This window comes from Myxococcus sp. CA033 (assembly GCF_013336625.1).
In the GTDB taxonomy this organism is placed as follows: domain Bacteria; phylum Myxococcota; class Myxococcia; order Myxococcales; family Myxococcaceae; genus Myxococcus; species Myxococcus llanfairpwllgwyngyllgogerychwyrndrobwllllantysiliogogogochensis.
On the sequence record NZ_JABUMU010000002.1, the window covers coordinates 976,892 to 1,092,234 of the forward strand.

A 115,343-nucleotide genomic window follows, 5' to 3' on the forward strand; every position below is an offset into this window, starting at 1 on the left:
GACTTCCGGATGATGCGCCCCGTGATGCGACCTGGGCGCGCGCGGAGGCAGCGACGCAGTCGCTCGGCCGCTGGTTCGATGAGCGCGTCGCACGGGACGCGAGCGCGCTGGGTGTGCAGCTCCGCGGGGGAGGGCTGCTCTCCGCGCCCATCTCCGACGACCTCAATCTTCTGATGACGATTCCCGAGCTGGAGCCGGGCCTGAAGCTCCTCCCGGGCCCCGTGGAGATGGTGGGGCCCTGCCTCCCGCGCGCCCGCGACGCGGACCAGGACGACCCCGCGCTGCGCGCCCTTCAGCCGGGGCGCCGCCATGTGTACGTGTCGCTGGGGACCGTGTTCAACGGACAGCCTCGCGTGTTCAACGCCATCCTCGACGGACTGGCGCGACATGACATCCACACCGTCGTCAGCGCGGGCGCCAGCTTCGGCCGACTGGAGCCTCGCGCCGGCCCTCGCACGCTCGTGTTCCGTCAGGTGCCCCAGGTGCCCTTGCTCCGGCGCGTGGACTTCGTCGTGACGCATGGCGGGAACAACACCGTGCAGGAAGCGCTCGCCGCGGGCCGACCCATGGTGGTGATTCCCTTCGGCGGGGACCAGCTCGCGAACGCGCGTCGCGTGGAGCGGCTCGGCGTGGGCGTCGCGGTGCTTCCCTCGGCACTCGACGCGACCTCCGTCGCCAGTGCCCTCTCCCGACTCCTGGAGCCCGCCGTCACGGCCCGGGCCCGCGCGCTCGCCGCCGCGCTGGAAGGCGTGGACGGAACGGAGCGCGCGGTGCGAGCGGTGCTGCGATTGGTGAAGTGAGCGCTCACCCAGGGCGCTGAAGAGCTTCGCGGGGCTCGGAGAGAGCTTGCGCGATTGCAGTCTCCAGCCAGCAATCCCGCGGCGACTTGTAGTCCGCGGCCTACAACCGGCTCCGCGCCGGCTCGTCCTTTCGCGCCCTTAGGTCGTGGCCCCGGCCTTGCTTTGCTGTCGTCCAGAGCCCCTCGGACAGGAGCAGGACCATGAGCATCGGAAGCGCGACCTCCATCAAGCAGTTCATCAACCAGCCCAAAGTCGACAACGCGCTGCCCAAGTCCATCTGCGACACTCCGGGCACCCAGCCATCCGCGGCCATGCCGTCTCCGACGGGCGCGACGAGCTGCTTCGAGCCCCAGAAGCCGAAGAGCCCCGTGAACCTCATGCCCGACTTCCCGGGCGCCATCTGCACGCCGACGGGCGCTCCGACGCCGGAGGCGCGGACGGAGGACCCCTTCAAGGCGCTCCTCGCGCTCACCCACGGTGAGCAGGAGCCGCGGTAGGCCCTCATCACTCACGGCCACCTGCTTCCCCCTCGAAATCCATCCAAGACTTTCAACCTGACGTCAAACACACGGGAGCGCTCGCTCCCGACGACATGGAGTCACGAACATGAAGAATCCCCTGGCGTGGTTGGTAGGCATGGCGGCCCTCGTGTTGACCGTGGGCTGTGGTCCCATGGAGCCCGACGAGACGCTGGACACCCCCTCCGAGGACAGCGCCCAGACCGGGGAGGTCTCCGCGGCCGCGACGAAGACCTGCAGGGAGAAGTGTTCCGACAATCTGTCGAGTTGCAACGGCAGATGTGGCGGCAACCTGGGATGCCTGGCGGGCTGCTCCGCCGTCTATTCCATCTGCATCTCTGGCTGTTGAAGCCCCCCTCGAAGTCCCCACACCCCTCCTGGGGCGAGACTCCTCTTCTTCCCGGAGTCTCGCCCCGGGCATCTTCCGCGCCCTGACTCAGTCGACGTGCACGAACACGTCGCTGAAGCTCTGGCTGGAGGATGCGACGTCCTTGCACTCCGTCCCTCCCATCAAGCGCGAGCCCATGTCGAAGAGCACCTGCACATCCAGCGAGCCGGGATAGGGGATGACGGCCTCCGGCGCGGAGTTCTCCGGCGCGGTCAGGTCCACCACCTTCACTGGCGCGCTGCTCGCGTCGCCCGGCCACTTCCAGAGGGCGAAGGGGCCACTGCTCTCGTCATGTGGACCGCTGAGGAGCAACATCGCCTGGTGGGCCTCCGACCACGCCATGCCTCGCAGTCCCTGGCCTCCCAGATTCAGGGGGATGGCTCGACCAAACCGCGCAGTGGCTCCCGTGAGGACGGCGTCCGGATTGGTCAGCGTCACCACCAGGGCACTGGAGCCCACGCGTGGGTTGCGGAAGCCGATGGCCAGTTCGCCCGAGGGCAACGCCGCGAGCCCCTCCACGTTGGTGCCGTTCAGCTTTGGCGCGAGCGAGGCCACCGTGGGCTCCGACAACCGTGAGCGCGCATTCAGCAGCGTGATGACGGCCGAGTCCGGAGCATCCCAGTTGGCGGCGTCGAGCAAGTCACGCAGCAGCGTCGAGGACGTCCCCGCCACCTGCAGGGTGACCGAGGGCGCGGTGCCCGCGACATCCAGCGCGAAGAACTTGTAGCGCGACGACTCCAGCTCACCGTCCTTGTTGCGCGCGTGCGAGCCCGTCACGTAGAGGCGATTGCCCACGCGGGCCACGTCCTCCAGGTCCGCCTCGTCCGACGACGAGAGGCCGATGGCGGCGCTCACGTCCTGCGTCTTCACAGCGGTGGCGCTCTGGCTCCGGGTGTAGATGCGCACGGATTGGGACTCGTCATTCACGTTCAGGAAGTGCGTCCCATCCACCCAGGCGCCACCGGAGCCGTCACAAGTGCCCTTGAACGTCCCCGAGGCGGGCACCTCGCCACCGGGCGTTCCCGACGCCTCCCACGTCACGGTGAGCCTGGGACGCGACGCCTTCGTCGAGTACTCGCTCGAGCGCAGCTCCAGGCGGTTGTCATTGTCCTTGTTGGCGAGGATGAGGCCCTGATTGCTCGCGGGTGTGCTCACCCACCGCTGCACCGCCGCCACCCCCTGGGCATTCAGCATCACGGTGTACGTGCCGGTCGCGGGCGCTCGAAGCGTGCCCAGCACCGCGGGGTTCCGGTCTCCCGTCCCATCCGCGCCGTTCGAGGCCCAGTCCTGGCTGTTGTCCGCTTGCTCCCAGGTGACCTGGCTCTCCGTCCAGCCGCGCGTCAGCGCATACAGCTGGTAGTCCTGGTCGGCCTTGTCGGACACGGTGACGGTGAGCGAGGCCGAGCGGACGACGGCGTTGGCTGGAATGACGGACACGTCCCACGCCAGCAGGGCGAAGTTCTCGTTGCCACTGCCGGCGGGCGTGTCTCCGCTCGCGGAGAGCTTCGTGTCGCTCCCGTGGTTGGCGTCGGAGTCCTCTTCTTCAATCATCGCGTCCCGGGTGCCCGCGTAGTCCGTCGTCGGGGCCACGCCATCCTGGAATGACGTGCTCTGGGTGGCCGCCAGCGGCTGGGTGAAGGGGAGCGAAGCCTCCAGCTCCGTGTCACGCAGCGCGGGTTCCACTTCTCCGCATCCTCCCAGGAGCCAGGAGGACGCGACGAGCACAGCGATGAACGGACGCTTCAATCCACGCATGTCATTTCCCTCGCGCATCGTGCGAAGCCGCACCGTCTCCTGGCTCGCGAATGGATGCCGTGACGATTCTGTCGAAACCCCGCGACAACGAGGAGGGAGGGACGGGAATCCCGCAGGTCCGTTTCGCCCCTCCGTGTCCTCGCGGCTCGCGGGCGCGTCGACAGCTATCCGGCCGCCCTGCGCAGGGCGTCGAGGTCGAGCTTCTTCATCTTCAACATCGCCTCCGTCACGCGGCGGGACTTCTCCGAGTCCGGGCCCGCGAGCAGTCGAACGAGCTCGGTGGGCACCACCTGCCACGACACGCCGAAGCGGTCCTTGAGCCAGCCACATTGCTGGGCGCGCTCGTCACCGCCTTCGGACAGGCGTGACCAGTAGTGGTCCACCTCCGCCTGCGACTCGCAGTTCACTACCAACGACAGGGCCTCCGTGAACTTGAAGTGGGGACCTCCGTTGATGGCCACGAAGTCCTGGCCGTCGAGCTGGAACTCGAGGGTCATCACCGCACCAAGGGGCTGACCGCTCACCTTCGCGCTCGGCTCGTTGTAGCGCGTCGTCGTGACGACTCGCGAGTTCGGGAAGACCGACGTGTAGAGCGCGACGGCGGCCTCCGTCTGCTTCTGGTCGGGGAACCACAGGAACGGGGTGATGCGCTGGAACTTGGACATGAGCGGCTCCTTCGGGCTGTGCCTCAGGAGCAAACTGAACAGCGTCCGTGTACCCGGCTCGCCGCCGTGGCTTGAGAGCCCTTGAGCAGCCAATGGGTCGCCTGGCCGAGAGGAGCCGGGGGCTCGACGCGAGCGCGGGCCGGCTCCCCTCCCCTTCAGCTACTCAGCCACATGCACGGTGGCGGTGGTGCTCGCCACGATGCCGACTTCGTCCTGGAAGAGTTCCAGGCCCACCGTGTGGGTGCCCTGGGCATTCGCGGGAATGGTCTTCGTCATCGTGAAGGTGAAGTCGCCACCCGGCGGCAGGTTCACGCCCCAGTCAGACCAGGTCGTGTCCCAGCCCGTCGTGTCGTTGTTCCAGAAGTCGTACCAGACCCAATTGCATGAAGCGGAGTCGTGGTTCTGGACGTACACCGTCCAGGTGACGTCCGTGCCCGGCGTCACCGTCACCGTCGTGGGCGAGAGCGTGAGCGTGGGAGTCGCGGAGACACAGCGCTCGACGACCTCCTGCGCGGCCGTGCCCCTCACGGTGTGGCCATTGCGCGTGACGTCCACGCCCGTGGTGTACGTCCCCGGCGTCGCGGCGTACGGCGTGTAGAGCTGGAGCGTCAGCGACGTCGAACCCGACGCGGCGATGGTGCGCTGCGCGGGCAGCGGGTCGGAGCTCCAGCCCGGCGGGACGATGGCCGCGAGCTGGAAGACGCTCGGGGTACAGCCCACCGAGTCACGATTGATGATGAGCAGCTCCACCTCGGGGCGGCTTCCAGGCCAGACGGTGGGCTCGAAGGGCGTCACCTCGACCTCGGGCGCGGCTCGGATGCAGGCGGCCTGACGGTACTGGAGGGTCACCGTGAGCGCGGTGCTGGTGGCGGAGACGACCGTCACGGAGAGGTTGCTGTACGGGTCTTCCCACGTCGTGCCCGGAAGCAGGGCCGGGTCGCTCCAGGACGCGGTCCCCGGCGTGAAGTCGAGCAGGTGCGTGCCATCCCGCGTGTCCGCGTCCTCGTAGTGGATGAGCGCGCCACCGAACACCTGGGACGGCAGCGTCGACTCGTAGCTGCCCACCTGCTGGCGGTACTCCAGCCACAGCCACGCGTCATTGCCCTGCCCCCTTCGCACCTTGAGGGCCTTCACGCCGCCTGACGCCACCACCGGCGCGAGCGTGAAGGTGCCTCCCACGCCATCCACCTGGACCACCGAGGACGGAGCCAGCCAGCCGATGCGCGCCTTGTGCGGCACCGCGTAGTGGCCCAGGTTCCAACGGCCCATGGTGGAGAAGACGTCGCCGTACTCGTCCAGCGTGCCCGCCAGGTTCAACAGCGACAGCGGCTCCGCGCCGAAGTCGCGCGTCTGCGAGTGGTTCAGCGACAGGTTGTGCCCCGCCTCGTGCGTGATGAGCTGCACGGCGCTGTCGTGGGTGTTCATCGACTGCGCGACGAGCCACGCGGTGGACGCCGTCACGGTGCCGTCCGGCGTCGCGACCTGACCGCAGGACAACGTGGCCAGCCCCCCGTAGTAGCAACCCGCCTGCGGACGCGGGTGGACGATGAAGATGCGGTCATATTGCGTGAAGTCGACGTCCGCGTCGGCCGCCTGGAGCGCGGCCGTGCGCATCGCGTCCGACTCCTCGCAGGCATAGGCGCGGTCCAGCGTGTACCAGCCCACCACGTCACCTGTCGTCGTGGTGCGCCCCTCGGAGACCTCGCTCCAGTACCCCGCCAGCGAGCGGCGCGTGGTGGAGAAGAAGGCCTCCTCCATCCCTTGCGGCGTGTTCGAGGGAGTGGCCATGCCAGGGAACGCCGCCATGATGACCAGGCTGCGCTGCACACCGGTGACACCACACGTCCCCAGCGTGGAGCTGGCGGACCGGGTCCGCGTGTCCACCTCCACCGATTGAGCGACGAGCTGGCGCGCCGTCCTCTGTCCGCGCAGCTTCACGTGCAGGCCACTGCGCAGGCCCTTCGGCGCGTCGCCCTTGAACACCACCGGGTGACGCTCGCGCCCGGTGACGAGGACGTACTCCTCATGAGAGGCGTCGAGCGAGGGCGCATCCACCACCCGGACCTCCAGCTCGCCCTCCCACGCCTCCTCGCGCGACACCTGCTCCGGTGTTTGAGCCTCTTCGGATGAAACACAACCCTGAATGCCACAGGCCGCGAACCACACGGCCGCCACCATGTTCCACGTGCGGGACATCTCGCCTCCGGCGAACGGCGTCCCCGAGCGGATGTCGCCCGAGGAGCGCCGCGCGCCTTGTGCCCCCGCCCGCACGCGGTGGCAACAGCGCAGGTGGAAGGCACGAGGAATTCACCCGGGGCACGTGACGAGCCGTCACACGTGCCTCCGAGGAGGAAGAGGTCCCTGCTCGCCGGACTCAGGCGGACTTCTTCTTCACCATCCCATGTGGGTCGATGACGAACTTGCGAGCCACGCCCGTGTCGAACTCGTGGTAGCCGCGCGGCGCGTCGTCGAGCGAGATGACGGTGGCGTTGACGGCCTTCGCGATGGGCAGCCGGCCGTGGAGGATGGCCTGCATGAGCTGGCGGTTGTAGCGCAGCACGGGCGTCTGCCCCGTGAAGAACCGATGGGACTTGGCCCAGCCCAACCCGAAGCGCATGCGCAGGTTGCCCTGCTTCGCGGCCTCGTCCTTGGAGCCCGGATCCTCGGTGACGTAGAGCCCGGGGATGCCGATACCACCCGCGGCGCGGGTAATCGCCATCAGGGAGTTGAGCACCGTGGCGGGAGCTTCCGTGGTGGCCTGGGCGCCATGGCCGCGCGCCTCGAAGCCCACGGCGTCCACGGAGGCATCCACCTCCGGCACACCGACGACCGCTTCAATCAGCTCCTCGAGCTTGTCGCTCTTGGTCAGGTCGATGGGCTCGAAGCCGGAGGCCTTCGCGTGCTTCAGCCGCTCCGGGTTCATGTCACCCACCATCACCACCGCCGCGCCCAGCACATGCGCGGAGGCCGCCGCCGCGAGCCCCACCGGACCTGCACCCGCGACGTACACCGTGGAGCCGACACCGACGCCCGCCATGACGGCACCATGGAAGCCCGTGGGGAGGATGTCCGACAGCATGGTCAGGTCGAGAATCTTCTCCAGCGCCTGCGCCTTGTCCGGGAAGCGGATGAGGTTGAAGTCCGCGTAGGGGACCATGACGTACTCGGCCTGTCCGCCCACCCAGCCGCCCATGTCCACGTAGCCGTAGGCACCGCCCGCGCGGCCCTTGTTGACGTTGAGGCACACGCCCGTCTGCTGCTCACGACACGTGCGACAGCGACCACAGGCGACGTTGAAGGGCACGGTGACGAGGTCGCCGATGGCGAGGTACTCGACGTCCTTGCCCTTCTCGATGATTTCTCCGGTGATTTCGTGGCCGAGGACCAGGCCCTTCGGCGCCGTGGTGCGTCCGCGCACCATGTGCTGGTCCGAGCCACAGATGTTGGTGGAGACCACCTTGAGGATGACCCCGTGCTCGATGGACTTCCCTTCCGGGTTCACCATCTTCGGGTAGTCGATGGAGCGCACCTCCACCTTGCCGGGACCCAGATAGACGACGCCGCGATTGCTGGCCATGAGCGGACTCCTCCGATGCGGCCCGGCCGTGCCGCGCCGCGTGCAAAGTCCGGTTAAGGCTGGGGACCCTCCGACTCACTGGCACGCAGGGGCGTGGGGGCCATGAAGGGTGTGCCCTCTCGCCTGCCCTCCTGCAACTCATACTTCCGCCCCAGGGCGCGCTGAGCCGGTGTCCGCGCTACCGCGTACCGGAAGCAGCATCGCGCTGCTTCGTGGCTGGCTCCGTCACCGGGCCCCACCCCTGGTGCTTCGGGCGGGAGCCCATCTTCTTGAGCAAGGCCCGGGTTGTCTTCTCGGCCGCGAAGCTCGCCTCATCGCTCGTCAGCGGCAGCAGCTTCACGAATGTGACCCGTGCATCAGCGTCCTTCTTCGCACCCACCGCCTGGGTGAAGAGGAGCTGCTGGGGCTCTCTTTTCCGATTCGGAAAGCTGGAGAAGGCCGGAACCTCCTCCGGGGGCACCAGTGCGAACCGGCTGTTGGGCTCGGTGGTATCGCCGAGGTCCACGGTGTCGTAGGTCTTGAAGGGCGTGTCCTCACTTGAGGCCGACTTGATCATCAGCGCCACGGCGACGAGACGTTCAACCACGCGGTCGTTCTCGTCCGGCGAGTACGCAAGCAGCTCGATTCGAGGCTCAGGTCCTCCAGCCGCCTGCGGGCTCGTGCTGACGCCAAAGGTCGCGTAGGTGTAGTAGGGGCGGTCCTTCGTTGGAGGGTGACGCATCACGTAGAACGGCGGGGCGTTGGCGGACGGCTCCCAGGGACCGTATTCGTGAACGCCCTCTCCGAAGAACTCTCCGTAGTGGGACACGAGCTGCACACGGGAGGTCATGCGGTCGCCAGAGGCCTTCTCCTCCTGGGAGGGCACCCATTCCTTCACGCGGTTCTCTTTCAGGCCCGACAGCAGTTCCTTGACGCCCGCTGTGAGCGTATCCAACACGCCGCTACCATCCCGTGTGTCCGCGAGGAGGGTCGGTTCACTCGTGAGCCCGAGCGCCTTCTTGAGTTCGGCCGCAGGGAGCGCATTCGGGAGTCGATGCTTGTTGAGCTGAAACACTTTCGGGAACCGCGACCAATCCATTCCCTGGTCATGCAGAGCGGACTTCACTCTCGCCAAAGCTTCAAGGTTCGCATCGAGCCGTTCCTTCTGGCAGTCGGCGACGAAGACGATTCCGTCGGCGTGCTTGAGCAGCAATCGGGTCGAAGCGGCGTACTCCTCCTGGCCCGCGAGGCTGTAGAGGTGGATGCGCACTCGGTAGCCACGGATTTCGCCCACGCCTTTTGGCAAGAGGTCGAAGAACATCGTGGTCTCGGTCTTCGTGTCGAGCGAGAGCATCTTGCCCTTCGAGTCCGGCTCGGTCCTGTCGTACACGTACTGGAGGTTCTCAGCCTTGCCCGAGAGCTGTGGCCCCACGTAGATGAGCTTGAGATTGATCTCCTTGGATGCGTGATTGGTGAACATCGCGGAAGCCTCCAGTGACACGACCCCAGGCACGATGGCGAGCAAGGCGACGTAGAAACGCATCGATTTCACGGCGGCTCCAATCCCCACTTGTTGGGTTCGGCACCTTGCCATTTCCTCCTCGGACCGAGAAGACCTCTGGCGCTGTCTGCCCTCACCGTGGCGGTGTATGCGAGTGTCCTCAGAATGAGGCGCGAGCCTGGAAACACAACCGCTTCCCGGTCCCCGGGTGGGTGAAGTCGAGCCCCTCTGCGTGAAGCATCAGCCGCGAGTCTTCGACGCCAAAGCGCGCGTCTCCGACGAGGGGCAGGCCCAGCCCCAACGGATGCGCGGCATGGATGCGCAATTGCATCGCATGACGCGTCCGGGGCCAGAGCAGCACGCGTGTGCGCGACTCGCTTCGCTCCGTGACACGCCACTCCGTCACGGCCTGCTTGCCGTGATTCGGGTTCGCGAGCGTTTCAAGGGCACCTGACGTCGTGCCTCGCAAGGGCACGTCGATACGACCCTGCTCGACGGCGACGAGTCCTTCGACCCAGGCGACGTGCCGGTGCTCGGCTTCGCCACGTGCGAGCTGGCGCTGGAGCGCGGACTGGGTCGCGGTGTCCCGGGCAATCACCTGGAGGCCCGACACCTCTGACTCCAGCTCGTGGACGAAGCGCGCGGCGCTCAGGTCCGGGAAACGTGGCAGGAGTCTGACGAGCACCGAGTCGCGCGTGGGTGAATGCCGGCCCGGCACCGATGGCAAGCCGTGGGGCTTGTCGACCACGAGCAACGCCGCGTCCTCGTGCAGCACGCGGAGCACGTCCTCGTCGCGGGAGGTGACGGGCGAAGCTGGCGCGGGGTCCACGGCCAGGCCCTCCAGCATGAACGGCAGCACCGTTCCGCACTTGTTGTCACAGGCCGGGTAATACGCACCCGACCGCCGACCTCCTCCGAGCGGCTCCGCGCCCCACCAGAACTCCGCGAGCGCCAGGGGCTTGAATCCGTGACGGTACGCGCAGGACAACAGCTTGGGCGCGGCGCAATCTCCCGCGCCTCCCGGCGGTGGACGCGGCGCGAACAGCGCGGCCATGGACCGCTGCCCGCCTCTCGCATTGGGAACCGCGAAGCCCTGCGACAGTTGACTCCAGAGGGCTCGGGAACGCTCCGCCCGCTCGTGCGCGACCTCGCTCCGGCGCGCTTCGAGTTCTCGCAGCTCGGCCTTTCGTCCTCGAGGCTCCTGGGCGAGGCGTGCGCACTGCTCCGTCAGCTCCGCGTGCCTCCGTCCCAGTTCGGCCAGCTCCGCCTCACCCTCGGGCCAGAACGCGGCGCGCGCCATGGGGTCGAACACGGGCGGGACGAAGCCCTCCACGTCCCAGGAGCCGCCCAGCATCCCGGAGAACGCGCACAGGTACCCCAGCCGTCCTTCCGGCCCCGCGACGACCAGCACTCCGAACATCTTGCCGCCACCGGGCCGCCACAGCTCTTCCCACCGCGCATGCTCGCGCCGCAGTCGCTGTTGCAACGCCTCCGCGGCAAGACAGGCCAGTCGCACCGGAGGGCCTGACTCGAACGGACTGGGGAGGCGCGCCGGCACGTCGCCAGGCAGCGGCGGTGCGTCGAAGGACAGCAGGGTCTGGGAGAAACGCGCCTCGCTCACGGTGATACCCGCGTCGGCATCTATCAGGTCCAGGCACCCGCGTGCGGAAAGCGGGAAAACGTGTGGCGCGGCAGGAGGCCACGGACGCCAGTGGGAACTGGTGGACACACGACGTGCGGGGCGCACGCCGTGTTCGACAGCCCGCAGGACTGCGTCTATGTCCCTCCCACATGGTGCCCGCTCCGCGAGAGGTGCTGCTGTTCACCCTGGAAGGTCAGCGCTACGGCCTCCCCATGGAGGACGTGCGAGAGCTGATTCGCGCCGTGCGCCTGACGCCGCTGCCCCGCGCACCCGATGTCGTCGAAGGCCTGCTCAACCTGCATGGCCAGTTGCTCCCCGTGCTGGACCTGCGCCGGCGCTTCCGTCACCCGGCACGTCCCCTCTCGGCGCTCGACCACCTCATCATCGCCCAGGCGGGCCCGCGTCAGGTCGCGCTGCGCGTGGACCGCGCCGAGGGCCTGCGCGTGCTCGCTCCAGGCGAATGGGATGAGACGCCCCGCGAGCTGCCCGGCGTGGGCTACGTGGCCGGCGCCGCCAAGCTGGAAGACGGACTGGTCCTGGTCCATGACCTGCGCGGCTTTCTCTCCGAGGCCGAGGCGCTGGAGCTGGACACGGCGCTCGCCACCTCGACGGAGCGTCCGTGAGGCAAGGGCCGTGGAGCCACGAGGGCTACCCCGCCGTGCTCGCGCTCGTCGAGGAGCGCGCCGGCCTGGCCCCGCCGAGCTGCCCCGCCTCCGCCGAGGAAGGCATCTCTCGCGCCATGGCTCGCGCCGGCCTGAGTGACTTCGACGAGTATCGCGCGCGCATCACCTCCGACTCCGCCGCGATGGATGACCTCCTCACCGAGCTCACCATCGGCGAGACGTACTTCTTCCGCACCCCCGAGCACTTCGAGTTCCTGCGCCGCATGGTCCTGCCCGCGCTCCGGGAACGCCATGGCCCGGACTACACCGTGAAGATGTGGAGCGCGGCCTGCTCGTCCGGCGAGGAGCCCTATTCGATGGCGGCCCTGCTGATGAGCGAAGGCTGGGGCGAACACATGGCGGTGTATGCCACCGATGTGTCTCGCGCCTCGCTCGCGCGGGCTCGACGCGGGCACTATGGCGCGTGGTCCATGCGGGGCCCGTGGGCCGAACGGATGCGGGTCCACCTTCGCCCCGAGGGCCGGCAGTACGTCCTGTCGCCCGAGGTGAAGCAACGCGTGCGGTTCAGCTACCTGAACCTCGCGCTCGATACGTGGCCGTCGCCGGATTCGGGCATCTGGAAGCTGGACGTCGTCTTCTGTCGCAACGTCCTCATCTACTTCAACGGCTCCACCATCGAGGCCGTGGCCCGCCGACTCCACGCTTCACTGGGTGAAGGCGGTGTCCTCTTCACCGGACCTTCGGACCCGCCGCTCGGGGGGCTCGCTCCGCTGGAGCCCGTCCTCACCGAGTGGGGCGTGTTCTACCGACGGCTCCCACCTGGCACCACCGTGGCCGTCCCCGATGCGTCGCCGTTCGGGGACCGAGGGCGGATGACGGTGCCGCCTTCCGGCGGAGGGCACCCCGCGCATTCGGGTGAGGGCGGCGTGGGTACCGCACCCGGAGGAAGTGCGCGCACCGAGACAGGGGCTTCCGGCAGCACCACACGCTTCCCGGGCGGTGGAGCCGCGAGCCCCTCTGGAGGCCGCGCGGGCGCCTCTGGCTTCGCTCCCGGCTCGGGCCCTTCGGGTGCGACGACAGGCTTCGGCGGCCCTGGCTTCGCTCCCGGCTCGGGCGCGGCGACAGGCTTCGGCGGCCCGGGCTTCGCTCCCGGCTCGGGCGCGGCGACAGGCACCGGCGGCCCGGGCTTCGCTCCCGGCTCGGGCGCGACGACAGGCACCGGCGGCCCGGGCACGTCGGGCACGACTCCCGGACGAGGCACGGGCTCCACGAGCGCCGGCACGGCGGGCGCGGCTTACGGAAGCAACGTCGGTGTGTCTGGCTTTGCACCAGGCGCGAGCACACCGGGTGCGTCGCCTGGAAGCAGTGTCGGTACACCGGGCGCGGCAGCTCGCGGCACGGGCGCGCTTCAGGGAACTGGGAGTCCCTCGCCTCGCGCTCCGAGCCCCTCCGAACTCTCCGCTGCCCGCCGCGCGCTGGAGCGCGGGGACTGGCGCGAGGCCGCGCTTCGCATGGGCGCACTGGATTCAGACCCGGACACGGCCACCGCCGCCGTGCGCGCCATCGCCAACCTCGACGCCCAGGCCGCCGTCTACGCCAGCGCCGAGGCCGCCTCCCGTCATCCCCTCGTCCCCGACCTGCGCTACCTCGAAGCCCTGCTCCTCCTCGGCCAGGGACGTCTGCCCGACGCCGAGCGCTCCGTCCGTCAGGCCCTGTACCTGGAGCCCACCCTCGCCGTGGCGTGGCTCGTCCTCGGACGCGTGCTGCGCCGACTCGGTGACACCCCTGGCGCGCTCAAGGCCCTGCGCGAAGCAGAGGCCCTCTGTGAAGCCCTTCCTCCCGATGCCCCCCTGCCACTCGCGGAGGGAGAACACGCCCGGGACCTCGCACGCGCCGCGCGCGATGAACGCATCCGCTTGGAGAACCCCCTGACTGAAGGCAAGGCACCCTGATGGCTGGCCCTCACGGCATCGACTGGGATTCCGTCCGCGCCCGGCTCGCGAACCTCGTGGCCTCTCGCGAAGCGGAAGGCGCCCTCAGCCCCGAGGCGGAGGCCGCGCTCCTCGACGAGCGCGCTCGCGTCTTGAGCCGCCCTCCCACGCCCGAGGTCGCTCCCGGCACCCTGCGCGAGATGGTGCGCTTTCGCGCCGCCAGCCAGACCTACGCCCTGGAGTCACGCTTCGTGCTGGAGGTCGTCCGCGCCGCGGAGGTGGTGCCCCTGCCCGGCTCGCCTCCCACGCTGCGCGGGCTCACCCTGCTCCATGGCGAGGTCCTCCCCGTGGTGGAGCTCGCCCCTCTCTTCGGCCGCGCTCCGGCGGAGAGCTCGGGCCCCCTGCTGGTGTTGGGGACGAACCGGGCCGAGCTGGGCGTGCGCACCGAGGAAGTCCACGAAGTCACCCAGGTTTCGAGCCAGGACCTGTTGCCCGCCCCCGTCACCCTCGCGGATTCCGCCGGGGGACTGGTGTTCGCGGCCGACAGGGACGGAACACTCTTGCTGGAGGGCGAGGCACTGCTGGGTGACAGTCGCCTCGTGTTCGATTTGTCCGACGAAGGAGTCGTATGAACATCGGGAACCGCATCGCGCTCGGCTTCGGACTGTCCTTGATGGTGTTGCTCATCCTGGCGGTCGTCGCCTTCCAGGGCGCACGCCAGCTCACGGACACCACCGAGGGGCTGCTCAAGGCCCATGAAAACTTCCGTCTGGTCCGCGAGGTGCGCGCCCTGCTCATCGACGCGGAGACTGGCCAGCGCGGCTTCCTGCTCACGGGCGAGGACCCGTATCTGGAGCCCTATCAGACGGCCCTCTCCTCGCTCCAGCAGGACATGAACATGCTGCGCGACGCGATGGCCCCGTTCCCCGACCAGCGCAACCGCATGGTGCGCCTGGAGCCGCTCGTGACGGGCCGCCTGGCCCTGCTCGAGGAGGGCATCCGCCAGCGCCGTGAAAAGGGTCTGGAGGCCTCGCTTCCCATCATCCGGGGCAACCGGGGCAAGCAGCTCATGGACCAGATTCGCTCCGTCATCAACGAGATGCTCGCGGAGGAGCAGGAGCGCTGGACCGAGCACTCAGACGCCGCCCGGGACACCGCGCGGCAAATCATGTGGGTGCTCGCCATCTGCACCGTGCTGGGAATCATCCTCGTCTCCGCGGGCAGCTATCTCGTCACGCGCAGCATCACCGTCCCGCTGCGCAGGCTCATGATTGGCACGGAGCAGCTCGGCCGCGGCGAGCTCACCCACCGCATCGACCTGAAGGGCCGAGACGAGATGGCGGAGCTGGCGCGTGCCTTCAACGAGATGGCCGAGCGGCGCCAGCAGTCGGAGGCACAAATCGCCAAGCAGTCCGAGCAGCGCGAGCACACGCTGCGGACCGTGGCGGAGTTCGTCAACCAGCTCGCGGGCGCCAGCTCCGAAATCCTCGCCAGCACCACGGAGCAGGTGGCCAGCGCGCAGGAGCAGGGCAGCGCGGTGACGGAGACGGTGAGCACCATCGAGGAAATCACCAAGACGTCCGAGGAGGCCGCTGGCCGCGCTCGCAACGTCAGCGACTCCGCGCGCCACGCCGAGGAAGTGGGACGCAGCGGACGGCGCACCGTGGAAGAGGCCGTTGCCTCCATGGGCACCGTGCGCGAGCAGGTGGAGTCCATCGCCTCGCGCATCCTCGCCCTCGCCGAGCAGGCCCAGGCCATTGGCGACATCATCACCACCGTCAATGACATCTCAGAGCAGACGCACATGCTCGCGCTCAACGCCTCCATCGAGGCCAGCCGCGCCGGAGAGAATGGCCGGGGCTTCGCCGTGGTCGCCGCCGAGGTGAAGGCGCTGGCGGACCAGTCCAAGAAGGCCACCGGTCAGGTGCGCCAGATTCTGGGACAGATTCAGAAGGCCACCCACGGCGCGGTGATGACCACCGAGGAAGGCACCAAGAGCGTGGCGGCGACCACGCGCATCGTCGCCGAGGCGGGCTCCACCATCCAGTCGCTGTCGGACCTGCTGGCCCAGGCGTCGCTCACCGCCGCGCAAATCGCCGCGTCCGCCAACCAGCAGGCCACCGGAATCGCCCAGATTCGCCAGGCGATGCATGACGTCAACCAGGCCACGCAGCAGGGCCTGATGTCCTCCCGCCAGACGGAGCGGGCCATGCAGGACATCAACGGCATGGGTCAGAAGCTCAAGAACCTGCTCGAAGAGTACGGGCGCTGATGGACCGCGACAGGCTCGCCCAGGCACTGCTGGCCACGTTCCTCGAGGAGCTCGAGGGGCATGTGGCCTCGCTCAACCGGGACCTGCTCGCGCTGGAGCGGGAGCAGGGGACGCCGCGCGCGGCGGAGCGGGTGGCCGCGCTCCTGCGCACGCTGCACAGCGTGAAGGGCGCCGCGCGCGCGGCCAGTGCCCTGCTCGTGGAGACGGCGTGTCACCGGCTGGAGGAAGTGCTGGAGCCGCTGCGCGACGGGCGCACCGCGTCGCCAGAGCTGTATGAGCTGTGCTTCGCCGCCGTGGATGCGCTGGACGACGCGGGAAGGCGGCTCGCCTCGAAGCAGGAGCTGGCCGGCTCGCCGCTCGACACGTTGTTGCCGGACCTGGAGCGCGCGGCCAACGGCGACGTGTCGGCGCCCCACGCGACGGGCACGACGCCCCATGCACCGGGGGCGACACGACCTCCCGGCGCCACCGACGAGTCTTCCCGTGCACCGGGCGCATCCGCCGCGCGTTCCCGTGCGCCGGGCTCCGCCGCCGAGCCTTCGCGCGCGGCGGGCGCAGCCCCCGAGTCTTCCCGGATGCCCGGCGCCTCCGCCGAGTCTTCTCGGATGCCCGGCGCCTCCGCCGAGTCTTCTCGGATGCCCGGCTCCTCCGCCGAGTCTTCTCGGATGCCCGGCGCCTCCGCCGAGTCCTCCGCGCCCGAATCCCCGCCCTCAAGCCCCGTGCTCGAAGCGACGTTGCCGGTGCGCGTATCGGCGCAGAAGCTGGACGCGCTGCTCTCTCGCAGCGGCGAGCTGCGGGTGGCTTCGCTGCGGCTGGAAGGACGAACGGAGACGCTGGAGGGCGTGCGCGAGGAGCTGGCGCGCATGCGCGAGGCGGTGCAGGGCACGGAGGCCGAGTCCTCGCTGCGCCGGGCCGAGAAGGAGCTGGCGCGCGTGACTCGCGAACTGGCGGCGGACCAGCGGACCCTGAGCGGCGTGGCCACGGGCATGGACGACGAGGTCCGCCGCGCGCGCACCCTGCCCTTCCTGGAAGGCTGCGAGGGATTGGAGCGCGCCGCGCGCGACGTGGCCCGCTCCGAAGGCAAGAAGGCGCGACTGGAGGTCCACGGCGGCGCGCTCGAACTGGACCGCTCCCTCCTCCAATCCCTGCGCGAGCCCATGCTCCATCTGGTGCGCAACGCCGTGGCTCATGGCCTGGAGTCACCCGAGGAGCGCCGCCGCGCGCACAAGCCCGAGGAAGGCCGCGTCACCCTGTCCGCGCGCCTGCGCGGCAGCCGCGTGGAAGTGACGGTGGAGGACGACGGACGCGGACTGAATCTGGAAGCGCTGCGAGCACGCGCCGTGGCCCAGGGCATCGAGGCCCCCGAGGACGACGAGGACGCCGCGCGCCTCGCGTTCCACTCCGGACTGTCCACCTCCACGCGCGTGACGGAGGTCGCGGGCCGAGGCGTGGGACTGGACGTGGTGCGCACGCAGGTGGAGGCGATGCGCGGCACGGTGGAGGTGAGCACCCTGCCGGGCCAGGGCGCGCGCTTCGCGCTCGATGTGCCCCTCACGCTGAGCACCTTGCGCGTCCTGCTGGTGTCCGCGGGAGGACAGATTCTCGCGCTGGCCAGCGAGGGCGTCGCGCGGCTGGTGCGGCTGTCCCCCGACGAAGTGCGCGACGTGGAGGGCCGTCCGACGTGGGTGGCGGAAGACGCGCTGGTGCCCCTGGCCTCGCTGGCGGACGTGCTGGGACTGCCCCCGGGGCCGCCGCGTCAGCGCCGGGGAGCGGTGGTGCTGGCGGCCGGCACCGCGCGCGCCGCGCTGGTGGTGGATGAGGTCCTGGCCGAACAGGAGGCCCTCGTCCGGGCGCTCGGGCCGCGCGTGCGGCGCGCTCGCCACGTGTCCGCGGCGGCGGTGCTGCCAGACGGACGGCTGTCGCTCCTGCTCAACCCCGTGTCCCTCGTGCGGGCCGCGGGGGGCCGTCCTTCCACGGCGCTGTTCCCCGCCCCGGTGACCCAGCGGACGCGGCGGCGCATCGTCCTGGCGGACGACTCGCCCACCACCCGCGCGCTGGAGCAGAGCATCCTGGAGGGCGCTGGCTACGACGTGGTGCCCTGTGTCGACGGCGCCGAGGCCTGGGAGCGGCTCCAGGCGGGCGGCGCGGAGGCCCTGGTGCTGGACGTGGAGATGCCTCGGATGGACGGCATCGCCCTCACCGAGGCCGTGCGTGCCTCCCCGCGCTTCGCGAGGCTGCCGGTCATCCTCGTCACCGCCAGGGGACGGCCCGAGGACAAGGCCCGCGGGCTGCAAGCCGGGGCCAGTGCCTATCTTGTGAAAAGCGCCTTCGACCCGACGAGCCTGCTGGAGACCTTGAGACGACTTCTATGAGGACAGAACCGTTGCGCATCGTGGTGGCCGAGGACTCTCCCACCGCCCGTCGACTGCTCGTGGAAATCCTCCGCGCCGACCCGGGGCTGAGCGTGGTGGGTGAAGCCAAGGATGGCGTGGAGGCGATGGAACTCACCCAGCGTCTGCGGCCCAACCTGGTGACGATGGACATCCAGATGCCGCGCATGGATGGCCTGGAGGCCACCCGCCGAATCATGACGGAGGTGCCCACGCCCGTCGTCGTCGTCTCCACGCTGGTGGAGCGCGACATCCAGACATCCATGGCCGCGTTGCGGGCCGGAGCGCTCGCGGTGCTCCAGAAGCCCCTGGGCCCCGAGTCCCCCGACTTCGACGCGGACAGCCGCCGCCTGCGCGACACCCTCAAGGCCATGGCCGAGGTGAAGGTCGTCCGCCGCTGGCCGGACCGGGGCACCGCGCAGACCGCGCCCGCTCCCAGGCCCGTGCCTCGCGCGAAGTCGCTCCGGGCGTCGGTCGTCGCCCTGGCCGCGTCCACGGGTGGACCGGCCGCCTTGTTCCGGCTCCTGTCGGAATTGCCCGCGGACTTCCCCGCGCCCCTGCTGGTGGTGCAGCACATCGCCATCGGCTTCGGCCAGGGCCTGGCGTCCTGGCTGGCCACGGCGGGCCCGCTGCCGGTGCGGGTGGCGGAAGAAGGGGAGCTGCTCCTGCCCGGGCACGTCTACCTGGCGCCGGACGACCGGCACCTGGGCATCCAGGACGGCCGGGCCCAGGTGTCCAAGGCCGCTCCCGTCAACGGCTTCCGTCCCTCCGCGACGTGGCTGTTCCGCTCCGTCGCGCGCGCGCACGGCCCCGAGGCCCTGGCGGTCATCCTCACCGGCATGGGCCAGGATGGCCTGGAGGGGACCCGAGAGCTGCGCGAAGCCGGAGGCCGCGTGCTGGCCCAGGACGAGGAGTCCTCGGTCGTCTTCGGCATGCCCGGCGTCGTGGTGAGCGCGGGGCTGGCGGACGAGGTCGTCTCCCTGGCCGCCCTGCCTTCCCGCTTGTTGCTCGCTGTCCGGGCGGACACGCAGCCAGGGTGAGCCACAATATCCGCTACTGAATCCTTGCTGGGCGCCTGCCTGGCCCGGAATGGCCTCCGGGTCCTGGGGTGTCAATATCCCGTCAGCCCTTCCGCGTTCCGATGAGCCCTGCCCTGCCTTCCTTCGTCTCCGCCTTCACCGCGCTCCCCGACCCGGCCTACGTCCTCGATGCCACGGGTCGCATCCTGGCGTGCAGCGCCTCGGGAGCGCGGGCGTTCGGACGGGGGACCGATGGGCTGGAAGGCCGTCAGTGGACCGAGCTCGGCGTGCCCCTGGAGGACGCCGCGCGACTGGAGGTGGCGCGAGTCCAGGCGTCGACTCGCGGCGACGCCGTCACGGTGGAGCTGCCCTGGCCGGTGGACACGGGCCTGCGCCGCCACGCGCTGGTGCTCACGCCCCTTGCGTCCGAGGAGGGCGCAAGCACCGTGCTGGTGACGGCGAGGCCGCTCACGGAAGCCGAGGCCGTGTACTCACGCGCCCTGGAGCTGGAGCAGGCGGCGCGCGCGGAGGTCGAGCAGGCCGAGCGACGCCGCTCGTTCCTCTACCAGGCGATGACGACGCTGTTCACCCATCCGCCCGACCCCCACGGCATGTACACGCTGCTGGCGCACCTGGCGGTGCCGGACCTGGCGGACTGGTGTCTGGTGGATGCGCTGGAGCAGGGCCCGTGGGTGTCCCGCGTGGCGGCGGCCTGCCTGGACCCGACGCAGCAGGAGCGCGCGAGCACGCTGCCCCAGCGCATCGAGAAGCGCGACGACGCCCCGGTGGGTCTCTTGCGCGTGCTGTACACCGGGGAGCCGGAGCTGGTGCCCGCGGTGACGGATTCGCTCCTGCGCGCGGCGGCGGCGGAGCCGGCGCACCCGGCCCTGCTGCGCACGCTCCAGGCGCGCTCGTACATGATCATCCCGCTGCGCGCGCGCGGGAACACGCTGGGCGCGGTGACCTTCGTCTCCTCGGGTTCGGGGCGGCGGTATGGCCCGGATGACCTGGCGCTGGCGGAGGACCTGTGCCTGCGCGCCAGCCTCGCCATCGACAACGCGCGGCTGGTGGGTGAATCGCGCAGGGCCGCCCGGGCGCGCGAGGACCTGCTGGCCGTGGTGTCGCACGACTTGAAGAACCCGCTGGGCGTGGTGCAATTGGGCGCGGCGCTGCTCCTGCGTGGGCCGGGCGCGCGGCCGGGCGGAGAGAGCGTGACGAAGCAGGCCACGCGCATCCAGGACGCGACGGACCGGATGTCGCGCCTCATCTCCGACCTGCTGGACTGGGGCCGGCTGGAGGCGGGCGGGCTGCCGCTGGAGCTGGGAGAGCACTCGGTGGCGGGGCTCGTCGCGGAGGCGATGGAGTCCATCCGTCCCCTGGCGGAGGCCAAGGGACTGCACCTGCACCCCCGGCCTCCTCCCGAGGACGTGCGCACCCGGTGCGACAGGACGCGGGTGCTCCAGGTGATGGGCAACCTCCTGGGAAACGCGGTGAAGTTCACCCCGGCGGGCGGCGACCTGGAGGTGGGGGCGTCCGTGCGCAACGGCGAGGTGTGCTTCCACGTCCGGGACACGGGCGCGGGCATCGACGCGGAGGCGCTGCCCCACATCTTCGACCGGTACTGGCAGGCGCGCGACGCGGCCAGCCGGGGCACGGGGCTGGGGCTCGCCATCGCCAAGGGACTGGTCGAGGCCCACGGCGGGAGCATCCACGCGCGGAGCACTCCGGGCGAGGGCAGCACGTTCTCCTTCACGCTGCCATTGGCCCACGTGTCCACCGCGCCCCACTCCGTCCGCCCTCGCCCTCGCGCGGACGCCTGAGTTTCGCCGGGGACGGGTAGAGTCCTCCCCGGATGCTCACCACGGAGCCGCTTCCCACCGCCCTGCTGCTCGCCGTCTGCGGCGCCCTGCTCGCGCTCAGCGTGCTGTTCAGCCGCGCGTCCGGCCGCTTCGGCATCCCCGTGGCGCTGTTGTTCCTGGGCGTGGGCATGGCGGCCGGCTCCGACGGGCCCGGCGGCATCGACTTCGACAACTACGGCTTCGCCTTCCGCCTGGGGACGGTGGCGCTGGTCCTCATCCTCTTCGACGGTGGCCTCAACACTCCCTTGGCGGCCATCCACTCCGCGTTGCGCCCGGCGGCGGTGCTGGCGACGGTGGGCGTGGTGGCCACGGCCGCGTTGATGGGCGCGGCGGCGCACTTCCTCTTCGACTTCCCGTGGACGCAGGCGCTGCTGCTGGGCGCCATCGTCTCCTCCACGGACGCGGCGGCCGTCTTCTCCGTGCTGCGCGGCAGCGGGCTGCACCTGAAGCGGCGGGTGGGCACCACGCTGGAGCTGGAGTCGGGCCTCAACGACCCGATGGCCGTCATCCTCACCACCGGCCTGACGCACACCCTGGCGAGCGGGAAGCCTCCGGGGTGGGAGCTGGCGGTGGAGGCGGTGGTGCAGATGGTGGTGGGTGCCGGCCTGGGCCTGGCCATGGGCTGGGGCGCGCGGCTCCTGCTCAAGCGGCTGCGCCTGCGCGTGGCGGGGCTCTATCCGGTGATGACGCTGGCCCTGGCGCTGTTGTCCTTCGGCCTGCCCACGCTCCTGCACGGCAGCGGCTTCCTGGCCGTGTACATCGTGGGCATCGCGCTGGGCAACGAGACCATCCGCTACCGCACCGGCCTGTTGCGCGTGCATGACGCGCTGGCGTGGCTGTCCCAGGTGTTGATGTTCCTGGTGCTCGGGTTGCTGGTGTATCCGCGAAACCTCATCAGCGTGGCCGGGGTGGGCCTGGGCCTGGGCCTCATCCTCGCCTTCGTGGCGAGGCCGCTGGCGGCGCTGCTGTGCCTGTTGCCCTTCCGGTTTCCCCTGGGGGAAATCATCTACACGGGCTGGGTGGGACTGCGCGGCGCGGTGCCCATCATCCTGGCCACCTTCCCGGTGCTGTCCGGCACGGAGGGCTCGCGAGACATCTTCAACATCGTGTTCTTCATCGTGGTGGTGAACGGGCTGGTGCCCGGCGCCACGGTTCCGTGGGTGACACGCAAGCTGGGGCTCGCGGCCAACGTGCCCGAGCCGCCCCAGGCCGTGCTCGAAATCGCTTCCACGCAGTTGCTCAAGGGCGAGGTCAGCTCGTTCTACATCCACCAGGCCTCCGCCGTGGCCGGCGAGCGACTGGCGGACCTGCCCTTTCCTCCGGGCTCCTCCGCGATGCTGCTGGTGCGAGGCCAGGAGCTCGTCGCCCCCAAGGGCGACACCGTGTTCCAGCAAGGGGACCACGTGTATGTCATCAGCCACACCGAGGACCTGGCCCTGCTGCGGCTGCTCTTCGGCCAGCAGGAGGACGAGTAGCCACGGCCGTCGTTTCCATTGCCCGGGTCTGGACCGGCCGCTAGCTTGGGCGGGCGATGCGGGTCTCGACAGTCCTTGAGCGTGAGTCGATTCAAGTCATGGACTTCCGGTGCGACGCCGGCCCCGACGACGCGCCCTTCGCAGAGGTGCACCGCGCCTTCTCCGTGGCCTACGTGCGCAAGGGCACCTTCTGCTACCGCACGCGCGGTGAGTCCTTCGAGCTCGTCGCGGGCTCGCTGCTGATAGGTCACCCCGGGGATGAGTACATGTGCTCGCACGAGCACCTCCGCGGCGATGAGTGCCTGTCCTTCAAGCTGGCCCCGGCGCTGCTGGAGTCGATGGGGCTTTCGCCCGATGGCTGGCGCAGCGGCGGGGTTCCGCCCCTGCCGGAGCTGATGGTGCTGGGGGAGCTGGCCCAGGCCACCGCCGAAGGGACGAGCGACGTGGGGATGGACGAGGTGGGCCTGGTGTTCGCGGCCCGCTTCGCCGAGGTCGTCACGGGGCGGACCGACAAGGCGCCCTCGGCGCGACCCGTGGACCGGCGGCGCGTGGTGGAGTCGGCGCTGTGGCTGGATGCGCACTCGGGCGAGGACATCGACCTGGAGACCGCGGCGAAGGAGGCGGGGCTCAGCCCGTTCCACTTCCTGCGACTCTTCTCGAAAGTCGTCGGCGTGACGCCGCACCAGTACCTGCTGCGCTCCCGCCTGCGCCACGCGGCGCGGCTGCTCGCGGACGACTCGCGCTCCATCACCGACGTGGCCTTCGACGTCGGCTTCGGCGACCTCTCCAACTTCGTGCGCACCTTCCACCGCGCCGCCGGAGTGTCCCCCGGACGCTTCCGTCAGGCGGCCCGGGGCGAGCGCAATTTCCTCCAAGAGCGACTCGCCCCTCGCCCCGTACGGTGACGGCCTCTCTCACACAGAGGTCATCGTGTTCGACCACATCGGCTTGAAGGTGAAGGACCTGGACGCCAGCGTGCGCTTCTACACCGCCGCGCTCGCGCCCCTGGGATTTGGACTGTGCTCGCGAGACGACTCGGGCGCGGGCTTTGGCCCTCCGGGTGAGCCCGCGCTGTGGCTCTACCCCACCCAGGGCGCGACGGGGCCGGGCACCCACCTGGCGTTCCGCGCCTCGCAGCACGCCGCCGTGGACCGCTTCCACGCGAGCGGGCTGGAGGCCGGCGGTCAAGACCATGGGAAGCCCGGCGTGCGCGCCGACTACAGCCCCACGTACTACGCCGCGTTCCTGAAGGACCCCGACGGCAACAACGTCGAGGCCGTCTGTCTGAAGTGACTTCGGGCGAGGCGCTCCCGGCGTGTGGCCCACCGGGAGCGTTTCGGCGCGGTGCTACTGCCGCATCATCTCGTGCTGGAAGCGGGCCTCGGCCTTCTTCGTCGGGTCCGCGTGGTCCGGGTGGAAGTCCGGCTTCAGGTCGAAGTCCACGCGCAGGACGCGGCCGGTGAAGCGGGAATTGGACGGGTACTCGGGGCTTACCGCCGTGCCCTTGTCCCAGCCCACGTCGAACGTCTCATCCATCGAGTAACCCACCGGCACCGTCCTGGGAATCTGGGCTTCCGCCACCTTCTTCCCGTCGACGAAGAGCCGCCCCGTGCCACCCGCGCCGAAGGGCTCCGGTCCGGTCTTCTCGAACTCGTAGCGGAGCACGTGCTTGCCGGGCTTCAGCGCTTCCTTGCCACGCAGATACGTCAGCTCGGGCCCGGGGAAGTTGTAGCAGAACACCGGCACGCCCTCCTTGAGGTACAGCGAGAAGCCCGCGGAGCTTCCGCCGAGCGCGACGACGGGGCCTCGGGCGTCACCCGCGGGCACCTCCACCTGGGCCGTCATCTCCCAGGAGCGGTTCTTCGTGTCCGGCCCGGCGAACTCCTGGATGCGCACGGCGCCCTCGTAATACGTCAGGCGCTCGCGCTCCGCGTAGAGCCCCGCGCGGCCCAGCGCGCGCATCTGGAAGCGGTCATCCAGTGGCAACACCTGGTAGCGCCCCGCCTCCGCCCACCACAGGCCCACCAGCTCGATGAGCTTCTTCACCATCGGGTCGCTCAGGTTCGCGCGGTCCCTGCCCTTCATCAGGTCGTTCGACTCGGTGGGGTCCTCCACGACGTTGTAGAGCTCCCAATGGTCCTCGTCGAAGCTCCACCGCGCCTTGTTCTCCCACGGCTTGCGCCCGTGGTACGTCACGACCTTCCAGCCGTCGTGGTACAGGCCCCGGTTGCCGAGCATCTCGAAGTACTGGGTGACGTGGTTGGTTGGCGCCTTCGCGTCGCTGAACGAGTAGTTCATCGGGTAGCCCTCGACGGGCTCCTGCTGCACGGAGTTGATGAAGCGCGGGGCCTCCACGCCAATCGCTTCCAGAATCGTCGGGACGATATCGATGCAGTGGTGGTACTGCGTGCGCAGTTCGCCCCTGGCTTCGATTCCGCGCGGCCAGTGGACGATGAGCGGGTTTCGCACCCCGCCGAAGTGCGTGTACTGCTTGCAGAGCTGGAAGGGCGTGTTGCCCGCCATGGCCCAGCCCACCGGGTAGTGGTTGTACGAGCCGGGCTGGCCGAACTGGTCGATGCGCGCCAGGTTCTGCGCCACCGTCTCCTCGGCGTTGTTCGCCACGGACTGCTCGTTGAACAGGCCCGTCAGCGTGCCCTCACCCGAGGAGCCGTTGTCCCCGATGAAGACGAACACCAGCGTGTTGTCGAGCTGCCCCGTGCGCTCCAGGAACTCCATCAGCCGGCCGAGCTGCGCATCGGCGTGTTCGATGAAGCCCGCGTACAGCTCCGCCATGCGCGCGAAGAGGCGCTTCTCGTCGGCGGAGAGCGAGTCCCACTTCTGCACGCCCTCCAGCATGGGCGCGAGCTTCGCGTGCTCGGGGATGATGCCCAGCTTCTTCTGCTGGGCCAGCACCTTCTCGCGGTAGGCGTCCCAGCCCAGGTCGAACTGGCCCTTGTACTTGTCCGCCCACTCAGGCGCGACGTGGTGGGGCGCGTGCGCGCACCCCAGCGCGAGCCACGTCAGCCAGGGCTTCGCCGGGTCCGCCGAGTGGTGCTGCGAAATCCAGCTCATGGCCCGGTCCACCAGGTCCGCGGACAGGTGGTAGCCCTCTTCGGGCGTAGCCGGCGGGTCGACGGCCTCGCGGTCCAGGAAGAGCTTGGGCTCCCATTGGTCGCAGTCGCCTCCGAGGAAGCCATAGAAGCGGTCGAAGCCAAAGACGGAGCCCGTGGGCCAGCGGTCATAGGGCCCGGCGATGGTCGTCTCTTCGGAAGGCGTGTTGTGCCACTTGCCAATGCAGTAGCTGGTGTAGCCGTGTTGATGGAGCATGGCGGGTACTCCCGCCTTGTCCTGCGGCTGACGGCCGTTGTAGCCGGGGAACCCCGTGGCCAGTTCGGTGATGTTGGCCATGCCCACGGAGTGGTGGTTGCGGCCCGTCACGAGACAGGAGCGCGTGGGCGAGCACAGCGCGGTGGTGGTGAAGTACGTGTAGCGCAGGCCTTGCTGTGCCAGCTTCATCAGCGTGGGCGTGCGAATCATGCCGCCAAAGGGTTCACACCAGCCGAAGCCGACGTCGTCCAGGATGACGTAGAGGATGTTGGGCGCGTCCTTCGGCGCCTTGGGTGGCATCGGGAAGGCCGGCTCTGATTCCTCGTACGTGCGACCAATCCGGCCAGGGAAGCGCTCTCCCTCCCGGTAGGTCTTCATCGTGTCCGCTTTCACACCGCCGCCACCGTTGCCACCCTGATTCTTGCGCTTGTCCTTGCTCACACGGGCCTCCCGGGCACCGCCTGAAGGTGAAGGGCCGCGTGAACCACTGCATCGGCCTGGCGGCTCGGGCGGACGAGGGACCGGGCGGAGGGTGTGTCAGGTCCCCGAAGGGTGACGCGGTGCTCCTGGAGCTAGCGGCTTGGAGTCCTCTTCCTTCGCGCGCCCGTCGTCGGGGCGGACGCGGCGGCGCGCAGGATGCGGCGGAAGGTGGGGCATTCCAGGTGGCTCGGCGCGGGGCAGACAGCGGCGTGCCGAAGGCCGTCGCGCATGATGCCGAGTTCGCGAATCGTCCTGTCGAGTTCCTCCGCCTTGGCCACGAGCTGGGGTCGGTCGATGCGCAGCCGCCCGTCCGGCGCGAACATGCGCGCGATGTCATCGAGCGAGAAGCCGGCGGCGCGCCCCAGTGAAATCAGCGCCAGGCGCTCCAGGACATCGGGAGCGAACAACCGGCGCAGGCCCCGCCTGCCGGTGGAGGCAAGCAGCCCCTTCCCTTCATAGAACCGAAGCGTCGAGGCGGGAACGCCGGACCGCCGCGCCACCTCCGTGATGTCCAGGTCTCTCACCTGCTTGACCTCAAGTCGACTTGAAGTGGCACAGTCGAGCTTACGCTGCCTGAAGGCAAGTCGAAGGAGACATCCATGACCGCGACGAACCCCCTTGGAGACGAGCAGACGAAACTCTGGAACGGCACCGCCGGACACGCCTGGGTCGACATGCAGGAGCTGATCGACGCCATGTACAAGCCGCTCGAGGACATGCTCGTCGCGGCGGTGTCCCCGGACTCTGGAGGCCGGGTGCTCGACATCGGCTGTGGCACGGGCGGCACCACGCTCGCCGTCGCTCGACGGTTGGGGGCACAAGGTCGCTGTCTCGGCATCGACATCTCGGACCCGATGCTCGCCACCGCGAGGGCGCGGGCGGAGCGGGAAGGCACGCCTGCGCGGTTCGTCCACGCCAACGCGCAGAGCCATGTGTTCGAGCCCGCGAGCTTCGACCAGCTCATCTCACGCTTCGGCGTCATGTTCTTCGACGACCCGGTCCGGGCCTTCACGAACCTGAGAAGTGCCGCGAGGGACGGCGCGGAGCTCCGGTTCATCGCCTGGCGGAGTGCCGCGGAGAATCCGTTCATGACCACGTCCGAGCGCACGGCGGCACCGCTCCTGCCGAACCTCCCTGCTCGTCGGCCGGGTGGGCCGGGACAGTTCGCCTTCGCGGACCCGCACCGGGTCCAATCCATCCTGGAGGAGAGCGGCTGGGCCGAAGTCGAACTCCGGCCCATCGACGTCGAGTGCGCCTTTCCCGAGAAGGAGCTGGTCCGTTACCTGTCCCGGCTCGGGCCCGTCGGAATGTTCCTCCAGGAGACGGACGAGCGGACTCGCACCAAGGTTGTCGACGCGGTCCGCGTCGCCTTCGAGCCCTTCGTGCATGGCACGGAGGTCCGCTTCACCGCCGCCTGCTGGTGGATATGCGCACGGGCGCCTTCCGCGTCAGTCGGCTAGCAGCATCAACAATGCCGCCTGGGCTTTCGGTGGCAGGTCGACAGCGGCCCGCCCCTGGGAACACCTGGGCGAGCCGCTTCAATCAAACGCACATCATCATCCAGACACATCGAATCCCATTCCGGGCTGGAAGGACAGCCAGCATCACACGCATTCCCTGACAAACAAAAGGGCTCCCACCACATGTCATTCCTGACTCGACTATTCCCAGACACAGAGGTCAGGCAGAATCCCCTCCATCCCCTGGAGGCCCACAATGTCATACCCTGCAATGCCCCGCCGGAGCCTTGTCGCTGTCCTCGCAGCAAGCCTGTCGCTGACGGCCTGTGGCGGTATGCCCGAGGGCGAGCCGAGCGCGGGGGAGCCCATCCCCGAGGATGTGGGCACTGCAAGCAAGGCACTGGTCGTCCCTGTGGCGACATTGATCTGTACCCGTCCCGTGGGTGGGAGCCTGGGTTGTGTCGCTTCGGCATCGGGCGGCGTCGCGCCCTACACCTTCTACTGGGGGCAACAGACGTACCGCTACGACACCAACAAGGTCTACACCTCGCTCTTCAACCCCGGAACCACGCTGCGCGGCTATGGCTGCTACGCTCCCACCGAGACATTCCCCGGGGACACCTCCATCAAACCCAAGGTGTATGTGGTCGACTCCACGGGAGCCCAGTCGAGCACCGTCGTTCACCCAGACTGGGTCCCCTGCAGTTGAGCTGTTCGCTGACCGCACCCGGTAGCAGCTCATCCAGGGCCTGGATGAGCTGCGTGTATTTCGTGGATTCCTCGCATGGACTCCTCATACGCAACGAGCGACAAGCAGACCGTGAGCATCGGCGCAGGGGATTGTCCTAGAGTCATGTCGCCTTGAGCCCCGAAGTGTGCGGGGGCTCTTCCTTGGAGAGACATCGATGACTGGGATGAAGCAAGGTCTCCGCACCGCGGGACTGATGGGCCTCCTGGCCCTGGCCGGCTGTGACTCGGACCCGAAGGCGGAGCCGTGGGACGGTCTGTACACGCCGCTGGAGGAGCAGGGAGACATCATCGCGGACACCGGTCCGTTCGCGACCTGCACGGTGCGAAAGGACATCTCCGCCCCCTGCGGCTCACCCGAGGTCTTCGACCTCTCCTCGTGCAATCGAGCGTCCCTGGACACACTCGAGCGAGAGGGCGCCGTCTACCGTGGCGTGGTCCGCGTCGAATACATGCAGCCACAAAGGGAGATGGCCACCGCGGCCGTGGGCCTCCGACTGAGCCCCGATGGGCGACAGGTGGAGTTCCTCAACGGGATAGCCTCCAGTTCATCCCAGCTCGGCGACGGGCAGTTCTCCGCGTCGATGGGCTACACCAACACGGCCTCTGGTGTGTACTTCGAACAGTTCGCATTGGGCTGCGAGGCGGTGTCTCCCCGGGAGTTCGTGGGCTGCTACAGCTATTGCGCGGATGGCTCCACCTATGTGCATGGAACCTTCCGCGCCGAGCGGATGAGCTGGGCTCGCGGCGAGGCAGAGTCCTCGGGCGGATTGAAGCTGCGCTCCGAGTCCTACGTGGAGCTGGGACAGTCCGTGGACGTCTTTGTCGCGAAGGACCATGCCTACGTGGTGTCCATCCAGCGCCGGGGAGAGCCGGGCGGGCTGACGGTCTTCGACGTGAAGGACCGGCGACGGCCCGTCTTCAAGACGTCCATCAGCCTGCCGGGCGACAACTACTGGAACGGCGTGTGGTCGAAGGGCGACGCGCTCTATGTCGCCAGCGCCAGCTCCGGCCTCATCGTCTTCGACATCTCGAATCCAGCCAGTCCCGTCTTCCTCCAGAGCTACCCGGGCGGAGGGCCCCTCGACATCCACACGGTGCTGGTCGATGGAGACCGGCTCTATGCGATGTCCACCGGACGGAACGCCGAGGTGCTGCTCTTTGATGTGACCACCCCCACCGAGCCACGACTCCTGCACCGCGAGAGCCTGGGCGGCATCGGGACCGGCATCTATGGCGTGCCACACGACGCCTTCGCGTACGGAGACCGCCTCTATGTGAGTCACATGAGCGGCGGCTACCAGATTCTCGACGTGCGCAACCCGGAGAACTTCGAGCACCTGGGCGAGTACACCTACTACGGCGCGGTGAGCCATCACAGCGCGGTGGGCACCCTGGGCGGACACACGGTGGCGTTCGAGGGCGGCGAGCGACAGGGCGCCCACCTGCGTGTGCTGAAGGTGGATGACCCGACGAACATCGAGCTCATCGGAGAGTTCAAGCTGCGCGACGTCGCCTCCATCCACAACATGCTGCTGGTGGGCACGCGCCTGTACATCGCCTGGTACCATGAGGGCCTGCGCGTGCTGGATGTCTCCAATCCCACGAAGCCCCGGCAGGTGGCTCACTTCAACACCTACAGGGAATCAGACCCCAAGCGCGAGGACGGCCAGTACGAGGGCGCGCTCGGCATTCGCGTGCCAGGAGATGGGCACGTGTACGTGGTGGATGACGCACGAGGGTTGCTCATCTTCGACGAGCCCTGAGCGACGCACCCGCCCGGGGCCGCCGTTGAGGGCCCCGGTTCGAGGCGCGGAGGCCCGGTCGGTTCGACGGCGCGTTGGCGTACCAGCGCCAGGTGGATGGGGACACGACCTGAACAGGATTCGCCCGACACGGCTCACAGTGGCACGGTAGCGCCGAGCAGTTCGAGCACCGAGGCGCCTTCGGGCGTATCGGCGACGAGCGGCGCCGTCAACTGGCCAAGGTCGCGCGCCGCGCGAGCGAGTTCGACGACGTGCTCGTTCGTCTCGCCGGCGATCCACCATTCCGACGAATCCTCATCGGCGACAATCCAGAGCCAACCCCCTTCCGCCAGGCTGAAGTCGTGGAGCGTGGCTTTCGTCGCGTACGCGCGTGAATAGGAAGAGAAGCGCTCCTTGAGCGCCGCATGCGCTTCGGCGCTGAATGGCCCCTGCGACGCTCGCAACCAGCGACCATTCCTGAAGGGCTGCACCGGGCACGCCGCTTCGGAGCGCGCGAGGTCGGCGTTCTTTCCCCAGAACGAATACGGCACCATGTCCTGGTGGAGGTACCCGTCCAAGAACGCATCGAAGAGCCACGACGAGAAGGAACGCGGGGGTGACCAACCACGGTCGCGGTGGTGTTCATGGACAGGCGGGTCGCGCGAACCGTCCAGTTCGAAGAACACGCGCCACTGGCGCATGACATCGGTTTGGAAATAGACCAGCGGCCCGTGGAGAGCGCTCGGAGGCGTGATGCCATCGAGCTCGTCGCCTGTCGCGCGCTCGACGGCGGTCAGCACGGACGTCAGCGTCTCGAGCGTGCCATCGCGGTATTCGGCCCACAGGTCCGGAAGCGGCACCTCCCATTCATCGTCGGTCACGCGTCCGACGATGACGGCTCCTGGCTCGGGGGCATTCCACACCCTGCGTTGGTATTCATTGGGCGCCATCGGAATGGTCGCAAGGCGGGTGAAGAACTCGCGCACGACGGCGGGAAGCGAGCGGCCGGACCGCGCCTCCCAAGCCTCGACTTCACGGAGTCGCTCGGGACAGGTCGACGGCTCCACCACGAGAAGCAGATAGAGAGGCTGGAGCGGTGAAAGCATGAGCCCGGCACTCTAACGAGAGGGCGCCGGGTCAGCGAGGGAGCAGGCGATGCTAGCCTGGCCCGAAGAGGGTCGGTCGCCCGGGGCCGCCGTGGACGGCCCCGGTTCGAGGCATGGAGGCCCCGGTCAGTTCGACGGCGCGTTGGCGTACCAGCGCACGTAGTCCACCTCGAGCACCTGGGGGAACACGGTGTTCGTCGGGTCTCCGCCCAAATCCCCCAGCGCCAGGTTGAGCAGCAGGTGGTTGGGCTGGTCGAACACCCACGTCCCCGTGGTGCCACGCGGGAAGGTGAAGCGCTTGATTCGGTCCGCGTACCACTCCACGCGGTTGGCATTCCAGAAGATGCCGAAGGTGCGCCACGCGTCACCCACGCGCGCGGGCGCGTAGTCCACCTGACCCGGAGGGCCCCAGCCGTAGGCGATGCCGGGCGCGTGAATGGTGCCGTGAGCCAGCGTGGGCAGCGGCCCCTCGCCCTCGAAGATGTCGAACTCTCCGTTGGCGGGCCACTCCCCCGTGGAGCCCATCATCCACGCCGCGGGCCACGTGCCCAGCCCCGTGGGCGCCTTGAGCCGCACCTCGACGTAGCCATACTGGCGCTCCATGCGGCCCTTCGAGTGGATTCGCGCGGACGTGTAGTCGCGCGTCACGCCGTCCGCGCCGGTATACGTCTCTCGCCGCGCGATGATTTTCAGGTGGCCACTTCCGTCGTGCTGCACGTTCTGGGGACGCGCCGTGTACTGCTGAATCGTCCGACCGTTGTCCCACATGCCGCCCGTGACGGGCTCCCACACCTGCGGATTCGGCAGGGTGCCCGCGAGTCCGTCGAACTCGTCACTCCAGAGCAGTTGGCTCGGCTCGCCCGGCGTCGGCGGCGGGACGACCGCCAGCGTCAGCGCGTCCACCAGGAAGGCATTGCCCGCCGTGGCATTGGACTGAAGGACATACACGTCCAGCGTGTTGCCCGTCTGCTGCACCGTCGTCTCCACCGTCAGTTGCTGGAAGGCCGTCGTCAGGCCGACCTCCGGAGACTCCGCGTACCCCACCGAGGTCCCCGCGCCATTGCGCTCCCGGACGGCCAGCACCACGGGCTTGCCCACCGTCCCGGCGTTGCTCGCCGCGATGAAGACCTGTGCCCGGTAGACGGTGCCCACCGTCGTGGAGGCCACCGCGTCTGGAGCGTCATCCAGCGAATAGGCATCCCCCGCCGACCGCGTGACGCGCACCACGTACGCACCATCCGGTGCCGACGCGTGACTCACCCGGGCCAGCGTCCCCTGCCACGTCGACCAGCCGGTGAGGTTCGTTTCAAACGAGGGGTTGGACAGGATGTTGCCCGCGGGCAGGGCAAGGTCCTCCGCGTTGGCCGGGCCCGCCGCGGTGAAGAGGGCGGCGGTGCAGAACAAACTCATCCAGGTTCGACCCGTTGTCGTGACGCGCTGACGCATGAATACCTCGGGGTGGAGGGAAACAGGAGCCCCGTCGCATATCCCCGAAACACAAAACCTCGCTGATGTTTCTATGTCATTGCGGGTTTTCCACGCACGAGTCGAATCCCGCGCGCCACCGAGCCCCATCGCGTGTCTGGATTAAATGCGCGAGACACAGACTGTCCGTCAGTGAACTATTGCTCGTCCGGGGACGATGCCCTGTCGCGCAATGCCCTCCTGGCGACGGCAGACTGCCCCGGTACCCATTGGGGAAGGGATTCATGCAAATGAAGACGCTCGTCAGAGGTGCGATGTTGGCCGCGGCGCTGCTGTCCCTGAGCTGCGGTGGGGCGCTGGATGATGCCTCTCCCCTCGAATCACAGCAGCCCACGTCTGACGAACTGCGGTCCCAGGATCAACGCGTCTACGAGTGTTCGGATGGAGCTCACACCGTCCAATGTTACGACAATCAGAATTGCTGCACCCAAGCAGGGGGCTTACCTCCGTACTGCACAATCGCCCTGTGTCCGTAGCGAACTGAAAGGGGCACCTGCGACAGATTGTGCCCCTTTCAGGCACGGGAGAGCTGGAGCCGTTCCCTGACGAGCAGAAGGGCCTGGCGCCATGTCATTCCCGACTCGACTGTTCCCAGACACAGAGGTCAGGCATAATCCCTCCATCCCTGGAGGACCCACAATGCCATACTCCGAAATGCCTCGTCGGAGCCTCGTCGCTGTCCTTGCAGCAAGCCTGTCCCTGACGGCCTGTGACGGAGCGCCTGAGCTGGAGCCGAGCGCGGGCGAGCCCATTTCCGAGGAGGTGGGCACCACGACCGAGGCCCTCGGTGCCAACCTTACGGCCCCCGTGGCTTCCATGACTTGTACCCGTCCTCCGGGTGGAAACCTGGGCTGTGTCGGTTCGGCTTCGGGCGGCGTCGCGCCCTACACCTTCTACTGGGGGCAGTTGACGTACCTCTACGAGACCAACAAGACGTACAGCTCTCTCTTCTATACGCTGTTCGTCTTTGACTGCTTCGCTCCCAGCGAAACGTTCCCCGCGGTGTCCTCCATCCGACCCAAGATGTATGTGGTCGACGCCACGGGCGCCCAGTCGAGCGTCATCTATTACCCCGACTGGGTCGTCTGCTCCTGAGTTCGCTCGTATCCGGCACGGGGAGCAACACCCTCAGCGAACAGGGGCCTTGAGACTTCCCACTCGCGATTTGAATTCCATGCGCCACTGAGTTCCGGCGCGTGTCTGGATTCAAATGGGCGAGACACCCACTGGCCACGTCGGGCTCCGCCCGGCCCTTGTTCCGGCCGGGCGGAGGACTTCGGTCAGATTTTCTGGTCCGCGAGCGCGTGGGAGCGCTCGCGCTCAATCGCACTGCCAATGCCGATGGTGACGAGCCCCACCGACAAGGCGACCGCGACTCCCGCGGGCCCGCCGAAGGCGCCCACCGCCGCCGCCGTGCCGAAGTAGCCCGCCACGGCGCCACCGGCCTGCACCGCGCCGAGCGCCACCTGGTACTTGTCGTCGTTGGCGATTCCCTCGGCCACCTGGATTCCTCCGCTCACGACACCCACCGCCGCGCTGAGCCGGCCCGACCACTCCGCCAGCTTGATGGGATTGACGCGTCCGCCCAGCTCTCCCGAGGGGGAGATGGTGGTGCCCGTGCCCTTGGCCGCGAAGCGCAGCAGCTCCGCGCCCTCCACCACTCCGCTCGCCCCGTCGATGATGCCCAGGCCGCTCTTGACGAGGTCGAGCTTGTTCTGTTCGTCCAGGGCCTTCTTGAAGTCCCCCACCCCGGACACGACGTCCTTCGCGCCGGAAATCACCTGGAAGCCACCCACGGCACCCACCCCGAGGCGCTGGTCCTTGTCGAGGTCCAGGGTGAGCTCCTGGTTGAACTCCTCCACGGGATTCAAGCTGAAGAACTTCGGGTTGTTCGCCGGGTCGGGCTTGCCCTGCTTCGTCGCCGCGGTGGTGTTGGCCTCCTGCGCCAGCCGCGCCAGCCCGTAGTCCACCGTGTCTCCCGCGACATCCCAGCCCGCGCTCTCCGGGGCCTCCGGCGCGTCCTCCAGCGTCTGGGCATGGAGCGCCGAGAGCTTGGAGAAGTCATTGAGCTGCTGCTGCAACCCGTTCACCGCATAGGCGCCCAGCGCGGCCTGCGCGGGCGGCAGGCTGGCCTTGAGCTGCTGGGGGTCGGCGATGGGCTTGCCATTGACGGTCAGCTTCTCGGGCGGGATGGACGCCTCCGCGGAGCCCTCCGGGCCCGTCAGCTTCGACTCCGCTCGCACCACCTGCGGGCCCTTGGGCGTCTGCGCCGTCGTCAGCGCCTGCTCGTAGGTGCGCTTGGGCTTGTCGCCGCCCTCCTCCAGGCCGCTGGTGCGCTCGGTGACTTCCACCTCGCCCTTCGCGTTGCGCGACTCGGTGCGCTGGAAGTCCTTCACCCGGCGGACACCCGTGGGGTCCGTCTGGTCCGAGTGGCTGGCGGTGATGAGGCCCTTGTCGTTGTACGTCGTGGTGCTGGTGCCCTTGATGTCCACCAGCTCCTTTTCATCCTTGTCCGAGGGCTTGGGCACACGTCCCTCGGTCGTCTCGGTGACGGTGTTTCCCTCCAGCTTCTTGCGCGTGACGAGCGTGACGTTGGGCTGTCCCTCGAAGAAGGTCTGCGTGTTCAGCTCGCCGTCGCCGCTCTTCTCCAGCACGTAGCTGGTGGGCGCGGCGTCGTCGGCGCCTCGGGCATCCTTCTCCACCTTGGCCAATTCCTCCGCGCCGGCCGGGCGGTCGCCCTTCACCGGCGAGTCGACGGCCTTCGTCTCCGTCTTCGTCAGCCGCAGCTCGTTTCCCTGCGAGTACGACGTCCCCTCCACGACCATCGCCTTCACGGGCTTGCCCTTCTCGTCCTTGGCTCCCGGAGGAGGAATGACGGTGGTGGTGGTGTGGACCGTGTCGGTGGAGGAGTGGTTCTTGAACTCGTCGAACTTGCCGTTGACGTGGTCCGTCTTGTCCGAGCCCCCGTACTCCTTCTTCGTCTCCGTCAGCGTCCCGTCCGGGGTGCGCTGGGTGGTGGTCTGCTTCGCGTTGCTGCCGCCCTCGAACTTCGTGGCGGAGTAGGACGCGCCCTTCACCTTGCCCGCGGCCAGGTCCTCGAGCGACGGCGCGGGCGTGGAGGCGTCCTGCTTCCAGCGCGTATCGGTGGACGTGCTCGGCCCCTCCGGGCCACCGCTTTCGAAGACGGTGCGGCGCGCGTCGCCCTTCTTGTCCACCTGGGTCGAGTCCACCTTGACGTTGTCGCCCTGGAACGACACCTCCAGGCGCTCGGTCACCTTGCCCGCCTTGTCCTTGCGCACGAGGACGGCGTGGTCCTTCGTCGCGCCGGGCTCGACGGTGAAGGGCTCCTTGGACTTGGGGTTCTTCGCGACGTCGTTCAGCGTCTGCCGGGCGGTGGTCCGCGTCTCCTGGTCCAGCGTCTTCTGGCGCGCGTTGAGGCCGTCGCGCTCCTCGGAGACGGAGTTGAGGTCCACCTCCGCCTGGAGCTTCTGGTCCAGCTTGCTCGGCATGGACTGGGCCTTGATGGCGGGGTCGACGTTGGAGAGGGAGTCGGCGTCCTTGTAGCGCTTCGCAGCGCGCAGTTGGCTCACCATCTCTCCGCCCAGCTTCGCCACCGCCGGGTCCTTGGCGTTCTCCTTCAAGGAGCGGCCGGGCTCCCCCACGCCGTCCAGCGACGTGGACTTCGAGGCCGAGAGGAGCTGACCCGCCAGCTCCTTGCGCGCCTCCGGTCCCACCATGTCGGCGCCCTGGGCCAGCGACTTCATGAGCTCCGGCGTCTTCGAGTGGTGCACCGAGCGGTCATTCACCTGCGCGTCGACGAACGCGTCACGCTGCGGCTTGGACTCCTTCCAGAGCGCGGCGCGGTAGGCGGGGTCGGGGTTGAGCGCCAGTTGCTTGCGCAGCTCCTCCGCGCCCGCGACGGCCTCCTCGTTCTTGTGCGGGGAGTTCTTCACGACGTTGTCCACGTGCTTGACGTCGGCGCGCGCCGCCTCTTCCGGCGTCACCGGCGCGGAGGTGCCGAACAGCTTCGCCTGGTCCTTCTTGCTGAGACTTCCGGCGTCGAAGGTGTCGACGACTTCGTTCGCCTTGGGGAAGGGCTCGGGCTGGCCGGCCTGCTTCGCGCTGACGTTGGCGGTCTTCTGCGCCTGGAGGGCCGTGTCCGAGGCGGTGACGGCGTGCTGCTTGGAGTCGCGCGCGGTGGTGTCGGCCTGGGTCAGCTTCTCCTCCGTGCCCTTGAAGGTCTTTGCTGCCTTGTCCACGCGGCCCTTGTCGGCGTCGACCTGCTTCTTCGCCTTCTTCACGGACTCGGCGTGGGCGGGGGTGCGGCCGGCGGGTGAGTCTCCGTGGTCCAGGAGGCGCTGGTAGTTCGTATTAGAGGTGTCGAGCGCCTTCTGAGCGACTCCCTTCTCCTTGGTGGACTTGTCATGGGCCGTCTTCGCCTGCTTCGCCTTCGCGGCGTCGGCCTGGGCCTTGACGGACTTGTTCTTCGCGTCGGTGCGCAGCGTCGTCGCGGTCTTCTTGTCGTTGGTGGCCTTCTCGACCTTGGGGTCCGGAGGCGGCTTGGGCGGCGGCGGCGGCGGAAGAGGGGGTGCTTCTCTGCGAGATATGCGCGGCGGGGGCATCGGCGGCTCCGGGGGTGTGGGGGACTGCGTGGCTGCCTGCTGCCACTGGATTACGCATCCGGCACACAGTCGGTTACATACGACCCACCTGCCCGGTGTCGGGGGTCCCCGCTGACTGGCGAGCCCAGGGGCTGTGATTGCCCGGCATGGGCGTCCGTGCGAGGAAGCGGGGCATGTCCTTCCTGCATCAGGCGCTGGTGTTCCTCGGCGCCGCGGTGGTGTCCGTTCCGCTGTTCAAGCGGCTCGGTCTGGGCTCGGTGCTCGGCTACCTGGTGGCCGGCGCCGTCATCGGCCCCTCCGGCGCGCAGCTCATCGGCGACGTGAAGAACGTGCTCCACTTCTCCGAGCTGGGCGTCGTGCTCCTCCTGTTCGTCATCGGCCTGGAGCTGCAGCCCTCACGCCTGTGGAACCTGCGCCACTCCGTCTTCGGCATGGGCGGCGCCCAGGTGCTCATCACCGGCTCCCTGCTCGCCGCCGCGTGCTTCCTCTTCGGACTGCCCGCCGCCGCCGCCATCATCGCCGGCTTCGGCCTCTCCCTCTCCTCCACCGCCTTCGCGCTCCAGCTGCTCGCCGAACGCAACCAGCTCACCACCGGCTACGGGCGGCTCGCCTTCGGCATCCTCCTGTTCCAGGACCTGGCCGTCATTCCCCTCCTGGCCCTGCTGCCCCTGCTCGGCCACACCGACGCCACCTCCGTCGAGCCCGGCTGGCATACCGGCCTCAAGGTCGTCGCCGTCCTCGTCGGCGTCGTGCTCTCCGGCCGCTTCCTGCTGCGCCCCCTCTTCCGCGCCGTCGCGTCGTTCCACAGCCAGGAGCTCTTCACCGCCACCGCCCTGCTCGTCGTCGTCGGCACCGCCGCCCTCCTCAACGCCGTGGGCCTCTCCATGGCGCTGGGCGCCTTCCTCGCCGGCGTGCTCCTGTCCGAGTCCGAGTACCGCCACGAGCTCGAGGCCGACATCGAGCCCTTCAAGGGCCTGTTGCTCGGCCTGTTCTTCATCGCCGTGGGCATGAGCGTGAACCTGGGCCTCATCACCGAGCGCCCCGGCCTCATCGCTGGCCTCGTCGTAGGCCTCGTCGCCATCAAGGGCGCCGTGCTCTACGGACTGGGACGCTTCAACCTCAAGGAGAACGAGCCGGCGCTCAGCCTGGGCGTGGTCATCTCCCAGGGCGGTGAGTTCGCCTTCGTCCTCTTCGCCCTCGCCGTGTCCTTCCACGTCATGTCCACGGAGCTGGCGGACCTGCTCGTCGTCGTCGTGGGCCTGTCCATGGCCACCACGCCGCTGCTCTACGCCGCCTATGAGCGCTGGGGCCGTCCCCGCTTCCAGAAGAAGGCCCAGGCCCGCGAGTACGACGTGGCGCCCGAGGAGGACCACCCCGTCATCATCGCCGGCTTCGGCCGCGTGGGTCAGGTCGTCGGCCGCCTGCTGCGCGCCAAGCGCATCACCTTCACCGCCATTGACGCCAGCCCCGAGCACATCGACTTCATGAAGCGCTTCGGCAGCCAGGTCTTCTACGGCGATGCCTCCCGGCTGGACCTGCTGCGCGCCGCCCGCGCCGACAAGGCCCGCGTCTTCGTGCTCGCCATCGACGACGTCGAGGCCTCCATGCGCACCGCCAAGACAGTGAAGGAGCACTTCCCCCACCTCACCATCTTCGCCCGCGCACGCAACCGCGTGCATGCGTACCGGCTGCTCGATTTGGGCATCGAACACGTGATGCGCGAGACGTTCGCCGGCAGCGTGGAGATGGGCGGCGACATCCTCCAGACGATGGGCCTCACCTTCTCCGAGAGCCACCGCGTCATGGAGCGCCTGAGAGACCACGACGAGAAGCTCCTGCGCGAGACGGCCCTCTTCCACCGCGACGAGCAGAAGCTCGTGGAGGCCGCCGCGCGCGCTCGCAAGGAGCTGGAGAGCCTGTTCGAGCAGGACGACGCCGAGGCGAAGAAGTCCGCATGAGCGCCGAGCCCCGGGCAGGCCGACCTCCCGGGTCTTCAAGACTCAAGCTAAAAACAGCACATCCCAGGTCGGCTCGATTTTCCAGGCTATCTGAACCCGCATTCACCCGGGGCGCATTCATCCGTTCGAGTTGCAGCGAAGCCGCACGAGACGCCCGTTCCGAGCCCCCTCCATGCCCTGGAAGGCGCCGAGCGAGGGGGGGACCCCCACCGGCTGCTCGCGGGAGACGGCGAGCGGAGTATGGTTCTCCCCGGATGCGCCCCCGCCTCACCGCAACCCTCATCCTCGCCCCCTTCCGTGCATCGGCCCACGCGGAAGCTCGAGGCGCCTTCGCGCCAGTGGCGCCCTTCGTCCCCATCCGGGCGAGAGGCGACGCGCCGCGACGGCTTCGTGTACCGGGCGTTCCCCCCTGGGCACCGGAGAACGCGCCGGACAGGCCTCCCACCGGCTGACGGCCCACCCCGCTCCGCTCATCCCCTGGACCCTGGCCCCCCCGCGAAACCCGACGACGCATGCCCCCCACCCCCGCCAAGAAGCGCCAGCGTCCCCCGGCCCCGCCCGCGAAATCCGAGGCGTCCGGCGTACCGCTCCATGCGCTCCTGGAGGGCCTGCCGGACGCCTTCTTCACGCTCGACGCGGCCTGGCGCTTCACCTACGTCAGCCCGCGCATGGCGGAGCTGCTGGACGGCGTCGCCGGGCCCGGAGACGACGTGCGCCGCGCGTGCCCCGGCCTCTTGAAGCTGCGCGACCACCTGCGCTTCGAGCAGCCCGCCACCCAGCAGGCCGCCACGCGCTTCGAGCACGAGTGGCCGGACCGGGAGCTGTGCTTCGACGTGCGCGCGCGCGCGGTGCCCGGGGGCCTGCTGGTGCACTGCCGCGACATCACCGGAGAGCACCGGGTGCGCGAGGAGCTGCGGCGCGCCAGCGAGGTGTTCCGCGCCATCCACGAGGGCACGACGGACGCCGTCTACACGAAGGATTTGGAGGGCCGCTACCAGCTCATCAACAACGCGGGCGCGCGCGCGGTGGGCTACGAAATCTCGCAGATGGTGGGCCGCACGGACCACGAGCTGTTCGCGCCCGAAGTGGCGCGCGTCAACGCCGCCAACGACAGGGAGGTGCTCGCCTTCGGCCGCACCGTCACCTACGAGGACGGGCAGCCGGGCGTCGAGGGCCCTCGCGTGTGGCTGTCCACCAAGGGCGTGCTGCGCGACGCGGACGGCAAGGTGGTGGGGCTGTTCGGCATCAGCCGCGACATCACCCAGCGCAAGTGGGCGGAAGAGGAGGCGCGCCGGCACTCCGAGTTCCAGGAGCAGCTGATGGGCATCGTCAGCCACGACATCCGCAGCCCGCTGGGCGCCATCATGAACTGGTCGCGCGTCATGGCGGAGTCCGGCACGGCCGAGGACGCCCGGCGCACCAGCCAGCGCATCGCCACCGCGGCGGTGCGCATTGAACGGCTCACCCGCCTGCTCCTGGACTTCACGCGCACGCGGCTGATGGGTGGCGTGGCGATTGAGCCCCGGCCGGTGGACCTCAAGGACCTGGTGGAGCGCGTGGCCCACGAGTTCCGCGTGGCCTATCCCGAGCGCGTCATCGAGGTGGAGCACAAGGGCAACACGCAGGGCATGTGGGACCCGGACCGGCTGGGCCAGGTGGCCTCGAATCTCCTGGAGAACGCGCTCAAGTTCGGCCCCGCGGACACCCCCGTGAAGCTGGTGGCGCGCGTGGCGCGGGCCAACAAGCTGGTGCTGGAGGTCCACAACGGCGGGCGCCCCATCCCCGCGCACCTGTTGCCCCACCTCTTCGAGCCCTTCCGCAGCGGCCCGCAGACGACGCGCACGCTGAAGATGAGCTACGGCCTGGGCCTCTACATCGTCCGGGAAATCGTCCAGGCGCACGGCGGCGGCATCGAGGTCAGCTCCACCGAGGAAGAGGGCACGACGTTCATGGTGACGCTGCCCCGCCGCTCGCTGCCCGCGCGGCCTCCCGGTCAAATCCCCCCGCGCGTGCCCCGCTCCGAGCCCAAGTAGCGATTCAAGAGCGCCGCCAGCTCCGAGCCCGCGAAGGGCTTGGTGAGGTAGTCGGTGCAGCCGCTCTCGAAGCCCGCCTGCACGCAGTCCGGCTCCATGCGCGTGCTGCACAGGATGATGGGCGTGTGGCGGGTGGGCTCGCGCCCGCGCAGCGCCCGGCACGTCTCCAGGCCGTCCAGGTTCGGCATCAGGATGTCGAGCACGACGAGGTCCGGCGCCTCGTCCCGCACGCGCTCCAGCGCCTCCAGCCCGTCGCGGGCGATGAGCGTTTCGAAGCCACGCTCCACCATCATCATCTGGTGCAGCATCAGCACCGTGTGCGAGTCATCGACGAGGAGGACCTTCTTGCGTCGCATGGCGAAGCGCCTCCCGGGCCCGCGCCTTCAGGGCGAGGCCGTGGCCTGACAGAGCTGGCGCAGGTGCATCAAGCGCGGCGGGCCCATGCCCATGAACCGCACACCCATGCCATGGGGACAACACAGCCCGTCGCGCGGCGCGAAGGGGTTGGCCCACGCCACCACGCCGTGGGATTCCAGCCGCTCGCCCGTGGTGGGCAGGTGGATGCGCAACGTCACCGCCGCCCCAGGCCGCGCCGGCACCAGCGTGCGCACGAAGAGGCCACCCGGGCTCAGCGCGAAGGACACGCCCGACGTCCAGGCCAGCCCCTGGGGCCCTCCCTCGCCGAACTCCACCGGGCAGCAGAAGGGCACCCGCTCCTCCACCCGCAGCGACGCGCCCTCGCGCCCCAGCATCGCGTGGATGCGCGGCAGCAGCGTCGCCGCGCGCCCGCTCTCCGCGGGCGTCACCGTCAGCGAGGGCACGCCCTCCAGCAACGCGCGAGCGGCCGTGCCCGAGCGCGCCCACACCCCGCCCCGGGCCCCATCACCGACGGCGATGAGCAGGTGGGGGGCGGAGCCGTGCTCCTCCACCCGCGCTGCGGCGCCCTCCACCGTGGCGCTGTACAGCAGGTGGTGGCCACTGACTTCCAGGAGCGAGCCCAGCCCCGCCCACGTGCGCGCGCCTCCCGCGCCTCCGGCGAGCAGCACCACGCGCGGGCTGTAGCGTTCGCTCGTGACAGGCGGGGGACGGGCGCCCAGAAGCGTGGCCAGCCGCGCGCGCACCGCCGCCTCGCCCACCGGCGCCAGCAGGCAGTCCTCCACGCCCTCCGCGTCCGCGGCCTCCAGCACCTCGGCGGGCGTCTCCGGCTCCGCCACCAGCACCACCGGCGCACCGGACGCACCCACGCGGGACTTGAGGCCGCCCAGTCCTCCGGGGCCGCGCTCGCTCACCTGGCGCCAGTGCACCAGCACCAACCGGGGCCGCGCTCGCGACAGCTCCAGGCTCACCGCGCCAGGCGCCGAGGCCTGCACCGGCTCACAGCCCAGTGCCCGGGCCGCGCGCGACAGTGCCAGCCACGCCTCCCCGGCCACGCCGACCCACAGCACCCTGGGCGAGGGCGGCGCCTCGAGGGTCGTTGGACGGACTGGGCCTGGGGCCATCCTCATGTGGTGCCTCCATGTCCGCATCCCCCCCAGCCCGCCCGTACCTCTGACCGCGAGATACGAGAATCAGCCACATGGCGAATACTCCCCCTGGTCAGATTCCAGGGAGAGATGGGAAATACAGGACAGAGACACCCACACGAGGCCCGCGTGTGCGGGTGCGTCAGACGCGAGCGACGTTGACGCCCGAGTCGACGGCCTGCAGCTCGTCGCCGAAGGACACGTCGACGGTGCCGCCCGCGGGCGGGTCATACGGGGCGCGGCCCACCTGCTTGGTGCCAAAGCGGGGGAAGATGGGCGCCAGCACGTAGGAGCGGAAGCACCAGCCGAAGAAGCTGACGGGCTTGAGCTCCGGGTCGATGTCCGCCGCGATTTTGGCGTGCGCCTCCGGCAGGAGGCTCCAGTGCAGGCCCGGCGTCTCGTGGTGGACGGCGTGCAGGCCGTTGTTGAAGAGGAAGAAGTTGATGAGGCGGCCGGTGAAGCTGCGGCTGTGGTCGTGCTCGCTCCAGGGGTCCGAGTGGACGTGCTGGATGTAGTTGAAGAACATGATGGTCCACAGCGAGAAGAAGGCCGGAATCAGGAACGCGAAGGCCCAGATGCGCAGGCCGCCCGCCACGCCGTGCATATAAATGGCCAGCGCGACGAGCGCCGCGTGCGTGCCGCCCCAGACGATGTACTGGAGGACGATTTGCCGGAACAGGGCGCGGTTGCGCGTGCGCGCCTTCTCGATGAAGGCCTTCGTCGGCTCCTGCTGCCAGTACGTGGAGACGAAGGGGAACAGGAAGGCGACGAGGAAGTTGTGCTTCTTCGAGTAGCGCCAGGTGATGGTGGCGTCGCCCGCCTTGTTCACGAACTTGTGGTGGTTGAGGTTGTGCGTCGGAATCCACACGAAGGTGGGGTAGCCGTAGAACAACGACAGCCACATGCCCATCGCCTCGTTCATCTTCCGGTTGCGGAAGGTGGGGCTGTGGTTGTGGTTGTGGGCGATGACGCCCGCGGACAGCGCCAGGTAGCACGCGAGCGGGCACAGATAGGGGATGAGCGCGGGGGCCGCGTACATCGAGAGGGCCACCACGGGCATCGCCAGGCACCAGAGGAGGGTGCGGATGTCGGCGCTGTAACGGAGCATGGCCGGCAGTCTGCCTTACGCGTCCGTGCAGAACCAAAACTATCGCTCCCCTCCAGGGCAAGGCTGCCTGCTTCCTCACCATGTAGGGGTGCGGGCGACGGACACCCCACCCGTTTTTTCCCGAAGTCAGCGGAGCTGAGTGAGCAGCAACGCCACCATTCCCTCCAGGGGCGCACTGGCGGTGGCGAGGCCCGCTTCGTCCACGGCGCGAGGCATGCCGTAGACGACACAGGAGGACTCGGACTCGGTGAGGATGGAGCCGCCCGCCGCGCGGATGGCGCGCGCGCCCTCCCGTCCGTCGTCGCCCATGCCGGTGAGCACCAGCCCCACCGTGTCACGGCCCCACGTGCGGGCCGCGCTCTCGAAGAGGACGTCCACGGAGGGGTGATGCGGCATCTGCACCGGGTGCCGGTCCACGCGACCCACGGTGAGCGCGCCGTGCCGCTCGATTTTGAGGTGCTGGCCCGCACGCGCGAGCACGACGCGGCCGGGGCGCATCTCCATCCCGTCCTCCGCCTCGCGCACCTCCAGCGCGCACAGCGAGTCCAGCCGGCGGGCGACCGCCTCCGTGTACCCCGGGGGGATGTGCAGCGCGAGCGCCATGGGCGCGGGGAAGTCCGCCGGCAGCGCCGACAACAGCCGCGTGAGGGCCTGGGGACCGCCGGTGGACGTGCCCACCACCACCAGGTTGCGCGCCGGCCCGAACACCTCCGCCGGAGAAGTCGAAGCAGCCGTGGCCTGAGCCACCCCACGCGGCGGGTGCGGCACGGCGCGAGCGGCGATGCGCACCTTCTCCACCAGCTCCGCTCCCAGCTCGTAGAGCCGGTCCGTGGCGAGCGCGGAGGGCTTGTGCACCAGCTCCACCGCGCCGGCCTGGAGGGCGGACACCGCCAGCTCGCTCTCCTCGCCCGCGCTGCTGACCACGACGACGCGGGGAGCGGCCGGCATGGAGTCCAGGGCGCGCAGCACACCGAGCCCGTCCAGCCCTGGCATGACCAGGTCCAGCGTGAGGACGTCGGGCTTGAGCTCCGCCACCTTCTCCAGCGCGTCCAGACCGTCGCGCGCGGTGTCCACCACTTCGATGCCCTGCGCGTTGGAGAGCACCTGGCGCAGCACCTTGCGCGCGAAGGCCGAGTCGTCCACCACCAGGACGCGAACAGGAGTCACGGCCGTCATGCGCCCGCCTTGCCATAGAAGAATACGCCGCGCCGCTCCTCACAGGAGAGCGCGGTGCCGAAGCGCAGCAGCGACTCGGAGGTGCCCACCACCAACTGGCCTCCGGGCTTCAGCGCCTGGGTGAGCGACGCCACCACCCGGCGCGCCGTCTCATCCTGGAAGTAGATGAGGACATTGCGGCAGAGGATGGCGTCGAACTGGCCCAGCTTCGCCACCGCCCCCTCGTCCACCAGGTTGATGCGGCGCCACTCCACCGCGTCCACCAGCTCCTGCTTCGGCCGGGCCCGTCCGTCCACCTGCTCCAGCCAGCGCCCCTCCACTCCGGGCGGCAGCGCGCGCATGGAGCGCAGGTTGTGCTCGCCGGTGCGAGCGCGCTCCAGCGCCCGGGTGCTCAAGTCACTGGCCAGCAGCTCCACACCGGAGAGCACACCCCGGTCCGCCAGCATCATCGCCAGCGTCAAGGGCTCCTCGCCGGTGGAGCAGGCCGCGCACCACACGCGGGGCTTCTGGCCGGCGCGCACCCTGGGCAGGAGCACGTCCTCCACCAGCACCGACAACGGCTGCGCCTCCCGGAAGAAATACGTCTCGTGCACGAGCAGCGAGTCCACGAGGGAATCCAACGCGGCCGAGCCCGCCGGGTCGTACCGGAGGAAGTAGTAGTAGTCGAGCAGCGAGTCGAAGCCCGCTTCCTGCGCCCGGTCCGACACCTTGTCGGACAACAGCTCGCGGTCCTCCGCCGCATAGTGCAACCCCGCGCGCTGCTCGATGAGCGCGGTGAGGATGGCGAAGACCTGGGGGGACATCGGCAGGGAAGGCATGACGTCCTTGTCACTTCCCCAGGGCCACGAGGCAGGCCCGCCGGACTTCAGGGTCCTCGTCGCGCAGGGAGGCGCGCTCCAGCGCGTCGCGTGCCTCCAGGGTTCCCAGCGCGCCCACGGCGGGCACGACGGCGCGGCGGGCCGCGGCGCTGGAGGTCTCCAACGCCTGCACCAGCGCGGCGCGTGCGTCCGCCCGGCGCATGCGCGCCAGGGCCGCGACCAGCAGGGGCGCGGTCACCTCGTCCGCCACGTCCAGCGCCGCGAGCAGGCCGGGCAGCCGCCCCTCCATGGGCAGCGCCAGCGCGCTCACCACCCGCTCGCGCACCGTCAGGTCCCCCAGGAGCGACACCAGGGCCTGGGTGGCGGGAACACCTGGGCGCGTGGCGAGGAACCCCACCGCCGCGCTGCGCACGCTGTCATCCCTGTCACTGGCCGCATGCAACAGCGCGGGCAGCGTCTCCGGCGCCTCGTACTCGGCCACGGCGGACAGCGCGACCAGGCGCGTGGCGGCATCCTCCGACGAGGAGGCCTCCAGCAACACCGGCAGCGCGTCCTGGCGCCGGGCCACGCCCAGCCCCAGCAGCGCCGCGCGCCGCACGTCCGCGTCGGTGCTGGCCGCGGCGCGGCGCAGCGCCGTCATCGCGCTCTCCGTGTGCATGTGCGCCAGCGCGTCCACCACCGCCACACGCACCTGCCCCGCGTCGTCGTCCGCCAGCGCGACAATCGCATCCGCGGCGGCTTCCTCGTTCAGCTTCCCCAGGGACTGGCACGCGTAGTAGCGCACCCACGCGTCCCTGTCGTTGAGGCCGCCGAGCAGCGTGGAGGTGATGCGGGCCTCCTTCTCCGTCTGCCCCAGCGCGCGCATGGCCGCGGCGCGCGTGCGCTCCGATTCGTGGGTGGCCGCCGCCAGCAGCGCGTCCACCGCGCGCGGGTCCTCGATGAAGGGCAGGCCGAAGATGGCCGCGTCGCGCAGCCGCTCGTCCGAGTCGCGCATCGCGGACAGCAGCACCTCCAGCCCTCGGGGATAACCGAAGTAGGAGATGATTCGCAGCGCCGCGCGGCGCAGGCGGGGGTCCGCGGAGCGCGCCGCGTGGAGCGCCAGCGTCTCCGTCTGCTCGCTGCCCAGCGACTGGATGGCGCCCGTGGCGGCCTGCACCACGCGCGCGTCGTCATCCATCAGGCGCTGGAAGAGCACGGGCACCGCGGACGTGTCACCGATGCGCGACAGGGTGTCCGCCGCCAGCGCGCGCACGGACGCCTCCCGGTCCTCCAGACACGCCATCACCTCCGGCACCGCCGACGCGCGGCGCCCCACCAGGGGCAGCAGCACCCTGCGCCGGGCGCTGTCTCCGTCCTGGAGCGCCTGCAGAATCTGCTCGTCCGCGTCCGCCCCCAGCTCCGCCAGGGCGCTCGCCGCCGAGCGCGCCACCGACGGGTCCGGTCCGTCCAACAGCCGCAGCAGTCCCGCCGCGGCGTCCTGCCCTCCCACCCAACCCAGCAGTCGCGCCAGCGCGGCCCGCTCCGCGGAGTCCGCGCTGGTGATGGCCTGCGCCAGCCTGCGGCCCAGCATGGACAGGTCCGGACCGGGACCGGAGCGCAGCGCGGCCTGCACCGCGCGCGCGCCGCCAAAGCGCTGCACCTGCGCCTCGTGGATGTCCACCAGCGCCACCGCCGCCACGCGCACCAGCGCGTCGTTGCCCCGGCGCAGCAGGCTCACCAGCGCGGGCACCGCCGCGTCCTGGCCGGTGCGGCCCAGCGCGCGCGCCGACTCCAGCGCGTAGAAGGGGTCCGCCAGGAGCCCCAGGAGCGCGGGCACCACCGACGGGTCCCCACACCGGCCCAGCACGTCGATGGCGGGGAAGATGCGGAAGAAGTTGCCACTGCCCAGCGCCGCCAGCAGCGCGTCCACTGCCGCGCCGCCGCCAATGCGGCCCAGCGCCTCGATGGCCGCCACCGCGACGTTGTCGTCCGGATGCACGGTGAGCCGCGCCAGGAGCGGCACCGAACGCCGACTGCGCCGCCGCCCCAGCACCTGCGCGGCGTCACAGACGATGGGCGCGGACGGGCTGTCCGCCAGACCCTCCAGGGACTCCTCCACCGCGCCCGTGGACGCCACCAGCGCCTCCACCGCGGCCGCCAGGCGCGCCTCGTTGTCGCGGCGGTGGCGCAGCACGTCGCACAGCGGAGGCACCGCCGGGGTGCCCAGCCGCGCGAGCGCCGCCACGACGGCGCGGCGCACCGCCCAGCTCGACGTGTCCAGTCCGGCCACCAGCCTCTCCAGGCTGCCGGCGCCCCCTCGGGCCAGCTGCTCCACCTCCTCCACCCGCGCCCTGTCCTCCGCGGACAGGAAGAGGGGGGAGCCCGTCACGGAAGTCGATTCCGTCATGTCTGTCGCTCCCTGGAGCGCGAGCCCCCCGCCTCGGGAGCCTGCGGGGTGCTACCACTCCCCAGCACGCTGCCCAGGCGCTCCAGGCTCTCCACCTGCTCGGCTTGGAGTCGCGACAGGTGCGTCAGTCGTCCCGCCACCTCACGCACTTCTCCCGCGGTGGCCGACGACGCGCGGACCTGCTGCGCGGTGGTGGTGGTGATTTCCCGCGCCCTCACCCGCATCTCCTCCACGCCCTTCACCAGGCCCTCCATCACCTGCGTGGCATCGCCGCTGGCGCGCGCCACCGCGGCGGTGCCCGTGGCCTGCCGCTGCGCGGAAGCAGCGAGCCCCGTCAGCACCTCCGACTGCTCGTCCAGCGCGCGCGCCGTGCCCTTCGCCACCCGCCGCACCTCGTCCGCGCCCTTCACCAGCGCGACGAGCGCCTGGGCCTGCTCGTCGGTGGCGCGCGTCACGGACGACGCCAGCTTCGCCACCTGGCGGCTGGCCGTCTCGCCCTGCTTGAGCGCGCGCGCCTGCTCCGCCATGCCGCGCGCGGACTGGGCCACTTCCTTGCGCGTATCCTCCATGGCGCGCGTCACCTCCGCCGCCGCCTTGGCCTGCTCGGCCAGCCCCGCCAGGGTGCGCTGGGTGGTGCTCGCCAGGTCCTGGGCCACCTGCGCCATCCCCGTCACCTCCTTGCTCTGCGTGCCCACGACGGCGCTGACGCCCTGCACCAGCTGGCGCATCTGCGCGGCGCCCTTGGACAGGTCCGCCGCCGCGGCCGCCTGCTCCTGCACCGCGCGGGACACCTTCTGGGCGACCTCCGCCAGCTGCCCGTTGGAGCGCACCACGTCGCGCAGCGCGCGGGCCTGGTCCGCGGTGGCCTGCGTCGTCTGCCGGGCCATGCGCCGCATCTCCGTGCCGCCCTGCGCCAGCGCCTGGGCCGCCTGGGCCTGCTCCGACGCGGACGCGGCGATGACGCGGCCCTGCTCGCTCATCTTCGTGGTGCCCTGCGCCAGCGACTGCACCGCCTGCACCTGCTCGGTCGTGGCGCGGCTCACCTCGCGCACGTTCTGCCCCACGTCATCCACGCCCTTCAGGATGGTGGACAGGGCCCGCTCCGCGTCCGACGCCAGCGCCGCGCCCTCGTCCGCCGCGCGCATGCCCTCCGCGCTCGCGCTCGTCGCCTCGCGCGCCGTCGTCTGGAGGCCGCGGACAATCTTCGCCACGTCCGAGCTGGCCGCCGCCGCGCGGTCCGCCAGGGCGCGAATCTCCTCCGCCACCACCGCGAAACCACGCCCGTGCTCACCGGCGCGCGCCGCCTCGATGCTGGCGTTGAGGGACAGGAGATTCGTCCGGTCGGCGATGAGGTTGATGGTCTGGACGATGTCGCCAATCTCCTCGGCGCGCTTGCCCATCTCCTTCATGACGCCCGAGGACTCGACGATGGACTGACGGATGCGGCTGAAGCCGGCGATGGAGCGCACCACGGTGGCGCCGCCCTCGCGGGCGATGGTGCCCACCCGGTCCGAGGTGGCGCGCGCCTCCTCGCTCATCTGCGCCACCCGCCGCGTGGACACCTCCAGCTGCGCGGACGCGCTGGCGCTCGAGGACGCCAGGCCGTTGATGGACTCGGAGGCCTTGGCCACCGACTGGGCGGAGCGCGCCAGCTGTTCAATCGTCGCCGCGTTGGCATCCACCACGGCGGAGTTCTTCTCCGCGGTGGCGGCCACCTCCTCCACGCTGGCGGCCACCTCCTCCACGGTGGAGGCGGTGGAGGCCGCGTGCGTCTCCAGCACGCGCGCGCTCTCCGCCACGCCGCGCACGCTGCGCGCCAGCTCCTCCGCGGTGGACGCCGTCTCCTCCACGCCGGAGGACATGGTGGTGGCGTCCCGGGACAAGTCACTCAGGGACTTGCCCAGCCCCACCACCGCGCCCGTCACCAGCGTCACCCGCTCGCCCACGCCCTGGGCGTCGGTGGCCAGCCGGGCGATGCCCTTGGCCATCTCCTCAATCGTCGCGCCCACCTCCTCCGTGGAGGCCGCGCCCGACTGGTTGCGCGTCACCAGGTCCGCGACGGTGGAGTTCATCTCCGTCATGGACGCCAGCAACTCCTCGCTGGAGGCGGCCAGGTCCTCCGCGTTGGAGTTGACCGTCTTCACCGAGCGCGTCACCTGCTCCAGCGTGGCGGCGGTGGTGTCCGCCTCCGCGGCCAGGTGGGCTGCGTCCTTGCGCACCCCCGCCACCGACGCGCTGACCTCCTGCACGGAGCCGGCGGTGGCCTCCGCTTCCTGCTGCAGCGCGCGGGCGGAGTCGCTCACCGTGCGCTGGGAGCGCGCCAGCGTCTGCGTCGCGACGCTCGTCGCCTCGACATGGGCGGCCACCGACTCGATGGAGGCGCGCACCTGCTCGGAGGCCGCGGCCTGCTCGTTGCCGCTGGCGGCCAGCCTCGATGCGAGCGCCTCCACGTCCTGCAGGAGGGCCACGCCCTCCCGGACTCCGCGCGACAAGCGCTCGGTGAGCCCGCGCGCGTCATCCTGCCCCTGGGGGCCGTTACCGTTTTCCGTCGCCATCTGGCGCCTCCTCCCCGATGACCCGGGGGAAATCGATGAGCATCACCAGCCTCGGCCCCACCTGGGCCACGGCCTTCACGAACCCTCGCGAGCCTTCCACCACCAGCGGAGGCGGCGGCTGGAACTTCGCGGGGTCCAGCTTCAGCACCTCGCGCGCGCTGTCCACCAGCAGCCCCACCGTCCGCGTCCCCAACTGCCCCACCACCACCCGCGTGTCGAGCGAGCGCTCCAGGGCGGGAAGCCCGAAGCGCCTGCGCGCGTCCACCACGGGGATGACGCGCCCGCGCACCTGCACCAGCCCCGCGACATGCGCCGGCGCTCCGGGCACGGGCGTGGCCCCGGTGAAGGACTCCATCTGGAGGACGTCCGACGCCGGCAGCACGTACTCGGCGCCATCCACCTTGAACACCACATGCAGCACGCTCATGTCGCGCGCTCCTCTCGTCCCCCGGACCCCGGGCGGCGCGCCGCTCCCAGCGCATTCAGGTCCAGCACCAACGTGGGCTGGCCATCTCCCAGGTCCGTGGCTCCCGCCACCCCGGGCACCCGCACCAGCGGGTCCTCCAGCGGGCGCAGCACGATTTCCTGCTGACCGAGCAGCCGGTCCACACCGAACGCCACCAGCTCTCCGCGCTGTCGCACCACCAGCCCCCGAGGGGGCGTGACATCCACGGCCTGGGTGGACACGGAGCCCAACAGCCGTGCCAGGGACACCAGCGTCACCGCCTGGCCCCGCCGCTCCACCAATGCCACGCCGTGGGCGCCCGCGGGCCGCACCACCCGCGCGGCCTCCACCTCGATGAGCTCCTCCACGGAGCCCACCGCCACCGCGTAGCGCAGCCCCGCGCACTCGAAGATGATGGCGTCCAGCAGCGTAATCGTCAGGGGCACGCGCAGGTGGAAGGTGGTGCCCTCCCCCACGCGCGTCTCCAGACGCAGCTCGCCACCGAGCTGGTCCACGACGATGCGGCGGACGATGTCCATGCCCATGCCGCGTCCGCTGGTGGAGGTGACCTCCTCGCGGGTGGAGAAGCCGGGCCGACACAAGAGTTCCAGCAGGTCATCCGGACCGCGGGGAACCGGGACGCCCGCGCGCCGGGCCACGCCTTCCGCGTCCACGCCCCGCCCGTCATCGGCCACGGTGATGTCCACCCAGCCGCTGGAGTTCGCATGGCAGCCCAGGCGCACGCGACCCTCCGGGGGCTTCCCCGCGGCGCGGCGCTCCTCGGGAGACTCCAGCGCGTGGTCCACCGCGTTGCGCACCAGGTGCACGAGCGCGGGCAACATGCGGTCCGCCACCGCCTTGTCCAGCTCCGCGTCGCCCACCTCCAGCTCCAGCCGCACCGCCTTGCCCGTGGTGCGACGCAGGCCGCGCACCAGGAGCGGCAGCCGCTCCAGCACGTCCCCCACGCGCACCATGCGCAGGCGGAGGATGGCCGCGCGCATGTCTCGCAGCTGCCGTCCGTTCTCCTGGAGGATGGCGCGCAGCTCCCGCGTCGGAGCCCCGACGGCCGTCAGGTCCACCACCGCGCGCTGCAGCCGCGAGCGGTTGACGACGAGCGCCGCCAGTCGCTCCAGCGCCTCGTCCAGCCGCGACACCTCCACCCTCAAGGTACCGCTGGACCGGCGCCCCTCCTCGGGCTCCTCCTCCAGCTCCGGCTCCCGCTCCGGCACGGACGGCCCGTCCACGGCCGAGGGCGCGGGCGCGGTGGACAGCGCGCGCACCTGGGCGGGCTCTCCTCCCGCCGCCTCCTTCAGCACGGCGTCCGAGGCATCGGTGCTGAGCAGCAACACGAACGTGAGCGAGCCGCCGCCCGGCGCCGGCCCCGCCACGGGGACGACCTTGACGAGTTCCCCCAGCGCCGCCAGTCGCTCGCGCACGCTGTTGATGGTGATGCCCCGCGCGGCGCGCTCGGCACCGGGGATGAAGTCCACGCGGACCGGGCGGCGATGGCCCGCGCCCGAGGTGAGCTGCTCGCGCTCGGTGGGCGTCAGCCGGGGAGCGAGCGCCAGGGTCTCATCGAGCAGCAACGCCGAGGGCCGGGCGGTACTGGCCACCACGGGGGAGGAGACCCCCAGCGCCTCCAGTCGCTCCAGCAGTCCCGGAGGAACGGGCGAGGCGTCCTTGCCCGCGGCGAGCTGGCGCATGCGCTGCTCCACCGCGCGCAGGCCCTCCATGAGGGGCTCCACGCTGGACTCGGGAAGCCGCCCGCCCGCCTGGTCCGCCTGACGCAGGGACGTCTCCATCCAGTGGGAGATGGAGACGATGGGCTCCACGTCCACCATGGCGGACAGGCCCTTGATGGTGTGCAACGCGCGGAACAGCTCCCGCACGGACTTCGGATGGGCGGCGCCACGCCGCGCACTGGCCTCCACCGCCATCAACTGACGGTGGGCCGAGTCGAGCAGCTCCTCCACCTCCGCCAGATAGGCCGGCAGGAAGTCCGCGAGGTCCACGGAGGCCGTCAAGCCGGCTTCTCTTCCAACAGCCCCCGCGCCTCCGCGAGGATGGCATCGGGAGTGAAGGGCTTGGTCATGAAGCGGTTGGCGCCCGCGGACAGGGCCCGGGCGCGCGACGCCTCGTCCCCACGCGTCGTCACGATGATGATGGGCAGCGTGCGCAGCCGATCCTGCCCCCGCACGAACTCCACCACCTCGATGCCGCCGATGTCCGGCATGTTCAAATCCAACACCAGCAGGTCATACGGGCTCAGCGACAGGCGCTCGATGGCCTCCAGCCCGCTGGACGCGTGGGTGAAGTTCAGGCCCGGGTAGGGCCTGAGACAGGCCACCACCATGTCCCGCATCACCTTGCTGTCATCGACGACGAGCACCTCTGACATGAATTCCCCTGGCGACGAGCGCCGAACCTAGAGCGATTCCCCGGCCTGCGAAGAGAACGTCGAGCCCCCCTCCCCGCCACCTTCCACTGGAGGACAATCGTACGTTGGGACAGGGACCAGCAGTGGGAGGGCCCGGACGCTCCCCCGTGCTGACCGTGCGAGTGTCCCACACCTGCCCGCCCGCCCGGCCTCCGAATCCCAAGGCCCGGTCATCCCGCCAACCGTGTCCGCCAGGCTCCCTGAAGCGCTTCCCGGGCTTTCCCGCGCACGCTTCTCCCTCGGGGAATCCCGGGCGGCAACCGCCAAATTGAGCCCTCTGTCGCTTGCGCGCCTTGAGCCGCGAGCGATATGAGGCCGGGCACTTTTCTGACTCTGCAAATCAATCTCAACAACTCAGGAGTCCCCATGAAGTCCCGTGCCTGTGTCCTGGCGCTCGTGACCCTCTGGCTCGCCGCGTGCGGGTCCGACGTGGAGTCCACGCCCGGCGTCCCCGTCTCTCCGTTCATGCAGGTGATGTCTCACGCGTCGGGCGACACTCTGAGTGAGCCCGTGGTGCGACTGACCGGTACGGTGAGCGTGCCGGGCAAGCTGGCCGGACTGACGGCGCGGGTGAACGACGGCGAGGCGCGCGCCGTGGAATACACGGAGAAGACGTCCACGTCGGGCATCTTCGCGGTGGAGCTCACGCTGCCCGAGGGCGACAACGAGGTGCGGCTGGAGGCGGTGGACCAGAGCGGCGGCACCAGCGTGCGGGTATTGAGCCTGCGCTACGCCCAGGCGCCCCAGGTGCAGGTGTTGTCCCCCGAGGAGGGGCTGGCCATCACCGTGCGCCGCGTGCGCGTGGACGCGGTCGCCACGGACAACGTGGCCGTGACGGCGCTCTCGTACACGCTCAACGACGGCGAGGAGCAGACGCTGGCGCTGCCCACCACGGCCGAGGGCGCGGTCTCCTTCGAGGTGACGCCCCGTCCCGGTGCCAACCAGGTGGTGGTGCGCGCGCGCGACGCGAAGGGCAACACGGGTGAGAAGACGGTGACCTTCCGCTTCGGCGGGTTGTCCACCGCGGGCGGCCTGCACAGCGGCACGCTGCGCAACGGGCGCGTCTACGTCTGGGGCCGCAACAACCGCGGCCAGCTGGGCCTGGGCGTGGACGTGACGGCGAACCAGACGCAGCCCCAGGCGGTGCCGGGCATCGAGAACGCGGCCTCCGTGGCCTTCAACCAGAACTTCTCCATGGCGCTCGACTCGGCCGGCGCGGTGTGGACCTGGGGTGAGAACGCGGACGGCCAGCTCGGCCTGGGCCAGCCGGGCACGCCCGACGTCGCGCCTCGCTACACGGCGACGAAGGTGCCCGGCCTGACGGGCGCGGTGGCGGTGGCCCCTGGATTCCGTCACGCGCTGGTGCTGATGGAGGACGGCACGGTGCGCGCCTTCGGCAACAACGCGGACGGCCAGTTGGGCGACGGCACGACGACGGCGCGGGACTACCCGGTGACGGTGCTGGGCCTGACGGACGTGGTGAAGCTGGTGGCCGGCTCCATGCACTCGGTGGCGCTCAAGCGCGACGGCACCGTGTGGACCTGGGGTCGCAACACCTACGGCAACCTGGGCACGGGCACGGCCGGCACGCAGGGACGTCCCACGGCGGAAGTCGTGCCGGGCCTGGCGGACGTGGTGGACCTGGCCAACGGGCGCGACCACATCCTCGCGGTGCACGCGGATGGCACCGTGTCCTCGTGGGGCCTGGGCGTCAGCGGGCAGCTGGGCAACGGGACGTCCGGAGCGAACACGCAGAGCGCCACGCCGGGCAAGGTGCCGGGCGCGACGGACGTGAGCGCCGTCTTCGCCAACGGCAACTACAGCTTCGCGCGGCGCGCGGACGGCTCGCTGCTCGCGTGGGGCCAGAATGGCAACGGCCAGCTCGGGGTGGGCGACGATGAGGACCGCGCCGTGCCCACCGAGTCGTCTCCCGAGGTGAAGCCCCTGTCCGCCATGGGCATGGGCGCCACCCACGTCATCGCCGTGCGCGGCGACGGCTCCGTCTACGCGTGGGGCTGGAACTTCAACGGCTCGCTCGGCCCCGACGCCGTCATCGACCGCTGGTCCTACACCGACCCCGTTCCGGTGACGCTGCCGTGAAACACGCCGCGGGCCTGGTCCTCCTGTTGACGCTCCTCGGCCTCGTCGCCTGCGACGGGTCCGGGGAGGCGCGCCCCGTCACTCCGACTCCCGAGGAGCCGAATCCCGAGGAGCCGAATCCCGGGGAACCGAATCCCGAGGAGCCCCTTCCGCGCTTCGACGTGGTGGAGGTGGGCGAGGACCGGCCCGGCGGCGAGACGAGCGTGGCGGTGGCGGGCGCCGCCGCCTTCACGAAGCCCGCGGCGAACCTGGTGCTGGCGCGCCGCTCCGAGTTCTTCGTGGGCGAGTCCGTCTTCGAGGCGAACTGGGTGGGCGCGCCCGGCTCGCAGCCCGAGCGCGACGGCCTGGGCCCGCTCTTCCACTCCGTCTCCTGCATCGCCTGCCACCTGGGCAACGGGCGCGGCCGTCCTCCCGAGGGGAACGAAGTCGCCGACACGCTGCTGGTGCGCCTGTCGGTGCCCGGCGTCGGCGCGCACGGAGGCCCGCTGCCCGAGCCCACCTATGGCGACCAGCTCCAACCCCGGAGCGTCGGCGCGGTGCCCGCCGAGGGGCAGGTGCGCGTGAAGTGGACGGACGTCCCCGGCACCTTCGCGGACGCGGAGCCCTACACGCTCCAGGCACCGGAGCTGGATTTGACGGAGCTGGCGTACGGGCCGCTGGCGCCCGACACGCGCACGTCCGCGCGGGTGGCGCAGCCCATGGTGGGCCTGGGCCTGCTCGCGGCGGTGAGCGACGAGACGCTGCTTGCGTGGGCGGACCCGGACGACGCGAATGGCGACGGCATCTCCGGGCGGCCCAACCGCGTGTGGAGCGAGCGCCAGGGCCGCGAGGTGGTGGGCCGCTTCGGATGGAAGGCGAACCAGCCGGACATCGAGCACCAGAACGCGGCGGCGCTGCTGGGCGACCTGGGCCTCACCACCACCCTCTTCACCGAGGAGAGCTGCACGGCGGCGCAGGCCGTGTGTCGGGCGGCGCCCCATGGCGGCGTGCCCGAGGTGAGCGAGCGGCAGTTGGAAGCGCTCGACTTCTATTCGCACACCGTGGCGGTGCCGACGCGCACGGGCGTGGACTTAGCCGACGTGCTGCGCGGCAAGGCCGTCTTCCACCGCGTGGGCTGCGCGAAGTGCCACCGGCCGTCCGTCACCACCGGCACGCTCGCGGGCTACCCGGAGCTGTCCGGCCAGCTCATCTGGCCCTACTCGGACCTGCTGCTGCATGACCTGGGGGACGCGCTGGCCGACGGGCGCGAGGACTTCCTCGCCTCGGGCCGCGAGTGGCGCACCGCGCCCCTGTGGGGCCTGGGCCGCGCGCGGGAGGTGAGCGGACACTCGCGGCTGCTGCATGACGGACGCGCGCGCACGCCCCTGGAGGCCATCCTCTGGCACGGCGGCGAGGCCGCGTCCGCGCGCGAGGCCGTGCGCGCGCTGTCGAAGGGGGAGCGCGACGCGCTCGTGGCCTTCCTCGACTCGCTCTGAGTCAGGCGCGGGCGGTGGGGGGGCCGTCCAGGGGCAGGCGGACGCGGAACGTGGAGCCCTCGCCGGGCGTGCTGTCCACGGACACCTCGCCGCCATGCGCCTCGACGATGCGGCGCAGCCGGTACAGCCCCAGCCCCAGGCCGCCGTAGTGGCGCACCGGCACCGCGCGCTCGAAGCGGCGGAACAGGCCCTCCACCCGCTCCGGGGCGATGCCGATGCCGTGGTCCTTCACCCACAGCGTCGCGGTGGAGTCCTCGTGCGCCAGCTCCACCTCCACCGGCTTGCCAGGGCCGAACTTCATCGCGTTGGACAACAGGTGCGCCACCACCTGCCTCAGCCGCGTGCCGTCCCAGCGGCCCCGCGTGGGTGACATGGGCCCGAGCACCAGCTCACAGCCCGCGCGCGCCGCGGCCGACTCCGAGCGCGCCACCACGTCACGCACCAGCGAGGACAGGTCCACGACGTCCAGGTGGAGGTGGGGCGGGCCGCCCTGGAACTGGGACACGTCCAGGAGCGACTCCACCAGGTCCGACATCCGCTGCACCTGCCGGTCCGCGGCCTCCAGCGCCCGCTCCAGCCGGGGCACGGCCTGGGCCACGCCCAGCACCCGCAGCGCCCCTTGCGCGCCCTGCACCCGCAGGCGCAGCGCGGCCAGCGGGGTGCGCAGCTCATGCGCCGCCACGCTGAGGAAGTCGTCGCGCGCGCGCACCGCCTCGCGCGCCTCGCGGTACAGCCGCAGCTGCTCCGTCACGTCGCCGATGATGCCCGACATCCGCACCGGCTGCCCCTGGCCGTCGAGCGACGCGCGCCCCCGACTCACGCAGGAGCGATAGCCCCCTGTCGCATGCCGCAGCCGGAAGGCCACGTCGTAGGGCACGCCCCGCTCCAGGTGCTCGGTCAGCGCGGCCAGCACGGCCGCCCGGTCCTCCGGGTGCAGGAGCTCCACGAAGGCTTCATACGTGCCGGCGAACGACTCCGGCGTCAGCCCCAGCATCTCCAACAGGCGCGGGCTCCAGTAGAGCGAGCCACGACGCAGGTCCCAGTCCCAGATGCCGTCATAGGAGCCATTCACCACCCGCCGGAAGCGCTCCTCGCTCTCGCGCGCGCCCCGCTCCGCATGCTCCAGCAGCCCCACCCGCCGCTCCAATTGCCGCACCACCCGGTACAGGTGGTCCTCGGTGGACAGCTCCCCGGTGGGCACCAGCGGCGCGGGGCCTCCCGCCTCCAGCGCGCGCAGCAGCGTCCCCACCAGCTCGTCCCCATCCTGCGCGCGCCGCACGAAGCCGTTGGCCCCCACGTTTTGCGCCATGCGCAAATCCAGCTCGTCCGGCGCCAGCGCGTGCGTGAGGATGACCGGCACGCGCCCAAGCCTCGGGTCCTGCCGCAGGGCCAGGCACAGCTTGTAGCCATCCATGCGCGGCATCAGCGCGTCCGCGAGCACCACGTCCGGCCGCCGCCGCCGCGCCACGTCCAGCGCCTGCGGGCCGTCCGACGCGGACACCACCTGGAAGCGCAGGGGCACCAGGAACAGCTGGAGCAGCTTGCGCGACACCGGGTCGTCATCCGCCACCAGCACCAGCGGCCGGGGCGCCTGTGCCTCCAGCCCCGGCAAGGCCTGCCGCACGCCCTCCACCAGCCCCGACAGGCTCAGCGGGCGCCACAAGAAGCCCGTCAGCGGCAGCGAGTGACGGCGCACCACCTCCTCTTCCGCGGGGAAGGCCAGCACGTACAGCCCCACCGCCGTCGTCTCCAGCGCCCGGCGCAACGCCGCCAGTCCCTCCTGTCCGGCCGCCAACAGCCCCGCGGCGGCCACCACCAGCAACACCGGCTGGGCCTGGAGCAGCGAGGCGGCGGCCCCCACGTCCGCCAGGGCAACGACCTGCCACCCCTGGCTCTCCAGCGCGAGCACCTGGAGCTCCCGGGCGACGCTGGCTTCTTCGATGAGCAGCAGGCTGGGCTTCGTCACGGCGAGGGGGACCCGGAGACACGAGCTACAGGGCCGTCCAGAGCACCCTGCGGAGCGAAAGGCGCAAGTGTGGGCACTCATCGCAGTGAGTCAAGGTACCCGTGCCGGAGTGTTGGACAGGACAACACCCGCCTCTGCCCTCCAGGCAACCCGAGGCGCCCTCCCTTCCCCGGCACCGCGCGGGAACTCCGCGACAAAAACATCGCAGGTGCTTTTACAACTCAGATACGAAAACCAGCCTGGAGCCCGTCCACCCGTATGCCCGCCCCACACGCCGGGCGAGCCCCCCACCGTGAGCCCGGGCAGGGCCACACGCGGCGCGAACCGGCTTCTTTCCGGCACCGCGTCACCGGTGACTCATGAGTTGCACCTGCACCCAGGACTCACTCGACTTCCTGTTTCTGATACCACCCCCTGGAGCCCTCCATGACGCGACGGGGCGACTGTCATGTCCACGACATCCGGAGCCCGCTCCCTCCGAGCGCGGTGGCCAGTTTGAACCTCACGGGGTCCACGAGCGTCCGAATCAGGAACTCAGGAAGCCGGAAGGCGCGAACTCTCGTTCCGCACAAGGATTGCACCAGTATCCTGGACTCCTGGTGTTTGTTCTCATATCAGAGAGTCTGGGGGGACCCGGCGGGCGAGCCACTCCAGTCCTCGACATCGGACGTTGCGGTACGGGCGAGGTGAAAGTGTCCCGCAGATCGGTTATGCGAAAAGATATCATGGGAGCCAAACGAATCGCCGTGCAGCCGAAGCTCGCTGATTTCCAGGAGAGGATCCGCGCGTCGGGTCTTCGCAGCACCGCGCCCCGCGTGGCGGTGCTTCGCGAACTGGAGACCGCCACCGCGCCAATGAGCCACGCCGACCTGGTGGATGCACTGGGTGACGAGGGCTATGACCGGGTGACCATCTACCGCAACCTGACGGACCTCACCGAGGCCGGCCTGGTGGTGCGCGCGGACCTGGGAGACCACGTGTGGCGCTTCGAGCTGCGACGCTCGGGCGACGAGCACAGCGGCAACCACCCGCACTTCACCTGCACCGACTGCGGCACGGTGGCGTGTCTGCCGGAGGAGTCCATCCGCATCGCGTCCTCCAAGGGCGTGCCTCGCGCGGTGGCCCAGAAGAGCGTGGACGTGCAGCTGCGCGGCGTCTGCGACCGCTGCGCCTGAAGTCCGGCGCTTCCCAAGCGCCCGCTGACCCCAGGTGACGACCGCCCGGGCCCCTTTCGACGGGGCCCAGGCGGCTTGTGCGTGGCCGGACGCGGGCGTTCATGCGCCCGGCGCACGCGGGGTGCGACTACTGGATGACGTAGGCCACGGTGCCGCTGCAGCTGTTGCTGGAGTAGCAGCCGGCGCGCATCGTGTACGTGCCCGCCGTCGGGGCCGTATACGAGACGAAGGACAGCAGGCTGCACGAGTCGTCGTTGTTCGCCACGGACGTGCCCGCCGAGTTGACCAGGCGCAGGTAGGTGTCACCCGTGCCGGAGGCGCCCGTCAGCGTGCAGGTGCCGAACTGGAGCGTCTGGCCCGCGGCCAGCGTCACCGTCTTGTCCGTGGTGTTCTGCGTCGCGTTGTTGGTGTTGGTGGCGGTGAACGCGAACGTCGTGGTGGGCGGGGGGTTGGTGGTGCCACACAGCCGCAGGCTGCCAGCCACCAGACAGTACGCGCTCACCGCGGGGCGCACGTAGGTGATGTCCTCGCCACGGCAGCCCGTCTCCGTGCAGGTGTTGACGATGTCGCAACTGCCGTTGGCGACGTAGTCCGTCTCGCCGCGCACGAGGATGCCCGCCACCGTGTAGTCGGTGTTCTCGTACACGCCGGAGCCGGAGTTGCCGCCGAACGTGTCCGTGGAGGCGACGAAGAAGTCCAGCGTGCTGGCGCGCGCGTTGCGCACGGAGCCGCCGTCGTCAATCTTGAAGGGGATGCCGCTGCCAGAGCCGATGACCGTCACCTTCGAGCCCACCGCCAGCGGGGCGTTGCCGGCGCGGATGGGCGCGGGGACGAAGCGCGGCGTGGCGGCGCGGTCCAGCTTGATGATGGCGTAGTCCAGGTTGAGCGGGCTCGACTCCTGCTTGCGCACCACGATGGACTGGCAGGAGAAGATGTCCGCCGACGTCACGGCCTTCATCCCCGTGGCCGACGTCCGGTAGAAGTTGAAGACGACGCGCGTGCTGCTGCACGCGGACGCGCTGGTGATGCAGTGGCCCGCCGTCAGCACCAGGTCATCGTCGATGAGCGTGCCCGAGCAGAACGCCGGCGTCAGGTCGTTCAGGAAGCGCTGGTTGGAGCACAGGCCATACGCCGACCCCAGCGTGGGCGCGTTGAACGTCACGTTGCCCGCGCTGTTCACGGTGAAGTCGGACGGGCTCATCAGCGCCACGGTGGACTGCTCGGCGCGCGCGCGCAGCGTCGCGTTCGTGTGCGCGTAGACATCCGTGCGGTTGTCGGTGCCGTAGACCACCGGCTGCCCGGTGGTCCCCGTCGCGGGAGGAGCCTCCTCCGGCTTGGTCGGCTCGGGCGCGGGCCCACACGCCGCGACGGACAGCGTGCACAGCAGCGAGGCCATCAACTTCCTGCCTGCTCCACTTCGACACATGGTTCGCATGCGGTCTGCTCCCTGGAATGGGCGCCCGCCGAGGGGACGGGCAGCCGGGCGCATCTTCAGTCCAACCCGCAAGACGAGCAAACCAACACAGCATCAACTTCCGTGTAATCCGAATTAACGCAACTCCATTGCAATGTTGGACCCGGAGCGTGGTCCCAGGGCGAGCGGGCGTCGGGTGGTGAGCACTCCCTGACCCGGTTCGCCGGCGAAGCGCTTCCACCTGGACGAAGTCAACCCCATCGTTACCGTGGTGTGGGAGCGAGTCCGCTCCGGACCAGGGTCGGAGGACCGGTGCAACCGCTTCAGACACTGCTCGTCGTGGACGACGATTTGGATATCCGCGACGCGCTCCAGGACGCGTTCGAGCTGGAGGGCTACTCCGTGTTGCTCGCGGCGGACGGCCTGGAGGCGCTGGCGCAACTGCGCCAGGAGGGCTCGCGTCCGCACCTCATCTTGTTGGACTTGATGATGCCCCGGATGGACGGCTTCGCCTTCCGCGAGGCGCTGCGCCATGACACGGCGCTGTCGGACATCCCCGTCGTCGTGGCGAGCGCGGACCTCCACCTGGAGGCCGCCGCGAAACAGCTCGACGTGGCGGGCTGCCTGCGCAAGCCGCTGGACCTGCACGAGCTGCTGTCCACGGTGAAGCGCCTGAGCCAGGCCGTCTGAGCGACGCCTTGCTTCGCCTGCTCGCTCCACGGGCGAAGCGACGTGGGGGTTTCCCGGACAGGTTGGCGAAGGGAGGCAGCCTCCCCACCCTTGCTCCCAGAAGTCATTCAACCGACCAAGGGAGAGGGAACCCCATGAAGAAGCTCATCACCACATTCGCGCTGTGCCTGGGCTCCGCCGCGTTCGCGCAGAGCGAGCCCGCCGAGCAACCGTCGCAGAACCAGATTCCGAGCTCCGGCGCGCGCGTCCAGACGGGCGTGGACGCCTCCGACGTGGGGCGCGGCATCAACGGCGCCACGAAGGAGGCCTCGAAGGTGCCCGGCGTGGACAACACCTTCAAGAAGGCGCACTCGCTGAACATCAAGGGCACGGTGAAGGAGTCGGACGACGACAGCGTGAAGCTGTCGCGCAAGGACCTGCCGGACGCCGAGCTGGATGTGAAGCCCCAGACGGTGGTGAAGCTGGACGGCAAGACGGTGCGGGCCGACCAGCTCCCCGAGGGCGCGGACGTCCACGCCCGCTTCCAGCTCTCCGGTGACAACGCCGTCGCCGTGGAGCTGCGCGCCACCAGCCCCAAGGGCGCCAAGGGCACGGGCGGCTCCGGCACCACCGACGCCGCGAAGAAGGACGCGAAGAAGGCCGGCGACCAGGTGGAGCAGACGGGCGATGACCTGAAGCAGGACGTGGACGACGCCGTCCACTGAAGCCCTGCTTGAGTCACCCGGCCGACAGGCCTCCCAAGCCCGCTTCCCTCACGGGGGGCGGGCCTGGTCATTTCTGGCGACACGTCACGCCCGCGCCTTGCCCACGGTGGGCAGCGCGCTTCCCTCTTTCCCATGTGGGCACGCGCGCAACACCCCGGTACGCCGCTTGCTCCACACCGGGGACGGGAGGAATCGGTGATTCGACGACTGTTGGGCGCGTGTGTCGGTGTGGCGATGGTGTTGGCGGCGGGAGCCTGCGACAGCTCGAAGGGGACGGGGTCGAAGGACGGCGGTGATGACATCCAGTCGCCCTCGGATGACGGGGGTGACGTCGGGACGGAGGACGCGGGCGACGGCGACGCGGGCACGGACGCCGGTGGCGACGACGCGGGCCCCGGTGACGCCGGCCCTGGCCCTGGCGACGGAGGCACGGACCCGGTTCCAGACGGCGGCACGCAGCCCACGACGCCCGAGGGCCCCTGGCCCACGGACGCGCTGACGAACTTCTCCGCGAAGTACGACATCCCCAAGGTCCGCTCGGTGGGCGTGGATGGCGCGCACAACGTCTGGCTGCTCAACGGCAACCAGATTGGCGTGCTGCGCGCGGGCACGGACCGGCCGCTGTGGACCAGCCAGCCCATTGGACAGGCGAGCCTCGGCCTGGGGTGGGAGGCGGACAAGCTCGCCATCGACTCCACCGTCATCTGCGGCGGCAAGGCCGGCGAGGCCTACGTCGGCTACCGGACGCACGACGAAATCGTGGGCGGCCAGAGAATCATCGGACGGGGTGAGGAGGGCTTCTCGGAGGAGCGCTACGTCGAGTTCCAGAAGGGCGATGTGGACGTCGTGCAGCTCAACGGCGAGGGCTCGGACATCGTGCTGCGCGAGCACCTCTATCGCTCCGCGGGCACCAGCCGCCCCAGCCGCAACGAGCCCCTCGGCATCCGCAACAGCAACGACTTCCACTACGACGAGGACCGCTCCGTCTACTCGTGCGTCCGGGTGATGAGCGGCACGTACGAAGGCGAGGTCTACCTCGGCACCAACCACGGCGTGACGCGCGTCCGCGGCTACGACTACAGCAGCCACCGGCACCCCGCGTGGTGGCAGACCATCCCGAATGAGGACCCCAGCAAACCTCCCAAGCAGTCCCAGCGCGCCGGCTACACCTACGGGCTTGGACTCTCGTCGGAGGGCCACCTGCTCATCGCCAACGACTGGAAGATTGGCATCCTCCCGCCCAACGCGGACCTCAAGTGGTGGGACCGGGAGAACCGTGACGGCGTGCCCGCCGACGCGGAGATTTCCGAGTACCTGCTCAACACCTTCGTGGACCCCGTCAATCCGGGCAACGACCAGTACCGCGACCAGGCGGCGCCCCAGAACAAGTGGCGCGCCATCCAGAAGACGAAGGACGGCCTGTACTACGTGGCGGGCCTGGGCAGCGGCCTGTGGCAGTTCCAGGCGAATCCCCAGCGACACGACCCGAAGAAGTACGCCGACACGGACTACGTCCGCATCGAGGGCGCGAACACCAACGACTACACGGCGCTGGCGGCCACCGCCGACGGCTCGCTCTTCGTCGGCACGGCGCACAACGGCCTGTGGCGCCTGACGCCCGGCAAGCAGATGGAGAAGGTGGCGGGCGTCAGTGGAGGTGAGGTGCGGCAGCTCATCTATGACCCTCGCGTGACGCCAGCCGCGCTGTACGCCCTCGTGGACGGGCGGCTGTACGTGCTGCGCGGGTACTGACACGCAAGAGCCTCGCGGGCTCGAGCCGACACACGGCGGGCGCCTCCTTCCTGACCATCGGAGGGGGCGCCCGTCCTCGTTACTTCGCCCTGCCGCCCACCACCACGGCCTGGATGCCGACGGACGGCGCGCGCGGCTGCGTGGGCAGGCGGAGGATGAAGGTGGAGCCCTGGCCCTGGGCGGAGCGCACGGTGATGCTGCCTCCCATGGCCTCCACAATCTGCCGGGTGATGTAGAGGCCCAGGCCCAGGCCGCCGTAGTGGCGCTCGGAGACGGCGCGCTCGAACTTGCCGAACAGGCGGGCCATGCCGTCCTCGGAGATGCCGATGCCGTGGTCCTTCACGGCCAGCACCGCCACGGTGCCCTCGCCCACCAGCGAGATTTCCACCGGCCGCCCCGCGCCGTACTTGGCCGCGTTGGACAGGAGGTTCACCAGCACCTGCTCCACGCGCAGCGGGTCCCACTGGCCCGGCAGCGTCCCGGACACGTGCACCGCCAGCTCGCAGCCCGCGCGCGCGAACTCCTCGGAGAACGCGTCCACCATCTGCCGGACGACCTGGACCAGGTCCAGCTCGCGCGGCTCCAGGCTCAGCTTGCCCGCCGCCAGCCGCGACACGTCCAAGAGCGTGTTCACCAGGCTGCCCAGCCGCGACAGTTGTCGCTCCAGCACCTGACCGCGCGGCGCCAGCTCCTGCCCCAGCGCGGGCTGCGCGCCCGTCACCTGTCGCAAGAGCAACTGCAGGTGCAGCCGCATGCTGGTGAGCGGCGTGCGCAGCTCGTGCGCGGCCACGCTGAGGAACTCGTCGCGGGCGCGCACGGCCTCCTGCGTCTCGCGCAGGGCCTGCTCGCGCACCGCGCGCTCCCGGGCCGCGCCCGCGTCACGCTGGGCCTCCACACGGCGGCGCTCCGTCAGGTCCTCCACGTAGATGCACGCGGCGATGACCTCGCCGTCGCGGCGCACCGGGTGGTAGCTGGCGCGGAAGACGCGCGTGCGCTCCACGCCCATGCCGGGCTCGCGGTGGATGATTTCCACCCCGTCCAGGGGCTCGCCCGTCTCCAGCACACGGCGCACCCGGCGGGCGGTGTCCCCCAGGGACGAGTGGGGGTTCATCACCTCGTCCATGAGGCGACCGAGGTGGGCCTCGCGCGGCAGGCCGTTGAGGGAGGCGAGCGCCTCGCTCACCTCCACGAAGCGCAGCTCCCGGTCCACCACCGCCATGCCCAGGGGCATGGTGCTCATCAGCTCGGAGAGGGCGACGGGGCGTAAGCCTTCGGAAGAAGCCTCCCGCCGTTCAGGGGCGGATTCACCGGCTGGCATCATCACTTCCGGGCCCATGTCGGGGGCCGTCCCAAGCCGGGGGCTCATCGTCTCAGCGTGTGTACCAACCTCGTAGGACGCCGTCACCGCATGCCCCCCGACAGTGTGTCCAATGGTGGAAGAAAGGCCCGAGGCCCTCCCGGAATCTTCCCAGAATCATGAGGGTTTTCCCCTCACCCCGCTGCTGGTCGCAAGGAGGGCAGGCGTGCGCGGGACACCTGCTTCAACCCACCTCCCCCGGCTTCATAGAATCGGGCGCTCGCCGCCCACGGCCCGGAAAAGGAACCGCACCGCATGCGCTTGAGACGTCTGGCCCGTCGCCGCCCCTCGTCGTCCTCGTCCAGTGGATCTCACCTGGAGCCCCTGCAGGGGGGCCGCAACGAGGTGGTGGCCTGGAGCGGAGCGGATCCGCTGCGCCCGGAGCGACGCCTTCGGTGGAGGGACCACTTCACCCTCACGGAGAACCTGCTCCACCTGCCGCACCTGCCGGCGTGTCATGACGGCCTGCGCGTGGCGCAGCTCTCCGACGTCCACGTGGGACAGGCCACCTCCGAGGTGCGCATCCGCCGCGCGGTGGAGGCCGTCAACGCGGAGTCACCCGACCTTGTTTTTCTCACGGGCGACTACGTCACCCACAGCCCCAAGCCGCTGCCGCGCGTGCGCGACGTGCTCTCCGGGCTGAAGGGCCGCGTCTTCGTGGTGCTGGGCAACCATGACCACTGGGTGGACGCGCCCTACCTGCGCCAGTGCTTCGAGCACCTGGGCTACACGGTGCTCCAGAACGAGCACCGCGTCGTCCACCTGCGCGGCGCTCCGGTGACGGTGCTGGGCGTGGATGACGGGCGCACCGGACGCGACGACGTGGAGGCAACGTTCCGCGGCGCGCCGGAGTCCGGCACGCGGCTGGTGCTGGCGCACACTCCGCCCACGGTGGACAAGCTGCCCGCCCAGGGCAACCTGGTGCAGTTCTCCGGGCACACGCACGGCGGCCAGTTCATCGTCCAGGGCCTCACCGAACGCCTGTTCCGCCGCGCGGGCCAGCCCTACATCCGCGGGCACTACCAGGTGAACGGCAACCAGCTCTATGTGAACCGGGGGTTGGGCTTCGGCTTCGGCGGCCCGTACCTGCGCCGGGGCAGCGAGCCGGAAGTGGCCTTCTTCACCCTGCGCGCCGCCGCGACGGCCATCGCCGCGGCGGGCTGAGCACGTTCGTGCCTCAGGGCCTCAGCGGCGTGCCAATCCGCCCGCCGCCGAGGAGCCCTTCCTTGCGGCCCCCGCGACGAAGGCTGAAGGGGCCGGAGCCGAAGTACACGATGAAGAGCGCGCCTCCGGCCATGGAGAGGTTCTTCATGAAGTGGATGAGCTGGTCCTGCGCCTGCACCGGGTCCGCGATGAGCCAGAAGCGGTGGACCATGAAGGCCGCACACACCAGGAAGATGGCGATGGCCGCGGCCCCCAGGCGAGCGAACACGCCCAGCAGCACCGACAGCCCTCCGAGCACCAGCGCGACGCCCGACAGCAACACGGCCTGGCGCGGCTCGGGGATGCCGGAGCTCTGCGCGTGCGCCGTGAGCGCATCGAGCTGGATGAAGTGATTCAAGCCGCTGGTGATGAAGATGGCGGAAAAGAGCAGCCGACCAAGCGGCGCGAGCACTCCCATGTAAGGCCTCCTGTTTCCCACCAACGCCGGGGCGTGGAAGTCATTCTCAACCTGCCCATGACTTCCCGCGAGGCAGCCATCGCCCGCTCCCCCGTTCGCTCCACGGGTGGCGCCGCGTGCCACCGGTCGCCCCGATGGACTGCGACAACACGCCACACGCGGCGGTGGCGGCCCCGGGCGTATCGTCCTCTCCGTCGTGAAAGCCTCCCTCGCCCTCCTCCTTTTCTGCGGCGCCGTGCTGGTGCCCGTGTCCTCCGCCTGGGCCTGCGCCACGTGTGCGTGTGGCGACCCGACGCTCACGTCGATGGGCACCGAGCAGCCGTTCTCCGGACGGCTCCGACTGTCCACCACCCTGCGGGCCTGGGGCCATACGGTGGGACAGGAGCGCGTGGACGCGCTGCGCCTGCGCGAGGCGCGCATGGACGTGGCGGTGGCCTACGCGCCGCTGCCCTGGCTGTTCCTGTCGGCCACCCTGCCCCTGCAGGCGCGCGAGGTGCGCTCGGTGAGCCTGGCGCGCGAGCGCGGCTGGGGCGTGGGCGACGTGGAGGTGAGCGCGAAGGCGTTCCTGTACCAGGACCGCGAGTTCTCCGCGGACCATCTCTTCAGCGTGCTCGCCGGGGTGAAGCTGCCCACCGCGCCCCGGCTGCGCGCGGCGGACGGAACGCTGCTGGATTTGGACACGCAGTTGGGAAGCGGCTCGGTGGACCCGCTGGCGGGCGTGGCCTACCAGCACTTCCGGGGCGACTGGTCCTTCCTCGTCAGCGCCACGGGCTTCCTGCCCACGCGAGGCATGTTGGGCTTCCGCGCGGGGCCTTCCCTGCGCACGACGCTGGCCGCGCAGTACCAGCCCGCGCCCCGGTGGGCGGTGCGGCTGGGGCTCGACAGCCGGGTGGAAGCGGCGGCGGAAATCGACGGCGAGAAGGAGGAGAACGGCGGTGGCGTCATCAGCTACGCGTCGCCCGATGTCCTCTTCAGTCCCAGCACGGATATCGTCGTGGCCGCGGGCGTGCGGGTTCCCTTCTTCAACCGGCTCCACGGACGCGTGGCGCCCACTCCCATCGCGATGATGTCCGTCGCGTATGACCTCTGAGCCATGCCTGTCGCCGTGAAGCGCTTCGCCCTGCCCTCCCTGTTGCTGTGTCTCGCCGGCTGTGGTGGCGGTGAGCGAATCGAGGGGATGGAGCTGACCCTGGGGCTCACCACCGCTCGGGCGCGAGGCGTCCCGGAGGCGGCGGGGGCTCGCACGCTCGTCACGGATGAGGGCGCGCGGGCCACGCTCTTCGGGGCGCTGGTCACGCTGGGCAGCGTGGAGTTGATTCCTTGCGAGACGACGGGCTGGCGGCGGCTGTTGAACGAGCTGTCCCCGCTGGGGACGGCCTGGGCGCACTCGGTGTCGAACGCGCTGCGGCTGGGCACGCCGCACGTGGTGGCGCTGGGGGCCACGGATGGAGAGGTGGTGTCGCTCGGAGTGATGCGTCCGCCGCCGGGGCGCTACTGCCGGGCGAGGCTCACCTTCGAGCCGGCGGACTCGGACGCGGAGGGGTTGTCGTCCGCGTCACAGGGCGCGGTGCCGGTGGACATGCTGGGGTTGAGCCTGCACGTCCGGGGCACGCTGGCGGATGGGGAGCGTGACTTCGAGGTGGAGACGCGGGGCCGCTCGTCGGTGGACGTGGTGCTGGACGGGCTGGAGTTGACGGAAGACGCGCCGAAGGCGGCGCGGGTCTTCACACTGGCGTGGGATTCGTGGCTGGATGGCGTGGGTCCGGGCGAGTCGCCTCGCAACGTGGATCTGCTGGGCAATGTGGCCCGCTCCGCCTCGCTCCAGTCCGCTGTCGTGCCATGACGCCTCCTGTCTCCACCGAGCTCGATTCTCGCGCCCGCATCAACCTGGAGTGGCTGCTGCGGCTGCGCTGGGGGCTCTTGCTGGGGCAGGCGCTGGTCATCGCGCTGGCGGCGTATGGGCTGGAGCTGGCGTTGCCGGTGCCGGTGCTGGCGGGGCTCCTGGGGCTGGAGGCCGCCACGAACCTCGCGGTGCGAGCGTGGCTGGGCCGGGCCCGGGTGACGGAGGGCACCATCGGCAAGTTGATGCTGTGGGACACGCTGGTGCTCACGGGGCTCCTGGCGCTGAGTGGTGGCACGCACAATCCCTTCACCACGCTGTATCTGGTGAACGTGGCGCTGGGGACGGTGCTGTTGCCCGCGCGGTGGATGTGGAGCCTGTTGGGCTTCACGCTGATGGCGTTCGGTTCGCTGTTCCTGCTGCAGGACGTGGTGTTGGTGCCTGGGTTGTCGCGGCCGGACCACGCGGCGCTGATGCGGCTGCACATCAATGGAATGTGGGTGGCGTTCGCGGTGGCCGCGGGTTTCATCGTGTACTTCGTGCAGCGGGTGACGCGGGCGCTGGAGGAGCGCGAGCAGGAGCTGGCGCAGGCGCGCGCGCAGCATGCGAGGCGGGAGAAGGTGGCCTCGCTGGCGACGCTGGCGGCGGGCGCGGCGCATGAGTTGTCCACGCCGCTGTCGACCATCGCGGTGGTGTCGAAGGAAGTGGAGCGGGCGCTGACGGTGGCGGGCACGTCCGAGGCGGTGCGCGAGGATTTGCGACTCATCCGGCAGCAGGTGGACCGCTGCCGCGACGTGCTGGTGCAGATGTCGGCGGACGCGGGGCAGACGACGGGAGAGGCCTTCCATCCGATGCCGCTGGGGCGGCTGGTGGAGGACTCGCTGTCGGAGCTGTCGGGCGTGGAGCGGGTGCAGGTGGAGCTGCCCGAGGAATTGAGCGCGTGGCGGGTGCAGGGGCCTCCGCGAGCGCTGGCGCGGGTGGTGCGGGGGTTGGTGAAGAACGCGCTCCAGGCGTCGCCGCCTTCGAGGTCGGTGGAGCTGCGGGTGCTGGCGGGGCGAGGAGGCGCGCGACTGGAGGTGCGCGATGGCGGGGCGGGGATGCCAGCGGAAATCCTGGCTCGGGCGGGCGAGCCTTTCTTCACGACGAAGGCGCCGGGTGAGGGCATGGGGTTGGGACTGTTTCTCGCGCGCACGCTGGCGGAGCAGCTCGGTGGTTCGCTGGAGCTGCGGTCCACGCCGGGACAGGGGACGGTGGCGAGCCTGGCGCTGCCTGTCGGCGCACCGCCCGCAACGGAGGTCTCGTCGTGAGCACGGTGGGCGGTGATGGGCATCATCCGAGCCTGTTGCTCGTGGATGACGACGCGACGCTGCGGGAGCGGCTGGCGCGGGCGTTTCGTGAGCGCGGGTGGGAAGTCACCACGGCGGGCGACTACGACCAGGCGCTGGCGGCAGCGCGGCGGGAGTCACCGGAGTACGCGGTGGTGGACCTGCGCATGCCGGGACGCAGTGGCTTGGAAGTGGTGAAGGACCTGCTGGCGGTGGACGCGTCCACGAAGGCCATCGTCCTCACGGGTTATGGGAGCATCTCCACGACGGTGGATGCGATTCGATTGGGGGCGGTGAACTACCTGCCCAAGCCGGCGGACGTGGACGACATCCTCGCGGCCTTCGCGCGAGCTTCGGGTGAGCCATCGCTGGCGGCGCCGGAGACGTTTGAAGCACCCTCGCTGGCGCGCGCGGAGTGGGAGCACATCCATCGCGTGCTCGCGGACTGCGCGGGAAATATCTCCGAGGCCTCGCGCAAGCTCGGCATCCACCGCCGCTCGCTCCAGCGAAAGCTCCAGAAGTACCCGCCGGCGCGGTAGCGACGCCTTTGCACACCGGCGCGGGCAATTCCTCTTTCATCCCCGCTCGTCGGCAGAAGGCCGTTCGCTCGGCCTCCTGCATCTCACCTGGCCCCTCGTCGCCTTCCTCGCCTTTCAACGGACACCATGATGAGGGGAGGCCCGAGTGGCCCGGGGATGCCTCACTCCACCTCGGCCCCTAGCTTGGGTTGGCTGCCCATCTCATGGCCTTCCCTCGGGGAGAAGCAGCTCAGGCCCTTCGCCCAAGGCCTTGGAAAGGATTTGGTATGTCGACCAGGCTTGTCTGGGGAATGCTCGGCGGAGTGGTGTTGGGGGTTGCGTTCGGCAACTCGGGAATCGGCATTGCCATCTGCATCGCAGCAGGCGCCCTGGCCGCCGGAATCTGGCAGTACCTGGAGACACGCGGCAAGCGGGCCTGATGCCCGCACAGTGAGCCCGTGACGCGTACCGCCGCCATGGGCTCGACAATGGTTCTGGACGAGCCTTCTTCCGACCACGTCACCTTGCCCTTCCAGGGTGCAGCTGGTGTGGCACATCCCCGCGGCACCGCGACACCCCGCCAGCATCAGCGCACGGCATATGGCTCGACCCCATCTTGGCATTCTGGCCTGATGTCCTGAGTACGCATCAGGAACCGGAGGGCTTGGATGAGAGCGCATGGGGTCATCTGGCTGGTGCTGACGCTTGCTGTCACGGGCTGTTCGACCACCCGACTCGTGCGTCTGGAAACTGGGGACGGGCCTCCCATTGTCCACACGCCGTTCGCGGAAGACGACGCTGAGCCCGTGGAACTGGGCGGGGATGAATTCGAGGAGGCCGTGGCAGTGCTTGCCCGCGACGTGCGTCCCTTTGCAAACCCCTTGCGCGAGGCCCGCCAGCTCTTTGGAGTTCCAGAAAGAAGCGGCCTGTACTGGTACGAAGGCCGTGGCTCCCGGCTCATCTCCCAGACGGAAGTGAAGGACCCGGATGGCCCGCGCTTGCTGGAGGCATACGCGGATGACGAACTGACGCGCGCCTATGGCCACTGGTGCGAGCGCAAGTCTCAGCCCGGCGACTGCCTGCGCCTGCTGGTCGAAGGTCCTCTGCTGGCCACCGACGGCAAATACTCATGGGCCATCGCTATCGCCATGGACTCGGTCTGGGACGAGACCGCCGAGGCGCTGAACGGCATGACGGACCCGCAGGCACTGCTGGCGACGGTGAGTGCCTCCCTCGGCATGTACCTAATCCTCTGGTCTCTACCCGAGCCGGTGAGCAAAGGCCTTGCGGCCCTACTGACAGCCACGGCCATCGCCTATCTGGGCGTGGACACGGTGTGGCGCCTGCTGGATGGGTGGATGGTACTGGTGCGAAAGGTGGACCGGGCCACCACCTTCGAGCAACTCCACGATGCGGCCGAGGCGTACGGCGAAGTCCTCGGAGAGAATGCAGCGCGCATCTTCGTTATGCTGGCCACGGCAGCGGTTGGGAGCACGGCGGGCCTGGCAGCGAAGGCCTCGAGACTGCCGGGCTCGGCGCAGGCGGCGGTCGCGGTGGAGACACAGGCGGGCTACCAGTACGTCGCCATCGGAGGCGTGTCGTCGGTGGCCATGGCCGCCGAGGGCTTTACCGTCGCACTGGCTCCCACCGCGGTCGTCATGGCGGCCCGGGGAGGGAAGAGTCCCAGCGTCCGCGAGCACCACATGGCCACGGACAAGAACAGTGTCTCCTCCGCGCGAGGTGGACCCTGGACGCCGAGGTTCAGGAAGATCTTCAAGAAGGCGGGGATGGAGCTGAAGGACCCTGAGAACATCGTGCCCGTCGCGGGACATCGGGGGCCTCATCCCCAGAGGTATCACGAGCTGGTCTTCGCGGAACTGGAAGCCGCGACGGCCCACTGTCGGGCAGTCACAGCATGTCGTGCGTCCCTGCAATCAGCACTCAGACGATTGGCCAGGGAAATCGCCACGCGCGGCACGGAGCTGAACCTGCTCGTCACCCGAAGAGCCACACCCTAGATTCCCGCCCATGTCCCGGCGCTTCTTCGAATTGCACGACGATGTCCAGGTCCCTGGACGCTGGCATCTGGATACGCCCGCCGACAACAAGGGCCGCGAGGTGCGCGACCCAGACCGATTCAGGCAGGGCACTCCCGTCCAGGTGAAGGGGCGCCTGAAAATCCCCATCGAAGAGCCAGGCCGACCGTTGGACTTCACGGAGGCAGGGCTGCGCATCCCGGTCGTCCACGTCAAGGTGGCGGCCCTCTTCACGGAGCTGGCTCCCGGAGACGTTCAACTCATCCCCGTGGACATCGATGGCCACCTGGACCAGTACCTCTTGCTGGTAGCAACCCATCTCATCCGTTGCATCGACGAGAAGTCCTCCCGCATCCAGCTGTGGACGCATGAGGATGGAGTGCCCGAGAAGGTGGGGCACTACGCCTCTGTGCGAGATTTGCGCATCGACAAGACACGAGTAGGGAACGCCCGAGTGCTCAGGCCCGAGGGTTGGACGGGCGCTCTCATCGTCTCGGAGGATATCAAGACCGCCCTGGAGCGCATGAAGGCCACGGGAGTGAAGTTCACGGAGGTGTAGCCAACGCACCCGTGACGCACGATGCGCCCTCCCCGCCCGGACGACATGCCGGACGGGGAGCTGTCACCCGACCTCAGCGACCGTCGAAGTAGCAGAAGCCGTAGCCCCGGTCTCCACCGCCACCCGACAGCGGGTAGTAGATGTAGCCCAGCTCCTCGCCGGCGCCGCACTCGGAGCGAGCGCGCGCATAGCGGTGGCACGTGGCCACCGCAGGGCCCGCCGCGCTATCCGCGTCGAAGCAGGTGCCACGCGCACCCTCCACACCACAGAACTCCGTGAAGGAAGAGGACGTGCACGCCTCGCCAATCAGCGCCGTATCGAACGCGAAGCCAATCGGCTCCAGCACCGACTGCTCGATGCACAGGCCATACACGCCACACACCGTGCCCATGGGGCACCCCGGGGTCGGCGCCATGAAGTCACACGTCTTCAGGCACTGCGCGTTGTCGCTGAGCAGGTCCGTACACGCGAAGCCCTGCTCGCAGTCCGTCGTCGTCAACGCGTACTCGCTCTCCGCGGACGTCGCCGTGCAAGCCTCGCCCTGCGTCTTCGTCCCCAGCGCGCGCTGCAGCGTGCCGTCCGTCGCGGCGTAGTCGTCCGCGACACACGCCGTGTCCTGCAGGTTCGACGTCAGCGAACCCTCGCGCGGATCACACCCGCCCGGGCGCACCGTGTTCCACGTCGCGAAGCGAATCCACCGGCACTCGCCACCCGACACCACGGACGAACCCGTGTACGGGCCCGAGGTGGGCGTCGCGAGCACCGACTCGCGCAGCACCACGTTCGACAGCGCCCCCACCGTCTGCTGCGGCGACACCTGCAGCGCGAGCAGCAGCGCCCCCGAATCGGCGACGAACAGCTTCTGCGCCGTCGAACCCATGTCCTGGTAACCGAAGACACACTGCTCACACGTGAAGGTGTTCGCCCCGCCCTGCGACAAGTCGTACAGCCCCGGCTGCGTGTTCATGTCCAGGCGGATGCGCACCTCGTCCCGCTGCGCGCCTCCGATGCTCGACAGGTCTCCACGGAACGTCGGCTGCCGCTCGTACTGCACCGGCGTCAGCTCGATGCCGTTGAACAGCTCACCCACGGTGACTTCCGTACAGCCCGCCGGCGGCGTCAGGAAGCGCGCCTCCTGCTCGGCGGCACGAATCTCCGCCTGCTCCGGCGCGGGCTCGTGCGCCTCCTGCCCACAGCCGATGAGCCCCGAGACAAGCACCGCACCCCACCATCCATTGATGGACTTCATTCCGTCGTTCTCCCGTTGCAGACGACCGCGCCAGGGCGGTCGACCAGGCGTGTCCCTGGTTCACGCTGAGTAGATGCAGCCGATTGACAGGTGGAATCCGATGTCACTCAAGCCGCACACTCGATGAACGAAAATCCCGGGGGAAAGTCGCGAGCGCACCCCTGTCATTTTCGCGTGTCAGGGGTGCGTGGAATGGTGGGCAGGAGCCGCTCACGCCGGAAGCGTGCCTTCGCCCGTGGAGAGGGTGTTCATGAAGTCCTTCACCTTCGTCACGTAGGTCGCGTCGCCGGTGCCCGCGGGAATCGCGTTCGCGTTGTTGCGGTCCACGCCGTTCGGCCCGGAGTTGTAGGCGCGCAGGGCCAGGTCCCAGCCCCCGAACTGCTCCTTCATATCCTTCATGTAGCAGGCGCCCGCGAGGATGTTGGTCTCCGGGTCGGAGAGGTTCTTCCCCTGCAGCTCGGGGTGCTTCGCCTGCAGCTCCTTGAAGGTGTTGGGGTTCACCTGCATCAAGCCGGTGTCCGTCAGACCATTGCCGCCGTTGGTGGAGATGGCATCCAGGTTGCCACGCGACTCCTGCCAGATTTGCGCCGCCAGCATCTCGGCGGGCACGCCCGTCTTGGCCGCCGCGGACTCGATGGTGCTCCGCAGCTTCTCCAGGCCCGGAGGCAGGTTGCCACCCAGCTTCTTTCCGCCCTCGATGCTCGGCGCGGCACCGGGGCTCGCCGCCGCGCTGGGAGCCACCGGGCTGGGATTCAGGTCCAGGGGAGGCCGCCCCGAGGATGCCTGCGGAGAGAAGCCACTGTCACCGAAGCACGAACCCTGGGACGTGCCCTTGGAACCTTGGGGCGCCTGCACGCCGCCCTTCTCGGCGATCTGCGACATCACCTGCACGAGCGTGTTCATCACCGACAGGGTGCTCTCCAGCAGCTTGCCCAGATGCGCCTTTCCCCCATTGCCCAGGTCGAAGCCGTCCTGCTGGAGCGCGGCCAGGCCGGGAGCCAGCTTCACGCCCGAGCCCACCGACGGACTGAAGGAGGAGGACTCCACGCCGCCGCTGCGAAGAGGAGAGGCGCTGGGACGGGAGACAGGCGTGGCAGCGTTGTGCAGGGGAGCGATGCTCATGACGAGACCCTCGGGGGATGGGAGGCGGATTGATGCGACCCAGGACCCCATAGCAGCGCGTGTGCCAGCCCTCGCGACGAGGCGAGCGACAGACAACCCATGGATTTTCCAAAGAGGCGCGGGCCCGAGGATGACGCCAGCGCAGCGCCTCCTGATGACGGCTGTCATCAGCCGATGGTCCGCGTCATCAGGGACGAGCTCAGCCCATCACTCCGCCGCGACTCGAGCTCCGGTCGAGGGCGGCACGAGGATGTCCATCCACTCGCCATAGGCCTCCGCGGGCGCGCCGCTCCCCTGGAACTCGCGCACGGAGCTCAAGAACTTCCGCCAGTGGTCCCCCACGACGGCGTCCAGCCAGTTCTCCTGGCTGTAGGCCAGCAGGCTCCCGGCGGCCTGGATGGCCGGGGCGTCCGGCCTGACGGCGAGGATGACAGCGAGCGAGTGGCTCTCCGCGCCAGGCACGCGGCTCGGTGCGGACGCGTCCAGCCGCCAGCATGCCGCCGTGTCTCCGAGCGCCTCCGCCTTCACACACGTGCGGACCGCGTCGTGGAGAGAGGGCCGCGGGCCCGGCTTCCCATAGAACTCCACCGCGACCTCCGCCGCCCGCCGCGCCTTGGGCATCGGCAGCACGAGCCGCGCCTGGCGCAACGATTCGAGCTGGAGCGAGCCCCGCTGCTCCGCGCACGCCTTCACCTGTGCGCCGGCCTCCGGCAACACCTTGAGCACGCGAAAGGCATCGGGACACGTCTCGTACAGGCTGAACTCCACGACGCACTCGAAGCGCGCGAAGCCCTGCTCCCGCTTCGGGAACAGCGACAGGCCAAACTCCACCCGCCACGGCGAGTACCCCTCCGGGCACACGACGTCCGTCCCTCCATACGGCGTCACCATCAGCTCGTCGTGGAACGCCACCAGGTCCGCGCAGGCCCGCTGGCGCAGGGCGAGGAACGTCTCCTTCAGCCATGCCTTCTCGGCGGGGGTGTCGAGCCGGCCGCTCAGCAGGAACGCGTCATGCACGGTCTCATCCCACTGCCCCAGACAGTCCAGCGGCGGGCGCTTCTCCAGGAACCTGTCGAGGGGCCTGCTCTGGAACTCACGGGGGTCGGACATGCGGCTCCTCGCTCGGGCAGCGGGCTGGAGCCATCATGCAATGCATCACCCACCGCGCGCAGCAGGAGGCCTCAGGGGTACGTCACGCTGAAGGTCGCCGGCCCCTTCAGGAACGTCAGGCCTTCATCGGAGCGACAGCCATTGTCGATGTCCGTGCTCAGGAACGTGGTGGTCCGCACCGCCGTGGCGCCCTGGAACTTCCCGGACAGCACCTTCCCCGTCTGCGTGACGAGCGTCGTCGCGTCCTGCACGGAGACGTGCGACTGGCTCATCAGCACCGTGGACGTCTCCGTCGTGTTCCACGTCACCACCTGCCGTCCTGCTCCGGCTCTCGCCAGGTCCGCGCAGGAGATGCCTCGCACCAGGCTCGGTGCCTCCGAGCCCAGCGTCGCCGACGTCACCGCCGAGCCGAGCACCGTCACGCAGTTGCTCACCGTCGCCTGGAACGACACCGCGCTGTCCCGAGGCGACACCTTCACCCCCGTGCCGTACTTCGCCTCGCCGTGTCCGATGGGACAGGTGATGAGCACCTTCTCCGGAGGCCGCTCAATCGTCATGCCTCCGGACTCCTGTCCCTCCAGCGTCCCACGGCCCTGGCGTCCTCCTCCGTCCCCACAGGCCAGCGGCCCACAGAGCCCGACGAGCACGAGCCCCCTCACACCCCATGACGTCGCACGCATGAGCACCCTCCTGATTCGTCCAACGACTCACGTCATCGTGCGGATGAGCTCGAGCGTGGACGGCCCGCTCAGCCAGATGAGCCCGCCCGGCGACGCACAGCCCTTCTCGATGTCCGAGTTGAGATACGTCACCGTCCAGATGGCCGTGGCCTCCGCGAAGGCGCCCGACTCCACGGTGCCCGTCAGCGTGAAGACCGTCAGCGGCCCCTGCGCCAGCTCCCGCGACTGACTGAACACCAGCGTGGACGTCTCACCCGTGTTCCACGTCACCACCTGGCGCACCGTGCGCGGCGTCAGCAGGTCCGCGCACGAGTAGCCCGCGAGCAGGCTCGAGTCGAGCGGCAGGCGCGCGGACACCACCGAGGACGCGGGGATGGTCACACAGTTGCTCAACGTCGTGGCCCCCGCCACCGTCACGTCCTTCGTCACCTCGCTGAGCCCCGGCAGGTACGACGCCTGGGTGATGCCGACAGGACAGGTGACGACGACGGGCCCCGGGCTGTCGGAGCGCGGCGGGGCCACAGCCGCCCCCGGCTCCCGGGGCTCGTGCCCCTCCTCGCCATTCTCCGCCGACACATCAAAGGTCGAGGTGAGGGCGAGTGCGGAAAGAAGGACCACCACCGCCGCCGACAGACTTCTGCGCATTGCCGCTCCCGATAACGCTTCCGTTGCCGAGATAGGGAGCCGCCGCGCACACGCCCATCCGCAAAATACGACAAGGGACGCTGGGAGACGCTCACACCTCCCCGCGAGCACGGGGCGGTGTGCCGCACCTCGCACGGGAAATGTCGGACACCAACGTCCACGCCCGGCCTGTCGGAACGAACACAGCCGCGCGAGAGTGAGGCGTCGTGAGGCCATGAGCGCGCCACCACGACACCGACTCACGTGCCCAGCGGCTTCAGAGCAGCTTCGTCAGGGTGAGCGTCGTGAGGCCGGAGAGCGAGGTGAGCCCTTCGGGGGACGCGCAGCCATCCTCCAAGTCCAAGGTGACATAGCTGATGGTCCGGACCGCGGTCGCGTCGATGAACTTCCCGGAGAGCACGGTGCCCGTCAGCGTGAAGACGGACAGCGTGCCCTGCACGCCCACGCGAAGCTGGGTGAAGACCATCGTCGAGGACTCCCCCGTGTTCCATGTCACCGTCTGGGTGACCGTCCTGGGCAGCAGCAGGTCCCCGCACGAAAAACCCTGCACCACGCCCGACGTCAGCCTGCTGGTGCCCGATATCACCGGGTCACCCAGCACCGTCACGCAGTTGCTGAAGGTCGCCTGACCCGACACCGTGACATTCTGGGGCGTGTTCTTCAGCCCCGGCGAGTAGGAGGCCTGACTCGTTCCCACCGGACAGGTGACGAGGACGAGGCCCAAATCCAGCGCCGCCTCCGAAGTCTCCGCCGAGGAGCCCTCATCTGGTGCCGCGAGCACGCGCTCTTCCACGCCACCACACCCGAGCATCAGCAGGACACACGCCTTCAACAGACACGTCGTTCGTCGCATGAACGCCTCCGTGAATGAGGCGTCCAGCGTAGCCAGCAGGCCCACGCGAGCCGGGCCCCTGCCCCTCGGGAACATGCGACCTTCCGCTACGCGACAGGCCGAGCGTTGGCCACGCGATGCTCCTCACCCCGCAGCCAACCCCGCAATCACTCCCACGGGTTCGCGAACCGCGCGTCGCGCGTGAACTCCACATCCGTGAGGCTCTTGAGGAAGCGTCGCTCCACCCGCTACTCCTCGGCATCCGACGTAACGAGCGTCCGCAGCTCCGTCCCCTTCGTGACGAGTTCCCGAGCAATCCGGGCGAGTTCGCGCGTCAACGCGCCCCGACACCCGGCGATATCTCGGCAACCTCGCGTCGCGTCGTCCAGCAGTTCGAAGACCCGCGCATGGTAGGCCTCCGGGTGGGACCCTCGATGTCCCTTGATTCGAATCAGGTTCGCTGGGTCCTCCGGGCGCATCCCCCCCTTGCCGAAGAGTTCCTGGCAGCGCTGTGCCCACGGGCCGCCATCCGATTCAGCGGCCGTGCCCTTGCCCGCGCAGATGGGGTGCACCGCCCCTTCCGCGTCCCCCTGGATGCCACCCACCGTCCCCATGGGAGCCGCCCCAGGTCCCATCGCGACCGCGGCGACCGCTGTTGGCGCGAGCGTCACTTTCAGCTCTCCTCCGGACGTGAGTGCAATCGACCGGACGTCTCCGGACAGGGCTCCCGCGAGCTGAAAGCCCGCTTCCGTCTGGGCTCGTATCGCGGCTTGAGCAAAACCCGGCATCTTCGGTCCCCGCGTCGTCATGGCATTCCTCCCGCCGAGCACTGACAGAGAGACCACCACCAGGACTCGGGCTCCGTTGTCGCCCAGCACATTGCCGAAGCGATGTCCGACGCGCTCCAGCTCCTCGAAGCTCGCCGCGTCCCGGGACTCTTCCACCAGCCGCGAGAAGCCCTGCCCGAGCTTCCAGACGGGTTCCGTCCCGAGATACGCAATCAACGAGGCTGCCCAGGCGAGCGAGATGGGCTTCGTCATGGGCTCGGGAGCCACCAACGTCTTCAGTGCCGTCCCGGACATCGTCGTCACCAGGCCCCGCAGGGCCGCGACATTCACCGTGTCGCGGAGGTCCTCCTCGATGTCATCCCAGGCGCCATCGAACGCGAAGTAGAGCGCGAGCATCCTGCGCTCCATCGGCCCCAGCGTGAGCCCACCGGTCATCATGCCCAGGCAGCCCATCGGGTCCTCCTGCCGATGACAGATGCGCTCATGGGCCGACGAGACGGCCCGCCCCAGCGCTCCGTCGCCGCCGCTCCCGTGGGACACGCTCGAGGAGCGACGATCCTCCTGGTCGACCTCCTTGAACACGGCGTCCAGGCGCAGGTCGGGCACGAGCCGCGCGACGGCACCCTTGAACTCCTCCTCGTCCATCTCGACAGGCTCTGTCTCGATGGGCGTGTATGCGATTGATTTGCCTCCTCCCGTATCCAGACGGACGACACGGGTCGACGCGCAGCCGCTCGCCAGCAGCAGCGCAAGAACTCCCAATGCTCTCATGGATGGCTCCTGAAGACAGCCGCCAGCGCATCGACGAGCGATGCGCCTCATCTCCGCGGATGACACCCGAAGGCACCGGGGATGGACATCCCCCTCAGGAGGTATTGCGTCGAGGCACGGGCGGCATGACGCGCCGCCGCGCCTTCACGCCTCGCCGGGGTCCTCCCCCACGACAACCCCCACCATCTCTTCTTCACCGAGAACTTCGTTCTTGAGCGGGAAGCGGAGCATGGCCTCCATCTGCTGGAAGAGCGCTTCGCCCATCAGTTGTTCCTTGCGCCAGCGGGCGGCGGCCAGACGCAGGCTTGGCTTGTACTGACCGGCAAGGATCCACTGACGCATGGCCTCCAGGGTCGCAAGCCGTGCTTCATCGCTCCCCTTGCGCAGGGCGTCGACCGAGGAGAGGGCCCACTCCTCATTGATATTCAGCGCCGGCTTCTGCCTCTGTGCTCGAACATTCTCCGCCAGACTGGAGAAGAGCCGCCGCCCTTCTTCCGCCAACAGGCTCGCGCGCTGCCGACACCTGACAACCCGCTCTCCTTCCTGCACATCCGTTTTCTGGGAATGATTGAAGAGCAGGTCCAGTCCAGCGACATCGGCGATGCGCTCCATGCCCCCTTCATCCTGTTCGCGCCAGAAGGCCCAGTACCAACCCAACCGTGTGGCAACGACTCCCGGGAGGCGGGATTGCGTCGCCGCCCGGCGTCCAGGACGCAGGGCGCGGATTCGCGCATAGCGGGCGGGCTCCGTCTGCTGGATGGTCAGGATTCGTTCGGCATGGCGGCCGAGCGCATCCATCTCGTCCTGTGCTTCAGCCTTCTCCAGGGCCATTCCGGCATAGATGTCCAGGACACCGTCCACATCGGGCCGCTCCTCCAGTGGAAGGATGTGGCTGTCTTCACCAAAGACCTTCAAGAACTCCTGGATGCGCCGCCGGAGTACCTGCTCGAGCCCCAGGTTGGATTCGAGGGCCCGCTCCGGCAGGAAGCTGGAGATGTGAATCTCCTCGTTCAGGCTTCCCAGGCGGTCGATACGTCCCGCGCGCTGGATGAGCCGCACGGGATTCCAATGAAGGTCGTAGTTGATGAGAGTGTCGGCATCCTGGAGGTTGATGCCCTCACTGAGCACGTCCGTGGAGATGAGCAGGTCGATCTGCTCCCCCTTCGGCACCGCGGAGCCATCCCGCACGGGATTGGCCCGGGGCGCGAAACGCTGAGCAATCCGCCGGACGTTTCCGCTGCTCCCCGTCACCATCTCGACGACACCATGCCCCTGCTCGAGGTGCGCGTGGAGGAACTCCGCCGTGTCGGTGAACTGAGTGAAGATGAGCGTGCGGTGCTCGCCGGGAGGACGTGCCGCCAGATAGGCCCGAAGGCGCGCGAGCTTCGCATCCGCCGCCGAGGTCTGCTGATGCATGGCCCCCAGGAGTTCGTCCACCCGGTCCAGGTCCGCCGTCAGGGCGTTGCGCAGCCGGTCCACATGGAACATCCCCGAGGGCATCTGGTCGCCTCCCGGGGTCGACTCGCCTTCGTCCTCCACTTCCGCGACGACCAGCACGAAGCCCTCCTGGAGATTCGAGAGGGAACGCCGGAGCCGGGTCCGGAGTCGCTCCAGCGAGGCACGGAACGCGGCTTCACTGGACTCCAACCGCTTGAGCAACAGCACCTTGAACAAGCCTCGAAGGCTCTGTCCCGCCTGCCGGAAGCCGACCATGCGGGAATCGTCGCGGTGCATCTCCAGCACGTAGGCGGCCAGCCCGTAGAGCGGGTATTCCATGCTGCCCAGCACCTGGATGATTCGCTCGTACAGACCGGTGCCGTACGTGTCCTCGATGCGGTAGCGCAGACACTGCTCTGGTCCCGAGACTCGCTTCGGGAAACGGATGGGAACCCAGTCATATCCCCCAGCAGGCCGTTTCACCGGGAGCTTCGCGTCGCGGTAGTGGTTCTGGATGAAGCGGCGGGTGCGGCGCACCACGACGTGCTGGAGGACGTTGGTGAGGGACTCCTTTCCGGCCTCCACCGCCTTGAAGTAGTCCTCCAGGGATTCTCCTGGGAAGGGCAGCCGAGTGAAGTTCTCCGGAAAGAGCTTCAACTGCTGCATCACGTCCCGGGGGCTGTTGTTCTGGGGCGTCGCGGAGAGCAGCAACACCTGCCGTCGCGAAGGCACGTTGTTGGGATGCAGCCACTCCCAGATTCGCTCATAGCGGCGCGTCGCGGGGTTGCGGAAGTTGTGGGACTCGTCCACCACGAGCACCTGGCGCTGGCTGTACTTGGGAAGATCCTCCAGCTTTCCATGGGACAGCGTGCGGAGGTTCACTCCGAAATCGTCGGCGAGGGCCTGCCAGGTCGGACACACGGTGGGCGGCGCAATCACCAGCGCGTGGCGGTCCATCGTGTCCTGGAGATACCGCAACAGGGCCATGGCGATGTATGTCTTTCCCAGACCCACGACGTCCGCCAGGAAGACGCCTCCGAAGCGCCTCAGGATGCCCTTGGCCTGCTGATAGGCCGCCCGCTGGAACGTCGTCATCACGTCCAGCAGGGGATTGCTGTCGGTCAGGTCGGCGCCCTGGAGCATCTCCAGGAAGAACTCCGAGAGGACCTTGAGATACAGGTCCTCCGCCCCAATCATCCCTCCAGCCCAGGAGTTCTCCAGCAGCGCCTGGACCTCCTTCGAGATGTCTTCCGACTCCGCCGCGCGCAACCGGAACCATTCCCGGGCCCGCTCATGCACCGCGCCCGTGAGCGTCAGCTCCAGCTCCGCGCCCGGAGGCCGAAGCAAGGTGCCCCGCGTGATGGGTCCCATGGGGACGAGGCTGCTCGTCGGACGGCTGATGAGCCGGCTGAAGAGGGGACCTGGTTGATGGTGGAGAACGCGAGCCTCGGCGGCGGAGAGCTTGCGAACCCACTCCCCGATTCTCGACTCCCATTCCGTCGTCTGGGGAAGTCCATCCAACTGTCCACCGAACGCCTCCAGGAGCGCCTGACGATGCGCATGCGTCGCCTTGGCGGGGAGGGCCGCATGCGGCTCCTTCGCGAGGGCCGCGTGTCCATGCGGAGGCTGTGCCAGCAGACCCGGCGCCGACAACAGGAGCTCCATGCGCGCCTCGGCCTGGAAGATCTCCAGGACGTCCGTGCGCAACTCCCCCGCCGAGACCAACGTCGCTCCGTCCATCGACCCCGTGCTCATGAGACCCGCCCTCGCTTCAGCCAGACATCCATTGATGTGGAGAGGAGCGACACCTCGGGGAGAAGCCCCGTGTTGTCGCCCAGCCAGGCCGCCATGGTGACCTCCAGAAGGGAAACCTCGTCCACGTCACCCACTGGCGGGATGAGAGGCGGCACGAACAACGGGGTCTCCACCAGGATCTCCTCGGGATGCGGCGACACCACTGGAGCAGCCCCTGGCGGAGGCACTGGGACCACCAGGGTCGGCTGCGTCTGGGGAAGCTCCGTCCCCATGGGGACCGCCCCGGCCTCCAGCCCCAGGGTCCTCAGAAGGACCGGACTCCAGACACCCTCCACGGGAAGTCCTGCATGCGCCACGAGGAAGCGGACGGGTGTCGTGGCCGCCTCCATGCCTGGCCATCGAGCCCAGGCGACGGACGCGAGCGGGGGCACGAAGCGGCGGCCTCCAGCGGCCCCCTTCTGGTCCGGCGGCGCCCAGGACCATCCCGAGGGGGCGCCCTCGCGAGGACGAGACTTCCACCAGCCCGCCAACGCACGCGCCAACAAGCGATGCGCGGTCCGCAGCCATGCACCCTCTCCCGGGAAGGCACGCCGCACCCGCTCCTCGACCCACACGCTGGCCCGTGCCCCATCCTCGACGAGCGGGGTGGGCCGCCTGGCTTCGAGGAGGCGGCAGAGGTCCAGGGGCCGTGACTCCCGCAGGACCAACGCCCCCATGAGCTCCCTCAGCGCCACGGTCCCCACGCTTCCAGGAGGCATCCTCTGCGCATCAGGCGATTCCCGCCCCGCGTCCACCTGTTCGGCGTCCGACGTGGAGAACGCCCCCACGAGGCCCATCAAGCGAGGCAGATGAAGCCGGAGCAGGCGCTCTCGCGCGGCGCGCTCCTCCCAGAACTCCGCCGAGAGAGGCTCGCACGCGGGCGATGGCAACGGTGGAAGGAAGAGGGCCTGCTCCGACGAGAAGATGCCGATGGTGCTCACCCCTGGCGAGGTCGGAGCCATCCGTAGCCCCACCACCTCGATGCCATCACGAGGTGACTCGTCCCACTCCTCGTCGTCGCTGTCGGGGTCTTCCTCAACCCGCGTCTCGGTACGAACCTCGGCGGGTGAAGCTCGTGACAGGAGCTCATGGACGTGGGGAAGCCGCTCGACCCCCCGTTCGATGAAGGCGCCGTCGAAGCCGGCCGCTACCGGGCTGCCCTCCATGCGAAAGAGCCCTGGGACCACGGAGCGCAGCCCCGGCGCTCTCGTCAGGGGCCAGAGGCGCGTGATGAGGCCCGCGAGGCTCGTGGGTTCGTCCCGATGCATTCCCTGGTCCATCGGGCCAAACAGGGCCGCGACGGCCTCGTGGAAGGAAGCCCGCGCCGTTTCAATCACGAGCCGGGCGCCTGAAGCGCGCAGGGCCACGAGCCTGTTCGATGCGAAACGCACCCGGTGGTACGCCTCCGTCAACGGAGACTTCACGAGCCCCGGTGCCCCAGGCGGCAGCCCCGTGGGATGAAAGGTATTGGGCAGGACCGCCAGGCTGGAGAGAAAGAACCGACCCACGAGGTCCGCGCTCCCCGTGGTCACGTCGTGCTCCAGGGTCTCCAGACCTCGCAGCAGGGCTTCGCGCTCGGCGGCGGACAGCCGCCCTTCCAGACGCTTTCGTCCGGCGGCACCTGGAGCCCCGTTTCGCAAGGCCTGACGCATGAGGATTCCCAGCACCACGGCGCCCACCCGGACCTGCTGCGCCTTCAACTCGGGAAGAGTCAGTCCCAGCAGACAGGCCGCGCTCTCCATCCTCCAAGGATGGAGTACCGGCTCACAGAGTCCCAAGGCCGGCAGGGCCCGCCGCTCCTGCGTCGGAGGGCGCAACACGACGGGCGTGCCACAGCCCCAGGAGCCGGGTTCGCACGGCTCGAAGGCGCGCCTGCGCCCGTGCGTCCGGCCACACCAGCAGGACCACCTGACGGGCGCGTCATCTTCCTTGGCATAGCCCGTGGTCCATTGCAGCACGCGGGACATGGTCAAGGACTCCAGCTTCGCGGCCCGCCCCTTTCCCGGTTGGCGCGTCGACTTCGTCTTCATCCAGTCAGGCGGCGCGATGTCGGCGGCCTCCAGGACTTCCGCGAGGCGGGGAAGAAAAGGAGGGACATCACCCGCCCAGGCCCGTTCGACCTCCGCCAGCTTCGCCGAGTCCTCGGGACGAGCCGCCGTCCACCACAGACGCTCCATGGCGGACAACGCTGGCGCTTCAGCGCTCGCGGGAATGCCCTCTCCATCGCGGGCGCGAAACCGGAGCTGGAGGTCGGGTCCGACGAGCACGTCGCGCGTCGCGGGGAGCACGAAACAGGTGCCCACGTGGGCGGTGGCCCGCTCCAGCAGTTCGCCCGTCACCCCATCGAACCACACGTCCGAGGGAGAAATGGCCGCGAGGGTCGGGTCCTCGATGACCAGCTGCGCGGGCGCACCATCTTCCTGATACGGAGCATCCTCCCGCATCAAGCCTTCCTGGAAGGGAAGCACCCGCCCATCTGGCAGGACCAGATGGCTCCAGGGAAAGGAAGGAGCCTCGGTGCCCACGACGAGCGTGATTCGCCACGCGAGCCCTTCGCCCGACTTGTCCCGCTCCAACTCCTCATGGATGTCGAGGACTTGTCCGTGGACACCGGGCGGAACGAACCAGCGCTCCACGGCCTTGGGAAGCTTCAGCGAGGGGAGCGGGAGGATGGTTTCCTCCTCCGCCTCATCCTTCGTGGGCTTCTTCGGTGTGAACGTGAAGACATTGGCGGCGAGGCTCCACATGTTCATTTCGTGGAGGCTCGTCGTCCTCGGTCGGGTACCCGCGAGCTGAGCCCAGAGCGACCGCTCCGCCTCCAGCCATGCATCTCCGGCCTTCACGCAGGCCCCCCGCGACAGCAGCACGCGGTGCGCGACGACACCTTCGCTTTGCATCAACCCGGGAATCCTGACGCTGAATTCGCGAGCGCGGCCTGCATTGCGCTCGGGTGGCGGCGGCGCCTCCATCGTCCACCGGGCGCACAACCGAGGCCCGTGGACGGAGACCACGCGAAGTCCCTCGGAGAGTGGGCGTGCTTGAAGCGCGACCTGCGCGGCCGACCGCAGCCGGCCCGCTGGCAGAGAGGCGAAGTGGGAAAGTCCCCGCGCAATCCAGCCCCGCGTCCCCAGGCCTCCAGTGCCCCCAGCTCGCGGATTCACCTGAGGCAGCGACTCCATCGAGACTCCCAGCCGAACCACCCCCGTCGCGTTCCGGAGAGGCACCGAGAGGTCTCCCCCCGGAGTGAGACGAGCCACTTCGACCGGGACCCACGCCCCCGGACGCAGGTCCGCTGACACGTCGGGACAGGCCCACGCGGGTGCGGTGCCGGCGTCCGTCGCGACGGCGTGCCGCAGGATGGGGAGCAGTTCCTCCGGTGTCGTCATCCCCGGCGCGGGCTCCAGGACCGCCTTGAGGAAGACCTTGCTGACCAGGAGCAGTCGGTCGTCACGCCCGACGACACCGCGCAGGAGGGCCGGCAGGCTCCGAGGAAGCTCATGGGCGTCATCTTCATAGGATGCCAGCCGCATGCTGATGCCCATCAGCTTCCGGTACGTCGCGCTTTCGAGGAACGCACAGAGACTTCCGCCCGCCAGCGACCCGATGGCCACGGGGTCCCGGGAGGCCCTGAGTACGGAAGGCGCAAGCCCCTCTTCCTTCAGCAACTCCAGGGGTGACTCCAGTTCAGGTTCGGGCCCCGCCCCTTCCGGGGCCGCGCCCTGCTCCGGGATTGGCGACTCCTCCTCGACCTCTTCCTCGAACCCCTCGTCGAAGAACGGCTCCTGGACTCTCGCATCTCCAGCGCTCAGCAGTCCCTTGCCAAACACCCTGGGGACCCACCGATACCAGAGGCCATCCAGGAGCATCCGTCCCCGGTCATCCACCTCCGGCACTCCGACGGGAAGGGAAAGGGGCAGGGCCCTCCCGTCGTCAAAGACAAGCTCCAGCTTCAGGGTGAGCCGCCGAAACCAGCTCTTCCCACTCCGGCTCGCGACCTCCGGCGAAGTGGGGGCCTCGAGGTCATAGCCTCGGTAGCACAGCCTCGCCTGCTTGTGGGCCAGGGTGAAGGGAAGGGCCATGCGCAGCACCCGCTCCAATCCCCACCAGAGCCGGGGTTGCTGACCGGGCGCACCACGGTCTTCTTGCAGGAACGCGCGCCGCTCATGGTCCAGGAGCCGGTCCCAGGTAACACCCGGAGGCGTCGACAGCGAGGGCGCGAGGGCCACCGGGTTCCATTGGCGTGACACCTCCACGGGGTCCGGCCCCAACGCGGACTCCACGCGCCGCACCAGTTCCACCACCTCTTCCCCGCCTGTCAGCCGGAGCAAGCTCATGCGGCGCAGCCATATCAACAGGGTGTCACGCAGCTCGCCGCCCCTCGCATAGCCCACCATCTGACGCGTTCTGGGAACGAGGGTCCCTCCATCCTTCTCCTCCCGATAGGCGAACTGGCAGGCATTCCATCCGGGCGCGATGGCCACCACGAGTCCATAGGGATGTCTGCGAAAGATGGGCTGGAAGTTGGAGCCATGGGGGTAGGGAAAGACGAGCTCCGCCAGGGACACCATGAAGTCGCCATGGCGAGCGATGGTGCGGAGTCGACGGATGACCGCCGTGGAGTCCAGCCGCTGCGTCTCATCCACCACGTGGGCTTCGTATCGGAGATGCCCCACGAACAAGCGGCTCAACAGGGTGAGCGCCGCATCTGCCTCGTCACACCGGGCGAGTTCATCCAGCAGGGACAGGCACTCCCTCCCTCGTGGAATGGTGTCAATCCATGCCGAGCCGTTCTCCCAGGGGCTCCACCCCACCTCCTCGGGTTGTGCCGGCGCATCCCGAGCAAGCGCAACAGCGGCGGGCAACGGCGCCACGGGAGTGACCACCGCGGCGGGAGGAAACGTTTGCAGCCGCCCCACCAGGGCCGCCACCAGCGCGATGTCCGGAGCACCAAGCCCCGCCCAACCTCGTTGGTCGAACTGTTGCCGTAAGGAGCGTGCTTCCTCGCGGAGAGACGACTGCTCCAGTGTCGAGAGCAGTTGCCGCACGACGGATGACGCGGACATGTCTTGTTCGTTCGACAATGAGCCCCCTTGAAGCCCCCGAGAACCGCTCCCTTCGCCTGGATTCGAGGTAGGCCCTTCAGGGTGCTCGCGTCTGGGCTTCGAACCGTCCCGCCAGCAAATCCGCCAGGCTCGCTCCGCAGTGACGTCGCGTCTCCGTGAGGAACCGCTGGATGGAGCGCTTGGAGACGGACCGGGGCCCACGCTCCAACGCGGCGGCGAGCGCCTCCACGGTCAGGTGCACCGGCCCCAGGCTCTGCTCCAGACTCGGCGCCTTGCCCAGCGCGCAGCCCAGATAGGACTCGGTGACCGCGGCCTCCAGGTCCGAGCCCGAGAAGAAGCGCTGGTCCACCAGGTTCCGCGCGAACAGTGGAGACAAGATGGCCTTCAGCTCCACGGCGCTGGGGACACGGTCCGCAGCCGCGGTCTCCGCTCGCGCCAGCCGACTCAGGTAGTGAGTGACAATCTCCACCGCCTCGTCCAGGTCCGGAGGAGGCACGGGGACGAAGCGTCCGAAACGGCCGCTCCGGATGACTGCTTCATCCAGGGCACCCAGGAAGTTCGTCGTGCCCACGATGATGCGTCGCAACCTGCCCGCCCGGTCCAACTGCACCAGCAGCTCGTTGACGTCCGCCTTCTCGTCACTGTGCATGTCGCCCGAGCGACGGGAGCGCGCGACCGCGTCCAGCTCATCGAGCACGAGCATCCGATTCTCCTGCTCCACCACCCAGTCGAACTGCTCGCGAATCATGCGCTGCCCCCAACCGAGATAGGGACCACGCAGATCCGAAGGCGAGAGCAGCCGCACCTCCTGCTCCAGCTCACCCGCTATCGCACGAGCGAGCAGCGACTTGCCGCAGCCAGGGGGCCCGAAGAAGAGAATCCCCGAGGCCCGGGAGACATTTCGCAGCAGCGCCCCGCGCTTCTCCGGCCATACGATATCGCGGAGGATCCGCTCCTTGACGGAGGCATAGCCAGCCACGTCGTCCAGCACCGGCAACGCGTCGTCGCGGCGCTCCGACTTCTCGACCGGGGATTCGCGCCGGGCCGCCTCCTCCGGGTCCTTCACCTCCGAGGCGTTCTCCACCAGCGCGCGCGCCTCGAGCGAGGCGAAGGCGGCTCCCGCGACGGGCACCAGCACCGCGCCTCCCTCGCCCAGATGGTGGGCGATATCCGCCAGGAAGGGGCCGGCCCACAGCAGCGCCTCGCCTGGGACCACCAGGGAGAAAGGCTCGTCCGGCTTGCGACGGGAGAAGATCTTCCGGTGGTAGAAGGACTCCATCGGGCCGCTGCCTACGAGCGTCTCTACCTCGAACGTCCCCTGCCCCTCCACATGCAGGTCCGTGCGAATCACCTCCTGTTCGTCACCTTCATCGTCCAGGACCTCGGTCCGGTGCTGCTCGAACTGGAGCGAGGCCTCGGGATTCCTCACCAGGAGCCACTGCGCCAGCCGGGCCTTGAGGGAGAGTGACGTGCTGCTTTCGTTGCTGCCCTTGAACCGGGAGAGCGGTGTCCGCGTGAGGAGGTCTCCCCACGAGTTCATCGCCTGGGCCGCCCCCTGAGCGCTGGCCTCGCGACTCCACAACACCAGCTTCAATGGAGACAGCTCCGACACGACCGCCTCTGTCGCCAGCGCGGGTTTGCCTCCCACCATCAACAACAACTGGGACACGGGCACCCCACCCCCAGCAATCGCCGTGGCATCGAACTCGAAGATGGGTCCCGGCCACGCGGCCAGCAGGCGCGACAAATCGACGGGGGCCTCCCTGTCTCGCTGGAGCGCGATGAGGTTGAGGGCATGGGGCGCGTCGCGCAGCCGGGGCCCCTCCGAGTCCAGCAGCGAGGGCTTGAGATACTCATGCAGTAAGTGGGACGAACCTCGGACAACCGCGGGGGCCCCGTTCTCCCCACGCCCCGTCCAGACGAAGCGCTGCGCGGAGCGGTAGGCCCAGCCCATCACCCCTTCCCAGGTGGCCTGAAGCCAGTCCGCTGTCTCCCGACGCTCTGGAAGATAGAGCAGCGCGAGGAGCGGCTCGGCACCGGTGAGCGCTCGCAGGAACGCCACCTCGCGGTCCTGCGACAAACCCAATGCACTGGGCCAGAAGGGCTGCGGCAGCGCGAAGCCTTGGGAGGGCTCCGAATCCGGGGTGTCGTCCTCTTCCGGCGAGGGGTCGACGAGGGCCTTCTTCAATGACAGAACGAAGGGCGCGTGGCGGTCCCAGCTTCCCGTGGTGGGATTGACATCCAGCCCTGCCCGCTCAAGCTGCCGCACGACGCTCCCCAACGAGGTGCGCTGCATCTTGACGTCTGTTGAATAGCCAAACACCCCGACCAGCTCGGACAAAGAGGACTGGCCCACCAGGCTCAGGGTGTTGCTGAACTTCGTCTGCCGCCGTCGAGCATCCGCCAGCCACAGGGCCAGCGGCTCCACGTCCGCGCGGGAGACCCGTTCCAGGGTATTACCCTTGAGGGGCAGCCGCACCGTGAGCATGGTGCCGCTGCGCCGCGTCACGATGCCAATGGGATTCCCCGTTTGCTGCGTGATGACCACGGTATCGCCAACCATGACCTTCATGACGCCCCTCCCAGGGTCGAGAGCATGGCACGAGGTGGACACTCTCGTCGCACACCCGCGCGAATGACACCCGAAGGCACCGGGGCCGGCCATCCCCCTCAGGAGGTATTGCGTCAAGGCACGGGCGCCAGGGGCGCACCGCCGCGCCTTCGCTTCATGTGCTCCTCCGGCCTCGCCGTACAGTGCGGCGTCGGGCTGGTAGGCTTTGGCACCGCACGGACCAGGGGAGCACATACGCCAGTGAGGACTACCAGCACGTTCTGGCGAGACACGGCATCGTCCGCGGCATCAGCCGATGCGGCAACTGCTACGACAACGCCGCCCTGGAGAGCGGGTTCAGCACGCTCAAGCCAGGGGTGGACAATGCGCGTTAACGCCTTGCTGGCCATGGCGCTGTTGGCCACGGGGTGCGCCTCGGTGACTCATGCTCCCGGGCGCGACAGAACGCTGAACCACGCGCCACATGCAGCCTCGTCCCCCGCGTGGGAAGGGGAGCCGAGCGACGACCGCACGCACGCCATCGCGGGACCCGAAGCAGGACAACGGCTGTGGCGGCATCGGGGACCACGCAGCGACGCAACCCGGGCTGGGCCTGGCACCGTGGCTGGAGCGACTGGAGGCGGAGCGCGGAGCGCCACACTGACTCGACAAGCAATCCTCGAGTCCATCGACGAGATGAAGGGCTCGCTGGGGAGGGTCGAGTCCGCGTTGTCCAGGATTTCGACACGTCGGCCCGGCTTCGATGGCCGGGGCATCAACGGCGAGGTGTTCATGCGCTTTCTCCGCCTTGGCTCCAAGCAGGTGACGTGGATTCACGGCACGCTCGGAAGCGCGACGGTGATGGCTGGGGCCGCGTCGGAACTGGAGAACCCGGAGATGGAGCTGGGCGTCCTGCGCATGACGGGGCCACGGCTCCAGGCCGCGATGTTCGGAACACTGCTGCTCGCCACCTGGGTTGATTTCCTCCAGCTCACCGACGCATTGCTCCGGGAGTGCTTCATCTGCAGCTTCGAGAAGCAGTTCGTGGACCTCAACCGCGTCCGGGGCCTGGTGGAGACCCCGTTGTCGGACCTCGCTTCCCAGGACCCGAACCGTGTCGAAGCCGCGGCACTCGCGATGCCCGAGCTGATGGGGGCATTGACCCGGGAGTTCAACGCGATTCATTCGGACGGACGGGCGGCCATGGAGGAAGGAGGCAAGATTCTGGTGGCCGTGCAGGTGTTGGAGATGGTCACCCTGATTTCCTCGCTGAAGATGTCGCTGCCTCGACTGCCCCCGGCCGCGCCCGCGACGCTCGGCGTGGGCCTCGCGATGAGTTCAGGGGGCGTCATGGCGGGCTCACGCATCGTTGTCTCCGCCGAGTGGGTGGAGCTGATGCGAAGGCTCGTGCAGGCAGGCGTCATCTCCCTCCCCGCCGTCAGCGCGGCCGTCCGCATCCACGGGGGTCAGGTGATGATGGCTCAGGCCCATCAAGACCTGCCCGAGGGCGTTCGTGACGCGCTGGGAGCCAGTCCCGAGGTGAGGGGCATGCGGGTGACGGGCAAGGCAGGAGCGGGCATGTCCGACGCCCCGAAGCACCACGTCCTACCGAAAGAGCACCGGGAGTGGTTCGAGCAGCGCGGCTTCAAGGGCGACATGGACATCGACCAGTTCTGCGTCCGGCTGGAGCAGGCCCACCACGAGGCCATTCACGGCGGAGGCAACTGGACGCTGGGTCGCGTGTGGCCCGGTGAGTGGAACCGGATGATCATGAAGACGCTGCGCGACGCCGAGGCTAGAGCAGGCCGGATGTTGACGCGGAATCAGGTCCTGGACATCGTCGCGGAGCGTATGCAGTTCTACAAAGTCCCGATCGTGTTCACGAAGGGGAGGAGCCGATGACGGACGAACTTTCATGGCGGGGGAATTGGAAGGCCCGCTTGTATGAGCGCGTTCGTGAGCGCGGCTACGATTCACTCACGGCCTTTGCCGAGGCCCGTCCCACCGCATCGTGGGTGGCATTGGCCGAGGAGCTGGGTCCGGACGACGTTGCCGGAGTTCAGGTGTACGACGGATTGGTGGCCGAAGCGGTGCGAAGCAAGCAAGTGACCCGCCTGGTTCGTGGGCATCTCGTGCGCGAGCTATGGGGGAGCCTCCCTGATGGTTGGCCGGCAATGCTGGATGACGACAACCGCTTCAGGGTCGCCAAGGCACTCGGGCTCTGGTCCGGCATCGTCCCAGAGACGCATGAAGACCGCGTGCGATTGGCAGGTGATGCACTGCTCGCCAATCCACCTCCCGCTGGATGGCGTCCACTCGGACCTGACGACGAGCTTCTCCGGAGGCTTCTCCCCGACGACGAAGCCTGACCGCTGGGCCGCTTGGCCGGAGCTTCCTATGGCTCCTCCCACGGGTTCGCGAATCGCGCGTCGCGCGTGAACTCCACATCCGTGAGGCTCTTGAGGAACGCCACCAGGTCCGCGCGCTCCGACTCCGTCAGCTCGAACGGCCGCACCAGCGGGTCCTTGTTCGGGTTCGCCCGTCCATCTCCCACGAACGGCCCCTCCGTCACGTTGCGCCCACCGGCCACATAGTGGTCGATGACCGCCTCCAGCGTGGCGATGCTGCCGTCGTGCATGTACGGCGCCGTCAGCTCCACGTTGCGCAGCTGCGGCACGCGGAAGCGGCCCTGGTCCTCCGCCCGCTGGGTGAACTCGAACAGGCCCGGGTTGTCCAACGGGTACGCGCCCTTCCCGTCCACGTCGTACAACCCGTTGTTGAAGAACTGCATGTTCGGCAGCACCGAGTCCTTCGAGCGGAACGAGTTCGAGAGGTGCCTCCCGCTGTGACAGTGGTAGCACTCCGCGCGCTCGCCAAAGAACAGCTCCATGCCCCGCCGGGCCTCCGGCGTCAGCGCCTCCCGCTCCCCTTGCAGATAGCGGTCATACGGCGAGCCGCCCGACAAGAGCGTGCGCTGGAACGACGCCAGCGCCTTGACGATGGTCTCCCGGTCCACCGGCTCCACCGCGTCGGGGAACGCCGCGCGGAACAGCTCCGGATACTTCACGTCGTCCCGCAGCCGCTGGAAGACCTCCTCCAGCCGGGGCGTCACGCCCAGCTCCGTGGGGAACTCGTTGAACAGCGGCACCAGCGCCTGGGTCTCCAGCGTCTCCAGCAACGGGTTCGCCCAGGTGTACGTGGCCAGATAGGCCACGTTCGCCAGCCCCGGCGAGTTGCGCGCGACGTGGTCTCCCGTGGAGCCCCGGGGCGTCGGCTTCCCATCCGAGAACGCCCGCGCCTGCTCGTGGCAGCTCACGCACGCCATGGTGCCGTTGCCCGACAGTCGCTTGTCGTGGAACAGGTGGCGCCCCAGCTCCACCTTCGCGTCCGACATGGGGTTGTCCGCCGGAACGAAGGGCTCCGGGAAGCCCGCGGGCAGCTTCCACGCATAGGGCGTGGGAGGCGGCGCGCCTTCATCGCCCCCGCAGCCGACCAGCAACAACGCGCCCAGCGCGGCGCTCACCTTCCATGCGCGGAACATCTGGCACTCCTCGTTCACTCGCCGCGGGACAGGGCTTCAGCGGACCCGGAAGAACGTCGTCGGCAGCGCCTTGGGGCGGCCATCCGCGGTCAGGCCGAACTGCGCGAGGAACCCCGGGCACTCCGGGTCCGTCGCCCCCGACATGCACCCCGGCATCATGTCCGTCGTTCCATCCGGGACACGATTCACGTCCAGCTCCGAGTACAGCCCCGCCAGGTCCAGGACGACCTGATTGGCCTCCGGGTCGAAGCCCGCCAGGGTGATGGTCGCCTGGTTGTCCGCCGCACAGGTGAAGCCGTCCGGCACCGAGCCCCGACACCCCGAGGCCCCCATGTGGAAGTAGAAGCTCTCGTTCGCGCGGGAGCGGACGTCCAGGGCCACGAACTTGTAGCCCCCCTGCCAGCTCCACCACATGGGCGCCACGTTGAGCGGCGCGCGCTCGGCCTCCGCATCCAGGTGGTTCTTCTCCGGCGGCAGGCCCACCTTGAACTCCAGGCCCGTGTAGTCGTCATGCTCCGGCGCGGTGCCCACCACTTCGCGGCGCACCTCGGGGCTGCCCGTGGCGCACGTCCCGGTGCCATCCTCGAAGTCCAGGAGGGCAATCGCATCGCGCTGCCACGTCCCGTCCTGCGCGAGCTTCAGCGCGTGGCGCTCGCCATTGGCGCGCACCAACGTGACGTCCCGCAGGTACATCTTGAAGTCGAGCAGCTCGATGACGCCCCGCGACGTGCCGATATCCGGGTAGCTGCCGCCGCACGTCAGCGCCTCCTGTCGCACCTGGGGGCTGAAACGCACGGTGTAGGTCTTGTCGCTCTTCTCGTCATCACCGCAGCCCTGCAGGAGCAGGAGGGCGGGCACGAGGGCCCAGGACGCGAGCTTCCGGACGGCGTTCATCGAATCGACCTCCACGGGGCGGATGCGAGGAGCGCACCGCGACGGACTGCAGGGGTACCAGCCCCGGGGAGCAAACGCCGTGTGGCATGTTGTCGCGGCGGGAATGCACACGCGCCCCAGGGTCCTTCGGGGCGGGAACGCCAACGACTCCCGAACATATCGCCGCCCGTCAACCGGTCGGCCCTGGTGACACCTCGCGGCGCGGGGAGCCGCGGGTCCAGGTCAGCCTGCTCGCACTACGGGCAGGCGCCGCAATCCGACGCGCAGTTGTTCGCGGCGGTCCCCGTGCCGCACTGCTCGGAAATCTGGCACACGCCGTCGCCGCACCGGTAGATGTCCTGGGGACGGATGCGCGTACTGATGGGGCGGTACGGCTTCCCGTTGTACGTGCAGCTCTTGTAGAACCCGCCGCGCAACGGGTCCGCCTGGCAGTGGTCCAGGCAGTTGCCCACGTGCGCAATCGCGGGCGCACACGCGGCGTCACCACTCCAGGACGACAGGCCGCAGGTGCGCACCGTGCTCTCGTCGTAGGACAGGTAGCTGGTGTCGTTCGCCGCGAAGAGGCCCTCATTGGCGAAGAGGTTGCCGAAGAAGCACGCCTCCGGCTTGCTGAACAACTGCAGCTCCTCCGGGGTGGAGGGAATCGCCACGTTCGATGCGCCCTTGCCCAGCACGGAGATGTTCACGTGCACGCCGAACTTGTTCGCATGCGCCGCCAGGCACGCGGACACCACCTGCTGCTCCGTCACCGACGCGGGCTGCGGCTGCGAGCCCGCCACGCTCCCCGTCCACGACGGCGCCAGCCCCAACGAGCCCGGCCACGAGTACGTCGTTCCGCCATGGGTGTACGACAGTGTTTGCGTGGGCGACAATGCACAGCGGGCGACATACTTCATCAGCATTTCCGCCTGGGCTGGATTGGCGCTGAACCATGTATTGAACACGCCATTGGTGCTCAGCCCGTTCGTGCTCAACCCGTTCGTCGACAAGCCATTGGTGCTCAACCCGTTCGTCGACAAGCCATTGGTGCTCAGCCCGTTCGTCGACAAGCCATTCGTCGAGACCAGCCCCTCTTCGTGGGTGCCTGTCGACTCGTTCGGCTCGCCATCACCCATCCCCGCGGGGCCACATCCGATAGTGACGCTCAAGAGCGCGGGCAACCCCCACGCCGTCAGTTCTCGAAGGAAGGAAGGACGGGACTCGAAACGGCTGAAGCACTGGCGCATGGGACTGTCTCCGCGTTGGGGGTGACCGCGCGGTTTCTCGCGGCCAAGACAACGGGTAGTGCTTCTCGCCAGGAGCGACAGGTGTACCCACGTGCAATTCTTCCGCTGGGGTCGTGCGTCAGACAGGGACATCGTGAAACGGCTGACGCTTCAGCCGTGTATCGACTCACGGTTGACGATGATTCACTGGCCGTGACACACCGCGAGACGTTCTTGAAACATCACCGCGCCGCGCGGCGGGCGTCGCGCGGCAGCGTCACGGTGAACGTCGTGCCGTCCAGCTCCGAGGAACGCACGTCCACGCTGCCACCATGCGCGTGGACAATCTCCCGGACGATGAACAGGCCGAGTCCCAGCCCACCCCGTCGTCGGCCCTTCTCGCGCGCGGCGCCGGCCTGACGGAACGGGTCGAACAGCGTGGCCAGCTGCGGCGCGGGAATGGGCGCGCCGGGGTTGTGGACCTCCACCACCTGGCGCGTCTCATAATCCAGACACCGCAGCAGCACGGGTGCGTCCTGGGCGCCGTGCTCCAGCGCATTACCCACCAGGTTGCTGAGCACCTGCGCCAGCCGGTCCGCGTCCCACAGCCCGTCACAGCGGCCGTCCACGTCGAAGGCGATGTAGCGGTCCGGATGGACCGCGGACAGCTCCTCCACCACCTGCTGACACACGGTGGAGAGATTCGCCGGCGCCACTTGCAGGGGGATGCCGCCGGACAGCCTCGCCCGCGTGAGGTCGAGGATGTCCGAAATCATGGTGCCCATCCGCTCCGCGGACGCCTCGATGCGCTGGGCCATCTGCTGCTGGGTGGAGCTGATGGGGGCGCGGCGCCGCAGGGCCCGGGCGGACAGGGTTATGGCGTTGAGGGGGTTGCGCAAATCGTGGCCCAGAATCCCGATGAAGCGCTCGCGGAACTCCGCCTCCTCCGCCAGCCGCTCCAACGCGTGCTTGCGCTCGGTGATGTCCATCATCGAGCCAATCATCCGCACCGGCCGGCCCGCCGCGTCACGCGACAGCACGCCCCGGTCCAACACATGGGCCCAGCTTCCGTCATGGCGCAGGAAGCGGTACTCCGCCTGCCACGCGGCCCGGGTGGACGCCACGAAGTCGCGCAGCCCGTCCGCCACCGCGTCGCGCTCGTCCGGGTGCAGCCGCTGCGTCCACCAGCCCAGCTCATGGTCCGCCGCGTCGCGTCCGTAGCCGAACAGCTCCTCCTGTCCGGCATCCCAGCGCACGCGCCCCGTCGCCAGGTCGCAGTCCCACAGCACGTCATGCGTGGCGCGAGCGGCCAGCCGGTAGCGCTCCTCCGCCTCCCGCAGCGCGGACTCCGCCTGCTCGCGCTCGGTGCAGTCCGCCACCACGCCCACCATGCGGTGCGGCCGCTCCGCCTCGTGGAAGCTCTGTCCCACCGCCTCGTACCAGTGCGTGGTGCCGTCCGCGTGCCGACAGCGGAACTTCAGCGTGTAGGCCCCGTCCACCGCCAGCGCCTGTTCGATTCCCCGCGCGACGCGGTGCCGGTCCTCCACCACCACACAGGACAGGAAGCTCGGCAGCGAGGTGCCCAGCGTTGCTGGCGCCTGGCCAAAAAACGCGTCCGCGTCCTGGGACCACGTCACCACGCGCCGCGCCTCCGTCCACTCCCACGCCACCATGCGCGCCTTGGACAGGGCCAGCCGCAAGAGCTCCTCGCGGGCCTGCACGTCCCGGGTGTTCTCCAGCGCCCCCTCCGCGCGCCGCCGGGCCTCCCGCTCCCGCTCCAGCGCGTCGCGCAGCCCCGCCGCGTCCTCCGGTGACGGCTCCAACAACCACAGCGCCAGGCCGTCCGCCTCCTTGACGCCCACCACCTGGAAGCATGCGTCCAGCCCGTCGCGGGACAGGCGCAACGTCGAGGACAGGGGCACGCCCGTGGCCCAGACCCGCACGCACGCCTCCAGCTCCACGCCGCGCAGGCCCTGCTGCACCCAGCGCGAGACACAGGAGGGCACGCCCCAGTCATGCACGAAGTGCTCGGCCGCCGCGTTGAGCGACGACCACTGGAAGTCGAGCACCTCGCCCGCCGGTCCCCGCAGCGCTTCCAAGCGCATGCACGGTGCGGGACTTCCGGCATGGAGCGACCGTGCCAGGGCATTCCCTGGCAACGACGACAGGCTCACCATCGACTTCCCCCCGGCGCCCAGCACCCCTCCAGTCCACGTGCGGAGACTGGGGCGCGGAACACGCGTTGGTAGAGAGTGCCATGTCCGAGGTGTCGCGAACTTGTCCTCGGGTACAGCGATTGCCGCAGTGCTCACCCGTAAGCACTGTGTGGCTCAAGCCACGTCCTCCCCCACCCCCGACGCCCGGACCGGCTCGCCCCCCGCCCCTCCCGCTTCCGGGAGCAAAGTGCACCGTGGGCGACACCCGCCACTGCCCCACGGGGCAGGAAGGCATCACACCCACCTCCTCAGTCCTGGAGCCGGGGCAGGCGTACCGTGAAGGTGGTGCCGTCCTCCTGCGAGGACACCACGTCCACGCTGCCACCGTGGCCGCGGATGATGTCCCGGACGATGTAGAGGCCCAGGCCGATGCTGCGGCTGGACTGGCCTTCCTTGAGCATGCCTCGCGTCATCGGCTCGAACAGGCGCGACATGAGTTCGGGCGGGATGGGGTCCCCACCGTTGTAGACACTCACCATCGCCTGGCCTGCCTCCGCGAACGTGCGCACCCGCACCGGAGCCTCCGGCGGGCTGTAGGCCAGCGCGTTGGAGAGCAGGTTGGTCAGCACCTGGGCGATGCGGTCCGGGTCCCATTCCCCCCGCACGTCCGGCGCCACGTCCACCTGCACGGGCCGGCCGGGGTGGGCGCCCTGCACCTCGTCCAGCACCTGCGTCACCACCTCCCGGAGGTCCGTGGGTGTTCGGTGCAGGGCGATGCCGCCGCCCAGCCGCGCCTTGGTGAAGTCCAACAGGTCGCGAATCATCCGCGCCGCGCGCTCGCTGGCCTGACCGATGCGCTGCACCGTGCGCCGCTGCATGTCGGACAGCTCGCCCTTCTTCTCCAGGAGACCCACCGACATGGAGATGGCCGCCAGGGGGTTGCGCAAGTCGTGCGACACGATTCCCACCAGCTGCTGCTCGAACTCCGAGCGCCGCCGCAGCTCCTCGTGCACGCGGCGCTCCTCGGTGATGAGGCGCACCTGCTCCAGCGCCTGCGCGCACGCGTGCGCCAGCGCGGAGAAGAAGGCCCGGTCCATCTCCGTGAACAGCCGCGCCCGCGCGAAGGACAGGCCAATGGCCCCCAGCGCCCGCCCCTTCACGAGCAGCGGCAGGGCGATGGCGGACTCGTGGATGCCGTACGCATTCAGGTGCGGATAGCGCCCCTGCCAGTCCTCCAATGAGCCCAGCCAGATGGGCCGCTGCTCGCGCACCGCCTCCGTGAGCGGCACCGGGTTGGACAGGGGGATGCGGCGCCACTTGGCCAGCACCTGCTCGGGGTAGCCCACCGCGTCCACGATTTCGAGCGCGTCCCCTTCGTCATTCAGGAGGTTCACCGCGCCCGCCTTCGCGCCCGCGGCCACCAACCCCTGCTCGAAGAGCGCGCGGCACACCTCCGCCACCGTGCTGGCCTCCGACAGCCGCGCGGTGAAGTCGCGCAGCCGGTCGATGTGGCCCGCAGCGCGGTGCGCCAGCTCGCGCGCCTCCGCTTCCTTCTGTCGCAACAGCTCCGCCTGCGCGCGCACCTGGTGCTGCGCGCGGAACAGCTCCACGAAGACGGTGACCTTCGAGCGAAGCACTTCCGGCGGGAAGGGCTTCTGCAGGAAGTCCACCGCGCCGGTGGAGTAGCCGGCGACCAGCTCCGAGTCATCGCGCCCGTACGCGGTGAGGAAGATGATGGGGACGTTGCGCGTGCGCTCCCGCTGCTTGATGAGGGAGGCCGTCTCGAAGCCGTTCATCCCCGCCATCCGCACGTCCAGCAGGATGACGGCGTAGTCCTCGCGCAGGAGGAAGCGCAGCGCCTGCTCTCCGGAGGACGCCTTCGCGAGCCGCACGCCCAGCGGCTCCAGGATGGCCTCCAGCGACACCAGGTTGGCGGGGTTGTCGTCGACCAGCAGCACGCCCGGAGCTTCAACACCCACGAGGCCAGTGCTGTCGGGGGACGCGTCCGGCGACTGCGAGGCGCTCGAGCCCCCCTGAGCGCCCGCCGCGCCATGTGGGGGCGTTCCCCGCCACCGCAACCATTCCGCCATCGTCGCTATCCCTTCGTGGAACATGGAGTCTTCACCTGGATGTCGGGGCGGTCCACCGTCGAAGCCTGGGAGTGTCCATCCGACCCGAGGGCAGGCCGGCTCCCATCAACACTCCTCGGCCCGGAATCAAACCGTGCCAGCAGTCTGCTTGTCGGGGTCGCTCACGGGGAGAGACGGCAAGCGTGCGTTATCCATCACTCGCCAGGTTCAGTATCGCCCCTTCGCGCCCAGGATGGGCAGGACGATGGGCAGCCCCACGGCCTCCTTGGAGAGCGGTCGGCCGCCTCCTCCGTCGTACTCAAAGCTCACCGTCTCCTGACTGATGGTGACATTGAGCATGTCCAGGTAGGCCTCCAGGCTGAAGGTCTCGTACACCCACGACTTGGACAGGCGCACGTCGAAGCGGAAGAAGGGCGGCAGCCGGTCCACGGAGTCCCGGTCCACCTTCACCCACGACGGCCTGCCGGAGCTGTCCTGTCCCGCGCGGTGGGTCTGCGTGCCCAGCGTTCCGTACTCCGGACGGCCGGTGTTGAAGTGCAGCACGCCGCCCAGGGTGACGCTGTTGGAGAACTTGTAGCTGAGCACCAGGTTGAGCACGTGGGACTGGTCGAAGGCGAAGGGCAGGTCCGCGGACGCCTCGCCCAGCACGTTGCCCTCCACGTCGTACCGGTAGAAACGCGTGCGCCGGACACTGCGCTGCAGCGTGTACGAGAGCCAGCCGAACCAGTTGTCGCCCAGCGGATGGCGGACGAGCAGCTCCAGTCCATACGCGAGGCCGTGGCTCTTGAAGTCGGGGAAGTTGATGTCGTCGCGGTTCGGGATGCCCGGGTCCTGGTCCGGCGCGGGCAGCGGGTCTGGGTCATCCACCAGGCCCTCGTCGGAGAAGGGCGTCAGCTCGATGGTCCGCACCAGCGGGTTGACGTAGACGTCCATGCCCAGCTCCAGCCCCTGGAGCGCCTTCCACTCCGCGCCGAACGAGAACTGCGCGCCCTCCTGGAGCCCCAACAGCAGGCTGCCCACGTCCACCACGGGCAGGCTGATGAGTGAAGTGGGCGGCTGGTGGAACAGGCCCGCGGAGCCCTTGAGGACGAGCGAGTCGGTGAGCTGGTGGCGCAAGGTGAGGCGCGGCTCCAGCGCGGTGCGGTCGATGCCCGGGGACAGGTGGTAGTTGTCCACGCGAAGCCCCGGCACCACGGACCACTTGGGAGTGGGCTGCCACACCAGCTCCGCCCACGCGCCCAGGAAGGTGGCCAGCGCCACCGGGGCGAACTCGGCCGTCTCCTCGTCCGGGTTCAGCTCGTAGAAGTCGACGATGGCGCGCTTGTGGTCCACGTCGCCACCCAGCCGCAGGGTGACTTTGGGGTCCAGCGGCGCGGTGTAGCCCAGGCGCGCGGACCAGGTGCCCTGGTCGATGAAGACGGACGTCGCGTCGCTCGGCGGGGTGCTGCTGGTGACGGCGAAGCGGTCCAGGCCCCACGTCGCGCCGATTTCGAACTCGCCGCCGGCCAGCGGGTGGCGGTGCCGCAGGTCCACGCGGTGGAAGATGATGGACTGCAGCGCGGTGTCTCCGAACTCGTCCTGCGACTCGGAGCCGAACGTGTCCGACGAGCCGAACGCGAACAGCCTCAGCTTGCCCTGCCCCACGTCCTGCTCCACGCGCAGCTGGTAGTCCCAGAAGTCGAGGATGACCTTCGGGTTGAGGCGGCCCGACTGGGGCGGGTCCTGGAGCTTGTTGGCCGCGAGCGCGATGAGCCACGGCGTATAGGAGTAGCGGCCCGCGAGGCTGACGTTGGTGCCGGTGGAGACGAACGGCGTCTCCAGGAAGAAGCCCGCGTTGATGAGGTCCGCGTAGGCGCTGCCGTGGACGCGGTCATCGCGCGGCCTGCTGAGCCGGCCTTCAATCGCCCCGCCCAGCAGCCGCCCGTAGCGGGGCGGTGGTGAGCCCGGGAAGAAGTCGATGGCGTCGATGAAGTCCGGGTGGATGACCGCGGGGCCGAGGAAGAGATGGAAGAGGATGGGGACGCGGATGCCATCCAGGAAGTAGCCGGTGGCCGCGGGCTGGCTGCCGCGCACCACGGGGTAGGCCACGCCGGACAACATGCTGCTCACGCCCGGCAGCAACATGATGACGCGGAACGGGTCGCCCATGGTGCCGGGCACTTCGCGCAGCTCCGCGTCGTGCAACGTGACGCGGCTGACCTCGGTGCGCTCGCGGTCTCCTCGCACCACCGTCTCGTAGGGATTGATGACGAGCGGCGCAAGCCCGTACACCACCTCCAGCGCCTCCTGCGTCCCGAGCTCCTCGCGGAAGAGGCCGGGCTTGTGGCCGGGCGCGGACACGCGGACGCGATGTCCTCCCGAGGGCCAGCGCGCCTCGAAGCGGCCCTGCGTGTCCGTCTGCACCGGCGCGTCCGGCACGCTGTCCGACACCAGCGTGGCGCCGACGACGGGGCGCCGGTTGCCCTTGGTGCGCACCAGTCCACGCAAGGTGACGGGGCCTTCGGGGCGAGCATCCTCGGCGACGACGGGCGCCTCGAAGCGGTACTCGAAGGACAGGCGCACCGGTACCGGCTGTCCATCCACGGTGGCGGGCGAGAAGCGCAGGGACGGCGCGGCGTGCAGCGCGGCTTTGTCCAACAGCGGGTGGACGCCCCGCACCAGCGTGGCGGATTCGACCTCCCCCGCGTCGTCGACCAGCAGCTCCAGTTGGACCACGCCCGAGACACGCTCCGACGCGAGCTCGGGCGGATAGGGCGCGGGGGCGTCTAGCGTCAGCGCGGGGGGAATGAAGACGGGCTCGGCCACGCCTCCATCCGGCGTGACGACCTCCACCGCCCAGCCCGCGTCCGTGCGCGCGAGGCCGACTTCCGCCGCGGACACGCCCGCATCCGCGCTGCCTCCATCCGGTGGTGACGGAGCCTGGGCATGCGCGGGGAGCACCGGCACGAGCAGCGCCAGCAGCCACACCGCGATGAGCGCGCGCGAGCCGAGTCCTCCGCGTCGCCTTCCCCGAATCGTTTCCGTCACGTCTGTTCCCGAGGGCCCCTGGATGCATGAGGCCAGGGACGGGGCAGGGTGACAAGCACCCCTCCCGCGAAGCCGTCACCCGCAGAGCAGAAGCAACCGCGAAACCTTCGACTCCGTCCCGGGTTGGACGAAGCGCACCCGACACGTCACGCACCCGACACGCGCCTTGTCTCCGAGGGAGGGAGGACATGGGCACGGGGGCTCACCAAGTTCCCCGCACTCCGGAGCCCCGCGTCATGAGTCTTTGTCTGTCCCTGTCCTGGTGCCGGCTGGCGTCCACCGCCCTGCCGCTGTCCGCGTTTCCGCCTCGCGACGCCCGCCTGCTCTCCCTGGCCCCGCCGGCCCGCTCGGTGGGGGACGCGGCGGCTGCGTGGACGTGGGCTGTCGTCGGGGGGCGTGCGGAATGATCGCCCCACCGTCCATCCATGTCGTGCGCGCGCGCCTGCTCCAACTGCTCTTCGGGCTGCTGCTGGTGTTGGTGGCGCTGAGCTTGATTCCCTCGACCCCGGCCACGCTCACCGCCGAGCAGACGGCGGGGCCCCACGAGGACGCGGCCGTGCTCCGGGAGCCCGCCCGGCTCGGGACGATGGGCCCCGAGCGGTGCCCACCCGACACCCTCTGTCTTCCAAGCCGCTGAAGCACGCGTGACGGACCGCCACGCGCTGTCCGCGCCGATGGTGCGATCTCCCCACCGCCCCCGCGCTCAGCGCTGGGGCAGGATGGCGGCGGCGACCTGGTTCACCAGCTTGAGCTGACCGCGCGACATGCGGCGCAGCGTGCGCAGGAGGCGGCGCATCTCCGGCAGGTGGTCCTTGTCCCGCGAGTCCTCCTCCCACAGCGCCGCGCCCACCGAGGCCGCCGTGACGAGCCCCAGGCCCACGTCCGCCGACAGGCGCAGCGCCAGACACAGGCGGAACAGCGTCGGCACGCTGGGCATCATCTTCCCGCGCTCCATCCGCCCATAGACCTCCGCGGCGATGCCGATGCGCTCGGCCACATCCGCCTGCGTCAGCCCCGCGCGCATCCGCGCCGACCGCGCCTCCTCGCCAACGCTCACCGCCAGGCGCCGCTCCAGCTGTTGACGCGATTGTCGGGCGCGGTCGCTCGGCCGCCCCTGGCGTGCCCGGGGTGACTTGCGGGTGGAGGCGGAACCTTCAGGGTGGGTCTTCACCGCATCAACCTTATGAGTACGGGCCGAGGCCCCGGCCTGCACAGGCACAGGCCGCCCTCGGACGCGTGTCCGACAGGGCTTATAACCCAGCAAGTCATCAGGCGAAATACCGATATGCCGGGTAGTCTCCCGGTCCTCCCCGATATCGCGTCCTACCCTCCGACACACCCCCTTCCCCATCCACCGCCGCCCCCCGAATCCCGCCGGGCCCCCTATGACAGGGCTCCCGCGTGAAACCCAGGAGGTCCAGGGCATGACATGGGACCTTCCACGCGCGGTGGGCCCCTCCTCCCAGGTCGTCCGCGCCCCGACTTCGCGGCTTGACACCTCCCATTCGTAAAGCTGAAAATCAAGACATAGCCTCAAAACTGTTCAGGAGCGGAAGCCTCGCGCGAGGCGGTGCAGGCGAGGCTCGACGTGGCCCGCAAGTTCCTCCAGAACAGCAGTGCTTGCTCGAAGACCGAGGACCCACCATGGCCGGGCACCCCACCGCCGATGAGCTGATGAAGCGTCTGTTGGCCACCCGCGAGGCTGGCGACGCCACCCCCGCGAGCCCGGAGCAGTTGCGCCTGCTGCGCGAGCTGACGCGGGATGCGCCCACCTTCGCGCCCGCGCTGCTGGAGCTGGCGCGACTGCTCCAGCTGGCGGAGGAGCCGGGCGTGGACCCCGAGGTCACCTTCACCGAGGTGCAGCGGCTCCTGGAGCAGTCCGTCTCCGTGTCGCGCCGCAACCCGGCCGCGCTGGTGGAGCTGGGCTACTTCCTGGACGTCATCCGGGGCCGCGAGGACGACGCGATGACGCTGTGGGAAGAGGGCTCGTCCCACGCACTGAAGACGCTGGAGCAGGCGTGGGCCGGCATGCTGCGCGGCCTGGGCGACACGCGCACGAAGGAGTCCCTGGAGAAGGGGCTGCGGCTGGCGGAGCGCGCGGAGAAGGTCTTCCCTGACTCGCCGCGGCTGCTGGACGAGGTGGAGCTGGTGCGCGAGTACGCGCGCCAGGACGGGCTCATGAAGCCGGCCTCGGAGCCATGAAGCGGCGGATGGAAGACACACTACCCAGGAGGTGACTTCCCGCCGGAGGACGACCATACTCTCCGAGTGAGCCCGCGGGCCCATCGGGTCCGTTCGTCCGAGGAGAGTCGCCATGTCGCCCCCGTCGTCCGACGCCTCCGCCCAGCCGCACGTGCTGCTGCGCTCCGGTCGCGCCTCCTATGAGCTCGTCAAGTCGCTGGGCGCCGCGCACCACGGGGAGTTGCTCCTCGCGCGCCGCCGCTACGAGTCGGACTTCGGTGGCTACGCGGTCATCAAGCGCCCGCTGCGCGCCGAGGCCGCGCACCGGCTCTGGGAGGAAGGCCGGCTCACCGCGCTGCTGCACCATCCCAACGTCGTCAGCGTGCACGACCTCAAGGGCCCGGACGAGGCGCCCGTGCTCGTCTTCGAGCACACCCCCGGCCACCGGCTGGACTCGCTCATGGAGGCCTCCGGCCGCGCCCACCTGCCCTTCACGGAGGGCTTCTCCCTCTATGTCGCCGCCGAGGTCGCGGAGGCGCTGCACCACGCCCACACCCTCACCGACGAGCACGGCCGGGCGCTGCGCGTCGTCCACCGCGACGTCGGTCCCCACAACATCCTCATCACCGAGCACGGCGCGGTGAAGCTGCTCGACTTCGGCGCCGCGTCGTCCGTGCTCTCCGGCACTCCCGAGGGACAGGAGCATCCCACCAGCCTCGCCTACGCCGCCCCCGAGCACGTCGCGCGCCAGGCGTTGGATGGACGCGCGGACCTGTTCAGCCTGGGGCTGGTGCTGCTCCAACTGCTCACCGGACGACACCTCTTCGAGGGCGCGGACCGGTTCGAGGCGGAGCGCCGCCGTCGTCGCGAGCAGGCGCTGTCGTCGGACACGCCGACGCAGGAGCACGCGCTCGACTCGGCCATGCAGGAAGCCGTCAGCGTGGCCGCCGCGCGGGAGCTGCGCCGCCGCATCCGCGCCTACACGCGCGAGGACCTGGAGGACGCGCTGCGCGCGGTGCCCGTGGCCTTCCAGCCGCTCTTGCGAGGCACGCTGGCGCCCGAGCGCGAGGAGCGCTTCGGCACCGGCGCGGAGCTGGCGCGCACCCTGCGGCTGTACGCCCGCCGCGCCGGCCAGGTGTTCGGTCGCGCGGACGCGCTCGCGGAGGTGACGGGCCTGCGCTACGCCGCGCTGCGCGTGCAGGCCGGTGAGTCCCCCGAAGAGGTGCTGGAGGACAGGCTGCTGCCGGAGGAGGACCCCGCAAGCTGAACGCCGCCCACGTCCCATTCCGGAAGCGTGTGCTAGCGAACATCCCCGCAGTCGTGACGTGGACGTATCGACGCGGTGCGGCTGGCGACCCTGGCCCTTCGGTACGAGTCTGAGTCTCCATGTGCACGCCAAGCCTCGTCCTCCTGGTCGAAGACCACGCCGATAGCCGGGAGCTGCTGGAGGAGTTCCTGACGATGGAAGGCTTCGCCGTGGAGACGGCGGGCAACGGCCAGACGGCATGGGAGCGCCTGAGGCGACTCCCCCGCCCGGACGCGGTGCTGCTGGACTTGATGATGCCGGTGATGAGCGGGTGGGAGCTGATGCGCCATGTCCGTGAGGACGCCAGGCTGAGCGCCCTGCCCGTCGTCGTCGTGTCCGGCGCGGGCAACAGCCAGCCGCTCCCCGAGGGCGTCCAGGCCGCGGTGCCCAAGCCGGTGGACCTCTGGGAGCTGCGCGCGACGCTCGCCCGCGTGGTGAACGCGGCAGGCTGAGGGCGTCGGCGCGTCAGGCCGGGGGTGGCACGCGCGGGAGCGTCACCTTGAAGACGGTGCCGTCCGCCTCGGTGGAAGTCACCTGGATGTGGCCGCCGTGGCCCTTCACCACCTGCTCGACGATGTAGAGGCCCAGGCCCAGGCCCCCGCTGATGCTGCTGCCCGGGTGGCTGCTCGTGGCGCGACGGAACGGGTCGAACAGGTGGGGCAGCGCTTCGGCGGAGATGGGCTCGCCGGGGTTGTGGACCTCCAGCACCACCGTGTCGCCCAGGTCCGACAGCGTGAGGGTGATGGGCGCGTCCGGCGCGCTGTACTGGAGCGCGTTGCCGCCCAGGTTGCTCACCACCTGGAGCAGCCGATCCGCGTCCCACTGACCGTCATACCGGCCGGAGCCCCCCGCCACCCTCAGGGTGCGCTCCGGCCACGCGGCCTCCAGCTCCTCCACGCCCTGCCGCACCACCGCTCGCAAGTCTCCCGGCGTGCGCTGGATGGGGATGCCGCCGCCCAGCCGCCCGCGCGTGAAGTCGAGCAGCTCTGAAATCATCCGCGTCATCCGCGCGCTGGAGCGGGCGATGCGCGTGACGAAGCGGCGCTCCCGCTCCGCGAGCACCTCGCTGTGGAGCAACTGCGTGGTGGACAGGTGGATGGCATTGAGGGGATTGCGCAGGTCATGGCTGACGATGGCGATGAGGCGCTCGCCGAAGCGGGCCGCCTGGAGCGCGGCCTCCTGCGCGCGGCGGCGCTCGGTGACGTCCGCCAGCGTGGCGACCCCGGCGATGAGCTCTCCGTCCCTGTCGCGGATGGGCGCGCTGGAGACGAGCACGGTGAGCGTGTGGCCATCCTCGTGCTTCAGCATCGCCTCCTCGCCCTGCACCACCTCGCCGGTGCTCAGCGTGCGCGCCAGCGGCCACGCGTCCGGGGCATAGGGTGTCCCGTCCGGATGACAGGCGCCGTAGAGGGTGGCGAACGTGTCCACGTTGGACATGGGCTGGAAGGGGCGCCCGGTGAGCATGGCGACCTGCCGGTTGGCGAGCACCAGCCGGCCGCTGGCGGCGTCCGCGATGAAGACGCCCGCGGGCAATTGCTCCAGCACGGCGGCCAGCCGCGCGCGCTCCGATTCGATGGTGGACAGCAACCGCTGCCGGTCCGTCTCCACCGCGCGGCGTTGGGTGATGTCCAGCACGGTGGCCACGCGCCGCGACACCTTCCCCGTCTCGTCGCGAAAGGCCGTGACGTGGGAGAAGGCGGGGAAGCGGCTGCCATCCTTGCGCACGTGGAGCGACTCGTACTCGTGCGAGGGCTTGGAGTTCGCGGCGGCGGCGTGGCGCGGGAGCATGCCCCGGGCCTCGGGCGCGATTGTCGCCTCCAGCGGCTGGCCGATGAGTTCCTCCGGAGAGGCTCCGTGCATGCGCGCGAAGGCGGGATTCACATCGAGCAGGGTGTCGTCCTCGGCGGACACCACGACGACGCCGACCCCCAGGCGGAAGAAGACCTCCTCCCAACGCCGCAGGCCGGCCTCGCTCTCGCGCAGGCGCTTCAGGGAAGCCTCCGCCTCCGCGCGGGCCTCGCGCTCGCGGTCCCGGGCCTGGCCCTGGGCGAGCAGTCCGGTGGCGCGCGACGCCATGGCGCGAAACAGCAGCAGGTCCTCCTCGGACAACTCGGTGCTGACGCGGCTGCCCATGAGGGCCACGCCGATGAGCACGTCGTTCAAGACGAGCGGGACGCCGTACAGCGCGCGCACGTCGGAGGTGCGCACCACGGCGGAGTGGGCCCGCTCGTCGCCGCTGGCGTCGTGTACCAGCAAGGGCTCGCGCGTCGCGGCGATGGTGCCGACGAAGCCCTGCCCCATGGGCACGAGCCCCCCGATGTCCACGCCTTCGCCCACGCCGCTCTCCACGCGCAGGAAGTCCTCGCCGTCGCGCAGCAGGACGACGGCCACGTCCACGGCGGCCACCGTCTCGCACAGCACCTGGAGCAGCCGGGGCAGGAAGCCCGCCACGTCGGGGCTGCCCAGCGCCGCCGCGCTGATGCGGTCCAGGGCCTGGATGGTGCGCTCGCGGGCGCGCGTGTAGCGACTGACGGCGGCGGCGACGGCCTCGTCCATCGCCTCGTGGAAGATGCGCTCCTCGTCGGGGCGGAGCGTGGCGTGGCCTCGCGCGGACCACAGGCGCAGCACGCAGCCGCGCAGGAGCCGGTACTCGGTGACGACCTGTCGCAGGTCGAAGCCCTCGCCCAGGCGCTCCAGGGCGTGGTGGTCGCTGATGGCGCTCAGCCCCGAGGCCAGCTCCGCCTGGGGCTTTCGCATCATCCTCGCGATGCCCTCCAGCAATCCGGGCAGGCCGTCGCGGAGCGCGGGGCGCGTCAGGGCCTGGGCCGCGGGGATGGAGCGCACCTCCACCTCCCAGGCCTCCAGGATGGTGTCGCGGTTTTGAATCAGGAAGTCAGCCAGGGGAATGGGCAAGGGCGTGTCGAAGAGGGTGTTCCGGGCCGGGCACGACGTGCCGTGGGTCTAGGCCACTCCCCCGCCCTTCGACAACCGCTCGGAAGCAATGCGCCCTCCAGGCCACACTTCCGCCCGGGTTCGCGGCGTCCTTCAGTGCGACGTCGGCGCCATCACGTCCGTGAGCCGCAGCAGGCGGTGCTCCTGCTCCAGCAGATAGTGGACGCGGAAGCCGGAGCCCAACACCACCAACCCCACCTCCTCGGGCAACAACGGCCCCTCGAGCGGGAGTCCCGCGGCCAGTTCGGCCAGCTCCCCTTGAAGCTTCTGCCTCACCGGGGCAGGACACCGGTCGAGCGTTCGCAACGCAGGAGGAGAGAGCTGGAGACGCAGAGCCATGGTCCTACTCAGGGTGACCACCCCGGGCGCGCGTATCAAGATGTGCCATGGGTCCATGACACTGGTTCGCTTCCAACTTCAGCGAATCTGGATTTCCGGCGCTGCGTCGAGCGTCACGCCCGGGTTGTCCTCCACCGAACGCGAAGCCTGGGGTCTGGCGGACAGGACAGGAGGGCCCGAGGTATCTGAAACAAGTCGCTCCTCCGACATCCTGTCTCAACCCCGACGTCAGGGGCCGATGCGGCTCACGCGGCGCCGACGTTGCGCACCGTGCCGTGCTCCAGGTCCAGCCACAGCATCCGGCCCCGTGTGTCGAACATGAGCAGCGCGGTGTTGGTGAGGCGGACCTGGGGAGTCGGTGACTCCTCGAAGGTGAAGTTGAGCCGCGCGCGCATGACTTCACGGACGTCGAGCAGGCGGACCTGCCAGGCCCCGTCGAAGAGCGTCAGCTCCGCGCGCCACGACTCGGAGAGGAAGCACTTCACGCGCTCCAGGGACTCACCGACCACGGACATCGGCGCGGCGAAGCGCGGTCCTTGAGGCTTCACCCACAGCCAGTCCGCCTCTCCAGGGCGAGGGTACTCGCGGTCGCTGAAGTGGACGGAGGCGCGCACCTCGCCATCGGCGGTGATGGCGCAGGAGCGCAGCACGGCGGAGACACCCTTGCCGAGGGCCACGAACGGCTCACGCGAGCGCAGGGTGGGGCCGTCTTGCAGCGCATAGACCCAGCACTCCGCGTCGGTGGTCACGAAGCACAGGTGTGTCTCGTCCGCGGCCAGCATGGCGACGGGGCCAGGCACCTTCGACACCCGCCACAGGGCACGCGGCTCGGCGGCCTGCGCGTCCAGCATCATCACCGTGAGCTCCGAGGCGACGAACCATGTCTCACCGTCATACGTCGGCGCCCACGCGTGCATGGCCACGTCGCACCACGCGGCGGCCCGCCGCCGCACCACGTCCACGCGGGACACATGGTGCAGCTCGCCCCGACGCGCGATGGCCAGCACGCGGTCCCCATGGATGGAGGCGACCAGGGAGAAGGCTGGCACATCGAAGTGCGCCAGCCTGCGGCCCTCCGCGCTCAGCAACACCGCGCCCGCCTCGCCCAGCGCGAGCAGCAGCCGATCCGAGGGGAGCACCACCGCGTCATGGATGGCGAACGGCCCCGCGTCCCCGAGCGAGGCGGTCGCCTGCACCACGAAGCGGGTCCACGGGGACGGGACCTTGGGGGCCAGCGCGGGCAGGTCCGCGCGCAGCGCGCCGTCTGGCAGGTCCCTGAGCAAATAGGTGATGAAGTCGGTGGGCAAGTGGGCCGGAACCAGGGCCCTGTCCCTCATGAGGGCGCGCACGGTGGGCACGAGCAAGGCCGAGCGGACTCCGGAGGGAGGCTCGCTCGCCAGCGTCTGGGCGAAGGCCAGCCGCTCCGCCGCGCCATTCAGGGAGTCGTCGTCCAGCAGCGCGAGCACGCGGGCACGCGCCGCGTCGAGTCCTCCCGGAAGCGAGCCCGCCCACAGCGCCAGGAGTCGCGCGCCGCCCACGCCGCCCACGTCCACGCCACGCTCTATCCACTCGCGCGCTTGCTCCCGAGCCGCCTGCACCGGCCAGATGGCCTCGACGGCCTGGACCCAGCTTCCCGCCTCGGCGCGAGACTGGCCCCACAGCAGACGCAGCTCATGTGCCTCCGCGAAATGCGTGCTCTCCAGGCGCAGCACCGCGTCCTCGAAGCAGCCGCTGCGCCGGGCGATGGCCTTCGCGCGCTGTGGGTCCTTCGCGAGAAACCACTGACGCACCACCAGACCGGGTGCCAGGGCACGCCCCTCGGCCAGCTCCGCCGCGAGCTTGAAGCGACGGTGCCGCTCCAGGAAGGCGACGGCTTCCTCGTGCGCGCCCAGCAATTCAGAGAGGATGAACGCGGCTTCCTCGATGCGACCTTCGCGCTCGAAGCGCTGCAAGGCCGCGCGGTAGCGCTGCCGGAGCGCCTCGTAGAGTTCTTCGCCTCCCGCGAAAGTGGCGGCGGGGCCGCGCGGGCCGAGCCGGAGCTTGAGGTCCTCTCGCGGTCCCGGCAGACCGAGCGCCTCGCGGGTGTTTTCGTTCAGCTTCTGATTCAGCGGAATGGCATGGCGCAGCGCTTCGTGCAGGTCGCCGCCCTCGAACATCTCGAACAGGCGACGCAGATATTCCGCCTTGCGCCGGCCGAGCAGCTCGCCCAGCGGCGTGTGTCGCAGCAGCCACTGGGACAGGCGCGCCAGGGAACCCGGGCCAGGAGGAGGCTCCGCGTTCCGAGGTGACGTCTGGCCACCACGAGCGCCACGTCCACCGCCCGCCGCCTTCTCCGTCGAGCGAGGCCGGAGCGCCGCCCACAGTCGGCCCAACAGGGAGGGCGTCCTCGGAGCCAGGGCCTCGCGCCGCGAGCCTGACGAGGAGGAGCCCTTGCCTTCACCCGAGGGCAGCGCGCCCGCCGTGGAGGGAGTGTTCCTCAGCCACGCCGCGAGGCGGCCGAGCCACCTGCTTCCTCCTCCACCCTCGCCCTCCGCTGTCTCCGCCTTCGATGCGGCCCCCCACAGGGAGCGCAGTCGCGACAGCACTCCAGCGCTTGCGACGGCGCCGTCACCGCTCGATCCCGATGACGCGGCACTCCGCCCCGTCCATGCGGAGCGCAGCCGAGCCAGCAGTCCAGGACGCTCGGCCACGACGGCATCGGAAGGGGGCGCACGTCCCTCCATGCGCGCGAGCACCACCCGTGCTTCATCGGACGGCTCGGGAATGGAGCCACCGAAGGAGGCGCGTGTGACAGGCGCCACGGGCTCCACCGCGGCTGCCACGGGTGGAGGTGGCGCGCCCAGGCTCCGCGTGGGCAGCACCGTCCACGCGGACACGTCGAACCACGAGGACAGGTCCACGACCCGCGCGCTCGACAGCGGATGGACCCGGGCGACGCCCGCTCGCACGAGCACGAGCGAGTCACGCGGCGCACCCAACCGCGCCCACTCCGAGGCAGCCAGCGGCGCGGAGGTGAGCACACCGCCTTCGAGCGTGAGGGGCAGACCCGGGCTCGACCCCGTCGAGACCCGCTGAGCACAGTGAAGCCGCAGCAGATAACCCTCCGCCACGAACAGCACGGACGCGCCCGGCGCCCACAGCGCCATCACCCGCCGCCGAGCCTCCTGCTCGCCGAGCAGCTCCGGGTCGAACCAGAACGCCGAGGCACTCACCGTGCCCCGGTGCACATGCTGACGCGGCGCCGCCCTCGCGTGGGCGAAGCGCCTCATATGC

The 115,343-nt window shown here is 69.6% G+C and carries 86 protein-coding genes (2 of these 86 running past the window's edge); 40 read left to right on the forward strand and 46 right to left on the reverse strand.

Annotated elements, in window-relative coordinates; genetic code table 11:
- From HUA78_RS09855 to HUA78_RS09865, 3 genes are all read left to right on the forward strand, one after another.
- On the forward strand, positions 1 to 800 hold the 3' portion of the coding sequence (locus HUA78_RS09855) for a glycosyltransferase (protein ID WP_174476139.1). It extends 490 nt beyond the left edge of the window; 800 of the gene's 1,290 nt are visible here — the last part of the coding sequence; its start codon lies off the left edge, out of view; the stop codon is at positions 798 to 800.
- Between the two features lie 200 nt (positions 801 to 1,000).
- Positions 1,001 to 1,297, forward strand: a complete 297-nt coding sequence (locus HUA78_RS09860) for a hypothetical protein (RefSeq protein ID WP_174465470.1) — start codon at positions 1,001 to 1,003, stop codon at positions 1,295 to 1,297.
- Between the two features lie 109 nt (positions 1,298 to 1,406).
- Positions 1,407 to 1,667, forward strand: coding sequence for a hypothetical protein (locus HUA78_RS09865; RefSeq protein ID WP_174460733.1), 261 nt, complete (start codon positions 1,407 to 1,409; stop codon positions 1,665 to 1,667).
- Positions 1,668 to 1,754: 87 nt separating this feature from the next.
- Here HUA78_RS09865 and HUA78_RS09870 read toward each other — a convergent pair whose 3' ends face one another.
- The 6 genes from HUA78_RS09870 to HUA78_RS09895 form a co-directional block, all read right to left on the reverse strand.
- Entirely contained in the window at positions 1,755 to 3,461 is a 1,707-nt protein-coding gene (locus HUA78_RS09870) for a DUF3616 domain-containing protein (protein ID WP_174476140.1), read from the reverse strand.
- 164 nt (positions 3,462 to 3,625) lie between these two features.
- Complete coding sequence (locus HUA78_RS09875) at positions 3,626 to 4,126, reverse strand: VOC family protein (protein ID WP_141644475.1); 501 nt, start codon at positions 4,124 to 4,126, stop codon at positions 3,626 to 3,628.
- Positions 4,127 to 4,285: 159 nt separating this feature from the next.
- Complete coding sequence (locus HUA78_RS09880) at positions 4,286 to 6,322, reverse strand: zinc-dependent metalloprotease family protein (protein WP_174476141.1); 2,037 nt, start codon at positions 6,320 to 6,322, stop codon at positions 4,286 to 4,288.
- A gap of 178 nt (positions 6,323 to 6,500) precedes the next feature.
- Complete coding sequence (gene fdhA, locus HUA78_RS09885; protein ID WP_174453926.1) at positions 6,501 to 7,703, reverse strand: formaldehyde dehydrogenase, glutathione-independent; 1,203 nt, start codon at positions 7,701 to 7,703, stop codon at positions 6,501 to 6,503.
- Positions 7,704 to 7,881: 178 nt separating this feature from the next.
- Positions 7,882 to 9,225 (reverse strand): suppressor of fused domain protein, encoded by a 1,344-nt coding sequence (locus tag HUA78_RS09890; RefSeq protein ID WP_254623655.1) that lies wholly within the window; start codon positions 9,223 to 9,225, stop codon positions 7,882 to 7,884.
- 118 nt (positions 9,226 to 9,343) lie between these two features.
- Positions 9,344 to 10,804 carry an RluA family pseudouridine synthase gene (locus HUA78_RS09895; protein WP_174476143.1) on the reverse strand — a complete coding sequence of 487 codons (1,461 nt, stop codon included), beginning with the start codon at positions 10,802 to 10,804 and terminating at the stop codon, positions 9,344 to 9,346.
- Positions 10,805 to 10,974: 170 nt separating this feature from the next.
- Between HUA78_RS09895 and HUA78_RS09900 the strand changes: the two genes are divergently transcribed.
- The 10 genes from HUA78_RS09900 to HUA78_RS09945 all read left to right on the forward strand — a co-directional run bounded on the left by HUA78_RS09900 (position 10,975) and on the right by HUA78_RS09945 (position 23,687).
- The gene (locus HUA78_RS09900; RefSeq protein WP_141644479.1) at positions 10,975 to 11,448 is read left to right on the forward strand and encodes a chemotaxis protein CheW; all 474 of its coding nucleotides are present in this window, start codon (positions 10,975 to 10,977) and stop codon (positions 11,446 to 11,448) included.
- A complete protein-coding gene (locus tag HUA78_RS47485; protein ID WP_174476144.1) occupies positions 11,445 to 13,400 on the forward strand; it encodes a CheR family methyltransferase in 1,956 nt (651 codons plus the stop codon). Before HUA78_RS09900 ends, HUA78_RS47485 begins: the two co-directional genes overlap by 4 nt.
- Positions 13,400 to 14,011, forward strand: coding sequence for a chemotaxis protein CheW (locus HUA78_RS09910; protein ID WP_141644481.1), 612 nt, complete (start codon positions 13,400 to 13,402; stop codon positions 14,009 to 14,011). The genes HUA78_RS47485 and HUA78_RS09910 overlap by 1 nt, the downstream gene beginning before the upstream one ends.
- Positions 14,008 to 15,651, forward strand: a complete 1,644-nt coding sequence (locus HUA78_RS09915) for a methyl-accepting chemotaxis protein (protein WP_174476145.1) — start codon at positions 14,008 to 14,010, stop codon at positions 15,649 to 15,651. Before HUA78_RS09910 ends, HUA78_RS09915 begins: the two co-directional genes overlap by 4 nt.
- On the forward strand, positions 15,651 to 18,023 hold the full coding sequence (locus HUA78_RS09920) for a hybrid sensor histidine kinase/response regulator (RefSeq protein ID WP_174476146.1): 2,373 nt from the start codon (positions 15,651 to 15,653) through the stop codon (positions 18,021 to 18,023). The genes HUA78_RS09915 and HUA78_RS09920 overlap by 1 nt, the downstream gene beginning before the upstream one ends.
- Complete coding sequence (cheB, locus tag HUA78_RS09925; protein WP_174465480.1) at positions 18,020 to 19,081, forward strand: chemotaxis-specific protein-glutamate methyltransferase CheB; 1,062 nt, start codon at positions 18,020 to 18,022, stop codon at positions 19,079 to 19,081. The genes HUA78_RS09920 and cheB (HUA78_RS09925) overlap by 4 nt, the downstream gene beginning before the upstream one ends.
- A gap of 101 nt (positions 19,082 to 19,182) precedes the next feature.
- The gene (locus HUA78_RS09930) at positions 19,183 to 20,880 is read left to right on the forward strand and encodes an ATP-binding protein (RefSeq protein ID WP_174476147.1); all 1,698 of its coding nucleotides are present in this window, start codon (positions 19,183 to 19,185) and stop codon (positions 20,878 to 20,880) included.
- A 32-nt stretch (positions 20,881 to 20,912) separates the two neighbouring features.
- The gene (locus HUA78_RS09935) at positions 20,913 to 22,394 is read left to right on the forward strand and encodes a potassium/proton antiporter (protein ID WP_174453919.1); all 1,482 of its coding nucleotides are present in this window, start codon (positions 20,913 to 20,915) and stop codon (positions 22,392 to 22,394) included.
- Positions 22,395 to 22,450: 56 nt separating this feature from the next.
- Positions 22,451 to 23,299, forward strand: a complete 849-nt coding sequence (locus HUA78_RS09940) for a helix-turn-helix transcriptional regulator (protein WP_174476148.1) — start codon at positions 22,451 to 22,453, stop codon at positions 23,297 to 23,299.
- 25 nt (positions 23,300 to 23,324) lie between these two features.
- A complete protein-coding gene (locus tag HUA78_RS09945; RefSeq protein ID WP_174453917.1) occupies positions 23,325 to 23,687 on the forward strand; it encodes a VOC family protein in 363 nt (120 codons plus the stop codon).
- A gap of 54 nt (positions 23,688 to 23,741) precedes the next feature.
- On the opposite strand, the gene HUA78_RS09950 is transcribed toward HUA78_RS09945, so the two are convergent.
- Together HUA78_RS09950 and HUA78_RS09955 are read right to left on the reverse strand one after the other, a co-directional pair.
- A complete protein-coding gene (locus HUA78_RS09950; RefSeq protein WP_371745539.1) occupies positions 23,742 to 26,162 on the reverse strand; it encodes an arylsulfatase in 2,421 nt (806 codons plus the stop codon).
- Between the two features lie 131 nt (positions 26,163 to 26,293).
- Positions 26,294 to 26,725 (reverse strand): helix-turn-helix domain-containing protein, encoded by a 432-nt coding sequence (locus HUA78_RS09955; RefSeq protein ID WP_174476149.1) that lies wholly within the window; start codon positions 26,723 to 26,725, stop codon positions 26,294 to 26,296.
- 75 nt (positions 26,726 to 26,800) lie between these two features.
- Here HUA78_RS09955 and HUA78_RS09960 point away from each other — a divergent pair, with 75 nt between their 5' ends.
- The 3 genes from HUA78_RS09960 to HUA78_RS09970 all read left to right on the forward strand — a co-directional run bounded on the left by HUA78_RS09960 (position 26,801) and on the right by HUA78_RS09970 (position 30,174).
- Complete coding sequence (locus tag HUA78_RS09960; RefSeq protein WP_174476150.1) at positions 26,801 to 27,661, forward strand: class I SAM-dependent methyltransferase; 861 nt, start codon at positions 26,801 to 26,803, stop codon at positions 27,659 to 27,661.
- Positions 27,662 to 27,917: 256 nt separating this feature from the next.
- Positions 27,918 to 28,370 (forward strand): hypothetical protein, encoded by a 453-nt coding sequence (locus tag HUA78_RS09965; protein ID WP_141644491.1) that lies wholly within the window; start codon positions 27,918 to 27,920, stop codon positions 28,368 to 28,370.
- A gap of 205 nt (positions 28,371 to 28,575) precedes the next feature.
- Complete coding sequence (locus HUA78_RS09970) at positions 28,576 to 30,174, forward strand: LVIVD repeat-containing protein (protein ID WP_254623617.1); 1,599 nt, start codon at positions 28,576 to 28,578, stop codon at positions 30,172 to 30,174.
- A 134-nt stretch (positions 30,175 to 30,308) separates the two neighbouring features.
- On the opposite strand, the gene HUA78_RS09975 is transcribed toward HUA78_RS09970, so the two are convergent.
- Positions 30,309 to 31,259 carry a hypothetical protein gene (locus HUA78_RS09975; protein ID WP_174476151.1) on the reverse strand — a complete coding sequence of 317 codons (951 nt, stop codon included), beginning with the start codon at positions 31,257 to 31,259 and terminating at the stop codon, positions 30,309 to 30,311.
- Between the two features lie 126 nt (positions 31,260 to 31,385).
- The gene (locus HUA78_RS09980) at positions 31,386 to 32,669 is read right to left on the reverse strand and encodes a family 16 glycosylhydrolase (RefSeq protein WP_174476152.1); all 1,284 of its coding nucleotides are present in this window, start codon (positions 32,667 to 32,669) and stop codon (positions 31,386 to 31,388) included.
- 714 nt (positions 32,670 to 33,383) lie between these two features.
- On the opposite strand from HUA78_RS09980, the gene HUA78_RS45915 reads away from it, so the two are divergent.
- A complete protein-coding gene (locus HUA78_RS45915; protein WP_217442395.1) occupies positions 33,384 to 33,839 on the forward strand; it encodes a hypothetical protein in 456 nt (151 codons plus the stop codon).
- 185 nt (positions 33,840 to 34,024) lie between these two features.
- Here the strand turns inward: HUA78_RS45915 and HUA78_RS09990 are convergent, their stop codons facing one another.
- A complete protein-coding gene (locus HUA78_RS09990; RefSeq protein ID WP_174476154.1) occupies positions 34,025 to 37,366 on the reverse strand; it encodes a hypothetical protein in 3,342 nt (1,113 codons plus the stop codon).
- A gap of 173 nt (positions 37,367 to 37,539) precedes the next feature.
- On the opposite strand from HUA78_RS09990, the gene HUA78_RS09995 reads away from it, so the two are divergent.
- A complete protein-coding gene (locus HUA78_RS09995; protein ID WP_174476155.1) occupies positions 37,540 to 39,324 on the forward strand; it encodes a monovalent cation:proton antiporter-2 (CPA2) family protein in 1,785 nt (594 codons plus the stop codon).
- Positions 39,325 to 39,836: 512 nt separating this feature from the next.
- Positions 39,837 to 41,357, forward strand: a complete 1,521-nt coding sequence (locus HUA78_RS10000) for an ATP-binding protein (RefSeq protein ID WP_174460720.1) — start codon at positions 39,837 to 39,839, stop codon at positions 41,355 to 41,357.
- On the opposite strand, the gene HUA78_RS10005 is transcribed toward HUA78_RS10000, so the two are convergent.
- The 10 genes from HUA78_RS10005 to HUA78_RS10050 all read right to left on the reverse strand — a co-directional run bounded on the left by HUA78_RS10005 (position 41,318) and on the right by HUA78_RS10050 (position 53,766).
- A complete protein-coding gene (locus HUA78_RS10005) occupies positions 41,318 to 41,713 on the reverse strand; it encodes a response regulator (RefSeq protein WP_174453911.1) in 396 nt (131 codons plus the stop codon). The two genes, HUA78_RS10000 and HUA78_RS10005, sit on opposite strands and share 40 nt — an antisense overlap.
- Positions 41,714 to 41,740: 27 nt before the next feature.
- Positions 41,741 to 42,862 carry a PilZ domain-containing protein gene (locus HUA78_RS10010; protein WP_141649423.1) on the reverse strand — a complete coding sequence of 374 codons (1,122 nt, stop codon included), beginning with the start codon at positions 42,860 to 42,862 and terminating at the stop codon, positions 41,741 to 41,743.
- Positions 42,863 to 43,022: 160 nt separating this feature from the next.
- Positions 43,023 to 43,988 (reverse strand): fatty acid desaturase, encoded by a 966-nt coding sequence (locus HUA78_RS10015; protein WP_174460718.1) that lies wholly within the window; start codon positions 43,986 to 43,988, stop codon positions 43,023 to 43,025.
- 126 nt (positions 43,989 to 44,114) lie between these two features.
- Positions 44,115 to 45,164, reverse strand: coding sequence for a chemotaxis-specific protein-glutamate methyltransferase CheB (gene cheB / locus HUA78_RS10020; RefSeq protein WP_174476156.1), 1,050 nt, complete (start codon positions 45,162 to 45,164; stop codon positions 44,115 to 44,117).
- Entirely contained in the window at positions 45,161 to 45,982 is an 822-nt protein-coding gene (locus tag HUA78_RS10025) for a protein-glutamate O-methyltransferase CheR (RefSeq protein WP_141649346.1), read from the reverse strand. The genes cheB (HUA78_RS10020) and HUA78_RS10025 overlap by 4 nt, the downstream gene beginning before the upstream one ends.
- Positions 45,983 to 45,992: 10 nt before the next feature.
- Entirely contained in the window at positions 45,993 to 48,368 is a 2,376-nt protein-coding gene (locus HUA78_RS10030) for a HEAT repeat domain-containing protein (RefSeq protein ID WP_174476157.1), read from the reverse strand.
- Positions 48,365 to 50,923 (reverse strand): methyl-accepting chemotaxis protein, encoded by a 2,559-nt coding sequence (locus HUA78_RS10035; RefSeq protein ID WP_174460716.1) that lies wholly within the window; start codon positions 50,921 to 50,923, stop codon positions 48,365 to 48,367. The genes HUA78_RS10030 and HUA78_RS10035 overlap by 4 nt, the downstream gene beginning before the upstream one ends.
- Positions 50,904 to 51,350 carry a chemotaxis protein CheW gene (locus HUA78_RS10040; protein ID WP_174476158.1) on the reverse strand — a complete coding sequence of 149 codons (447 nt, stop codon included), beginning with the start codon at positions 51,348 to 51,350 and terminating at the stop codon, positions 50,904 to 50,906. The genes HUA78_RS10035 and HUA78_RS10040 overlap by 20 nt, the downstream gene beginning before the upstream one ends.
- Positions 51,347 to 53,392, reverse strand: coding sequence for a chemotaxis protein CheA (locus HUA78_RS10045; protein ID WP_174453904.1), 2,046 nt, complete (start codon positions 53,390 to 53,392; stop codon positions 51,347 to 51,349). The genes HUA78_RS10040 and HUA78_RS10045 overlap by 4 nt, the downstream gene beginning before the upstream one ends.
- On the reverse strand, positions 53,389 to 53,766 hold the full coding sequence (locus HUA78_RS10050; RefSeq protein WP_141643167.1) for a response regulator: 378 nt from the start codon (positions 53,764 to 53,766) through the stop codon (positions 53,389 to 53,391). The genes HUA78_RS10045 and HUA78_RS10050 overlap by 4 nt, the downstream gene beginning before the upstream one ends.
- 405 nt (positions 53,767 to 54,171) lie before the next feature.
- Here HUA78_RS10050 and HUA78_RS10055 point away from each other — a divergent pair, with 405 nt between their 5' ends.
- Both HUA78_RS10055 and HUA78_RS10060 read left to right on the forward strand, forming a co-directional pair.
- The gene (locus tag HUA78_RS10055; RefSeq protein WP_174476159.1) at positions 54,172 to 55,905 is read left to right on the forward strand and encodes a chromosome condensation regulator RCC1; all 1,734 of its coding nucleotides are present in this window, start codon (positions 54,172 to 54,174) and stop codon (positions 55,903 to 55,905) included.
- Complete coding sequence (locus HUA78_RS10060; RefSeq protein ID WP_174476160.1) at positions 55,902 to 57,380, forward strand: di-heme oxidoredictase family protein; 1,479 nt, start codon at positions 55,902 to 55,904, stop codon at positions 57,378 to 57,380. The genes HUA78_RS10055 and HUA78_RS10060 overlap by 4 nt, the downstream gene beginning before the upstream one ends.
- Position 57,381: 1 nt before the next feature.
- Here the strand turns inward: HUA78_RS10060 and HUA78_RS10065 are convergent, their stop codons facing one another.
- A complete protein-coding gene (locus HUA78_RS10065; protein WP_174453901.1) occupies positions 57,382 to 59,346 on the reverse strand; it encodes an ATP-binding protein in 1,965 nt (654 codons plus the stop codon).
- 725 nt (positions 59,347 to 60,071) lie between these two features.
- On the opposite strand from HUA78_RS10065, the gene HUA78_RS10070 reads away from it, so the two are divergent.
- Positions 60,072 to 60,521, forward strand: a complete 450-nt coding sequence (locus tag HUA78_RS10070; protein WP_141643171.1) for a Fur family transcriptional regulator — start codon at positions 60,072 to 60,074, stop codon at positions 60,519 to 60,521.
- Positions 60,522 to 60,648: 127 nt separating this feature from the next.
- Here HUA78_RS10070 and HUA78_RS10075 read toward each other — a convergent pair whose 3' ends face one another.
- Positions 60,649 to 61,956, reverse strand: coding sequence for a trypsin-like peptidase domain-containing protein (locus HUA78_RS10075; protein ID WP_141643172.1), 1,308 nt, complete (start codon positions 61,954 to 61,956; stop codon positions 60,649 to 60,651).
- 291 nt (positions 61,957 to 62,247) lie between these two features.
- Between HUA78_RS10075 and HUA78_RS10080 the strand changes: the two genes are divergently transcribed.
- From HUA78_RS10080 to HUA78_RS10090, 3 genes are all read left to right on the forward strand, one after another.
- On the forward strand, positions 62,248 to 62,625 hold the full coding sequence (locus tag HUA78_RS10080; protein WP_141643173.1) for a response regulator: 378 nt from the start codon (positions 62,248 to 62,250) through the stop codon (positions 62,623 to 62,625).
- Between the two features lie 134 nt (positions 62,626 to 62,759).
- A complete protein-coding gene (locus HUA78_RS10085; protein ID WP_174465610.1) occupies positions 62,760 to 63,329 on the forward strand; it encodes a hypothetical protein in 570 nt (189 codons plus the stop codon).
- Positions 63,330 to 63,524: 195 nt separating this feature from the next.
- Positions 63,525 to 65,081, forward strand: a complete 1,557-nt coding sequence (locus tag HUA78_RS10090; RefSeq protein WP_174460711.1) for a hypothetical protein — start codon at positions 63,525 to 63,527, stop codon at positions 65,079 to 65,081.
- A gap of 79 nt (positions 65,082 to 65,160) precedes the next feature.
- Here HUA78_RS10090 and HUA78_RS10095 read toward each other — a convergent pair whose 3' ends face one another.
- Positions 65,161 to 66,321 carry a HAMP domain-containing sensor histidine kinase gene (locus HUA78_RS10095; RefSeq protein WP_254614123.1) on the reverse strand — a complete coding sequence of 387 codons (1,161 nt, stop codon included), beginning with the start codon at positions 66,319 to 66,321 and terminating at the stop codon, positions 65,161 to 65,163.
- Positions 66,322 to 66,693: 372 nt separating this feature from the next.
- Between HUA78_RS10095 and HUA78_RS10100 the strand changes: the two genes are divergently transcribed.
- Entirely contained in the window at positions 66,694 to 67,602 is a 909-nt protein-coding gene (locus HUA78_RS10100) for a metallophosphoesterase (protein WP_141643175.1), read from the forward strand.
- A gap of 13 nt (positions 67,603 to 67,615) precedes the next feature.
- On the opposite strand, the gene HUA78_RS10105 is transcribed toward HUA78_RS10100, so the two are convergent.
- Complete coding sequence (locus HUA78_RS10105) at positions 67,616 to 68,059, reverse strand: DoxX family protein (RefSeq protein ID WP_174453896.1); 444 nt, start codon at positions 68,057 to 68,059, stop codon at positions 67,616 to 67,618.
- Positions 68,060 to 68,255: 196 nt separating this feature from the next.
- On the opposite strand from HUA78_RS10105, the gene HUA78_RS10110 reads away from it, so the two are divergent.
- The 7 genes from HUA78_RS10110 to HUA78_RS10140 all read left to right on the forward strand — a co-directional run bounded on the left by HUA78_RS10110 (position 68,256) and on the right by HUA78_RS10140 (position 74,337).
- Positions 68,256 to 69,149: a transporter gene (locus HUA78_RS10110; protein ID WP_371745540.1), complete on the forward strand. Its 894-nt coding sequence runs from the start codon at positions 68,256 to 68,258 to the stop codon at positions 69,147 to 69,149.
- A 3-nt stretch (positions 69,150 to 69,152) separates the two neighbouring features.
- Positions 69,153 to 69,902 carry a hypothetical protein gene (locus HUA78_RS10115; protein ID WP_174476161.1) on the forward strand — a complete coding sequence of 250 codons (750 nt, stop codon included), beginning with the start codon at positions 69,153 to 69,155 and terminating at the stop codon, positions 69,900 to 69,902.
- Positions 69,899 to 71,206, forward strand: coding sequence for an ATP-binding protein (locus HUA78_RS10120; protein ID WP_174476162.1), 1,308 nt, complete (start codon positions 69,899 to 69,901; stop codon positions 71,204 to 71,206). The genes HUA78_RS10115 and HUA78_RS10120 overlap by 4 nt, the downstream gene beginning before the upstream one ends.
- On the forward strand, positions 71,203 to 71,763 hold the full coding sequence (locus HUA78_RS10125; RefSeq protein WP_141643180.1) for a response regulator transcription factor: 561 nt from the start codon (positions 71,203 to 71,205) through the stop codon (positions 71,761 to 71,763). The genes HUA78_RS10120 and HUA78_RS10125 overlap by 4 nt, the downstream gene beginning before the upstream one ends.
- Positions 71,764 to 72,029: 266 nt before the next feature.
- Positions 72,030 to 72,182 (forward strand): hypothetical protein, encoded by a 153-nt coding sequence (locus HUA78_RS10130; RefSeq protein WP_174476163.1) that lies wholly within the window; start codon positions 72,030 to 72,032, stop codon positions 72,180 to 72,182.
- 228 nt (positions 72,183 to 72,410) lie between these two features.
- Positions 72,411 to 73,760 carry an AHH domain-containing protein gene (locus HUA78_RS10135; RefSeq protein ID WP_174476164.1) on the forward strand — a complete coding sequence of 450 codons (1,350 nt, stop codon included), beginning with the start codon at positions 72,411 to 72,413 and terminating at the stop codon, positions 73,758 to 73,760.
- A gap of 10 nt (positions 73,761 to 73,770) precedes the next feature.
- A complete protein-coding gene (locus HUA78_RS10140; protein WP_174476165.1) occupies positions 73,771 to 74,337 on the forward strand; it encodes an imm11 family protein in 567 nt (188 codons plus the stop codon).
- Between the two features lie 73 nt (positions 74,338 to 74,410).
- On the opposite strand, the gene HUA78_RS10145 is transcribed toward HUA78_RS10140, so the two are convergent.
- The 10 genes from HUA78_RS10145 to HUA78_RS10190 all read right to left on the reverse strand — a co-directional run bounded on the left by HUA78_RS10145 (position 74,411) and on the right by HUA78_RS10190 (position 92,400).
- Positions 74,411 to 75,586: a hypothetical protein gene (locus HUA78_RS10145; RefSeq protein ID WP_174476166.1), complete on the reverse strand. Its 1,176-nt coding sequence runs from the start codon at positions 75,584 to 75,586 to the stop codon at positions 74,411 to 74,413.
- A 210-nt stretch (positions 75,587 to 75,796) separates the two neighbouring features.
- Complete coding sequence (locus tag HUA78_RS10150; protein ID WP_174476167.1) at positions 75,797 to 76,708, reverse strand: lytic transglycosylase domain-containing protein; 912 nt, start codon at positions 76,706 to 76,708, stop codon at positions 75,797 to 75,799.
- A gap of 207 nt (positions 76,709 to 76,915) precedes the next feature.
- The gene (locus tag HUA78_RS10155; RefSeq protein ID WP_174460705.1) at positions 76,916 to 77,818 is read right to left on the reverse strand and encodes a hypothetical protein; all 903 of its coding nucleotides are present in this window, start codon (positions 77,816 to 77,818) and stop codon (positions 76,916 to 76,918) included.
- Between the two features lie 71 nt (positions 77,819 to 77,889).
- Positions 77,890 to 78,498 carry a hypothetical protein gene (locus HUA78_RS10160; protein WP_141643184.1) on the reverse strand — a complete coding sequence of 203 codons (609 nt, stop codon included), beginning with the start codon at positions 78,496 to 78,498 and terminating at the stop codon, positions 77,890 to 77,892.
- Between the two features lie 27 nt (positions 78,499 to 78,525).
- Positions 78,526 to 79,143, reverse strand: coding sequence for a hypothetical protein (locus HUA78_RS10165; protein WP_174460704.1), 618 nt, complete (start codon positions 79,141 to 79,143; stop codon positions 78,526 to 78,528).
- Between the two features lie 256 nt (positions 79,144 to 79,399).
- Complete coding sequence (locus HUA78_RS10170; RefSeq protein ID WP_174476168.1) at positions 79,400 to 79,996, reverse strand: hypothetical protein; 597 nt, start codon at positions 79,994 to 79,996, stop codon at positions 79,400 to 79,402.
- Positions 79,997 to 80,223: 227 nt separating this feature from the next.
- On the reverse strand, positions 80,224 to 81,534 hold the full coding sequence (locus HUA78_RS10175; RefSeq protein WP_174465606.1) for an AHH domain-containing protein: 1,311 nt from the start codon (positions 81,532 to 81,534) through the stop codon (positions 80,224 to 80,226).
- Positions 81,535 to 81,678: 144 nt separating this feature from the next.
- Positions 81,679 to 84,726: a helicase-related protein gene (locus HUA78_RS10180; protein WP_174476169.1), complete on the reverse strand. Its 3,048-nt coding sequence runs from the start codon at positions 84,724 to 84,726 to the stop codon at positions 81,679 to 81,681.
- Positions 84,723 to 89,828: a hypothetical protein gene (locus tag HUA78_RS10185; RefSeq protein WP_174476170.1), complete on the reverse strand. Its 5,106-nt coding sequence runs from the start codon at positions 89,826 to 89,828 to the stop codon at positions 84,723 to 84,725. The genes HUA78_RS10180 and HUA78_RS10185 overlap by 4 nt, the downstream gene beginning before the upstream one ends.
- Before the next feature lie 76 nt (positions 89,829 to 89,904).
- Positions 89,905 to 92,400 (reverse strand): ATP-binding protein, encoded by a 2,496-nt coding sequence (locus HUA78_RS10190; RefSeq protein WP_174476171.1) that lies wholly within the window; start codon positions 92,398 to 92,400, stop codon positions 89,905 to 89,907.
- Positions 92,401 to 93,075: 675 nt separating this feature from the next.
- Between HUA78_RS10190 and HUA78_RS10200 the strand changes: the two genes are divergently transcribed.
- Complete coding sequence (locus tag HUA78_RS10200) at positions 93,076 to 94,281, forward strand: DUF2380 domain-containing protein (RefSeq protein ID WP_371745541.1); 1,206 nt, start codon at positions 93,076 to 93,078, stop codon at positions 94,279 to 94,281.
- Entirely contained in the window at positions 94,278 to 94,748 is a 471-nt protein-coding gene (locus tag HUA78_RS10205) for an NUDIX hydrolase (RefSeq protein WP_141643193.1), read from the forward strand. The genes HUA78_RS10200 and HUA78_RS10205 overlap by 4 nt, the downstream gene beginning before the upstream one ends.
- A gap of 26 nt (positions 94,749 to 94,774) precedes the next feature.
- Here the strand turns inward: HUA78_RS10205 and HUA78_RS10210 are convergent, their stop codons facing one another.
- The 6 genes from HUA78_RS10210 to HUA78_RS10235 form a co-directional block, all read right to left on the reverse strand.
- Positions 94,775 to 95,920 carry a methanobactin export MATE transporter MbnM gene (locus HUA78_RS10210; protein ID WP_141643194.1) on the reverse strand — a complete coding sequence of 382 codons (1,146 nt, stop codon included), beginning with the start codon at positions 95,918 to 95,920 and terminating at the stop codon, positions 94,775 to 94,777.
- Between the two features lie 36 nt (positions 95,921 to 95,956).
- Positions 95,957 to 96,814: an MbnP family copper-binding protein gene (locus HUA78_RS10215; protein ID WP_174465601.1), complete on the reverse strand. Its 858-nt coding sequence runs from the start codon at positions 96,812 to 96,814 to the stop codon at positions 95,957 to 95,959.
- Between the two features lie 236 nt (positions 96,815 to 97,050).
- The gene (locus HUA78_RS10220) at positions 97,051 to 98,040 is read right to left on the reverse strand and encodes a hypothetical protein (protein ID WP_141643196.1); all 990 of its coding nucleotides are present in this window, start codon (positions 98,038 to 98,040) and stop codon (positions 97,051 to 97,053) included.
- 221 nt (positions 98,041 to 98,261) lie between these two features.
- Complete coding sequence (locus tag HUA78_RS10225) at positions 98,262 to 100,124, reverse strand: sensor histidine kinase (RefSeq protein WP_174476173.1); 1,863 nt, start codon at positions 100,122 to 100,124, stop codon at positions 98,262 to 98,264.
- Between the two features lie 359 nt (positions 100,125 to 100,483).
- Entirely contained in the window at positions 100,484 to 102,154 is a 1,671-nt protein-coding gene (locus tag HUA78_RS10230; protein WP_371745542.1) for a response regulator, read from the reverse strand.
- A 318-nt stretch (positions 102,155 to 102,472) separates the two neighbouring features.
- On the reverse strand, positions 102,473 to 105,211 hold the full coding sequence (locus tag HUA78_RS10235) for a TonB family protein (RefSeq protein WP_371745544.1): 2,739 nt from the start codon (positions 105,209 to 105,211) through the stop codon (positions 102,473 to 102,475).
- A gap of 317 nt (positions 105,212 to 105,528) precedes the next feature.
- On the opposite strand from HUA78_RS10235, the gene HUA78_RS10240 reads away from it, so the two are divergent.
- Positions 105,529 to 105,699, forward strand: a complete 171-nt coding sequence (locus HUA78_RS10240; RefSeq protein ID WP_174460693.1) for a hypothetical protein — start codon at positions 105,529 to 105,531, stop codon at positions 105,697 to 105,699.
- A complete protein-coding gene (locus HUA78_RS10245) occupies positions 105,696 to 105,929 on the forward strand; it encodes a hypothetical protein (RefSeq protein WP_141640473.1) in 234 nt (77 codons plus the stop codon). The genes HUA78_RS10240 and HUA78_RS10245 overlap by 4 nt, the downstream gene beginning before the upstream one ends.
- A 66-nt stretch (positions 105,930 to 105,995) precedes the next feature.
- On the opposite strand, the gene HUA78_RS10250 is transcribed toward HUA78_RS10245, so the two are convergent.
- Positions 105,996 to 106,367 (reverse strand): helix-turn-helix domain-containing protein, encoded by a 372-nt coding sequence (locus HUA78_RS10250; RefSeq protein WP_046716786.1) that lies wholly within the window; start codon positions 106,365 to 106,367, stop codon positions 105,996 to 105,998.
- Positions 106,368 to 106,936: 569 nt separating this feature from the next.
- Here HUA78_RS10250 and HUA78_RS10255 point away from each other — a divergent pair.
- The 3 genes from HUA78_RS10255 to HUA78_RS10265 all read left to right on the forward strand — a co-directional run bounded on the left by HUA78_RS10255 (position 106,937) and on the right by HUA78_RS10265 (position 109,231).
- On the forward strand, positions 106,937 to 107,494 hold the full coding sequence (locus HUA78_RS10255) for a hypothetical protein (RefSeq protein WP_141640472.1): 558 nt from the start codon (positions 106,937 to 106,939) through the stop codon (positions 107,492 to 107,494).
- 112 nt (positions 107,495 to 107,606) lie between these two features.
- On the forward strand, positions 107,607 to 108,740 hold the full coding sequence (locus HUA78_RS10260; protein ID WP_174453882.1) for a protein kinase: 1,134 nt from the start codon (positions 107,607 to 107,609) through the stop codon (positions 108,738 to 108,740).
- 119 nt (positions 108,741 to 108,859) lie between these two features.
- A complete protein-coding gene (locus HUA78_RS10265; protein WP_141640470.1) occupies positions 108,860 to 109,231 on the forward strand; it encodes a response regulator in 372 nt (123 codons plus the stop codon).
- Positions 109,232 to 109,244: 13 nt separating this feature from the next.
- Here HUA78_RS10265 and HUA78_RS10270 read toward each other — a convergent pair whose 3' ends face one another.
- The 4 genes from HUA78_RS10270 to HUA78_RS10285 all read right to left on the reverse strand — a co-directional run.
- On the reverse strand, positions 109,245 to 111,692 hold the full coding sequence (locus tag HUA78_RS10270; protein ID WP_174476175.1) for a PAS domain S-box protein: 2,448 nt from the start codon (positions 111,690 to 111,692) through the stop codon (positions 109,245 to 109,247).
- A 132-nt stretch (positions 111,693 to 111,824) separates the two neighbouring features.
- Positions 111,825 to 112,070 (reverse strand): hypothetical protein, encoded by a 246-nt coding sequence (locus HUA78_RS10275; protein ID WP_141640468.1) that lies wholly within the window; start codon positions 112,068 to 112,070, stop codon positions 111,825 to 111,827.
- Positions 112,071 to 112,315: 245 nt separating this feature from the next.
- The gene (locus HUA78_RS10280; RefSeq protein ID WP_174476176.1) at positions 112,316 to 115,339 is read right to left on the reverse strand and encodes a bpX6 domain-containing protein; all 3,024 of its coding nucleotides are present in this window, start codon (positions 115,337 to 115,339) and stop codon (positions 112,316 to 112,318) included.
- Positions 115,336 to 115,343, reverse strand: partial view of a hypothetical protein gene (locus HUA78_RS10285; protein WP_174465520.1) — the 3' end only. It continues 1,906 nt past the right edge of the window; 8 of the gene's 1,914 nt are visible here — the last part of the coding sequence; its start codon lies beyond the right edge, outside the window; it ends in the stop codon at positions 115,336 to 115,338. The genes HUA78_RS10280 and HUA78_RS10285 overlap by 4 nt, the downstream gene beginning before the upstream one ends.

Excerpts from the sequence above, each read along its gene's own strand:
- HUA78_RS10120 (WP_174476162.1), top strand. The coding sequence starts at position 69,899 with ATGACGCCTCCTGTCTCCACCGAGCTCGATTCTCGCGCCCGCATCAAC.
- HUA78_RS10265 (WP_141640470.1), top strand. The coding sequence starts at position 108,860 with ATGTGCACGCCAAGCCTCGTCCTCCTGGTCGAAGACCACGCCGATAGC.
- HUA78_RS09890 (WP_254623655.1), bottom strand. The coding sequence starts at position 9,225 with ATGCGTTTCTACGTCGCCTTGCTCGCCATCGTGCCTGGGGTCGTGTCA.
- HUA78_RS09990 (WP_174476154.1), bottom strand. The coding sequence starts at position 37,366 with ATGCCCCCGCCGCGCATATCTCGCAGAGAAGCACCCCCTCTTCCGCCG.
- HUA78_RS10155 (WP_174460705.1), bottom strand. The coding sequence starts at position 77,818 with ATGTCCGACCCCCGTGAGTTCCAGAGCAGGCCCCTCGACAGGTTCCTG.
- HUA78_RS10025 (WP_141649346.1), bottom strand. The coding sequence starts at position 45,982 with ATGCCTTCCCTGCCGATGTCCCCCCAGGTCTTCGCCATCCTCACCGCG.
- cheB (WP_174465480.1), top strand. The coding sequence starts at position 18,020 with ATGAGGACAGAACCGTTGCGCATCGTGGTGGCCGAGGACTCTCCCACC.
- HUA78_RS09975 (WP_174476151.1), bottom strand. The coding sequence starts at position 31,259 with ATGCTTTCACCGCTCCAGCCTCTCTATCTGCTTCTCGTGGTGGAGCCG.
- HUA78_RS10280 (WP_174476176.1), bottom strand. The coding sequence starts at position 115,339 with ATGAGGCGCTTCGCCCACGCGAGGGCGGCGCCGCGTCAGCATGTGCAC.
- HUA78_RS10085 (WP_174465610.1), top strand. The coding sequence starts at position 62,760 with ATGAAGAAGCTCATCACCACATTCGCGCTGTGCCTGGGCTCCGCCGCG.
- HUA78_RS10145 (WP_174476166.1), bottom strand. The coding sequence starts at position 75,586 with ATGAAGTCCATCAATGGATGGTGGGGTGCGGTGCTTGTCTCGGGGCTC.
- HUA78_RS09870 (WP_174476140.1), bottom strand. The coding sequence starts at position 3,461 with ATGCGTGGATTGAAGCGTCCGTTCATCGCTGTGCTCGTCGCGTCCTCC.
- HUA78_RS09875 (WP_141644475.1), bottom strand. The coding sequence starts at position 4,126 with ATGTCCAAGTTCCAGCGCATCACCCCGTTCCTGTGGTTCCCCGACCAG.
- HUA78_RS09935 (WP_174453919.1), top strand. The coding sequence starts at position 20,913 with ATGCTCACCACGGAGCCGCTTCCCACCGCCCTGCTGCTCGCCGTCTGC.
- HUA78_RS10245 (WP_141640473.1), top strand. The coding sequence starts at position 105,696 with ATGATCGCCCCACCGTCCATCCATGTCGTGCGCGCGCGCCTGCTCCAA.
- HUA78_RS10225 (WP_174476173.1), bottom strand. The coding sequence starts at position 100,124 with ATGCGCTTGGAAGCGCTGCGGGGACCGGCGGGCGAGGTGCTCGACTTC.
- HUA78_RS10095 (WP_254614123.1), bottom strand. The coding sequence starts at position 66,321 with ATGAGCACCATGCCCCTGGGCATGGCGGTGGTGGACCGGGAGCTGCGC.
- HUA78_RS10035 (WP_174460716.1), bottom strand. The coding sequence starts at position 50,923 with ATGGCGACGGAAAACGGTAACGGCCCCCAGGGGCAGGATGACGCGCGC.
- HUA78_RS10260 (WP_174453882.1), top strand. The coding sequence starts at position 107,607 with ATGTCGCCCCCGTCGTCCGACGCCTCCGCCCAGCCGCACGTGCTGCTG.
- HUA78_RS09960 (WP_174476150.1), top strand. The coding sequence starts at position 26,801 with ATGACCGCGACGAACCCCCTTGGAGACGAGCAGACGAAACTCTGGAAC.
- HUA78_RS10005 (WP_174453911.1), bottom strand. The coding sequence starts at position 41,713 with ATGCGACGCAAGAAGGTCCTCCTCGTCGATGACTCGCACACGGTGCTG.
- HUA78_RS10255 (WP_141640472.1), top strand. The coding sequence starts at position 106,937 with ATGGCCGGGCACCCCACCGCCGATGAGCTGATGAAGCGTCTGTTGGCC.
- HUA78_RS10220 (WP_141643196.1), bottom strand. The coding sequence starts at position 98,040 with ATGCGCCAGTGCTTCAGCCGTTTCGAGTCCCGTCCTTCCTTCCTTCGA.
- HUA78_RS10200 (WP_371745541.1), top strand. The coding sequence starts at position 93,076 with ATGAAGGGCTCGCTGGGGAGGGTCGAGTCCGCGTTGTCCAGGATTTCG.
- HUA78_RS10180 (WP_174476169.1), bottom strand. The coding sequence starts at position 84,726 with ATGAGCACGGGGTCGATGGACGGAGCGACGTTGGTCTCGGCGGGGGAG.
- HUA78_RS09915 (WP_174476145.1), top strand. The coding sequence starts at position 14,008 with ATGAACATCGGGAACCGCATCGCGCTCGGCTTCGGACTGTCCTTGATG.
- HUA78_RS10050 (WP_141643167.1), bottom strand. The coding sequence starts at position 53,766 with ATGTCAGAGGTGCTCGTCGTCGATGACAGCAAGGTGATGCGGGACATG.
- HUA78_RS10210 (WP_141643194.1), bottom strand. The coding sequence starts at position 95,920 with ATGTTCCGCGCATGGAAGGTGAGCGCCGCGCTGGGCGCGTTGTTGCTG.
- HUA78_RS10240 (WP_174460693.1), top strand. The coding sequence starts at position 105,529 with ATGAGTCTTTGTCTGTCCCTGTCCTGGTGCCGGCTGGCGTCCACCGCC.
- HUA78_RS10140 (WP_174476165.1), top strand. The coding sequence starts at position 73,771 with ATGTCCCGGCGCTTCTTCGAATTGCACGACGATGTCCAGGTCCCTGGA.
- HUA78_RS45915 (WP_217442395.1), top strand. The coding sequence starts at position 33,384 with ATGCCATACTCCGAAATGCCTCGTCGGAGCCTCGTCGCTGTCCTTGCA.
- HUA78_RS10015 (WP_174460718.1), bottom strand. The coding sequence starts at position 43,988 with ATGCTCCGTTACAGCGCCGACATCCGCACCCTCCTCTGGTGCCTGGCG.
- HUA78_RS10075 (WP_141643172.1), bottom strand. The coding sequence starts at position 61,956 with ATGCGAACCATGTGTCGAAGTGGAGCAGGCAGGAAGTTGATGGCCTCG.
- HUA78_RS10010 (WP_141649423.1), bottom strand. The coding sequence starts at position 42,862 with ATGAGGATGGCCCCAGGCCCAGTCCGTCCAACGACCCTCGAGGCGCCG.
- HUA78_RS10205 (WP_141643193.1), top strand. The coding sequence starts at position 94,278 with ATGACGGACGAACTTTCATGGCGGGGGAATTGGAAGGCCCGCTTGTAT.
- HUA78_RS10215 (WP_174465601.1), bottom strand. The coding sequence starts at position 96,814 with ATGAACGCCGTCCGGAAGCTCGCGTCCTGGGCCCTCGTGCCCGCCCTC.
- HUA78_RS10070 (WP_141643171.1), top strand. The coding sequence starts at position 60,072 with ATGGGAGCCAAACGAATCGCCGTGCAGCCGAAGCTCGCTGATTTCCAG.
- HUA78_RS09865 (WP_174460733.1), top strand. The coding sequence starts at position 1,407 with ATGAAGAATCCCCTGGCGTGGTTGGTAGGCATGGCGGCCCTCGTGTTG.
- HUA78_RS10105 (WP_174453896.1), bottom strand. The coding sequence starts at position 68,059 with ATGGGAGTGCTCGCGCCGCTTGGTCGGCTGCTCTTTTCCGCCATCTTC.
- HUA78_RS10160 (WP_141643184.1), bottom strand. The coding sequence starts at position 78,498 with ATGCGTGCGACGTCATGGGGTGTGAGGGGGCTCGTGCTCGTCGGGCTC.
- HUA78_RS09980 (WP_174476152.1), bottom strand. The coding sequence starts at position 32,669 with ATGAGTTTGTTCTGCACCGCCGCCCTCTTCACCGCGGCGGGCCCGGCC.
- HUA78_RS10130 (WP_174476163.1), top strand. The coding sequence starts at position 72,030 with ATGTCGACCAGGCTTGTCTGGGGAATGCTCGGCGGAGTGGTGTTGGGG.
- HUA78_RS10170 (WP_174476168.1), bottom strand. The coding sequence starts at position 79,996 with ATGCGACGAACGACGTGTCTGTTGAAGGCGTGTGTCCTGCTGATGCTC.
- HUA78_RS09900 (WP_141644479.1), top strand. The coding sequence starts at position 10,975 with ATGGTGCCCGCTCCGCGAGAGGTGCTGCTGTTCACCCTGGAAGGTCAG.
- cheB (WP_174476156.1), bottom strand. The coding sequence starts at position 45,164 with ATGACGGCCGTGACTCCTGTTCGCGTCCTGGTGGTGGACGACTCGGCC.
- HUA78_RS09995 (WP_174476155.1), top strand. The coding sequence starts at position 37,540 with ATGTCCTTCCTGCATCAGGCGCTGGTGTTCCTCGGCGCCGCGGTGGTG.
- HUA78_RS10165 (WP_174460704.1), bottom strand. The coding sequence starts at position 79,143 with ATGCGCAGAAGTCTGTCGGCGGCGGTGGTGGTCCTTCTTTCCGCACTC.
- HUA78_RS10055 (WP_174476159.1), top strand. The coding sequence starts at position 54,172 with ATGAAGTCCCGTGCCTGTGTCCTGGCGCTCGTGACCCTCTGGCTCGCC.
- HUA78_RS10135 (WP_174476164.1), top strand. The coding sequence starts at position 72,411 with ATGAGAGCGCATGGGGTCATCTGGCTGGTGCTGACGCTTGCTGTCACG.
- HUA78_RS10190 (WP_174476171.1), bottom strand. The coding sequence starts at position 92,400 with ATGAAGGTCATGGTTGGCGATACCGTGGTCATCACGCAGCAAACGGGG.
- HUA78_RS09930 (WP_174476147.1), top strand. The coding sequence starts at position 19,183 with ATGAGCCCTGCCCTGCCTTCCTTCGTCTCCGCCTTCACCGCGCTCCCC.
- HUA78_RS10100 (WP_141643175.1), top strand. The coding sequence starts at position 66,694 with ATGCGCTTGAGACGTCTGGCCCGTCGCCGCCCCTCGTCGTCCTCGTCC.
- HUA78_RS09910 (WP_141644481.1), top strand. The coding sequence starts at position 13,400 with ATGGCTGGCCCTCACGGCATCGACTGGGATTCCGTCCGCGCCCGGCTC.
- fdhA (WP_174453926.1), bottom strand. The coding sequence starts at position 7,703 with ATGGCCAGCAATCGCGGCGTCGTCTATCTGGGTCCCGGCAAGGTGGAG.
- HUA78_RS10175 (WP_174465606.1), bottom strand. The coding sequence starts at position 81,534 with ATGAGAGCATTGGGAGTTCTTGCGCTGCTGCTGGCGAGCGGCTGCGCG.
- HUA78_RS09970 (WP_254623617.1), top strand. The coding sequence starts at position 28,576 with ATGAAGCAAGGTCTCCGCACCGCGGGACTGATGGGCCTCCTGGCCCTG.
- HUA78_RS09965 (WP_141644491.1), top strand. The coding sequence starts at position 27,918 with ATGTCATACCCTGCAATGCCCCGCCGGAGCCTTGTCGCTGTCCTCGCA.
- HUA78_RS09860 (WP_174465470.1), top strand. The coding sequence starts at position 1,001 with ATGAGCATCGGAAGCGCGACCTCCATCAAGCAGTTCATCAACCAGCCC.
- HUA78_RS10185 (WP_174476170.1), bottom strand. The coding sequence starts at position 89,828 with ATGTCCGCGTCATCCGTCGTGCGGCAACTGCTCTCGACACTGGAGCAG.
- HUA78_RS10040 (WP_174476158.1), bottom strand. The coding sequence starts at position 51,350 with ATGAGCGTGCTGCATGTGGTGTTCAAGGTGGATGGCGCCGAGTACGTG.
- HUA78_RS10030 (WP_174476157.1), bottom strand. The coding sequence starts at position 48,368 with ATGACGGAATCGACTTCCGTGACGGGCTCCCCCCTCTTCCTGTCCGCG.
- HUA78_RS10000 (WP_174460720.1), top strand. The coding sequence starts at position 39,837 with ATGCCCCCCACCCCCGCCAAGAAGCGCCAGCGTCCCCCGGCCCCGCCC.
- HUA78_RS10275 (WP_141640468.1), bottom strand. The coding sequence starts at position 112,070 with ATGGCTCTGCGTCTCCAGCTCTCTCCTCCTGCGTTGCGAACGCTCGAC.
- HUA78_RS09880 (WP_174476141.1), bottom strand. The coding sequence starts at position 6,322 with ATGTCCCGCACGTGGAACATGGTGGCGGCCGTGTGGTTCGCGGCCTGT.
- HUA78_RS10115 (WP_174476161.1), top strand. The coding sequence starts at position 69,153 with ATGCCTGTCGCCGTGAAGCGCTTCGCCCTGCCCTCCCTGTTGCTGTGT.
- HUA78_RS10150 (WP_174476167.1), bottom strand. The coding sequence starts at position 76,708 with ATGAGCATCGCTCCCCTGCACAACGCTGCCACGCCTGTCTCCCGTCCC.
- HUA78_RS09940 (WP_174476148.1), top strand. The coding sequence starts at position 22,451 with ATGCGGGTCTCGACAGTCCTTGAGCGTGAGTCGATTCAAGTCATGGAC.
- HUA78_RS09920 (WP_174476146.1), top strand. The coding sequence starts at position 15,651 with ATGGACCGCGACAGGCTCGCCCAGGCACTGCTGGCCACGTTCCTCGAG.